Annotated in this window: 108 protein-coding genes and 3 rRNA genes (1 of these 111 only partly in view); 78 read left to right on the top strand and 33 right to left on the bottom strand. The window is 43.6% G+C overall.

The window, feature by feature from the left end:
- Positions 1-2: 2 nt before the first annotated feature.
- Positions 3-878, bottom strand: a complete 876-nt coding sequence (locus C1X04_RS13925) for a carboxylate/amino acid/amine transporter (RefSeq protein WP_137170266.1) — start codon at positions 876-878, stop codon at positions 3-5.
- 315 nt (positions 879-1193) lie between these two features.
- On the opposite strand from C1X04_RS13925, the gene C1X04_RS13920 reads away from it, so the two are divergent.
- Together C1X04_RS13920 and C1X04_RS13915 are read left to right on the top strand one after the other, a co-directional pair.
- Positions 1194-1805 (top strand): OmpW family outer membrane protein, encoded by a 612-nt coding sequence (locus C1X04_RS13920; protein WP_137170265.1) that lies wholly within the window; start codon positions 1194-1196, stop codon positions 1803-1805.
- A gap of 119 nt (positions 1806-1924) precedes the next feature.
- Positions 1925-2563, top strand: a complete 639-nt coding sequence (locus C1X04_RS13915) for an HD domain-containing protein (protein ID WP_137170264.1) — start codon at positions 1925-1927, stop codon at positions 2561-2563.
- A gap of 9 nt (positions 2564-2572) precedes the next feature.
- Here the strand turns inward: C1X04_RS13915 and C1X04_RS13910 are convergent, their stop codons facing one another.
- Positions 2573-3019: a MarR family winged helix-turn-helix transcriptional regulator gene (locus C1X04_RS13910; RefSeq protein ID WP_110577144.1), complete on the bottom strand. Its 447-nt coding sequence runs from the start codon at positions 3017-3019 to the stop codon at positions 2573-2575.
- Between the two features lie 102 nt (positions 3020-3121).
- Here C1X04_RS13910 and C1X04_RS13905 point away from each other — a divergent pair, with 102 nt between their 5' ends.
- A complete protein-coding gene (locus C1X04_RS13905; RefSeq protein ID WP_137170263.1) occupies positions 3122-3574 on the top strand; it encodes a DUF2798 domain-containing protein in 453 nt (150 codons plus the stop codon).
- Positions 3575-3587: 13 nt separating this feature from the next.
- Here C1X04_RS13905 and modC read toward each other — a convergent pair whose 3' ends face one another.
- From modC to C1X04_RS13885, 4 genes are read right to left on the bottom strand one after another with little or no spacing between them, the layout of a single operon-like run.
- On the bottom strand, positions 3588-4691 hold the full coding sequence (gene modC / locus C1X04_RS13900) for a molybdenum ABC transporter ATP-binding protein (protein WP_175404951.1): 1104 nt from the start codon (positions 4689-4691) through the stop codon (positions 3588-3590).
- Positions 4688-5386: a molybdate ABC transporter permease subunit gene (gene modB / locus C1X04_RS13895; protein ID WP_137170261.1), complete on the bottom strand. Its 699-nt coding sequence runs from the start codon at positions 5384-5386 to the stop codon at positions 4688-4690. Before modB ends, modC begins: the two co-directional genes overlap by 4 nt.
- A gap of 11 nt (positions 5387-5397) precedes the next feature.
- On the bottom strand, positions 5398-6189 hold the full coding sequence (modA, locus tag C1X04_RS13890) for a molybdate ABC transporter substrate-binding protein (RefSeq protein ID WP_137170260.1): 792 nt from the start codon (positions 6187-6189) through the stop codon (positions 5398-5400).
- Positions 6190-6222: 33 nt separating this feature from the next.
- On the bottom strand, positions 6223-6552 hold the full coding sequence (locus tag C1X04_RS13885) for a Rieske 2Fe-2S domain-containing protein (RefSeq protein WP_110577148.1): 330 nt from the start codon (positions 6550-6552) through the stop codon (positions 6223-6225).
- A 406-nt stretch (positions 6553-6958) separates the two neighbouring features.
- On the opposite strand from C1X04_RS13885, the gene C1X04_RS13880 reads away from it, so the two are divergent.
- Together C1X04_RS13880 and C1X04_RS13875 are read left to right on the top strand one after the other, a co-directional pair.
- Positions 6959-9133, top strand: a complete 2175-nt coding sequence (locus C1X04_RS13880; RefSeq protein WP_254682271.1) for a transglycosylase domain-containing protein — start codon at positions 6959-6961, stop codon at positions 9131-9133.
- 268 nt (positions 9134-9401) lie between these two features.
- Positions 9402-10232, top strand: coding sequence for an ABC transporter substrate-binding protein (locus C1X04_RS13875; RefSeq protein ID WP_110577149.1), 831 nt, complete (start codon positions 9402-9404; stop codon positions 10230-10232).
- Between the two features lie 27 nt (positions 10233-10259).
- Here C1X04_RS13875 and glgA read toward each other — a convergent pair whose 3' ends face one another.
- Positions 10260-11699 carry a glycogen synthase GlgA gene (gene glgA, locus C1X04_RS13870; RefSeq protein ID WP_137170258.1) on the bottom strand — a complete coding sequence of 480 codons (1440 nt, stop codon included), beginning with the start codon at positions 11697-11699 and terminating at the stop codon, positions 10260-10262.
- 93 nt (positions 11700-11792) lie between these two features.
- Here glgA and glgC point away from each other — a divergent pair, with 93 nt between their 5' ends.
- From glgC to acpS, 8 genes are all read left to right on the top strand, one after another.
- Positions 11793-13049, top strand: a complete 1257-nt coding sequence (gene glgC, locus C1X04_RS13865; RefSeq protein ID WP_110577151.1) for a glucose-1-phosphate adenylyltransferase — start codon at positions 11793-11795, stop codon at positions 13047-13049.
- Between the two features lie 329 nt (positions 13050-13378).
- Positions 13379-14011: a riboflavin synthase subunit alpha gene (locus C1X04_RS13860; protein WP_137170257.1), complete on the top strand. Its 633-nt coding sequence runs from the start codon at positions 13379-13381 to the stop codon at positions 14009-14011.
- 246 nt (positions 14012-14257) lie between these two features.
- The gene (gene lepA / locus C1X04_RS13855; RefSeq protein WP_137170256.1) at positions 14258-16063 is read left to right on the top strand and encodes a translation elongation factor 4; all 1806 of its coding nucleotides are present in this window, start codon (positions 14258-14260) and stop codon (positions 16061-16063) included.
- A 50-nt stretch (positions 16064-16113) separates the two neighbouring features.
- Positions 16114-16938, top strand: coding sequence for a signal peptidase I (gene lepB / locus C1X04_RS13850; RefSeq protein ID WP_110577154.1), 825 nt, complete (start codon positions 16114-16116; stop codon positions 16936-16938).
- 18 nt (positions 16939-16956) lie between these two features.
- On the top strand, positions 16957-17640 hold the full coding sequence (gene rnc / locus C1X04_RS13845; protein ID WP_110577155.1) for a ribonuclease III: 684 nt from the start codon (positions 16957-16959) through the stop codon (positions 17638-17640).
- Complete coding sequence (gene era, locus C1X04_RS13840) at positions 17633-18535, top strand: GTPase Era (protein ID WP_137170255.1); 903 nt, start codon at positions 17633-17635, stop codon at positions 18533-18535. Before rnc ends, era begins: the two co-directional genes overlap by 8 nt.
- A 5-nt stretch (positions 18536-18540) precedes the next feature.
- The gene (gene recO, locus C1X04_RS13835) at positions 18541-19284 is read left to right on the top strand and encodes a DNA repair protein RecO (RefSeq protein ID WP_110577157.1); all 744 of its coding nucleotides are present in this window, start codon (positions 18541-18543) and stop codon (positions 19282-19284) included.
- A 21-nt stretch (positions 19285-19305) separates the two neighbouring features.
- Positions 19306-19692, top strand: a complete 387-nt coding sequence (gene acpS, locus C1X04_RS13830; RefSeq protein WP_110577158.1) for a holo-ACP synthase — start codon at positions 19306-19308, stop codon at positions 19690-19692.
- Here the strand turns inward: acpS and C1X04_RS13825 are convergent.
- Both C1X04_RS13825 and C1X04_RS13820 read right to left on the bottom strand, forming a co-directional pair.
- A complete protein-coding gene (locus tag C1X04_RS13825; RefSeq protein WP_137170254.1) occupies positions 19659-22460 on the bottom strand; it encodes a response regulator in 2802 nt (933 codons plus the stop codon). The two genes, acpS and C1X04_RS13825, sit on opposite strands and share 34 nt — an antisense overlap.
- 24 nt (positions 22461-22484) lie before the next feature.
- Positions 22485-22709: a hypothetical protein gene (locus C1X04_RS13820; protein ID WP_110577160.1), complete on the bottom strand. Its 225-nt coding sequence runs from the start codon at positions 22707-22709 to the stop codon at positions 22485-22487.
- 198 nt (positions 22710-22907) lie between these two features.
- Between C1X04_RS13820 and cysM the strand changes: the two genes are divergently transcribed.
- The 9 genes from cysM (at position 22908) to C1X04_RS13775 (ending at position 34317) form a co-directional block, all read left to right on the top strand.
- A complete protein-coding gene (gene cysM / locus C1X04_RS13815) occupies positions 22908-23801 on the top strand; it encodes a cysteine synthase CysM (RefSeq protein ID WP_137170253.1) in 894 nt (297 codons plus the stop codon).
- A 103-nt stretch (positions 23802-23904) separates the two neighbouring features.
- The gene (gene rlmD, locus C1X04_RS13810) at positions 23905-25221 is read left to right on the top strand and encodes a 23S rRNA (uracil(1939)-C(5))-methyltransferase RlmD (RefSeq protein WP_137170252.1); all 1317 of its coding nucleotides are present in this window, start codon (positions 23905-23907) and stop codon (positions 25219-25221) included.
- A gap of 16 nt (positions 25222-25237) precedes the next feature.
- On the top strand, positions 25238-27487 hold the full coding sequence (gene relA, locus C1X04_RS13805; RefSeq protein WP_110577163.1) for a GTP diphosphokinase: 2250 nt from the start codon (positions 25238-25240) through the stop codon (positions 27485-27487).
- Complete coding sequence (gene mazG / locus C1X04_RS13800; protein ID WP_110577164.1) at positions 27484-28287, top strand: nucleoside triphosphate pyrophosphohydrolase; 804 nt, start codon at positions 27484-27486, stop codon at positions 28285-28287. The genes relA and mazG overlap by 4 nt, the downstream gene beginning before the upstream one ends.
- 72 nt (positions 28288-28359) lie before the next feature.
- Positions 28360-30990 (top strand): phosphoenolpyruvate carboxylase, encoded by a 2631-nt coding sequence (ppc, locus tag C1X04_RS13795; protein WP_110577165.1) that lies wholly within the window; start codon positions 28360-28362, stop codon positions 30988-30990.
- Positions 30991-31214: 224 nt separating this feature from the next.
- A complete protein-coding gene (gene adk / locus C1X04_RS13790) occupies positions 31215-31871 on the top strand; it encodes an adenylate kinase (protein ID WP_110577166.1) in 657 nt (218 codons plus the stop codon).
- 7 nt (positions 31872-31878) lie between these two features.
- Positions 31879-32586 carry a tRNA (adenosine(37)-N6)-threonylcarbamoyltransferase complex dimerization subunit type 1 TsaB gene (tsaB, locus tag C1X04_RS13785; protein ID WP_137170251.1) on the top strand — a complete coding sequence of 236 codons (708 nt, stop codon included), beginning with the start codon at positions 31879-31881 and terminating at the stop codon, positions 32584-32586.
- A gap of 6 nt (positions 32587-32592) precedes the next feature.
- Positions 32593-33396: an undecaprenyl-diphosphate phosphatase gene (locus C1X04_RS13780; protein WP_137170250.1), complete on the top strand. Its 804-nt coding sequence runs from the start codon at positions 32593-32595 to the stop codon at positions 33394-33396.
- A gap of 129 nt (positions 33397-33525) precedes the next feature.
- Complete coding sequence (locus tag C1X04_RS13775) at positions 33526-34317, top strand: class I SAM-dependent methyltransferase (RefSeq protein WP_137170249.1); 792 nt, start codon at positions 33526-33528, stop codon at positions 34315-34317.
- A gap of 11 nt (positions 34318-34328) precedes the next feature.
- Here the strand turns inward: C1X04_RS13775 and C1X04_RS13770 are convergent, their stop codons facing one another.
- Positions 34329-34541 (bottom strand): SlyX family protein, encoded by a 213-nt coding sequence (locus C1X04_RS13770; protein ID WP_137170248.1) that lies wholly within the window; start codon positions 34539-34541, stop codon positions 34329-34331.
- 287 nt (positions 34542-34828) lie between these two features.
- Between C1X04_RS13770 and C1X04_RS18795 the strand changes: the two genes are divergently transcribed.
- A complete protein-coding gene (locus C1X04_RS18795; protein WP_302628653.1) occupies positions 34829-35299 on the top strand; it encodes a cold-shock protein in 471 nt (156 codons plus the stop codon).
- 26 nt (positions 35300-35325) lie between these two features.
- A complete protein-coding gene (gene tpx / locus C1X04_RS13760; RefSeq protein ID WP_110577172.1) occupies positions 35326-35823 on the top strand; it encodes a thiol peroxidase in 498 nt (165 codons plus the stop codon).
- An 89-nt stretch (positions 35824-35912) separates the two neighbouring features.
- On the opposite strand, the gene panD is transcribed toward tpx, so the two are convergent.
- The 4 genes from panD to dapE are packed head-to-tail and all read right to left on the bottom strand — an operon-like array spanning position 35913 to position 38159.
- A complete protein-coding gene (panD, locus tag C1X04_RS13755) occupies positions 35913-36293 on the bottom strand; it encodes an aspartate 1-decarboxylase (protein ID WP_110577173.1) in 381 nt (126 codons plus the stop codon).
- Positions 36294-36337: 44 nt separating this feature from the next.
- Positions 36338-36712 (bottom strand): hypothetical protein, encoded by a 375-nt coding sequence (locus C1X04_RS13750; RefSeq protein WP_110577174.1) that lies wholly within the window; start codon positions 36710-36712, stop codon positions 36338-36340.
- Between the two features lie 4 nt (positions 36713-36716).
- Entirely contained in the window at positions 36717-36956 is a 240-nt protein-coding gene (locus C1X04_RS13745; RefSeq protein ID WP_254682269.1) for a hypothetical protein, read from the bottom strand.
- A 57-nt stretch (positions 36957-37013) separates the two neighbouring features.
- The gene (gene dapE / locus C1X04_RS13740; RefSeq protein ID WP_137170247.1) at positions 37014-38159 is read right to left on the bottom strand and encodes a succinyl-diaminopimelate desuccinylase; all 1146 of its coding nucleotides are present in this window, start codon (positions 38157-38159) and stop codon (positions 37014-37016) included.
- 79 nt (positions 38160-38238) lie between these two features.
- Here dapE and C1X04_RS13735 point away from each other — a divergent pair, with 79 nt between their 5' ends.
- Positions 38239-38433, top strand: coding sequence for a hypothetical protein (locus C1X04_RS13735; RefSeq protein WP_110577177.1), 195 nt, complete (start codon positions 38239-38241; stop codon positions 38431-38433).
- On the opposite strand, the gene C1X04_RS13730 is transcribed toward C1X04_RS13735, so the two are convergent.
- The 5 genes from C1X04_RS13730 to map all read right to left on the bottom strand — a co-directional run bounded on the left by C1X04_RS13730 (position 38430) and on the right by map (position 44748).
- On the bottom strand, positions 38430-38777 hold the full coding sequence (locus tag C1X04_RS13730; protein ID WP_137170246.1) for an ArsC family reductase: 348 nt from the start codon (positions 38775-38777) through the stop codon (positions 38430-38432). The two genes, C1X04_RS13735 and C1X04_RS13730, sit on opposite strands and share 4 nt — an antisense overlap.
- Positions 38778-38835: 58 nt before the next feature.
- Positions 38836-39873 (bottom strand): 2,3,4,5-tetrahydropyridine-2,6-dicarboxylate N-succinyltransferase, encoded by a 1038-nt coding sequence (gene dapD / locus C1X04_RS13725; protein ID WP_110577179.1) that lies wholly within the window; start codon positions 39871-39873, stop codon positions 38836-38838.
- A 44-nt stretch (positions 39874-39917) separates the two neighbouring features.
- The gene (gene dapC, locus C1X04_RS13720) at positions 39918-41105 is read right to left on the bottom strand and encodes a succinyldiaminopimelate transaminase (RefSeq protein WP_137170245.1); all 1188 of its coding nucleotides are present in this window, start codon (positions 41103-41105) and stop codon (positions 39918-39920) included.
- A gap of 6 nt (positions 41106-41111) precedes the next feature.
- Complete coding sequence (glnD, locus tag C1X04_RS13715; protein WP_110577181.1) at positions 41112-43805, bottom strand: [protein-PII] uridylyltransferase; 2694 nt, start codon at positions 43803-43805, stop codon at positions 41112-41114.
- An 85-nt stretch (positions 43806-43890) separates the two neighbouring features.
- Positions 43891-44748, bottom strand: a complete 858-nt coding sequence (gene map / locus C1X04_RS13710) for a type I methionyl aminopeptidase (RefSeq protein ID WP_175404950.1) — start codon at positions 44746-44748, stop codon at positions 43891-43893.
- 331 nt (positions 44749-45079) lie between these two features.
- Here map and rpsB point away from each other — a divergent pair, with 331 nt between their 5' ends.
- The 21 genes from rpsB (at position 45080) to C1X04_RS13605 (ending at position 68434) form a co-directional block, all read left to right on the top strand.
- A complete protein-coding gene (rpsB, locus tag C1X04_RS13705; protein WP_110577182.1) occupies positions 45080-45814 on the top strand; it encodes a 30S ribosomal protein S2 in 735 nt (244 codons plus the stop codon).
- An 85-nt stretch (positions 45815-45899) separates the two neighbouring features.
- Complete coding sequence (gene tsf, locus C1X04_RS13700; RefSeq protein WP_110577183.1) at positions 45900-46760, top strand: translation elongation factor Ts; 861 nt, start codon at positions 45900-45902, stop codon at positions 46758-46760.
- Positions 46761-46891: 131 nt separating this feature from the next.
- On the top strand, positions 46892-47614 hold the full coding sequence (gene pyrH, locus C1X04_RS13695; RefSeq protein WP_110577184.1) for a UMP kinase: 723 nt from the start codon (positions 46892-46894) through the stop codon (positions 47612-47614).
- A gap of 7 nt (positions 47615-47621) precedes the next feature.
- The gene (frr, locus tag C1X04_RS13690) at positions 47622-48179 is read left to right on the top strand and encodes a ribosome recycling factor (protein WP_110577185.1); all 558 of its coding nucleotides are present in this window, start codon (positions 47622-47624) and stop codon (positions 48177-48179) included.
- A 51-nt stretch (positions 48180-48230) separates the two neighbouring features.
- Positions 48231-48962: a polyprenyl diphosphate synthase gene (gene uppS / locus C1X04_RS13685; RefSeq protein ID WP_110577186.1), complete on the top strand. Its 732-nt coding sequence runs from the start codon at positions 48231-48233 to the stop codon at positions 48960-48962.
- A gap of 2 nt (positions 48963-48964) precedes the next feature.
- Positions 48965-49768: a phosphatidate cytidylyltransferase gene (locus tag C1X04_RS13680; protein WP_110577187.1), complete on the top strand. Its 804-nt coding sequence runs from the start codon at positions 48965-48967 to the stop codon at positions 49766-49768.
- Positions 49768-50940, top strand: a complete 1173-nt coding sequence (gene ispC, locus C1X04_RS13675; RefSeq protein ID WP_175404949.1) for a 1-deoxy-D-xylulose-5-phosphate reductoisomerase — start codon at positions 49768-49770, stop codon at positions 50938-50940. The genes C1X04_RS13680 and ispC overlap by 1 nt, the downstream gene beginning before the upstream one ends.
- Positions 50940-52286, top strand: a complete 1347-nt coding sequence (rseP, locus tag C1X04_RS13670) for an RIP metalloprotease RseP (RefSeq protein ID WP_137170243.1) — start codon at positions 50940-50942, stop codon at positions 52284-52286. The genes ispC and rseP overlap by 1 nt, the downstream gene beginning before the upstream one ends.
- Complete coding sequence (gene bamA / locus C1X04_RS13665; RefSeq protein WP_110577189.1) at positions 52267-54612, top strand: outer membrane protein assembly factor BamA; 2346 nt, start codon at positions 52267-52269, stop codon at positions 54610-54612. Before rseP ends, bamA begins: the two co-directional genes overlap by 20 nt.
- 30 nt (positions 54613-54642) lie before the next feature.
- A complete protein-coding gene (locus tag C1X04_RS13660; RefSeq protein ID WP_137170242.1) occupies positions 54643-55137 on the top strand; it encodes an OmpH family outer membrane protein in 495 nt (164 codons plus the stop codon).
- A 3-nt stretch (positions 55138-55140) separates the two neighbouring features.
- On the top strand, positions 55141-56181 hold the full coding sequence (gene lpxD, locus C1X04_RS13655; protein ID WP_137170241.1) for a UDP-3-O-(3-hydroxymyristoyl)glucosamine N-acyltransferase: 1041 nt from the start codon (positions 55141-55143) through the stop codon (positions 56179-56181).
- Positions 56178-56615, top strand: coding sequence for a 3-hydroxyacyl-ACP dehydratase FabZ (fabZ, locus tag C1X04_RS13650; protein ID WP_110577192.1), 438 nt, complete (start codon positions 56178-56180; stop codon positions 56613-56615). Before lpxD ends, fabZ begins: the two co-directional genes overlap by 4 nt.
- On the top strand, positions 56615-57391 hold the full coding sequence (gene lpxA, locus C1X04_RS13645) for an acyl-ACP--UDP-N-acetylglucosamine O-acyltransferase (RefSeq protein WP_137170240.1): 777 nt from the start codon (positions 56615-56617) through the stop codon (positions 57389-57391). Before fabZ ends, lpxA begins: the two co-directional genes overlap by 1 nt.
- 65 nt (positions 57392-57456) lie before the next feature.
- Positions 57457-58614 carry a lipid-A-disaccharide synthase gene (gene lpxB, locus C1X04_RS13640; RefSeq protein WP_137170239.1) on the top strand — a complete coding sequence of 386 codons (1158 nt, stop codon included), beginning with the start codon at positions 57457-57459 and terminating at the stop codon, positions 58612-58614.
- The gene (gene rnhB, locus C1X04_RS13635) at positions 58614-59213 is read left to right on the top strand and encodes a ribonuclease HII (protein ID WP_137170238.1); all 600 of its coding nucleotides are present in this window, start codon (positions 58614-58616) and stop codon (positions 59211-59213) included. The genes lpxB and rnhB overlap by 1 nt, the downstream gene beginning before the upstream one ends.
- Positions 59214-59217: 4 nt before the next feature.
- Complete coding sequence (dnaE, locus tag C1X04_RS13630; protein WP_110577196.1) at positions 59218-62694, top strand: DNA polymerase III subunit alpha; 3477 nt, start codon at positions 59218-59220, stop codon at positions 62692-62694.
- A 120-nt stretch (positions 62695-62814) separates the two neighbouring features.
- Complete coding sequence (gene accA, locus C1X04_RS13625) at positions 62815-63762, top strand: acetyl-CoA carboxylase carboxyl transferase subunit alpha (protein WP_110577197.1); 948 nt, start codon at positions 62815-62817, stop codon at positions 63760-63762.
- A gap of 84 nt (positions 63763-63846) precedes the next feature.
- A complete protein-coding gene (tilS, locus tag C1X04_RS13620; RefSeq protein WP_175404948.1) occupies positions 63847-65157 on the top strand; it encodes a tRNA lysidine(34) synthetase TilS in 1311 nt (436 codons plus the stop codon).
- 152 nt (positions 65158-65309) lie between these two features.
- Positions 65310-65513, top strand: coding sequence for a DUF1656 domain-containing protein (locus tag C1X04_RS13615; RefSeq protein WP_110577198.1), 204 nt, complete (start codon positions 65310-65312; stop codon positions 65511-65513).
- 4 nt (positions 65514-65517) lie between these two features.
- Positions 65518-66378 carry an HlyD family secretion protein gene (locus C1X04_RS13610; RefSeq protein ID WP_110577199.1) on the top strand — a complete coding sequence of 287 codons (861 nt, stop codon included), beginning with the start codon at positions 65518-65520 and terminating at the stop codon, positions 66376-66378.
- A gap of 19 nt (positions 66379-66397) precedes the next feature.
- Positions 66398-68434, top strand: coding sequence for an FUSC family protein (locus C1X04_RS13605; RefSeq protein WP_245927089.1), 2037 nt, complete (start codon positions 66398-66400; stop codon positions 68432-68434).
- Between the two features lie 10 nt (positions 68435-68444).
- Here the strand turns inward: C1X04_RS13605 and C1X04_RS13600 are convergent, their stop codons facing one another.
- Positions 68445-69122: an AAA family ATPase gene (locus C1X04_RS13600; RefSeq protein WP_110577201.1), complete on the bottom strand. Its 678-nt coding sequence runs from the start codon at positions 69120-69122 to the stop codon at positions 68445-68447.
- A gap of 125 nt (positions 69123-69247) precedes the next feature.
- Between C1X04_RS13600 and C1X04_RS13595 the strand changes: the two genes are divergently transcribed.
- Complete coding sequence (locus C1X04_RS13595; RefSeq protein WP_110577202.1) at positions 69248-69553, top strand: DUF6482 family protein; 306 nt, start codon at positions 69248-69250, stop codon at positions 69551-69553.
- 23 nt (positions 69554-69576) lie between these two features.
- On the opposite strand, the gene C1X04_RS13590 is transcribed toward C1X04_RS13595, so the two are convergent.
- Complete coding sequence (locus tag C1X04_RS13590; RefSeq protein ID WP_110577242.1) at positions 69577-70302, bottom strand: GntR family transcriptional regulator; 726 nt, start codon at positions 70300-70302, stop codon at positions 69577-69579.
- A gap of 226 nt (positions 70303-70528) precedes the next feature.
- Between C1X04_RS13590 and C1X04_RS13585 the strand changes: the two genes are divergently transcribed.
- From C1X04_RS13585 to rpoS, 13 genes are all read left to right on the top strand, one after another.
- Complete coding sequence (locus tag C1X04_RS13585) at positions 70529-71635, top strand: aromatic ring-hydroxylating dioxygenase subunit alpha (protein ID WP_137170236.1); 1107 nt, start codon at positions 70529-70531, stop codon at positions 71633-71635.
- Positions 71636-71707: 72 nt separating this feature from the next.
- Positions 71708-72664 carry a PDR/VanB family oxidoreductase gene (locus C1X04_RS13580; protein ID WP_137170235.1) on the top strand — a complete coding sequence of 319 codons (957 nt, stop codon included), beginning with the start codon at positions 71708-71710 and terminating at the stop codon, positions 72662-72664.
- Between the two features lie 177 nt (positions 72665-72841).
- Positions 72842-74476 carry a CTP synthase gene (locus C1X04_RS13575; RefSeq protein WP_110577205.1) on the top strand — a complete coding sequence of 545 codons (1635 nt, stop codon included), beginning with the start codon at positions 72842-72844 and terminating at the stop codon, positions 74474-74476.
- A gap of 51 nt (positions 74477-74527) precedes the next feature.
- Positions 74528-75829, top strand: coding sequence for a phosphopyruvate hydratase (eno, locus tag C1X04_RS13570; RefSeq protein WP_110577206.1), 1302 nt, complete (start codon positions 74528-74530; stop codon positions 75827-75829).
- A gap of 105 nt (positions 75830-75934) precedes the next feature.
- Positions 75935-76213, top strand: coding sequence for a septum formation initiator family protein (locus C1X04_RS13565; protein ID WP_110577207.1), 279 nt, complete (start codon positions 75935-75937; stop codon positions 76211-76213).
- Entirely contained in the window at positions 76210-76917 is a 708-nt protein-coding gene (gene ispD / locus C1X04_RS13560; protein ID WP_110577208.1) for a 2-C-methyl-D-erythritol 4-phosphate cytidylyltransferase, read from the top strand. Before C1X04_RS13565 ends, ispD begins: the two co-directional genes overlap by 4 nt.
- A gap of 31 nt (positions 76918-76948) precedes the next feature.
- Positions 76949-77440, top strand: coding sequence for a 2-C-methyl-D-erythritol 2,4-cyclodiphosphate synthase (ispF, locus tag C1X04_RS13555; protein WP_110577209.1), 492 nt, complete (start codon positions 76949-76951; stop codon positions 77438-77440).
- Positions 77437-78531 (top strand): tRNA pseudouridine(13) synthase TruD, encoded by a 1095-nt coding sequence (gene truD / locus C1X04_RS13550; RefSeq protein WP_110577210.1) that lies wholly within the window; start codon positions 77437-77439, stop codon positions 78529-78531. Before ispF ends, truD begins: the two co-directional genes overlap by 4 nt.
- Complete coding sequence (gene surE / locus C1X04_RS13545; protein WP_110577211.1) at positions 78509-79255, top strand: 5'/3'-nucleotidase SurE; 747 nt, start codon at positions 78509-78511, stop codon at positions 79253-79255. The genes truD and surE overlap by 23 nt, the downstream gene beginning before the upstream one ends.
- Positions 79252-79917: a protein-L-isoaspartate(D-aspartate) O-methyltransferase gene (locus C1X04_RS13540; protein WP_110577212.1), complete on the top strand. Its 666-nt coding sequence runs from the start codon at positions 79252-79254 to the stop codon at positions 79915-79917. The genes surE and C1X04_RS13540 overlap by 4 nt, the downstream gene beginning before the upstream one ends.
- A complete protein-coding gene (locus tag C1X04_RS13535; protein WP_110577213.1) occupies positions 79910-80845 on the top strand; it encodes a DUF368 domain-containing protein in 936 nt (311 codons plus the stop codon). The genes C1X04_RS13540 and C1X04_RS13535 overlap by 8 nt, the downstream gene beginning before the upstream one ends.
- Positions 80846-80914: 69 nt before the next feature.
- Positions 80915-81709 carry a peptidoglycan DD-metalloendopeptidase family protein gene (locus tag C1X04_RS13530; RefSeq protein WP_245927085.1) on the top strand — a complete coding sequence of 265 codons (795 nt, stop codon included), beginning with the start codon at positions 80915-80917 and terminating at the stop codon, positions 81707-81709.
- Positions 81710-81740: 31 nt separating this feature from the next.
- On the top strand, positions 81741-82742 hold the full coding sequence (gene rpoS, locus C1X04_RS13525) for an RNA polymerase sigma factor RpoS (RefSeq protein ID WP_137170234.1): 1002 nt from the start codon (positions 81741-81743) through the stop codon (positions 82740-82742).
- 75 nt (positions 82743-82817) lie between these two features.
- On the opposite strand, the gene C1X04_RS13520 is transcribed toward rpoS, so the two are convergent.
- Positions 82818-84254: an AhpA/YtjB family protein gene (locus C1X04_RS13520; protein WP_137170233.1), complete on the bottom strand. Its 1437-nt coding sequence runs from the start codon at positions 84252-84254 to the stop codon at positions 82818-82820.
- A 144-nt stretch (positions 84255-84398) separates the two neighbouring features.
- On the opposite strand from C1X04_RS13520, the gene serB reads away from it, so the two are divergent.
- Both serB and C1X04_RS13510 read left to right on the top strand, forming a co-directional pair.
- Positions 84399-85310 (top strand): phosphoserine phosphatase SerB, encoded by a 912-nt coding sequence (gene serB / locus C1X04_RS13515; RefSeq protein WP_137170232.1) that lies wholly within the window; start codon positions 84399-84401, stop codon positions 85308-85310.
- A 135-nt stretch (positions 85311-85445) separates the two neighbouring features.
- The gene (locus tag C1X04_RS13510) at positions 85446-86366 is read left to right on the top strand and encodes a LysR family transcriptional regulator (protein ID WP_245927086.1); all 921 of its coding nucleotides are present in this window, start codon (positions 85446-85448) and stop codon (positions 86364-86366) included.
- A 19-nt stretch (positions 86367-86385) separates the two neighbouring features.
- On the opposite strand, the gene C1X04_RS13505 is transcribed toward C1X04_RS13510, so the two are convergent.
- The 4 genes from C1X04_RS13505 to moaA all read right to left on the bottom strand — a co-directional run bounded on the left by C1X04_RS13505 (position 86386) and on the right by moaA (position 89675).
- Positions 86386-86811: a HepT-like ribonuclease domain-containing protein gene (locus C1X04_RS13505; RefSeq protein ID WP_137170231.1), complete on the bottom strand. Its 426-nt coding sequence runs from the start codon at positions 86809-86811 to the stop codon at positions 86386-86388.
- An 89-nt stretch (positions 86812-86900) separates the two neighbouring features.
- Positions 86901-88094: a molybdopterin molybdotransferase MoeA gene (locus C1X04_RS13500; RefSeq protein WP_137170230.1), complete on the bottom strand. Its 1194-nt coding sequence runs from the start codon at positions 88092-88094 to the stop codon at positions 86901-86903.
- A gap of 3 nt (positions 88095-88097) precedes the next feature.
- Positions 88098-88637, bottom strand: a complete 540-nt coding sequence (gene moaB, locus C1X04_RS13495; protein ID WP_110577219.1) for a molybdenum cofactor biosynthesis protein B — start codon at positions 88635-88637, stop codon at positions 88098-88100.
- Between the two features lie 12 nt (positions 88638-88649).
- Complete coding sequence (moaA, locus tag C1X04_RS13490; protein WP_110577220.1) at positions 88650-89675, bottom strand: GTP 3',8-cyclase MoaA; 1026 nt, start codon at positions 89673-89675, stop codon at positions 88650-88652.
- A 183-nt stretch (positions 89676-89858) separates the two neighbouring features.
- On the opposite strand from moaA, the gene C1X04_RS13485 reads away from it, so the two are divergent.
- A complete protein-coding gene (locus C1X04_RS13485; RefSeq protein WP_110577221.1) occupies positions 89859-90716 on the top strand; it encodes an acyl-CoA thioesterase II in 858 nt (285 codons plus the stop codon).
- 3 nt (positions 90717-90719) lie between these two features.
- Here the strand turns inward: C1X04_RS13485 and queG are convergent, their stop codons facing one another.
- Together queG and C1X04_RS13475 are read right to left on the bottom strand one after the other, a co-directional pair.
- Positions 90720-91793: a tRNA epoxyqueuosine(34) reductase QueG gene (gene queG / locus C1X04_RS13480; RefSeq protein ID WP_137170229.1), complete on the bottom strand. Its 1074-nt coding sequence runs from the start codon at positions 91791-91793 to the stop codon at positions 90720-90722.
- 58 nt (positions 91794-91851) lie between these two features.
- A complete protein-coding gene (locus C1X04_RS13475; protein ID WP_110577223.1) occupies positions 91852-92112 on the bottom strand; it encodes a hypothetical protein in 261 nt (86 codons plus the stop codon).
- Between the two features lie 436 nt (positions 92113-92548).
- Between C1X04_RS13475 and C1X04_RS13470 the strand changes: the two genes are divergently transcribed.
- The 3 genes from C1X04_RS13470 (at position 92549) to C1X04_RS13460 (ending at position 95282) form a co-directional block, all read left to right on the top strand.
- On the top strand, positions 92549-94261 hold the full coding sequence (locus C1X04_RS13470; RefSeq protein WP_110577224.1) for an acetolactate synthase 3 large subunit: 1713 nt from the start codon (positions 92549-92551) through the stop codon (positions 94259-94261).
- A gap of 1 nt (position 94262) precedes the next feature.
- Positions 94263-94754: an acetolactate synthase small subunit gene (gene ilvN / locus C1X04_RS13465; protein WP_110577225.1), complete on the top strand. Its 492-nt coding sequence runs from the start codon at positions 94263-94265 to the stop codon at positions 94752-94754.
- Positions 94755-94835: 81 nt separating this feature from the next.
- Positions 94836-95282 carry an Lrp/AsnC family transcriptional regulator gene (locus C1X04_RS13460; protein ID WP_137170228.1) on the top strand — a complete coding sequence of 149 codons (447 nt, stop codon included), beginning with the start codon at positions 94836-94838 and terminating at the stop codon, positions 95280-95282.
- On the opposite strand, the gene C1X04_RS13455 is transcribed toward C1X04_RS13460, so the two are convergent.
- Positions 95279-96154 carry a DMT family transporter gene (locus tag C1X04_RS13455; RefSeq protein ID WP_137170227.1) on the bottom strand — a complete coding sequence of 292 codons (876 nt, stop codon included), beginning with the start codon at positions 96152-96154 and terminating at the stop codon, positions 95279-95281. The two genes, C1X04_RS13460 and C1X04_RS13455, sit on opposite strands and share 4 nt — an antisense overlap.
- 302 nt (positions 96155-96456) lie before the next feature.
- Here C1X04_RS13455 and C1X04_RS13450 point away from each other — a divergent pair, with 302 nt between their 5' ends.
- Complete coding sequence (locus C1X04_RS13450; RefSeq protein WP_110577228.1) at positions 96457-97092, top strand: LysE family translocator; 636 nt, start codon at positions 96457-96459, stop codon at positions 97090-97092.
- 77 nt (positions 97093-97169) lie between these two features.
- Here the strand turns inward: C1X04_RS13450 and luxS are convergent, their stop codons facing one another.
- Both luxS and yjeH read right to left on the bottom strand, forming a co-directional pair.
- Positions 97170-97682 carry an S-ribosylhomocysteine lyase gene (gene luxS / locus C1X04_RS13445; protein ID WP_137170226.1) on the bottom strand — a complete coding sequence of 171 codons (513 nt, stop codon included), beginning with the start codon at positions 97680-97682 and terminating at the stop codon, positions 97170-97172.
- A 64-nt stretch (positions 97683-97746) separates the two neighbouring features.
- Complete coding sequence (yjeH, locus tag C1X04_RS13440; RefSeq protein ID WP_137170225.1) at positions 97747-99024, bottom strand: L-methionine/branched-chain amino acid transporter; 1278 nt, start codon at positions 99022-99024, stop codon at positions 97747-97749.
- Positions 99025-99183: 159 nt separating this feature from the next.
- Here yjeH and C1X04_RS13435 point away from each other — a divergent pair, with 159 nt between their 5' ends.
- From C1X04_RS13435 to rrf, 9 genes are all read left to right on the top strand, one after another.
- Positions 99184-99612, top strand: a complete 429-nt coding sequence (locus C1X04_RS13435; protein WP_110577231.1) for an Lrp/AsnC family transcriptional regulator — start codon at positions 99184-99186, stop codon at positions 99610-99612.
- A 169-nt stretch (positions 99613-99781) separates the two neighbouring features.
- Entirely contained in the window at positions 99782-101398 is a 1617-nt protein-coding gene (locus C1X04_RS13430; protein ID WP_245927087.1) for a chloride channel protein, read from the top strand.
- Between the two features lie 91 nt (positions 101399-101489).
- Complete coding sequence (gene hemL, locus C1X04_RS13425; protein WP_110577233.1) at positions 101490-102773, top strand: glutamate-1-semialdehyde 2,1-aminomutase; 1284 nt, start codon at positions 101490-101492, stop codon at positions 102771-102773.
- A 29-nt stretch (positions 102774-102802) separates the two neighbouring features.
- On the top strand, positions 102803-103573 hold the full coding sequence (gene pssA / locus C1X04_RS13420) for a CDP-diacylglycerol--serine O-phosphatidyltransferase (RefSeq protein WP_110577234.1): 771 nt from the start codon (positions 102803-102805) through the stop codon (positions 103571-103573).
- 96 nt (positions 103574-103669) lie between these two features.
- Positions 103670-104662, top strand: a complete 993-nt coding sequence (gene msrP, locus C1X04_RS13415; RefSeq protein WP_137170223.1) for a protein-methionine-sulfoxide reductase catalytic subunit MsrP — start codon at positions 103670-103672, stop codon at positions 104660-104662.
- A 1-nt stretch (position 104663) separates the two neighbouring features.
- On the top strand, positions 104664-105269 hold the full coding sequence (locus tag C1X04_RS13410) for a sulfite oxidase heme-binding subunit YedZ (protein WP_254682268.1): 606 nt from the start codon (positions 104664-104666) through the stop codon (positions 105267-105269).
- A 313-nt stretch (positions 105270-105582) separates the two neighbouring features.
- Positions 105583-107120 (top strand): 16S ribosomal RNA (locus C1X04_RS13405).
- Positions 107121-107422: 302 nt separating this feature from the next.
- Positions 107423-110309: ribosomal RNA gene (locus C1X04_RS13400) — 23S ribosomal RNA — on the top strand.
- Positions 110310-110522: 213 nt separating this feature from the next.
- Positions 110523-110637 (top strand): 5S ribosomal RNA (gene rrf / locus C1X04_RS13395).
- Together the 16S, 23S and 5S rRNA genes form the textbook arrangement of a ribosomal RNA operon.
- A 246-nt stretch (positions 110638-110883) precedes the next feature.
- Here rrf and C1X04_RS13390 read toward each other — a convergent pair.
- A complete protein-coding gene (locus tag C1X04_RS13390) occupies positions 110884-111828 on the bottom strand; it encodes a LysR substrate-binding domain-containing protein (RefSeq protein WP_137170222.1) in 945 nt (314 codons plus the stop codon).
- Positions 111829-111937: 109 nt separating this feature from the next.
- Here C1X04_RS13390 and C1X04_RS13385 point away from each other — a divergent pair, with 109 nt between their 5' ends.
- Positions 111938-112846, top strand: coding sequence for a DMT family transporter (locus C1X04_RS13385; protein WP_137170221.1), 909 nt, complete (start codon positions 111938-111940; stop codon positions 112844-112846).
- Here the strand turns inward: C1X04_RS13385 and C1X04_RS13380 are convergent.
- Positions 112832-113560 (bottom strand): TetR/AcrR family transcriptional regulator, encoded by a 729-nt coding sequence (locus tag C1X04_RS13380; protein WP_342767501.1) that lies wholly within the window; start codon positions 113558-113560, stop codon positions 112832-112834. The two genes, C1X04_RS13385 and C1X04_RS13380, sit on opposite strands and share 15 nt — an antisense overlap.
- Between C1X04_RS13380 and C1X04_RS13375 the strand changes: the two genes are divergently transcribed.
- Positions 113552-115343, top strand: partial view of an FAD-dependent oxidoreductase gene (locus C1X04_RS13375; RefSeq protein WP_137170220.1) — the 5' portion only. The gene runs 230 nt beyond the window's last position; only the first 1792 of its 2022 coding nucleotides appear in the window; it begins with the start codon at positions 113552-113554; its stop codon lies beyond the right edge, outside the window. The two genes, C1X04_RS13380 and C1X04_RS13375, sit on opposite strands and share 9 nt — an antisense overlap.

Genomic DNA, 115343 nt, shown 5'->3' with positions numbered 1-115343 from the left:
TTCTAGAGGGCTGCTTGCGCCTTGCTCTGTCTCTGGTTGAATTTATCATTCACCCATAGTGCTAGTAATATAATCCCGCCACCAATACTTAAACGTAGAATATCTGCATCACGATTCCAGAAAAGCACATTGACCAGTATTCCTGCAGGAATCAGTAAATTGTTTGCTACCGCTAATGTGCCAATGTTGACTAAGGTTGCCCCTTTGTTCCAAGCAAAGTAGCCAAGGCCTGAAGCCACAATTCCTAAGTAAGTCAAAATAGACCATTGTAGTGTTGTGGTAGGCAGTTTATCTGGGTTGCCAAGCACAAGGTAACAAGGAATAACAATGGCAAGAGCACCTAGAAAGAACCAGCCAAATACAGTGCGTTGTGGTAAGTCTGGACGCTCTTTTGCTATAACACGTTTGTAACCAACTTGTCCGGCTGCAAAACAAAGGTTGGCACATTGCACAATCAACAAGCCTTTCACGAAGCCTTCATCTATGCCTTGGTAACGAATTGCAACAGCACCAAGAATGGCAAGCAATGCACTGACTGCAAAACCAATATTGATACGACGATCTAACATGTCATTAATTAGCGTGACATACAGAGGGGTCATAACGGTAAACAGTAATACTTCCGGAACTGATAGGTACAAAAATGATTGGTAGTAAAAGCCATACATGATACCGAGCTGGAATGCGCCACAGACCATTAATTTCAATGCTATTTTTGCTTCGATCTGGCGAAGTTTTAAGAAAGGAAGAAACACAAGAGTGGCAAGAGCTACTCGCATTAATACAGAGAACCAAGCATCAACCTGCCCAGCTAGGTAGACTCCAATTAAACTAAATGAAAACGCCCACAGTAGCGTGACAGCAATAAGTATTGGCATATTATTCTTTATCCAGATGAGAATTTTCGCAAATATTACCGATTTATTGAGCTAGGGTAAATCAGTTTACTTTTATAATTTTGATGGTTTACTAATGTTTCAATGTACACCTTCAAGTAGACGAGTCTTTTTATCTGCATATTTGGGCAAAAAATGATTTTATTTGGGCAGTTTACCTTTTCTTGACCTAGTGGGTGTGTCACCTTGGTTGTCTCTCTGGAGCGAGTAAAACCTTGATCTAGATTAAAATATTGATTGTAGATCCTGTTACTTTTTGGTCACTGACATGTTGTTTGACACAAAAAGGAATCGATTATGAAAGCTTTACTTCCTGTAGCCCTTGTTTCTGCGTTTTGTTCTTCTATGGCTCTTGCACACAGTGCTGGGGATATTTTTGTTCGTGGTGGTTTGGCCAGTGTGATGCCCAACGAAAGCAGCGATAAAGTAACTGGATCCAACGAATTAGAGATTGATAAAGATACTCAGATTGGGGTAACGCTAAGCTATATGTTGACAGACAATGTGGGCTTTGAGGTTTTGGCAGCAACGCCTTTTACTCACGATGTTTCCGTGAACACTTTGGGAAAAGTCGCTGAAGTGTCTCATTTGCCGCCTTCCGTGATGGCGCAATATTACTTTGGTCAAGCCAATAGCCAGGTGCGTCCATATGTGGGTGCTGGTTTGAATTACACGCTTTTCTTTGATGAAGAAGGTAAGGGCGATTTGGCCAATACGGATGTTAACCTCGATAACTCATTTGGTTTGGCTGCTCAAGTGGGTGTAGACGTGACATTATCTGATCACTGGTTTGCCAATGCGTCTCTTTGGTACATGGATATTAATACCGATGTACACACAACCGTTGGCACATTCGATACGGATATTGATCCGCTCACTTTCATGGCGAGTGTTGGTTATACGTTTTAATAGACAATGACATGATAGAGAAAGGCCTTGCTTGAAACAGCAAGGCCTTTTTTATTGAAGGAGGTTGAACTTTGACGTTACCATTCTGACCGTTTCATCCTGTAAGAGCAGAGAAGGTTATGTGGTTTCCAAACGAGCAGCAGTTTTCATCTCAGTGTCAGTCTTTTTTAGTCTCTCAAAATGCAGTGGATGTGGCATATGATGTGAATCATATCCATAGGGTAGTAAAAGCGGCTAAGCAACTGACTCAAGAAGAGGGTGCTGATTGGGGGATTGTTATGCCTGCTGCATGGCTACATGATTGTGTGTCATTGCCAAAAAACCACCCTGATCGAGCTTTCGCTTCAACCATGGCGGCAGATAAAGCCATTGGCTTTCTTGAATCAATTGAGTACCCGAGTGCGCATCATGAAGCCATACATCATGCCATTTGTGCCCACAGCTTTAGTGCCAATATTCCCCCAAAGACACTGGAAGCCAAAATAGTACAAGATGCGGACCGCTTGGATGCCCTGGGAGCGATAGGGATAGCTCGTTGTATGCAGGTGAGTGGGGCACTTAATCGTGCGTTATACGCTAGTCAGGATCCTTTTTGTGAGGTGCGCGAACCGAACGACAGTGCTTATTCAATTGATCACTTTTATAGCAAGCTGTTTGGTATTGCTGAAACGCTTAACCTACCTTCTGCTCGGCATGAAGGCGAGCGAAGAGTCGCCTTCATGCGTGACTTTTTGGAGCACTTAGCACAGGAAATTTAAGGTTAAGTTTTATGCCTCGCTAATGACAGTATTTAAATTAGCGAGCATTTTTTTACCAATGTTTAAGAATGCCTTGAGCTCTTCATCACTAACATCCTTTCTCATTTCTTTTAGAACCTTTTGATCTGCTTGCGCTAGATGCTGATAAACCGTCAAACCTTTGTCGGTTAAAAATAGGTATTGGCTGCGTTTATCATTTGGATTTGGAGACTTGATAATCAGCCCTTGGTTTATAACTTCCTGAATTAAGCGTGTGACTTGCCCTTTGTCTTTGGCGGCTACGTCTGCAAGATAATTTGCTGTGCAATTTTCTGTCTCGTAGATATTTTTCAAAATCATAAAATGCAAAGGTGATAATGACAGTCCTTGCTCCTTCATGATGGCTTTCATTGATACTTTTAATCCGCTGATCGTATTTATGAAGAGAGTTTGTAGTTCTGATTCGTAGTGTTGCATGACAATCCTTGCTTTAGTTGACTTTATCAACTTAATTTAATATAGTTGACTTTGTCAATTTGTTTTGGCGTTTTTACCTTATCATTTTCCGCGAGAGAATCTATGTCAAATAAAGTTCAAAAAATTGCTGTTATCGTTAGCCTTGTTATTGCTATAGGAGGTTCGTTAACTTTCTTAATGACCTGGAGAAATATTGGTTTTACCCAGGATTTCATGACATCTTGGTTGTCTTCTTTTGCTTTGTGTATTCTATGCATTGCACCAATTGGCGGTGTTATCGCTTTTATGGTTAATCGCTTGGTTAATATGCTATTTCCAAGCCTGTCGTCTATGAAGCAAAATATTGTTTTCGGGCTTATTATGGCGGTGTTGATGGAATCGATCATGGCCGTTGTCACGACCGTGAACTTACATGGCTTCCTAGCACTTAAGGATTTAATTAACTTTTGGATCGCGACGTTTATGGCTGCTTTACCTGCTGGATTGGCGATCTCTGTTTTAATGTCTCTGGTTATAAAGCCTAAATTAGCGGCCTTTTGGGCTAAGCCTGCTTGAAGGCTGTCAGTGTTTACGAAAGAACCGCCACAGACTTTATTTGTACAATAACGGATTGACCTTTTTGCAAAGCCAATTGATGGGCAGAAAAAGCGGTAATTTTGGCTAAAATTGCCGTATTGTCGATCATGAGCCGAACCATAGTTTGGCTAGGATCTTTGGGATCTCGTTCAATATCATCAACTACGGCAGTTAGACGATTAAGGATGCTGGATCCGTCTTGTTTGTCCAGCGTGATGCTAACATCTCTTGATTGGATACGTAGCCGAACGGGCTCCCCCAGTGCTTCATTACCTTGTTTAAATGCAATGGCTTGATTGCCAATTGTTAACCAAGACAGCCCCCATTCGGGAGAATGTCGAGTCACTGTGCCTACCACAACCACACTGGCATCTTGATAACGTGAAAAGGAAGTACCAAGTTTTCCAAGTAATGTATGGATGTCGCCTTCCTCTACAACTCGTCCTTTATCCAATACCACCATGTGGTCAGCTAATCTGATTACTTCATCTAACGAATGGCTCACATAAATGATAGGGATGTTAGCTCGACGACACAGCTTTTCTAGGTAAGGCAAAATGTCTTGTTTCAAGGTTTCATCTAGGGCGGCTAAAGGTTCATCCATAAGCAATAATTTTGGCTGAATAAGCAATGCTCTGGCAATGGCGACTCGTTGACGTTCTCCACCTGATAATTGTGCCGGATATTGAGCCAAAATAGAGTCGATATCCATTAAACGAATGACATCGTGATAAGAAATAACGGACTGATCTTTCTTGGCTCGTTTCATCGCAAAACGCAGATTCCCTTCAGCGGTTAAATGCTCAAACAGGTTTGCATCTTGGAAAACAAAGCCTATTGGGCGTTTGTGCAGCGGTAATGATGTTTGAGAGTTTTGCCAAATAGTATCGTCTAGGCGGATGTGGCTACTATTGCTCACCTCTAAACCGGCAATATGACGCAATATCGTGGTTTTTCCTGAACCAGATGGTCCAAATAACGCAGTAACGCCAGTACTCGGGAGCTGGAGGTTGATATCCAAAGAGAAGTGCGACTGTTTGCTGGCTGGTTGAGTAATTTGTATGTGCAATGCTTTTTTATCGTCTGCTGGAGTCACAGTAATCCCCCTGAGACAGCTTTGCTTTTTTGGTGTTTTTGAACGCCGTATAAAAAGGCAAGTACGATAAATGCAAAGACCACCATTAGCAGAGACAGTGTATGAGCTTGGCCGTATTCTAGTGCTTCAACATGGTCATATATTTGTATAGAAATCACTCTTGTTTCACTGGCTATGTTTCCACCTATCATAAGAACCACTCCGAACTCGCCCACGGTATGGGCAAACCCAAGAATCGCAGCACTGATATAACCGGGTCTTGCTAATGGAATGGCAACATAAAAAAAACGATTTAAAGGGGAAGAGCGTAAAGTGGCTGCGGCTTCTAAAGGCCCTTTTCCTATGGCTAAAAAAGCATTTTGAATAGGTTGTACAACAAACGGAAGTGAATAGAGCATGGAAGCAATGACTAAACCTGTAAAACTAAAAGGCAGCGCTGGTAACCCCATGCTGCTCATTATCGAGCCTATTGCTCCCTGCGGACTCAAAAAGAGCAGTAAATAGAAGCCAAGTACCGTTGGGGGCAATACCAGTGGCATCGCTACAATGGCATTAATAGGGCCTTTTAACCAAGATTGTGTTCTTGCTAACCACCATGCCAGTGGTGTGCTAATAATAATCAGTAAAAAAGTGACTAGGCTGGCTAGCTTAAGTGTTAGCCAAATAGCATCAATGTCTTCGGAGGTAAGGTGCATTGTGATTCGGCCTAGCTGTTTGGCGCTGCATAACCAAACTGAGTAATTTTAGCTTGGGTGTCAGGGCGCATCAAAAATGCCATGAAGGCGCGGGAGAGTCCTACATTTTTAGAATGCGATAAAATTACCCCAGCTTGGTTAATATCACTATGAAGTTCGCTCGGGATTTTAATGGTGTTGCCTTTTACTTTCCCTGCCAATACTTGTGAGTACGCTACAAAACCTATATCGGCATTTTGAGAATAGACAAATTGATAGGTTTGTCCGATGTTCTCTCCTTGAACTAGCTTTTGTTCAACCGTATTCCAAAGCGATAATGCTTGCAGGCTTTCTTGTGCAGCTTTTCCGTAGGGCGCGAGTTTTGGGTTTGCAATGGCGATGCGATTGCTGTTCTGCAAGCTGATTTTTATGTCTGACCCCAAAGGCGTAACAGACCATAGGGCTAATTGCCCCTTGGCATACGTGACGATGCTGTCAGCTAAGGCAAATTGACTTTGAATTAACGCCTGGGGTTTGGCGACATCGGCAGATAAGAAAATATCATAGGGAGCCCCGTGCTGGATTTGGGCAAATAGCTTCCCTGAAGAACCAAAAGACAGTTGTATTTTTTGTCCTGTTTCCTCTTCATAGTCTTGTGCAAGCTGCTTTATTGGTGAAATAAAATTAGAGGCTACCGCAAGGTGAAGTGTATCAGCCGCGAACAACTTGGTAGAGAGCAGGCAACACAAAGCCATAGTTAACAAGACGCTAAACTTGTTTTGTAGAAAAAGCGTTATGTTAACTAAAAATGCATTGTGACCCATGTTTGTCCAGCGTGTGGTTAAGTAAAAGAGCCGTTAGGCAAAAAGGAGATAGCAGTTGCCTTGTTCCATGCCAACAGTGGCCTTCTTTAAATGGCTACCTTGACAAGGTCCTGTTATGCAAGTGCCGTCAATTGGAGAGAAGAGAGCGCCATGATGGTGGCATTTCAAATAATCTCCGCCTTCGTCCAAGGTGGTATTTGAAGAGCAACTTAATTGCTTTTTCTGGTGAGGGCAAAGGTTCTCATAGGCTAAAATTTGACCTTGCTGTTTCGTCACTAAAAAGTTGTATTCTGCTACTTTTATGTTCAGCGCTTTTCCTTCTGGAAGGTTTTGCGCGTCTGGAATGAGATACTTATTAAACACGTGATTACCGCACTATTTATAATGGATTACTTGTTTGTGAGAATTGGCGCATTTCGTGTTTATGCGAACTAGAGCAGAGAGATATTTATTCCAATCTAGTGCTGTTTTCTTCCAATTCTACGGCCGATTAAGTGATTAAATATCAAGGGAATGTCAGTTAGTTAAGCATTCCGTGAGGAACGACTCTAAAGTGCTATGGCAAATGAGTCAATATGCAATAATTTAGCTAGTTGGGTTTTGATCGTTGCTTGCGTTTGACAAGCTCCTTATACTTGCCGCCATGGCTAAAAAAACTCCGGCAAAATCCTCTCGTAAATCTTCGTCCCAAACGAAAAAAGTGCGCAAATCTTCTTTTTTGAAGAGGTCGTTTCGTTTTCTTTTTAAGTGGGGGCTTATTCTCTCATTAGTGGCCAGTATCCCATTTGCTGTTTGGGTCTGGTGGTTAAACGGGCAAGTGGTGGAACGTTTTGAAGGCCAAAAGTGGCAGGTGCCTTCTGAGGTTTACAGTGCTCCTATTATCTTATCGAGCGGCGCGCCTTGGAAAAAACAAGATTTAGAGAGCTTGCTGGAAGAAACGGGTTATCGTTTTGGCCGGAACAGTCAAAAAGTCGGTTGGGCTGCTCGTAGTCAGACAAAAGTAAGCGCACACCTTCGTTCGTATGTCGATCATCTTGGTTTCCACGAAAGTGAAAGACGCATTTTTTCATTCGAAAATGGACGTTTGGTTATTCAAGCGTTGAATGGTGATGAAGTCGATGAGGCCAGAATCGAGCCTCAACGTATTGGCTATTTATATGGTGGTAACACAGAAAGCCGTCAAATATTGACCTACAAGGAAATACCCCAACCCCTTATTGATATTCTGGTGGCTGTTGAAGATCGCGATTTTTATCATCATTGGGGGATCTCATTAACAGGGATTGCACGAGCTGTTATTGTTAATTTTACCCACGGCGCTAGACGTCAGGGCGGCTCTACCTTGACTCAACAATTGGTTAAAAATATGTATTTAACTTCGGAGCGAACTTATACACGCAAATTAACCGAAGTTGTGATGAGTTTGTTGCTTGAGTATCACTATTCAAAAGAAGCCATTATTACCGCGTATATGAATGAAGTGTATCTGGCTCAGCTTGGTAGCAGTGCGTTACATGGCTTTGCAGCCGCCAGTCAGCACTTTTTCGGCCGACCTTTAAACGAGCTTAATATAGATGAATTTGCGCTCTTGGTTGGCATGGTAAAAGGCCCATCTTTATACAATCCTGAACGTTCGCCAAATAGGGCAAAAGCTCGACGCAATACCGTTTTAGCGGTGCTTAAAGAGCAAGGTCGTTTATCCGATAAGGATTATCAAAGCCTAATCAAGCGACCTATTCGTCTTGCCAGTAAGAAGAAAGAGCGCTCTATATATGGTGATTATTTAGACCTTGTTGCTATGCAGCTTTCTCGAGATTTTGATGAAACGACTTTGGCGACAAAAAATTTACGTATTTATACTGGTGTTGATATTCGAGCACAACGTGCTGCTAGTGCTGCAATGCAGCGTCAGGTAAGCGCATTAGAAAGACGTGATGCGAAATTAAAAGGCCTTCAAGGTGCGATGGTAGTTACTGATCGAGTAACAGGGCAGGTGCGCGCTATTGTTGGTTCGAGTGGCCAGTACTACACAGGGTTTAACCGAGCGTTAGGCGCTGTTAGACCTATTGGATCATTAGTGAAACCGCCACTTTATATGTCAGCTTTGGCGACTGGGCGTTATACATGGTGGTCAAAAATTGAAGATAAGCGACTTCGTTTCAAGGTCGGTGACCAGATTTGGGAGCCTGAAAACTATGATCGTAAAACGCATGGTGTGGTGCATCTGTATGAAGCGATGGCGAAATCTTATAATTTGGCGACCGTCTCACTGGCACAGCAAATAGGCTTTGATCGGGTTGGGGATACGTTAAGACAATTAGGAGTTAAGCGCTCCTTTACTATGCATCCAGCCATGGCGTTGGGGGCATTAGAATTGTCTCCGTTTGAAGTGTCGCGTTTGTATCAGCCGATTGCATCCCAAGGTAAAAGCAGTGAATTGGGTGTCGTCCTTGCGGTAATGGATCAAAATGATCGAATGATGAAGCGTTTTGATCAGCAAAACGATGTGCCTTTTACCGATGCTTTGCTGGCTGTGACACTGGATGGAATGACAAAAACGCCGAAAATAGGTACGGCGCGTGCTGCACAGGCAGCGTTTCCAGATCTGAATTTTGCGGCTAAAACGGGAACGACTAACCAGCAAAAAGACAGTTGGTTTGTTGGTATTACGGGAGATTACTCTTCAACCGTCTGGCTAGGTGATGACAACAATGTGCCACTCAGCATAACGGGAAGCAGTGGTGCTCAAAAAGTCTGGATAGACTTTACTAAAAACGTAAACCCTAGATCACTGCCAACAAGTTTGCCTAGTGGCGCGGCTCGTTATGATGTGCTCGATGACGAATTTGAAATAGCGGCTAGCCGCTGTAGTGATAAAATCACTCTGGCTTTTATTTTAGGAACAGAGCCTAAAGACAGTACTTCCTGCTTTTGGCCTTTTTAAGGTGATTAGGGTTCGTCTAAAGAAGGGGTTATAAGGTTTAGGGCTTTATTCTGCTTTTTAGAGTATTGGAATGAAACAGATTACTGTTTTTTATAATCGAATCGTGATTATATTTACCGACAATGTTGTGTGTGAACACAAGGGTCGGTTGCTGTTATAAATGGTTAATGAACTTACGTATTTTTCGCTGTAACGTGATCACTATATTTGTAGAGTACAGCGCGTCACTTGTTGTTTGAGTTTTATTTGTTATGGGGAGTGGCGTGATATGCGACTACATACACACCTGGTTTGCTGCTTATTAATGGCGACCTTCTTTAAAAGTTCGGCCGTTTTAGGTGAAGAAACTCTTCCTTCATCATGCACCCAGCTTACGGCATCAGGTAATTCAGAATACCCTCCTTTTTTGTGGCAAGCGCAACCAAATGCAAAGACTCTACAAGGTGTAAATCGCCTTATTATTGATGAGTTGAGCCAACGTATAGATATTCCTATTCGGTTGGTGCATGTGGGGCCTTGGTCACGAGCGCAAAATGAAGTAAAAAACGGGCGTATTGATTTAATGGCCGGTGCGTTCTACACCACTGAACGTGCCGATTATATGGACTATTTCACACCTGTCATGCTTCATACAACGAGTGTTGTGTGGCAACGCAAAGACAAGCCTTTTGCTTTTGATAAAAAAGAAGATCTGATTGGTAAGTGGGGCGTTACCGTTATCAATAACAGTTTTGGTCAGGAGTTTGATCAATTTGCCCAGAGTAAATTAAGCATATTGTCTGTTGCTAGTTTATCGCAAGCGTTGCGAATGCTTGCTGCCGATCGTGTTGATTATGTTTTATATGAAAAAAGTCCTGCTCAAGCTTACTCTGTGGTTTTAGGCTTGTCTGATACTATTGTTGCTCGGCAGCCATTTATAAGCAGCGAAGGCTTATACCTAACTATGTCTAAAAAGTCGCCATGCAATAATGATGATTTAAAGTATCGGATCGCTATTGCCTTGCAAGAAATGAGGCAGGAGGGCTTTACTGAAAAAGCCTTGGTTGAGGGCGAAAAGTTATGGGAAGAGAGTCGTCACGCTGGGTTATCTCTTGAATAAAAGATAACCCGCTTGATGAAAATAGGCTTATTTATCAATAAGAAGCGATTTATATAATGTTTCCCACTGATCTGTAACGGCCTCCCAGCTAAAGTCATAGCTCATTGCGTTTTTTTGTAATGCTTGCCAGCGCACTTTATCCTGATGAAAACAAGTCATGCAACGCTCCATGGCGGCCTGTAAAGCTTCTTTACTGGCATCAGCAAAGACAAAGCCATTTGCCTTCTCTGTGAGTTCAAAAACACTGTCAGCCAGTCCGCCTGTCTGCCTTACGATTGGCAGAGTGCCGTACTTTAAAGCATAAAGTTGTGTTAAACCGCACGGCTCAAATCGAGAAGGGATGAGTAAAGCATCAATCCCAGCTTGGATGCGATGTGAGTAGTCTTCAAAATAACCAATGCGGACGGATACTTGTTCTGGGTATTTATCTTGTAAGGCTAAATAGCCAGATTCCAGCTGTTTGTCTCCAGAACCTAACACAACGAGTCTTGCGCCCTTATCTAACAAGTTGGGCATAACCTCTAAAATAAGGTCTAGTCCTTTCTGTTCGGTCAACCGACTGACTACGCCAAAAATGGGCTGATTCAGGTCTTCCGATAGACTGTTTTCTTGTAACAAGGCGAGCTTGTTTGCCTGTTTTTGTTCTAGGTTGTCTGTGTTGTACTGTTGAGCGATGAGAGGGTCGACTTCTGGTGACCATTGCTCGTAGTCTACGCCATTCAATATGCCAACCAGTTTCTCAGGCATCGCTCTTAATGTGCCATCAAGACCATCACCGTATTCTGGTGTAAGGATTTCTTGTGCATAGGTTGGGCTTACGGTGGTGATTGCATCTGCATACACAAGGCCAGCTTTTAGTCCTGAGAAGCGGCCATAAAATTCCATGCCATGCATGCTGAGTAGTTCAGTCGATAAAAATGTGTCAGAGAATTGATCCATATCAAAACTTCCGTTATAGCGTAAATTATGTACTGTTGTCACAATCGGAAGATGTTTTACTTTCCAGCTTTCAAGATAAGCTGCCGCGAACCCTGTTTGCCAGTCATTTAAATGAAGAATGTCTGCTTGCCAATCGATCAGATTGCCATGCAAAGCGAGTGTTGCTGTCGCCCATGATAAGGCGGCAAAGCGGATGTGGTTGTCTTTGAAGTCTATTCCATTTCGATCAACGTAAGGGCCGTCTTCACGCTCGTACAGCGCTTGGCATTGGAGGAGGTAAATCGGTGTGTTGTTTTCTGGTATATGGGTTTCAAGAAGTAACAAATCTCCAACACCAAATGGATTTCCAAGGTTGATACTCTTTTGAATTGGCGCTACCTTTTCAAGTATGCCTTGATAGGCAGGCATGATAAGTTTGACATCAAGGCCCTTCTTTCGAAGAGCGACGGGAAGGGCACCTGCGACATCGGCCAATCCACCAGTTTTAATTAGAGGGTAAATTTCGGAAGCGGCAAAGAGTATTTTCATTATTAGGCATCTTATTGATTTGGAATAATGATACGAGTATACCTAAATGAAACTTCAAATAGAGTGTGTTGATAAAAATTTTAAGGGCATTACATGGATTTAAATACGGCGCGTATGAAAACTTTGTCCATTATTTTAGCCGGTGGACGTGGCTCAAGATTAAAGCAATTGACGGATAACCGCTCTAAGCCCGCTGTCCCGATTGCGGGTAAGTATAAAATTATCGATTTTCCGCTTTCTAACTGCATGAATTCAGGTATGAGACGAATCGCCGTTTTAACTCAGTATCGGTCTCATACTTTAAATCAACATGTGCAACGTGGTTGGAACTTCTTGCGTTCCGATTTTAATGAGTTTATTGAACTCTGGCCTGCTCAGCAGCAGACTGGAGGCGATTGGTATCGTGGAACAGCAGATGCTGTTTATCAAAACTTAAGCATGATTAACGGCTTGGAAAGTGAATATATTTTAATTCTTGCCGGTGACCATGTTTATAAGCAAGATTATAGTGTTATGTTGCAAGAGCACATAGACAGTGGTGCCGATGTCACTGTTGCGTGTATTCAAGTTCCTTTGGCAGAAGCGGATCAGTTTGGCATTATGCATGTCGATGACAATGACAACATCATCGCTTTTGAAGAGAAACCCTCTAATCCTCCTACTATGCCAGGCAAACCCGATGTGTCTCTTGCTAGTATGGGAATATATATTTTCAATACAAAATTTTTATCTGAGAATCTGCGCTCTGATGCCAGTGATGATGCGTCGAGCCATGATTTTGGTAAAGATTTGATCCCTCTTTTTGTTGGCAGAAGCAAAATAAAAGCTCACCATTTTGCTAACAGTGTGATTGATAATAAAAGCTACCCAGACAAACCTTACTGGCGCGATGTTGGTACTTTGACTGCGTATTGGGAAGCCAATATGGATTTGACCCGTTTAGTCCCTGAATTGGATTTGTACGACGAAGATTGGCCTATTCGTACCACCCAATATCAACGTCCTGCCGCTAAGTTTAATTACAATTACGAAGAACGTATTGGTACGGCGTTGAATTCTGTTGTATCGGCTGGGTGTATTGTTTCAGGTTCTACAGTCGAGCAGTCTATCTTGTTCAACAATGTGCGAGTCAATTCATACTCACATGTGAATAAATCCGTTATTTTGCCTCGTTGTGATATAGGTCGTAATTGTCGCTTAAACAAAGTGGTGGTGGATTCCGATTGCCATATACCCGAAGGAACAGTAATTGGTGAAGATGCTGTTGCAGATGCTGAGCGTTTTTATCGTAGTTCTGATGGGATTGTCTTGGTGACTCAGGGCATGATTGACGCCCTATCTGAGAAGTAGTGCGAATAGACTAGGTTTCTCTCCCGTATAGACCGAAAAGCCGCTTATGATGAAGCGGCTTTTTTTTTAATTTTACCGAGCAATGCTTACTGCCAACTTGAAAATGGATAAAATGGGCGCATTAGTAAGGTTTAGTTTTATCTTTTTGTGAAGAAACTGTTATCCCCGTAACCTGTGGATAACCCTATTGGTGACACTGTGATAACTTGCTCAAAACCAGTTCTGATGCAGCTTTGAATAAAAGTGTTCATTTCTTCTTCAGTCTCGCTGGTGGCCAGCATTAAGTTCGTCATACCGCACATTTTTTCACCTATGAATGAGGATTCTTTATGTTTACGGGTATTGTTCAAGGTACTGCATCGGTTCAAAGTACAAGCCAAGTTGGTCGTAATAAACGACTAGAAATTGTCTTCCCAGCGGGTGTGATGTTGGGGCAGCAGTTAGGGGCTAGTGTTGCGATTAATGGTGTTTGTTTAACCGTTGCTGAGATTGGCCATGATGTTTTAACGTTTGATGTGATTGATACCACGTTAGCATTAACCAATATTGGTTTACTGCAGGCGGGTGATACGGTCAACTTTGAACGTGCGGCGCGCATGGGTGATGAAATAGGCGGGCATGTTATGTCTGGTCACATCATGACGTCTGTTTGTGTCACGCGTATTGAAAAAATCGAAGAAAGTGTTCATATCCGCTTTACGACAGATCGCCAACATGACGTCGATGCACGACGCTATTTATTTGATAAGGGTTATGTTGGCTTGAATGGCGCGAGTTTGACCATCAGCGACATTGGTGATGATTGGTTAGAGGTATCGTTAATCCCAGAAACACTAAGGTTAACAACGTTTGGAATGCTCAGTGTGGGCGACAGAGTCAATCTTGAAATTGATTCTCACACACAAGCCACCGTCGACACGGTTGAACGAGTCTTAAAAGAAAGAGGGATTGTGTTGCCTTAATCCTATACATAGACTTAACTTGCTGGGCTCTTCTGGCTTGACCGCTGAAATAAATGGAGTCCACGCTCGATTTTCGGTAGAATGCTCGCCAATTTCTATCCTGAAAATGTGTTGATAAGCTTTTTCATAGTACAAACATGGTAATGGAGCTCAATTTGAACGCCATTTTGATGAAAATGTGTGCATATGTGGCTTATTTATCAACAGGAAATCATTCAAATATCGCTTTTTAAGTGTGAGTAAATAGTGTCTTCCAATAATCTTAAGCACATACGCAATTTTAGTATCATCGCCCACATTGACCATGGGAAATCGACATTAGCCGATCGCTTCATTCAGACTTGTGAAGGCTTGAGCGAGCGTGAGATGTCGGCTCAGGTTCTCGACTCAATGGACATTGAGCGTGAACGAGGCATTACCATCAAGGCGCAGAGTGTCACGCTGGATTACCATGCGAAAGATGGTCAGGTCTATCAGTTGAACTTCATCGATACACCTGGACACGTAGATTTCTCGTATGAAGTATCACGCTCACTGGCTGCTTGTGAAGGCGCATTATTGGTAGTGGATGCGGCGCAAGGTGTTGAAGCTCAATCTGTTGCAAACTGTTATACCGCTATCGAGCAAGGCCTCGAAGTTATGCCAGTCTTGAACAAAATCGATTTGCCTCAGGCTGAGCCTGAACGTGTTTGTGCAGAAATTGAAGAGATCATTGGTATTGATGCCATGAATGCTGTGACTTGTTCTGCAAAGACAGGCATGGGGGTTGATGATGTATTGGAGCGATTGGTTGCGACTATACCACCACCAGAAGGTGACGTAGATGCGCCGCTTCAAGCGCTTATAATTGATTCATGGTTTGATAATTACCTAGGCGTTGTTTCTCTTGTTCGTATCAAGCAAGGAACATTACGTAAGAAAGACAAGATTTATATTAAATCGACTAAACAAACTCACCCTGTTGATATGACGGGTATTTTTACGCCTAAGCGTAAAGAAACTGGTGTTCTGCGCGCTGGTGAAGTGGGTTATGTTGTTGCTGGTATCAAAGACATTCATGGCGCACCTGTTGGTGACACTATTACACACTCATCGACTCCTGATGTGCCTCAATTGTCTGGTTTCCAGAAAGTTAAGCCGCAAGTATACGCTGGTGTTTTCCCTGTAAGCTCTGACCAATACGAAGATTTCCGTGTTGCCTTGGATAAATTAACCCTAAACGATGCTTCCTTGTTCTTTGAACCTGAAAGTTCAGACGCATTGGGTTTTGGTTTCCGCTGTGGCTTCTTAGGAATGTTGCATATGGAAATCATCCAGGAACGTTTAGAACGTGAATACGATCTCGATTTGATCACGACAGCGCCAACGGTAGTTTTTGAAGTTGAATTAAACAATGGTGAGGTTATCAATGTTGATAGCCCATCTAAAATGCCTGACCCTGGCACTATTAAAGAAATGCGTGAACCTATTGTTGAAGCCAATATTTTGGTTCCACAGGAATACTTGGGGAACGTGATTACTTTGTGTGTGGAAAAGCGTGGCATTCAAAAAGACATGTTGTACGTTGGTCGTCAGGTGCAACTGCGTTATGAGTTGCCAATGAACGAAGTGGTAATGGATTTCTTTGATAAATTGAAGTCTTGTAGCCGTGGTTTTGCCTCGTTGGATTACAACTTCTCTCACTTTAGTCCTGCTCCGTTGTGCCGTTTGGATATACTTATCAATGGTGAGCGTGTTGATGCATTAGCCTTGATTATGCATAAAGATAACGTTCAGTTCAGAGGGCGTGCTTTGTGTGAAAAAATGAAAGATCTGATTCCTCGTCAGATGTTTGATGTTGCCATTCAGGGTGCGGTTGGCGCGAAAATCATTTCGCGAACAACGGTCAAAGCGTTGCGTAAAAACGTTATAGCGAAATGTTATGGCGGTGACGTGAGCCGTAAGAAGAAATTGCTACAGAAACAAAAAGAAGGTAAAAAACGCATGAAGCAGGTGGGCAACGTTGAAGTGCCACAGTCTGCTTTCCTTGCGGTTTTGCAGCTTGATAGCTAGCCAGAAAATCAACTGGTGCGCGCGAGCGCACCAAGGCGGAGAAATGAAGTATGAGTTTTGATTTCGAATTGATACTGGCGATTGCGTTTTTGGTAACCGGTGTTTTTTGGGTTTACGACCGCATTGTATATTTACCAAAACGTAAACAGGTTCTGGCGAGCATGGCGACAGAGGCGCGCAGTGCTTTAGACAAAGATGCGAAAGAAAGATTGGCGCAAACCCCTAAATTTGTTGTAGAGGTTAAGTCTTATTTTGTCATAATCGCAATTATTTTTGGTCTGCGCTCTTTTGTCGTCGAACCTTTTCAGATCCCATCTGGTTCTATGTTGCCGACGTTAAAGATTGGTGACTTTATTCTGGTGAATAAATTTGATTACGGACTTCGTTTGCCAGTACTCAATACCACTATTATTCCTACCACAGAGCCAAAACGTGGTGATGTAGTGGTTTTTAAGTACCCGCTAAAACCTGATTTAAACTATATTAAACGTTTGGTGGGCTTGCCTGGTGATCATGTTGTTTATCGCAATAAGATCTTAACGATAAATGGCAAGCAAGTGAGTAAAGAGTTTTTAGCTAAGTTGCCTGTGTCGTTGAATCCGGATCAAGAGCCGGTTGAGCTATTTAACGAAAACTTAGGTGGCGTGCAGCACGAGATTTATAATAGTTTCCGATTTACTCCCCATGAAGGAGAATGGACGGTTCCTGAAGGTCATTACTTTGTAATGGGAGATAATCGAGATAATAGCGCAGATAGCCGATTCTGGGGCTTTGTTCCTGATGAGAATATGAAAGGCCGCGCTTTTTACGTGTGGTTACATTGGGATGAGTTTTTCAGTATTCCAAGTTTTAAAAATAACGGTTTGATTGAATAAGTATTTTTTGGAGAAATTTTGAGTTCATTGTATCAGAAGCTGAGTCGGCGAATAGGTTACTTCTTTGCCGACCTTGGACTGCTTGAGCTGGCGCTAACGCATCGTAGTTTTGGTGGAAAAAATAATGAGCGCCTTGAATTTTTAGGTGACTCGATTCTTAACTATGTGATCGCTGAAGACCTATTTCATCGTTTTCCAAAAGCTAAGGAAGGTGAATTGAGCCGCTTGCGTGCCTCTTTGGTGAAAGGTGACACGCTAGCTGAACTCGCTCGTGAATTTCAACTAGGCGACTATTTGAAGCTGGGTGCTGGCGAATTAAAAAGCGGTGGCTTTAGACGTGACTCTATTCTGGCAGATACGGTAGAAGGCATTATTGGTGCTATGTATTTGGATGCCGGCATGGATGTTTGTCGAGAGCACATATTGTCATGGTACAAAGAACGTTTAGATGCGACATCTTTGAAAGTTGTTACGAAAGATGCCAAAACGCGTCTACAAGAGTATTTACAAGCCCGTAAGCACGCTTTGCCTCAGTATGATGTGGTAGACATTGTTGGTGAGCCACATGACCAGACGTTTCATGTTCACTGTTATATAGAACTCTGTGAAGACGCTATTGAAGGGAAAGGCAATAGCCGCCGTATTGCGGAGCAAAATGCCGCTTCAAAAGCACTGAAACAATTGGAAAAGAAAGATGTCTGACGTTGAAATTACACACTGTGGTTATATTGCCATTGTTGGTCGCCCTAATGTGGGTAAATCCACTTTGCTTAACCATATCTTGGGTCAAAAACTGTCGATTACTTCACGTAAGCCGCAAACGACTCGTGACCAAATTCTTGGTGTAAAGACCGAAGGGCATGTTCAAGCTATTTATGTTGACACTCCTGGGCTGCATCTCGGTGAGGCAAAAGCAATCAACCGAATTATGAACAAAACCGCCGTAGCGGCTTTGAAAGACGTGGATGTTGTTTTGTTTGTTATCGATGCTGATCGTTGGACCGAAGAAGATGAGTCTGTTCTCCAGAAGGTTAAGAATGCGCGTTGCCCGGTTATTTTGGTGGTAAATAAGGTTGATCAACTAGATCAAAAAGAAAGCCTGTTGCCACGCTTGGCAAATTTATCTGACCGAATGAATTTTGCGCAAATAGTGCCGATATCAGCGTTACGTAATAATAACCTTGATCGTTTAGAGCGTTTGGTTGAGAGCTATATTCCAGAAGGCACGCAATTTTACCCAGAAGATCAAATTACCAATCGTAGTTCTCGTTTCCTTGCGGCAGAAATCGTTCGTGAAAAGATTACTCGTCAGCTTGGCCAGGAAGTGCCATATGAAGTGGCTGTGCAAATTGAAGAATTCGTTTTCGAAGAGTCTGCTATTCATATTAGTGCGTTAATCTTGGTAGAGCGGAATGGCCAAAAGCGTATCATTATTGGTGAGCGTGGCGAAAAAATTAAGCTCATCGGCAAAGAAGCGCGTATTGATATGGAGAATCTGTTTCAACATAAAGTGATGCTGAATCTTTGGATTAAGATTCGTTCTGGCTGGTCTGATGATGAACGTGCGCTAGCCAGTTTAGGTTATCAGGAAGAGTAATTCCGATGCGCGTATCTGCGTATGTTATCCACACTCGTCCTTTTCAGGATAACAAAATTTTGCTCGATGTATTAACCCTTGAGCAAGGTTTGGTAAGAGGCGTGTGGCGATTACCTAAAAAAGAGGCTCGGGTCATACCTGGGCCTTTTTTGTGTTATGAAATGGAGTTTTCTGGCCGTAGCGACTTAAAGACAGTGAAAAGCTTAGAATCTATTACGTCTGCTTCTGCTCTTGAGGGATTGCCCTTGTATGCTGCGCTTTATGTGCATGAGTTGCTGGAAAAGCTGCTCCCGATTAATCTTCCCTTGCCTGATGTGTATGAGCTGTATAAATGGCTTATTGAAAGCTTGTACGCAGGAGCGCCAATAGCGCCTTTGTTACGACGTTTTGAAGTCGGGTTGTTCTCCGAATTAGGGGTGGCTATTAATATGCTTTCCACAAGCCGTGGTGAGTTGATAGACGCGAAGCAGCTCTATCAATTTCACTATAAGTTTGGCTTGCGTCCATATTATGGCGAGAAGCCGAAACTCTTGCCTATGTTGTTTGTAGAAGGGCAGGTCGCGCTTGATTATCAAGCGGGGAAATGGACAGATAAGCAGGTGTTAAGCCTTGCCAAAGAATTGCATCGTAATTGGTTGGACAGCTTGTTAAATGGTAAGCCTATCGTTGCAAGGCGTTTATTGCCAAAACAGTCCTTCCAAGGAGAGTTGCATTTGGGTGTGCCAATTTTCCGTACGTTGAAAGTTTGAGTTGAGTGAAGAGGTTATATCTTGATTATTGGTGTTGGAACGGACTTAGTAGAAATTGCCCGTATTGCGCAATCTATCACTCGTTTGGGAGAGCGTTTTGTTGATCGCATTTTGAGTGCGGACGAGAAAAAATGTTGGCAAGCTATTAGTAATGAAGATAAGGCCATTGCCTATGTCGCGAAACGTTTTGCCGCAAAAGAAGCCGCAGTAAAGGCATTGGGTACGGGAATTGGTTCTGGTGTGAGTTTTCAGCACTTTAGTGTTATGAATTTGCCCACAGGTCAGCCGATTCTTGTTGTTGATGATGCTATTGCGGCTCGTTATGATTTTCCTATTTCATGGCATGTAAGTTTAACGGATGAAAGGGCGTATGCTCAGGCCTTTGTAGTACTTGAATCTAAGGCTTGATTCCAAGGAATAAGCTGACGATGATCAAGCAGTTCATCGATGGCTTCTAAAAAGTCCTCGGTGACGCCCTCGGCGTCTTCCATGCCGAGTTCCTTTAGATGGGTTTCAAGGAAATTTGCGTGTCTCGCGATATTTACTGTACCTGTGTATTTTGATGCACCGTGTATTCGGTGAACCACTTCAATAAGTTTTTTAGTATCTTGGTTTTCTAAGTGATGTTTAATCAGCTTCTTCTCTGCGCTTAGCGAATCAGCCAGCATATCGAACATTTCTTTTGCAATCTCTTCTTTGCCGTCGACAATAGATAATGCTTTTTCTAAGTCAAATATATCAACTAGCTTTGCATTGACTTGATCTTGAAAGGTGTCGGTATTGGAGCACCATTTTTCGATCGTGCTAATGAGAAGGTCTTCGTCAATGGGCTTGGTAAGATAGGCATTCATCCCACTGCTGAGCATTTGTTGCTGCTCTGACCCTAAAGCATGGGCTGTTAGGGCGATGATAGGCGTGTTTTTGTAGGCGTCGAGTTGTCTTAAATGCTGGGTAGTTTCCATGCCATCCATTTCTGGCATTTGTATATCCATAAAAACCAAGTCGAAATGTTTGTTCATCGCTAGGTCTAAGGCTTGTTGTCCGCTGTAGGCTAAGGTGACATCGAGTCCGATCGGAATGAGCCAATGGTTAAGCAATTGTAAATTGATTGGCGAGTCATCGACCGCAAGTATACTGAGGCCTTTAATCTTGTCTCGTTGAGCATTGGTTTTTTGAGGTTGAGAGGTGGTGATCGGATTATGCCCTAAGTTTTGCAAAGCATGATAGAGGCGATCATGACTGATTGGCTTTAGCAAAATGTCACTGCAAATATCTTTTAAGTCTGGGTAATGTGTAATTTGGCCTGGTGGTTGGATCATCAGAATGCATGGAATAGAGAACTGCTGGGTCGAATACGTGATCAGTTCCCGGATTTCATAAATGCTTTGTTCATTTGGTACAACGCTCAATAGAATGGCATCTATTTTGTCGTGCTGTTTGTTTAACAGTGCAACGGTTTGCTCGATATCTGAGCATATACTGCAGCTGACCCCAATACTCTGTAAATAGTTGTTCAGATAGCTTTTATAGGTGGAGCTAGGTTCTAGTATGAGGATATGAAGTCCAAGTGCTGTTTTGTCACTTTGGGTTTTGGTCGATTTTTTCAGTGTGATTGTAAAGCGAAAGGTGGAGCCAATACTTGGGTCACTGCTTATTTCAATTTTGCCGTTCATTTGTTCAACGAGCTTTTTGGTTATAACCAAACCTAACCCTGTTCCGCCAAACTGCCGAGTGGTGCTGGTATCGACTTGTGAAAAAGGCTTGAACAAACGATGAATTTTGTTTTCTGCAATGCCAATGCCGGTATCGATAATTTGAAAAGACAGGGTGATATCTTGATCGTTCTCAGTCGCAATAGCGACGCGGGTTCTAACCGAACCTTGATGGGTGAATTTAATCGCATTACCGATTAGGTTGGTTAAAATCTGTCGTATTCGGGTGCTGTCACCAATAAACCATTCCGGTACATCTAAGCCAAATTCTGGGACTAAATCGATGTGCTTTTCTTTGTTGAGTAAGTTGATACTTAATGTCTGGTAAACATCGTCTATTAAGGTTTTAAGATTGAAATGGTTGCTTTCTAAGCTAAGCTTGCCTGCTTCAATTTTAGAGAAATCCAAAATATCACCGATAACCGCCAGTAGGCTGTTGGTAGATTGCTCAATGGTGTTCACATAAAGGCGGTGTTGAGGGTCTTTTATGTCTTTTTGCAGGGTTTTTGTATAACCCAGGATAGCGTTTAGAGGGGTTCTTACCTCGTGGCTTATGTTGGCTAAAAATTGCGACTTTAAGCGGTTGGACTCCATTGCTTCGCGGTTGGCTATGTGCAACTGGGCGCTTTTTTCTTCCATGCTATCTAAGCTACGACGAATGTCTTCTGTGGCTTGTTCAATGCCCGAGACGAGCTCTTCATTATGGTGCTCCAGCCTTTCCGTCAAATCGAGTAAGTCTCTTTGTATGGAGGTGTATTCTGCTGGTAGTTTCATCAGCTTCGCTGTGGAAAATTGACCTTTGACCAGTTTACTTAATGCTGAAGCCAGTTTGTTTATGGGGTGGGTGAGGATTTTTGACGCATGGAATGCGCCTAATATCATGGCGACGTTAAAAAGCAGAAAGATAAAAATGACTAAGCTGGAGTACTGGTATTTTTCTAATTGCACAGTGGCTTTATTTGCCTCCACTCTGACCCAGCCAATTAGGCTGCGCTGATCTTGAGTGTTGAAAAGGTCAGTTTGACTGTTGAAAATACCGTCCAGAGAGTTACTGGTATAGTAGATAGCGCTAATAGATTCGAGGCGGTCTTCGTATTCGATCACTTCATTTTTTTCGGGAAAAAAAGGACTGTTTTGTATCGATGGTTTGCCTAGTTCGGCGATGGCTTTTTGTTCACTGTTGTAGAGTTGGACACTACTTATATTTGGGTTGTTAAGTGCGTTTTGTAGAATCCGATACATCATGTTTTGGTCAGAGAACACAATGGCATAGGCGCTCGTTGTGGAGACTTGTTCTGTTATGTGGCGTGATTGCTCATGCAGGTTGCGATTTAGATCATTGAAACGCGTAGATAATAAGAAGATGGTGACCATCAAAGAGATAATGAAAGAAGGAGTGAATAACACCCAAAACAACTTGCTGCTTAGGCTCAGTGAAGTGATATTAATAAAAGGAATTTTCATTGTGCGAGCCATAGATATAAAAGGTTAGTAGCATGCTAAGCGGCCTTGTTCTTTGCGTGTGTCGCATTCTTTTTCATAATTTTCGCATGCCGCTATTTCGTCACCGGATGCCGAGTCTAGGTAAGCGCATGCTCGCCAATTTTTACGTAATTCTGCGTTGCTTAGCTCTGTGAGGTCTTCCGCAGGCTTGTTGCAGCCGCTTATTACTAGTAACAAAAAGAGCAATGTGAGAAAGCGTGTAGCGCGCATAGGGTTAGTCCAAGTGAAGTGCAAACAGCAGATTTTACCTACCTAAAAAGATAGAGTAACCTGTTTTATTTTTCAAAATGAGAAACTAACACTAAGTTTATAACGCTTTCTTATTGTACTGTTGGGCGTAAGTGTTCTTAAATAGGCCCATAGCGTTAAGTTTCATTCCCTCAGTCATCAATGTCAATGAAGTTTTTTATGATCCAATACCCTAGCATCGAGTCCTTAATTGGACACACTCCTCTGGTTCGCTTGCAGCGCATCAACCCAAATCCAAGTAATACGATTTTATTAAAGCTTGAAGGCCAAAACCCAGCAGGATCAGTAAAAGACCGCCCTGCATTGAATATGATTCTTCAGGCTGAACTTCGCGGAGATATTAAGCCAGGTGATAGTTTAATTGAGGCGACAAGTGGTAATACTGGGATTGCCTTGGCGATGGCGGCAGCCATTAAGGGCTATAAAATGCACCTGATTATGCCGGATAACATGAGCCAAGAGCGAAAGTCAGCGATGACGGCTTATGGCGCCATCTTGCACTTAGTGACAAAAGAAGAGGGTATGGAAAGAGCCCGTGATCTTGCTCAAGAAATGCAAGATGAAGGTGTTGGTATTGTATTGAATCAGTTTGCAAACCAAGACAATCCTAATGCGCATTATCTCACAACAGGGCCTGAGATTTGGCAACAAACACAAGGAGCCGTGACACACTTTGTGAGTTCAATGGGCACCACGGGCACCATTATGGGAGTGTCACATTATTTGAAAGAGCAGAATAAAGACATCCAAATTGTTGGTCTTCAGCCTCAAGATGGTTCAAGTATCCCAGGTATCCGTCGTTGGCCAAAAGAGTATCTGCCTTCAATCTTTGACGATAGCCGAGTGGATACCATTATGGATGTGTCGCAAGAGGCCGCTGAGACAACAATGCGTCGTTTGGCGAAAGAGGAAGGTATTTTTTGCGGTGTGTCCTCGGGTGGTTCTGTTGCGATAGCGATGGAATTGTCTAAGCAGCTAACGGATGCCGTGATTGTCGCGATTGTGTGTGACCGCGGAGATCGTTATCTGTCGACTGGCGTGTTTGATGGCTGAGTGATTAATGGCTATTAAGGCTTGCTTTCGCGTACAGTTCTATCTACAGATGAGATAGAATAGATATGCATTTATCCTATATTCAGGAACAAGAGAGCCACCTTTGAGAAGAAGAACACCCCCTCGCCGAACAAGCAAACCCCAGGTATTGGGCCCCGTCCAGACTTACCATGTGGAAGGCATTACTCATGAAGCCAAAGGCGTTGCTCGCCTGAATGGTAAAGTAACCTTTATCGAAGGTGCTTTACCTGGCGAATCAGTGACTGCGCAAGTGACTAAAGCTGGGCGTCGTTTTGATGAAGCCGCTTTGCATTCGATTATTGAGCCAAGTGATTACCGAGTTGAACCTGCTTGCCCACATTTTTCTATTTGTGGTGGTTGTAGTTTTCAGCATTTAGCCGCTGAAAAGCAATTAGCTGCCAAACATGATTGGCTGCAAGGACAGTTGCGCAAAGTTGCGACAATGCAAGATTTTGAGCCTCTGGTTGATGCGCCAACACAGTACCGTCGCCGAGCCCGAATAGCCATTGAGCAAAAGAAAGGCCAACTGGCAATGGGGTTTCGTGGCAAGTCCTCAAGCGATATCGTTTCTATTGATCAATGTGTTGTGCTTACTGCTCCTTTGCAAACCATTTTTTTGTCACTAAAAACTGCGTTATTACAAAGTGAGTTAGCGGGTTTGCTTGGGCACATTGAATTGTTAGAAGATACAAAAGGCGTATCCGTGTTGTTTCGATTGAACTTTGAGGTGAGTGATGAGCTCAAAGAAACGTGGGAACGCTGGGCGCAAGACGAGCAAATTACGTTATATTGGCAAGCACCAAAGGCGAGCAAAGCGGAGGTGTCGCCAGAAAAAATGCGCCATTATGAACTTGATGGGTTGAAATTGAGTTATCACCCTCAAGACTTTATCCAAGTGAATGCCGCGATGAATCAAAAAATGGTGATGCAGGCGATTGATTGGTTGGCGTTAAATGATCGAGACATTGTGTTGGATTTATTCTGTGGTGTGGGTAATTTCTCTTTGCCTTTAGCTAAGTACGCACAAAAGGTAATTGGCGTTGAGGTGCAAGACTCTATGGTGGAGGCTGCGCGTCACAATGCACAACTAAATAGATTGGATAATGTTGCATTTGTTGCTGCAGACTTGACTCAGCCGGTTGAAAATGGGCTTATTAGCAAGCAAATTACAAAAGTGCTGCTGGACCCTCCACGTGCGGGAGCATTTGAATTTTTAGACAGCATCATAAAAATTGCACCAACACAAATATTGTATGTTTCTTGCAATGCTTCTACTTTAGCAAGGGATGCCGAATATCTAGTTGCAAAAGGATATCGTGTTTTGAGGGTGAGTTTGATGGACATGTTTCCGCAAACTTCCCATGTAGAGACGATGATGTTGTTGCAAAAAAAGAAGTAACTTGAAGGGCGGATAAATGGTAACGGTAAGAAAAGATCACCCTGTTTTAGATGATGGTAGCGTGGATATTGATGGTTGGATGGGGCACTTTTCTCATTTAATCGATGACAGTGCTCGAGTGCCTTTGCGTATGGCTTGTGAATTAGCTAGGCAGGCAGAACTTCAATCTGCAAGACCATCTTATTGGGGGCCACAGGCAAGTACTTTTCGAGCCGGACTAGAAATGGTCGAAATTTTGTCTGGCTTTCGGGCGGATCAAGACTCCTTGGTAGCGGCTGCCGTCTATCGTGCAGTACGAGAAGACCAACTGCCTATTTCCCGGGTGACGGACATGTTTGGGCGCAAGGTGGCTCTGATTGTCGAAGGCGTCATTAAAATGGGGGAGGTTTCTAAAAACCTCACTGCAGACACGGCGGCAGAGGTGCTTGGAAGCAGTGAAAATCAATTAGAATCTTTGCGCAAAATGCTGGTTTCTATTATTGATGACGTCCGCGTTGTATTGATTAAATTGGCGGAACGCGCCTGTGCTATCAAAGAAGCAAAGCATCAAAGCGAAGAGCGACGTGTTGCTGTTGCACTAGAAGTACAAAGTGTTTATGCCCCATTGGCCCATCGTTTAGGCATTGGTCATATAAAATGGGAGCTGGAAGACCTGTCTTTTCGTTACCTATACCCCTCTGACTACAAACGTATTGCTACCTGGTTGGATGAAAAGCGTTTAGATCGTCAGCAATTCATTGACGATGTTATCTCTTTGCTAGATGAACGACTAAAAGCCATTAATATTCACGCCGATCTAATGGGACGTGCCAAGCACATCTACAGTATTTGGCGAAAAATGAAGCGTAAAAATATAGGCTTCGATGAAGTCTATGATGTGCGTGCTGTTCGTATTTTGGTGGATGAACCAATGGAGTGCTATGGCGTTCTTGGTGTTGTTCATAATTTGTGGCGCCCCATTCCGCAAGAATTTGATGATTACATTAGCAATCCTAAGTCTAACGGATACCAGTCTTTGCATACGGCAGTGGTTGGTCCCCAAGGACGAGCGCTGGAGATCCAAATCCGTACGCATAAAATGCATGAAGATGCAGAACTGGGCGTGTGTGCGCATTGGAAGTACAAAGGAACCGATTTAAGCTCTAACAGCACCAGCTATGAAGAGAAATTGCAATGGCTGCGTACCATTTTGGACTTTCATGAGGTTCAAGGCGACTTGGAGTCTTTGTCTGAGCAAGTTCGCAGTGATATAGAGCAAGATCGTATTTATGTTTTTACGCCTGATGGGCATGTTGTCGATCTTCCAGTTAACGCTACGCCTGTTGATTTTGCTTACCGCGTCCATACGGAAATTGGACATCGTTGTCGAGGTGCAAAAGTAAACGGCAAGATTATTTCTTTAGTAACGCATCTAAAAACTGGCGACAAAGTCGAAATTCTAACCACGAAAGAGGGTGGACCGAGTCGCGACTGGCTCCACCCTACATTGGGCTATGTTCAAACTAACCGTGCAAGAGCCAAAATCCAGAATTGGTTTAGAAAAGAAGATCGAGAGAAAAACCTTGAAGCGGGTAAGCAATTACTAGATAAACAGCTAAAACGTTTAGGGCTTGAAGATAGTCGTATTGATTTACAGGCGATATCAGCGCGCTTTAATTTTTCTTATGCCGAAGAAGTGTATGTGGCGTTAGGCGCTGGCGATATACAGTTGGCACGCGTTTTAAGAGTTATTGATGACTTTTATAACCTGAATGGCGAAACTTCACCAACGCGACCAATTCGCCTTAAAAAGAGCCTTCATAAGTCGTCTGATAACGATATTCATATATTGGGTGTTGGCAAATTACTTACCCAAATGGCCAAGTGTTGTTCGCCAATTCCTGGGGACGATATTGTTGGTTTTATTACCCAAGGGCGCGGTGTATCGGTACACAGACAAGATTGTATTAATATCGTGCAGTTAGGATTGGATGAGCCCGAGAGAATCATTGATGTAAGCTGGGGTGAAGAGCTAGACAATCAGTACCCTGTAAATATTCAGGTTGAAGCTTATGATCGCACTGGTTTGCTTAATGATATTACCAGTCTGTTGGCCAACGAGAAGGTCAATTTACTATCGATGAATACCTTGTCTGCAAAGGAAAATCATACGGCGAGCATACGTTTTACTATCGAAGTAGGCGAGTTAAGCGTGCTAAGCAAATTGCTGCACCGCATTAATCAGCTGCCAAATGTCTTAAATGTGTTTAGAGAGAGAGACTTTTGAGTAACGCCATTACCCAGTTGCAGTATTTAATGACCTGCTTGAGAGATGAGCAGTTTGGGTGTGCGTGGGATAAAAAGCAAACCTATAAAACGATTGCACCTTACACTCTGGAAGAAACCTATGAAGTGCTAGATGCCATTGAACGAGAAGATTTTGAGCATCTAAAAGAAGAGCTTGGCGATTTACTGTTTCAGGTGGTTTTTTATGCGCAAATAGCGGACGAAGAGCAACGCTTTTCTTTTGAAGATGTGGCCGCTGGTATTGTTAAAAAAATGCTACGACGTCACCCACATGTGTTTCCAGACGCAGACTTGACGCGTTTTGGTGAGCCGACAGCGCTTACCGAACAAGAAGTTGCTGAGCAATGGCAGCAGATTAAGGCGCAAGAAAAAGGGGATAAAAAAACGAGCATGTTAGCGGATGTGCCCGTGTCGATGCCAGCCTTAATGCAAGCCATTAAAATTCAGGAAAAAGTATCGAAAGTGGGTTTTGATTGGTCAGACATTAAGCCCGTTTTTGACAAAATTCGTGAAGAGTTAGATGAGCTTGAAGAGGCGATTCAAGAGCAAAATCAGCCTCATATAGAAGAAGAAATGGGGGACGTTTTGTTTGCAATGACAAATCTATCTCGTCATTGCAAGGTGTCTCCTGATATCGCTCTAAATAAAACAAATGTTAAATTCCGTAGACGGTTTGCTAGAATTGAAGCGCTTGTTGCAGAGCAAAATAAAACGCTAACAGATTGTTCTTTAAAGGAACTAGATAATTTTTGGGATCAAGCTAAACGCGAAGGTTTATGAGTTTGATTTTTGGTCGGATGATAAAAATACCTTTGAACACATAGGTGTTATTAGCAAGATAAGGAGGGTGCAGTGAGTGATCGTCAGGCGTCATTACGTGAAAATGTTAGGTTGCTAGGAGATTGTCTTGGCGAAAGCATGAGTAATCATTTAGGCGAAGGTTTTCTTGAGAAAGTAGAAAATATTCGAATGCTTTCAAAAGATGGGCGTCAATCAGGAGACTCAGCCGCTCTTATTCAAGCTTTAGAAGAGTTAGATGATAAAGAAATTGTTCCTGTCGCACGGGCTTTCAACCAGTTTTTAAACTTATCTAATATCGCAGAGCAGTATCACCGAGTTCATCGTAGACGTACAAACGAGAGTTTGGGGGTTTATCATAATCCTGTAGGGGATTTATTGGCTCGCCTCGATAAGAAGAACTTTACCGCCGAGCAAATGATTGCTTCTTTGCAGTCTCAATCTATTGAATTAGTTCTCACAGCGCATCCTACGGAAGTGGTACGTCGATCTTTGATTCGTAAATACGACAATATTTCCACTGAGCTAGAAGCGCTTGATAAAGATAATATTCTGCCACTAGAAGAGACGAAACACATTCGACGATTGAAAGAAATCATCACTCAGGCTTGGCATACCGATGAAATCCGTGAAGAACGTCCGACTCCTGTAGATGAGGCTAAGTGGGGCTTTGCTGTTATTGAGCAGTCTTTATGGCAAGCAGTCCCTCGCTTTTTTCGCCAACTCGATGAGCAGTTTAGTAAGTTTTCAAAAGAAGACCGTTTGCCCTTAGATTTAGCGCCGATTCGTTTTGCAACTTGGATGGGTGGCGATAGAGATGGCAATCCAAATGTAACGCACACAGTAACAAAAGAAGTGGCTTTGTTGGCTCGCTGGATGGCGGCAGATCTTTACATCAAAGATCTGAACACACTGCGTTCTGAATTTTCTATGACCCAATGTAATGCCGCTTTGCGCGAACGCGTTGGGGACAGTGCGCAACCTTATCGCGAAGTCCTGCGTCACCTAGAAAATAAGATGCTAGCGACCAAAAATTGGGCGAAAGCGTGTTTGGAGGGTAAGCCAACAACTGATGAAGAGATATTTCTTGATATACAAGAGCTTAAGGACGATCTAATACTGTGTTATCAGTCTCTGTTAGATTGCGGTATGAAGGTTATTGCCAATGGTTCATTGCTTGACCTTATTCGTTGTGCAGCTACTTTTGGCGCAACGCTCGTGCGTTTGGACGTGCGTCAGGATGCCTCTCGCCATATTGATGCGCTGTCTGCCATTACTCGCTTCTATGGGTTGGGAGATTACGCCGAGTGGGATGAAGCTTCTCGCCAAGCTTTTTTGCTGACCGAACTAAATTCAAAACGTCCTCTTTTGCCTATGGAGTGGACGCCAACAGCCGAAGTTAAAGAAGTCCTCGATACGTTTAAAATGATTGCCAACGGTGAGCAGAATTCGTTCGGTTCTTATGTCATTTCAATGGCCAGTGCGCCTTCTGATGTGTTGGCTGTTGCTTTAATGCTGAAAGAGTCCGGTGTGGCCTTCCCGATGCGAATAGTGCCATTGTTTGAAACCCTTGCGGATTTGGATAATGCAGAGCCAATTATTGAGCAATTGTTCTCGTTGCCTTGGTACAAATCTTATATTAACGGTCATCAAGAGGTGATGATTGGTTATTCTGATTCGGCTAAAGATGCTGGCCAAATTGCGGCGACATGGGGGCAATATCGAGCGCAAGAGGCCTTGACGCGTCTTTGTAAGAAACATGGTATTCATCTGACCTTGTTCCATGGTCGTGGTGGTACCGTTGGTCGTGGCGGCGGCCCAGCTCATGTTGCGATTTTGTCTCAACCTCCAGGTTCGGTTAATGGTGCGATTCGTGTGACCGAGCAAGGTGAAATGATTCGCTTCAAATTTGGTATTCCTGACATCGCTGTTCGCTCTTTGGAATTGTATTGTTCTGCTGTTATGGAAGCGTCTTTGATACCTGCTGAAGCTCCGAAAGAGGAGTGGCGGGCTATTATGGATGAGATGGCGGAAGTGGGCATGAATCAATATCGCTCTATCGTTCGTGGTCATGAAGATTTTGTTCCTTACTTTAGGGCAACCACGCCGGAACAAGAGTTGGCTAAATTGCCTTTAGGTTCTCGTCCTGCCCGTCGCCGTTCAGATGGTGGCGTTGAAAGTTTGCGAGCGATTCCTTGGATTTTTGCGTGGATGCAAATTCGTCTGATGTTGCCGGCTTGGCTGGGTGCCGAGAGTGCATTGCAACAGGGCGTTGAATCCGGAAACTTAGAAAAACTGCGCGAAATGCATAAAAAATGGCCTTTTTTTGGTGCTTACCTAGACATGCTTGACATGGTATTGGCAAAGGCTGAGCCAGAAATTGCTGAATATTATGAGAAGCGTTTGGTTGGGGAAGAGCTTCAGGGATTAGGGCGATTATTACGGGGTAAGCTAAAGCAAGTGAGTGAGCTTGTGAAGATGCTTAAACAGCAAGAGCGCTTAATCGAAGACAACAAAACGATTCGTCAGTCTATCGATGTTCGTAACCCTTACATTGATCCATTGCACTATTTGCAGGCCGAGCTTTTGTATCGTAGTCGTAAGGACGAAGATAATGCAGAGGTCAACAAAGCTCTTATGATAACCATGGCGGGCATTGCCAGTGGTATGCAAAATACGGGCTAATTACAAATGTGGTTGATAAATGCTCAATATGAGTAAGAAAAACATAAAAAAAGGCAGGTAAATTTGCATAAAGGATGGCTGCTTGGGTATGCTTGGCGGCCATTCAATTTATTAGTATGCAAATGGTGTAATTTTTCATAGTGCTGCCGTGCTTTTTGCACGTTGATGGTGCGCTGTGTCAGTTAGCCTTGCTTATCAGTTAACTCTGTCTTTTGGAGACGTTTATGCGAGTAATATTATTAGGTGCGCCAGGCGCTGGTAAAGGCACTCAAGCTCAATTTATTACAGAAGAGTTTGGTATTCCACAAATCTCTACTGGAGACATGCTGCGTGCCGCCGTGAAAGCAGGAAGCGAAATGGGTTTAAAAGCCAAAGCGGTTATGGACGCAGGTCAGCTTGTTTCAGATGATATTATTATTGGTTTGGTAAAAGAGCGCCTAACACAAGACGATTGTGTTAATGGTGCGTTGTTTGATGGTTTTCCTCGTACGATTCCTCAAGCGGATGCTCTAAAAGACGCTGGTGTTAAGATCGATTATGTTGTTGAAATCGATGTGCCAGATGAAGAGATTGTTAAGCGCATGAGTGGACGTCGTGTCCATGAAGCGTCAGGCCGTACATACCACATTGTGTACAACCCGCCGAAAGTAGAAGGTAAGGACGATGTAACAGGGGATGACCTTGTACAGCGTGCTGATGATACAGAAGAAACTGTTCGTCTTCGCTTAGGTGTTTACCATGATCAAACAGCGCCTCTGATTGGTTATTACCAAGATTGGCTGAAAGCAGATAGTGCAACTGCTCCTAAGTTCGTTAAAGTCAACGGTATTGGCGATTTGAATGAAATTAAGCAAAATCTTTTAGAATCACTAAAGGCTTAATGAGTTCATGTCGGTCATTTTAGCTCTTGATACCTCAACGCCTGCATGTTCTGTGGCGTTGAATTTGAATGGCGTTGTGTTAGAAGATTTTCGCATGGCGCCACGTCTTCATAATGATCTGATTCTTCCTATGGTCGATCAAATTCTAGACCAAGCTGGTATTACCCTGTTAGATCTAGATGCTATTGCATTTGGAAGAGGGCCCGGCTCTTTTACTGGTCTGAGAATAAGTGCGGGTGTTGTGCAGGGGCTTGCCTTTGGTGCTGATTTGCCTGTTATTCCTGTATCGACATTGGCGGCTCTATCTCTGGAAGGTTTTCAGAAAACCGGAAAAAATCGTTGGCTGGCTGCCCTTGATGCCCGTATGGGGGAGATTTACATGGGTGGTTACACTGTTAATAAAGTGGAAGGCCGCTATGTAATAGAGTCATTGATTGATGAGTGTGTTGTGAAGCCCGAATCCCTAAAAGGTTTTACTGAACACTATAACGGCGTAGGTTCTGGCTGGTGTTATGAAGACATTCTTAGTTCATTAATGCCTGCTGCTCCAGAGTACATTTTAACGGATGCTGCCCCTCGAGCAGCATGTATTGCTGATCTAGCTATGCTTCAATTTCAACAGGGTGCGACGGTATCTTCTTATGAAGCAATACCGACCTATTTGAGAGATGAAATAAGCTGGGAAAAGCAAGCTCCAAGGATAGGAAAGCGATAACAAACTATGTTGTGGTATCACATTGTTTTTTTGGCAGTAATACAGGGTCTTACTGAGTTTCTGCCAATTTCAAGTTCTGCTCATTTAATTCTCCCAGCTCAATTACTTCATTGGCCAGACCAAGGTTTGGCCTTTGATGTCGCTGTTCATGTTGGCACTTTAATGGCCATCCTTGGCTATTTCAGGAAAGATATTTTTGCCATTGTTGTTGCTTGGTTTGTGTCCCTAAAGACTAGACAGTCTACACCTGAAAGTCGTCTAGCTTGGTGGATCGTGTTAGCTACCTTACCGGCTTGTGCAGCAGGTTTGCTGTTTGATGACTTTATCAGTACACACTTACGTTCTTTAGAGGTTATTGCGTATACCACTATCGGCTTTGGTGTTTTGCTTTGGTTGTCTGATAAATACGGTACATCGAATAAAACAGAGCGTGATTTCGGTATAAAGAGCGTTCTTTGTATTGGTTTTGCTCAGGCTCTTGCATTAATTCCTGGAACATCACGTTCCGGTATTACCATGACTGCTGCGCGCTTTCTGGGATTTGGTCGTGAGTCAGCGGCAAAGTTTTCTTTTCTTCTGTCTATTCCTTTGATTTTAGCGGCTGGTGGTTTAAAGACGGTTGAGCTGGCGTCATCTAATTTAGCCGTTGATTGGGGAAGTATTCTTGCTGGCGTTATTTTGTCGGCGATAAGTGCTTATTGTTGTATTTATCTGTTCCTAAAATGGCTAAACACGATTGGTTTTTTCCCTTTTTTCATATATCGCCTTGTTTTAGGCTTTATTCTTCTGTTTATCGTTTATATTTTATAAATGTGTATCTCTGTCGTGCTATAAAAAAACGGCGGAATAAATGGAGAAAGGTTGACGGCCTACTGTTGTTTTAAATGGTAGGCTGAACCTATTTCAAGCCCGTTTCATGGTTTTCGGAGAGCGTTCCTTTTGCCTAATTCTATTGCTGTAGCAGCGTCTGATAAGCTTCTAGAGGCTGAATCTCGTTTGTTGTCAAAGTCACTTGATCTTAGCTTTATGTCTTTGCGTGATCCGATTAAATTTGTTTCTCAGTATGACTACCTCCTGCTTAATACAACGGAGGGACTGGCTATTGCAAAAACAGGGAAAGGGGCACCAAAGCCAGTTTATGTTGATTTTACCTCTGGTGCTGTTGATCACAGGCGGCGCTTTGGTGGTGGCAAAGGGCAGGATATAGCCAAAGCGGTTGGGTTGAATAAACGTGCTAACTTGTCTGTGTTAGATGCCACTGCTGGGTTAGGTCGTGATGCTTTTGTCTTAGCGTGTCTTGGTTGCTCTGTATCGCTGTGTGAGCGCGTTGGTTTTGTTAGGGCTATGTTGAAAGATGGCTTATATCGAGCGTCGTTTCATAGTGAAGTGGCTGAGATCGCAAAAAGAATGCAGCTGTTGGACACGGATATCACCGGCATCGATAGTGACGAAAAGTTTGATGTTGTGTATTTAGATCCTATGTACCCTCATACTGAAAAATCTTCTGCTGCGGCCAAAAAAGAAATGGCGTTCTTTAGAGATTTGGTTGGCAAGGATGAGGACGCAGATAGCTTATTACCTTATGCCATGGCGTTAGCGGAATACCGAGTGGTGGTTAAGCGACCAAAAGGGGCTCCTTACTTAAATAATGTCGAACCAACTTACCAATTGGAAGGAAAGTCGGGGCGATTCGACATTTATGTTCTAAAATCTTTAGATAGCTCAGAATAGCGCTCGAAGCGTTAATAGTGCGGTGGCTTATCTCCATCGTGAATAGGCTGTTGCTGTCGATAGGACTCCAACTGGTTTCCTAATAAGACGAGCTTTTCTTGCATTAGCAGTATGTCTTTTTGTTGGCTTATTAAAGCTCGGTTTAAACTGTCAATTGTGTCTTCTTGAAATTGTAGTTTGAATTCTAATTCGTCGATGCGTTGATTGATTTGTGAGGTGTTCATAGATACCTTCTGTGTGTTAACCTTATGAAACTAAATTCGTATTTTATAAGCAATTCTATACAAATATATGATTTAGCTATTAGTCATTTTATGTGTAGAGTGGCGTGAAAATTGCTCTAAAATGAAGGTAAGTATTTTACTACTATCTTCTTTCGCTTCACACAGTGATTTTAAAAAGAGTTTAGTAATAATATTTATTTATTCACTATACGTACTAATACGGAGTCTGTTTTTCTAGGATGGCCTCCGCTTCACGATAATATTTAATTTAATAAGAGATATATTTTATGAATGATCATCAGGATAATGTTTCACATAACAAAGGGTCTTCTGTTGGTTCTGGTTTGTTTTCCCTTCGCACGTTTATCGTCAGCCTTGTTATCGCTTTGGTTGTACCTCTGCTTATTGCGGGCGTGCTAAAAGAAGAAATGGGTGCAAACTTCTTAGTGTATTTCGCCTTTATTCTAGTGTCTGTTTATGTTGGCGCTATGGTTAGCCAGGTCAGCTCCGACAGTTTGGACTCTGACTCTGATGAAGACGAAGATGATGACCGCGAGCAGGGGACTGTTAAGTGGTTTAATTCTTCAAAAGGCTTTGGCTTTTTAACGATGGAAAATGGTGATGATGTATTTGTTCATTACCGCGCTATCCGTGGCCGTGGTCGTCGCTTTCTTGTTGAAGGTCAGTTGGTGCGTTTTTACGTCACTGAAGGCGAGAAAGGCAAGCAAGCAGAAAACGTTTCTATTATTCGCGGTTAATTCTTTATTTAATTTAAGAGGTATGTATGGCAACTGTTACGTTAAAAGGTAATCCTTTTGAAACCGTTGGAACTCTTCCTGCTGTAGGTTCTGCAGCACCAGCATTTGAGTTGGTGAAAACGGATTTGTCTGTAGCTACTTTGGCCGATTACCAAGGCGCTAAGTTGGTTTTGAATATTTTTCCATCGGTTGATACACCGACTTGTGCCATGTCTATTCGTAAATTTAATGAATCTGCGGCAGCATTAAAAGGCGTGAATGTTATTTGCGTTTCTGCTGATCTGCCTTTTGCGGCAGCGCGCTTTTGTGGTGCAGAAGGTATTGATAATGTCGATACTGGTTCTACTTTCCGTTCAACGTTCGGCAAAGATTACGGTCTTGCTTTTGCAACAGGCCCGTTAACCGGTCTTTTGTCTCGTTCTGTGATTGTTTTGGATGAAAACGGTACTGTCATTTATACCGAGCAAGTTGCTGAAACAGCAGATGAACCTAACTATGAAGCTGCATTAGCCGCATTGGCGTAATTTGCGGTTGCATATAAAAAAGCCCCTTGCCTATTTTGGAAGGGGCTTTTTTGTATTTCATGAAAGTAATTTTTTAAGTAGATATAAAATTAGTCTTTCTGTACTGGAATCGTGTTGGTGGTGCGCTCTACGCTATTGTCTTTGTTTAAATAGACGAGTTTAGGTTTGAATTCATCGGCTTCAGTTTCATCCAGTTGTCCATAGGCTGCGATGATCACTCTATCACCTACTTGGACTTTTCTTGCTGCTGCGCCATTCATGGAAATTGTACCTGACCCTGATTCTGCTAGGATGACGTAGGTATGAAAGCGTTCACCATTATCAACGTTATAGATGTCTATTTGTTCAAACTCTCTGAATCCTGCTAGCTCAACCAAGTCTTTGTCTATTGCACAAGAACCATCGTACCAAAGCTCAGCTTGAGTAACGCTGGCCATGTGGAGTTTGCCTTTTAGAAGTGTTATTTGCATGTATAAAAATCTCTAATAATATATTGCTGTTTTTGAGCAGCGCATTAATTCCAAATGAAAGGGCCTTCTTCGTGGCTATTAATGCGCCACCATTGGTCTGGATCTTGGTTGCCTTCTTCTTCCCATCCCTGAAAGTTGCAACGTATTTCACAGTTAAGGGCTTCAAATGCTTGCTTGGCGCAAGCAATATCGTCCTTCCAAGGGGTTTTGTCTGAGTCAAACCAGACAGAGGTGAAGCGCTTTCCTGCGGCTTGTTCTAAAATGGTGACGTCAATTTCATTAGTGTCTATGGCAATCGTCACTTTAGTGCAGAGTGACGATGGGCTGCTTTTATCGATGATAGTAAAAGTGCTTTCTAGCCAAGATATGATTTTTTCTGTCGGGCAGGACAATACATATATTTCAATATCTGCTTGCATCGTTCTAATCCTTCTTGTTGATCATGTGGTAAATCCTGAGAACACTCATGCATATATAGCCAAATAAAGTCCAGAGCACCCCGCAGCCAGCGAGAATCAAGCCAAACAGCGCCATAATCTCTTGTGTGAGAGATTCTACAATAACGCGATCAGCAACCATGAGTATGAGTACCCCAAAAACAAACACAAGACCGCCTTGGATCATTTTGATCAGTGCTTGTCTAGGATTGTTTCCCAGTTTCATGGCTAATTTATGTATGGCGTTCTTCATGTTGGATTGAATGGGTGCTCTGCCTGTAGGCTACTTTTTTTCAGTAAAAAGATTTTCAAGTATACGAGCGTATATTGTCGAAAGCTGATTTAAGCTTTCAGCATCAACACACTCATTTACTTGATGGATTGTGGCGTTAATAGGGCCCAGTTCTACAACTTGTGTTCCCATTTTAGCGATAAATCGGCCATCAGAAGTGCCTCCTGACGTCGATAATTCAGGGGTGATATTGACGGTCGTTTTAACAGCCTCAACAATGGCATCAACAAGTTCGCCGGGGCGAGTTAAGAATGGTAAACCATTATAGGTCCATTCGATGTCATAGCGAAGGTTGTGCTTGTCTAGGATCTCAATTACGCGCGCTTTAAGCGCATCGAAGTCCAGCTCAGAAGAAAAGCGGAAGTTAAATTGAGCATTCAATTTACCTGGAACAACGTTGGTTGCACCTGTGCCAGACTGAATGTTGGATATTTGAAAGCTTGTTGGTGGAAAAAAGTCATTACCGTTGTCCCAGTGGGCTTTTGCCATTTCATCAAGTGCTGGCGCAGCTAGATGAATAGGGTTTTCTGCCAAATGAGGGTATGCAACGTGGCCTTGTTTTCCGTATATGGTTAAATCGCCACTGAATGAGCCTCGACGGCCATTTTTTATAATATCGCCCAGTGTTTTAGTGCTGGAAGGTTCGCCAACAATACACCAATCAACTTTTTCCTCTCGTTCTATAAGCGCATCGACCACTCGGGTTGTGCCGTCTACGAAAGGACCTTCCTCGTCGCTGGTAATCAAAAAAGAGATTTGTCCTTGGTGATCTGGGTATTTAGAAACAAAATCTTCAACCGCTGTCACCATAGCAGCAAGGCTGCCTTTCATATCCGCAGCACCACGCCCATAAAGCATGCCATCTACAATGCTAGGAGAGAATGGCGGTATTTTCCATTCTGTTTCTGGTCCCGTTGGCACGACATCCGTGTGGCCTGCAAAACACAGGTTTGGCCCGGAAGTTCCGCGTTTTGCGTAGAAGTTCTTCACTTCTCCAAAGGGCATGTGTTCAATCTCGAAGCCAATGTTCTTTAGTCGCTCAATCATTAGATCCTGACAGCCGGCGTCTACTGGTGTCACTGATGGGCGAGAAATGAGATCTAGGGCAAGTTTTAGCGTTGGGGACAAGTCTGACATTCTTTACCTTTGTGTTGGTTTTCGCTACCTTATAGAAGATCCTGTTACTATAACAGGAGATTCGGATAAAGGTGGGCTTATGAAGTTAGGTGTTGTTGTTTTTTTAGGGTTGATTTCAGCTGGTTGCAGTCTTTTTGCGCCGCCTGTTACTCAAGAATCGTACTTTGTTCCTGTGATACGTTCTGATACCTCCAATTCTGCTTATGTGCCAACTGTCACGCCAGACATACAGCGAAAAGAAATGCCTCGTATTTACACACCTGCTTTTGATTAAAGTAATTTTTCTGCGTATTCTTCGCTATTAAATCCGAGTAAAAACTCTGATTTGTCTAGCATTAATAGAGGTCGCTTAATAATAGATGGCTGAGCAAGCATGATGTTAACTGCTTTTTCGCTGTCTATTGTGTTTTTGACTTCATCGTCTAGCTTGCGCCACGTAGTGCCGCGTTTATTAATGACGTTTTCCCAACCCAATGCCTTTACCCATGCCTTGGCCAATGTTTCATCAACACCTGCTTTTTTGTAGTCATGGAAGTGGTATTCAAGGTTGTTGTCATCAAGCCAGCGAAAGGCTTTTTTCATCGTATCGCAGTTTTTTATACCAAATATAGTAATCATAGCAAATTCCGTTAAAGGCCATTTTGATCTGCGCAAAATGGCCTTTTAGGTGTGGTTATTAGTTATGTGCGTGCAACGCTTCGTTTAACTCGATAGCGGTTTTGTTTGTCTTGCATTCGATTGCGCCAGTAGCAGAGTTGCGGCGGAATAGAAGGTCTGATTGGCCAGAAAGTTCGCGCGCTTTTACTGTTGATACAACTTGGTTGTTTTCATCCAAAACAGCGACTTTTGATCCAGCAGTAATGTAAAGACCAGATTCAACGATACAGCGGTCGCCAAGACCAATACCAATACCAGCATTAGCACCGATTAGACATTTTTCGCCAACGGCGATAACGATGTTGCCGCCGCCAGACAATGTGCCCATTGTTGAACAGCCACCACCAAGATCAGAACCATTACCGACCACTACACCAGCAGAAATACGTCCTTCCACCATGCTGTTGCCTAGTGTGCCTGCATTGAAGTTTACAAAACCTTCGTGCATGACGGTTGTGCCTTCTGCTAGATGAGCACCCAAACGCACGCGAGCAGCATCACCGACACGAATGCCAGCAGGAACGACGAAGTTCAACATTTTAGGGAATTTATCAACACTGAATACTTCTATTGTGCGTCCTTCCATGCGAGCGCTTAACTGACGATCAGCCAATTCTCGAACATCGATAGGGCCTTCGCTTGTCCATGCAGTATTGATTAGTAGGCCAAACATGCCATCCAATACGGTGTTGTGCGGTTGTACTAGACGGTGCGAAATAAGCTGCAGTTTTAAATACACTTCAGCAGGATTGGTTGGCGCTTCGTCTGTTGCAAGTATGCAAAGGATAACGGGCTTTGTAGATGCTTTTAGGCGAGAAGCTAGCTCGGCTTGCTCAATGTTTCCCGCTTTTAATAGGCTCATGTGAAGACGATTTAAGTCGCCCTCATCAAGTACCAATGTGCTATTTCCGCCTTCGTAGTTGGTGCTTTCTAGTAAAGCATCTAGCGTGCTTTTTTCAACGTTAAGGCTTGGTGTTGGGTAGAAAACTTCTAGCCAGTTGCCTTCTTTATTTTGTGCACCGATACCAAGTCCGAATGCGAAAATTGTGTTACTCATGTCTATTCTCCAACTGAGTTGTTTAACTAAAGGGGTTAGGGGTGTTATCGACGACTGAGGAAGTCTCTGATTCTTTTGGCTGCCTCAACGCACTCAGATTCTTCAGCAACCAGGGCCATACGAACATGTCTACTACCAGGATTGCGGCCGTTGTCCTCTCTACCTAAATAGCTGCCAGGTAAAACTAAAACTGACTCTTCTTGATAAAGCGAGGTGCAAAATTCTTCATCTGTCATATTTAATTCAGGCCAGAGATAAAAACCAGCTTCAGGCTTTGAGATAGGCATTACAGGCGATAATATTTCCAAAACGGAATCAAATTTGCGAGTGTATATTTGGCGATTTTTGATGACATGCTCTTCATCATTCCAAGCGGCAATGGAGGCATCTTGATGGTGAATCGGCATGGCACACCCTTGATAGGTGCGATACAACAAAAATGGCTTAAGAATAGAGGCATCACCGGCAACAAACCCTGACCGAAGGCCAGGTAGATTAGAGCGCTTGGACAGAGACTGGAAGATTAGGCAGTGCTTATAATCTGTGTGACCCAGTTTATCGCAGGCTTCTAGTAAGCCCAGAGGTGGTTGGTCACCAAAGTAGATCTCTGAATAGCATTCATCTGCCACAATGGTGAAATTAAAGATTTTGGCTTTTTCTATTAGGTAAGCGTATTCCTCTAGTGTCGTAATGCTGCCACTTGGGTTGTTGGGCGAGCAGACAAACAGTACTTCACACTGTTGCCATACCTGATCACTAACTTCTTGGTAATTTACTCTGTAGTTTGTTTCTGCTCCACAGGGTAGGAAGTGTAGTTTTGCTCCAGCAAGTATCCCTGCACCTTCATAAATTTGATAAAACGGGTTTGGGCTGACGACAAGAGCGTTCTGTTTTTCACCAACCAGTGTTTGTGTGATAGCAAACAGTGCTTCACGGGTTCCTGTTACTGGCAGGATTTCTGTGTCTGGGTTAAGCGCCTTGAGGTTAAAGCGTTTAGTCGCCCAATTGCTAATTGCCTGTCTAAGAGGGAGCTCCCCCTTTGTACTTGGGTACTTGCTTACGCCAGCTAAGCTTTTGGCTAGGGTGTCTAAAACAATCGCAGGTGCTTCGTGTTGAGGCTCGCCAATGGTTAATTTAATCAATGGCTTTTCTGGATTTGGTGCTAACCCTTCTATTAGCTCTGCGAGCTTCTGAAATGGGTATGGGTGCAAAGAATGTATAAGAGGGTTCATTTGTCTTTAGTCCATTGCTTGAGAGAAACGATCTATTTTCTCTTTTAAAAGTTCGCAGATAGTATTCATGTTATCAGGGTCGGTAATTAGATCACCATTTTCATCCGTGATGTAAAAGGTGTCTTCTACTCGTTCGCCTAAAGTGGCGATTTTAGCCTTGTGTAACATGATGTTGTGGTTCATAAAAAACTGTCCAACTAACGCCAATAGCCCCGGTCTGTCTGGAGCGGTTATTTCGAGTGCCGACCATACTTCTTCTGGTTGGCTAACAAAATGAGCGGTTGAAGGAGAGTTAAATATTTTCAAAATTCTTGGTGTATGGCGTTGTACCACACTTTCAAACATTGAAGGCGTTTCTAATTGCTCCATCAAGGTTTTGCGAATCAGGGTGATACGTTCCTTGTCTAGATGCAAGTTGGTTTCGTTGTCATTGCTGTCCATCACGACAAAGCTATCTAGGCTGTAGTTGTCACTAGTATGACTTATTTTTGCATCTAAAATGGTTAAGCCCAATTGCTCGAAAGTCGCCGCGGTTACCGCAAAGAGGTGCTTACTAATTGGGGTGTAGATGAAAATTTTACTGGCACCAGAGAAATTGCGTCCACCCAGAGGGGTGATGGCAATCAGAGGTTTGTCGCTTGGGCGATGGCGTAAGATTGCCTCTGTGTTCCAAGCAATTTCGTCACCGTTTGAGCGAATGAAATATTCCTCTTCAATGGTTTCCCATATATTTTCTGCTTCCATGATATCGACATTACGCTCAATCATGATTTCTAAAGCTCGTTGTTTATGCTCATCGCTGATCATGTCAGCATCGATAGGAAAATCCAGCCCGCGGCGAAGGGCGCGTTTGGTTTCCAGATACAATTGGCGCATTAATGATGCACGCCAGCTGTTCCACATCGTTGGGTTCGTCGCATTTATGTCGGCGACGGTGAGTATAAATAAATAATCTAGGTGCTCTTGGTCTTTAACGTAGCTAGCAAACTCCCAGATGACTTCTGGGTCGGAGATGTCTTTGCGCTGAGCCGTTACCGACATAAATAGGTGATTTCGAACCAGCCAGACAACCAGCTCAGTATCCCTTTTGGATAGACCATGGCGTTCACAGAAAGCTTGAGCATCGACACAGCCAAGCTCAGAATGATCTCCCCCACGACCTTTAGCGATATCGTGATATAAGCCTGCTATGTATAAAAGCTCAACTTTTGCTATGTGTCGAATGGCTTGTGCGGAAATCGGAAACTTTTGCTTAAACTCAGGTAGCCAAAGGCGACGCAAGTTTTCAACAAGTTGAAGGGTGTGGGCATCAACGGTATAAATATGAAATAAGTCATGCTGCATTTGACCAATAATGGCGCCAAACTCAGGCAAATATCTGCCTAGTAGTCCAAGGTGTTTCATTGACCTTAAGATGCTTGTCAGTCTGTAGCGACTGGCAATGATGTCGAGGAATAGGTCTGTATTGACTTTGTCATTTCTAAAGTCGTCGTCAATCAAGTCTAAACTGTCGCGAAGTTGTCGCATGGTATTAGCTCGAATGCCTTTTATATTTTCATACTCTCCATATAAAACGTACAGCTCCAGCATGCTGGAAGGTGTGTCGCTAAATAGTGTTGCAGAGCGTGCTTCAAGTTGACCATTGGCAATTTGAAAGTGATCGTTAATGATTTCGACTGTATCTACCGCGTCTTTTGCTAAGAAAGATTCTTCGAAATGCTGAAGGAGCAAGTCGTTTAGTTGTTGGATGGCGGCAACGCTCTGATAGTAGCCTTGCATGAAGCGTTCAACGTTGCGCTTCAGGTCATCATCATCAAAGCCAAATAATTTGGTTAAGGTGCGCTGGTGGTCAAAAAGTAAGCGATCTTCTTTGCGCCCTGCAACCATGTGTAGAGCCCATCTGACTCTCCAAAGATGGCTGACGGCACCCTTTATTTGTATGTACTCATCTTCTGACAAAAACTCTTTTTCGATGAGGGCGCTAAGTCTGTTAGTGTGCAGGTGACGTTTAGCAACCCAATCGATCACTTGCATGTCCCTAAGTCCACCAGGGCATTCTTTTAGGTTGGGTTCTAAGTTGTATGCTGTGTTCTGGTATTTTGCATGGCGCTGCTTTTGCTCTGCCAGCTTGGCCTGATAAAAAGAGTGTCCATCCCACATTTGCGAGATATCTACATGCAATTTGAGTGTGGCTAATAGGTCATCAGGGCCGATCAATGTGCGAGATTCGATTAAATTTGTGATAACCGTGATGTCTTTTGCTGCCATTTCGGTGCATTCGTCAATGGTTCTGACGCTATGGCCGACATCTAAATTAATATCCCACAAGAAGGTGATGAATGACTCTATTTTATCTTTGGGAGCCAGTGTTTCATTTTTGATCAGAATGAGTAGGTCTATGTCTGATTTCGGGTGCAGCTCTCCGCGACCGTATCCGCCAACCGCAACAAGGCTTACATGAGCTTCGTTGTCTAATCCCTTAGATATCCATGCTGCCTGCATGATTTCGTCATAAAGACAGGATAGGCCTTTAACGAGTTTCTCAATGGGGTATAGAGAATGAAAAAGGTCATTATAGCTGTTCGTTTTTTCTTCAATAATGGCTTTGTAGCGGGGAATCGAACAGCCCGTTTTGGAAAGTTCGTTTTTTTCTTCCGTTGTCAGTAGTGGCGGAGCGTCTGGAAAAGCAGGGAAGTCCATACAAAAGCCTCGAAGAATGAATCGTTGTTATTGGTGTTTGTGAAGTCAGCCGTGAATTATTTAATCATGTATTAGCTCGCTTCTCTTATGAGAAGCGAGTTTCTTCTGGTCGACGAGTTAGTACTTCAACGCCATCAGCAGTAACGAGCAAGGTGTGTTCGTATTGTGCAGACAGTCGCCCGTCTTTGGTTTTTGCAATCCAGTTGTCTGGTCCAGTGTGTTTAACTTGTTTTTTGCCAGCGTTGATCATTGGCTCAATCGTCAGGGTCATGCCTTCTTCCAGTATCACGCCTGTACCTGGTGTACCATAATGGGCAACCTGAGGTTCGCCGTGGAAGGTCGTTCCAACGCCGTGTCCGCAGTATTCTTCAACAACTGAATAGTGGTGTTTGTGTGCGTAGGCTGAAATGGCTGCGCCAATATCACCTAGGCGGGCGCCAGGCTTAACCATATCAATGGCAAGGTAAAGTGCCTCTTGCGTGACTTTTGCAAGTCGTTCTGCGTGAGGAAGAGCTGGGCCAGCAAAGAACATTTTGCTCGTATCACCATAGTAGCCATCTTTTATGATAGTGATGTCGATGTTTACTACATCGCCTTTTTTTAAGGCTTTATCATTTGGAATGCCATGGCATATAACATCGTTGACTGATGTGCAGCAGGACTTGGGAAAGCCATGGTAGTTTAGAGGTGCAGGAATGGCGCCTTGCTCTTTAATGATGTAGTTGTGAGCAATAATATCTAGTTGTTCGGTTGTCACACCAGGAACAACAAACTCTTCCAGCATCACTAAAACGTCAGCGGCTAATTTGCCTGCTGTGCGCATGCCTTCAATATCGCTTATGTCTGTGAAGCGCGTTGAAGCTGGGCGCGGAGTCCAGCTAGGCGCGTCAACTCGACCATCTTTGGTTAATGCTTCGACTTTTTCTAAGATTTCGTTGCTCATGATTCACGTGTCTTAATTTGGTTTATGTCTACATAGAAACGGGGTTGCGAAGTATTCTACATGACTTGAGCGGTAGAATCGCCTCTCTAAATGAAAAAAACGTGCAGATGATGGGGTGTAAAAAATACGCTCAGGTCTTTTGGTTTGGGGTTAAATGTGGTATAAAACGCCGGCTTATCAGGCTTGTGCCTGAAATAAGTGAAATTACTTAAATCAACGATCTTGCCGCTATTAAAGAAAGTGTCTTGGGTGTCTTAGGTTGCCTTAAACCTTATATGACTGACGCTTTTAGCTGGTAAGCATAAACAACCCAAATTTAAAGGATAGTAAAATGCCTACAGTTTCTATGCGCGACCTATTATTGGTTGGTTCACACTTCGGTCACCAAACTCGTTACTGGAACCCAAAAATGAAGCCTTTCATTTTCGGTGCTCGTAACAAGATTCACATCATTAACCTTGAGCACACAGTTCCAGCTCTTAACAACGCTCTTGAGCTTGTTAAAAAAATGGCTGAAAACAAGAACAAGGTTTTGTTTGTTGGTACTAAGCGTGCTGCATCTAAAACGATCAAAGAGCAAGCTGCTCGCTCTGGTATGCCATACGTTAACCACCGTTGGTTAGGTGGTATGTTGACTAACTACAAAACTATTCGTGCATCTATCAAGCGCCTACGTGAGCTTGAAACACAAATGTCCGATGGTACTTTTGATAAGCTGACTAAAAAAGAAGCTTTGATGCGTACTCGTGAGCTTGATAAATTGGAGCTTTCTATGGGTGGTATCAAGGATATGGGCGGCCTTCCAGATGTATTGTTCGTAGTTGACGTTGACCATGAACGTATTGCAATCAAAGAAGCTAACAAATTAGGTATTCCTGTTATCGGTATCGTCGATACTAACAGTGATCCAGATGGTGTTGATTACATCATCCCAGCTAACGATGACGCGATTCGCGCTGTTCAGTTGTACGTAGGCGCTTTTGCTGATGCTGTTCTTGAAGGTCGTAATGCGACTGCTGGAACTGCAGATGAATTCGTTGAAGTAAGCGAAGCAACTGAAGCGTAAGTAAACTTTCTAGTTTACTCTGGTTTCTAAAGGGAGGTGTCTTGCCTCCTTTTTTAAATTTGAATTGGTATAAAGAGGATTTAACATGGCCGCAGTATCTGCAGCATTGGTAAAAGAGCTACGTGATCGTACTGGCCTAGGCATGATGGAGTGTAAAAAAGCACTTGTCGCTGCTAACGCTGATATCGAAGTGGCTATCGAAGAACTACGTAAATCAAGTGGCATGAAGGCAGCTAAAAAAGCTGGCCGTACTGCAGCTGAAGGTACAATCATTATGCGTGTAGCTGATGATGCATCTTACGGTGTCTTGGTTGAAGTTAACTCTGAAACTGACTTCGCTTCTCGTGACGAAGGTTTCATCTCTTTCGCTAATAAAGTAGCTGACGTTGTGTTTGCAACGAAAGAAACTGACATGGAGAAAGTGATTTCAGGCGAAATGCTTGAAGCTCGTGAAGCTTTGGTTCAAAAAATCGGTGAAAACATCACACCTCGTCGTGCTGTTATCGTTGAGGGCGGTTTAGTAGGTGGTTACCTTCACGGTAATGGCCAAATCGCTGTATTGACTCAGCTTGAAGGCGGCGACGCTGAATTGGCTAAAGATGTTTCTATGCACGTAGCTGCAGTATCTCCTCGCGTTGTTAACGGTGAAGATATGCCTGCTGAAGTTCTTGCAAAAGAAGAAGAGATTGTTCGTGCGCAGCCAGACATGGCTGGTAAACCAGCAGAAATCGTTGATAAAATGATTGTTGGTCGTATGAAGAAGTTCTTGGCTGAAAACAGCTTGACTGAACAGCCTTTCGTTAAGAATCCAGAAGTTAAAGTTGGTCAGCTAGTTAAAGACGCTGGCGCAACCGTTACTTCATTCATTCGCCTTGAAGTAGGTGAAGGTATCGAAGTTGCTGAAGTGGATTTTGCAGCAGAAGTAGCAGCACAACTTAAAGGTTAATTCCTAGTTGTAATGTCTTGCGAAAAAAAAGGGGCAGCTTGACTGCCCCTTTTTATGAAAGATGAGTGCGATGAGTGTCGGTTAGATTGACCTCAGTTATTCAAGAAATGAAATCATTGCCGGAGGTTGATATGCCAAAAGAAAAGAGTCCAAAATACAAAAGAATTTTGCTTAAGCTAAGCGGCGAAGCCTTGATGGGCGATGAGTCATTTGGTATTGACCCTAAAGTGTTAAACCGCATTGCGTTAGAGATAGGGCAGTTGCGTGGTATTGGTGTTGAAGTAGGTATTGTTATTGGTGGCGGTAATTTGTTCCGTGGTCAGGCGTTGAGTCAGGCTGGTATGGATCGAGTAACTGGCGACCATATGGGGATGCTGGCGACCGTTATGAATGCACTGGCAATGCGAGATGCGTTAGAACGAGCGAATATTGCAACACGTGTAATGTCGGCTATTACTATGACAGGAATTGTTGAGCCTTATGACAGACGTCGTGCGATGCGACTGATGAAAGAAGGTGATGTGCTTATTTTCTCTGCTGGTACAGGGAACCCTTTCTTTACAACTGACTCTGCTGCTTGTTTACGCGGCATTGAGATTGATGCAGATGTCGTAATGAAAGCGACAAAGGTGGATGGTGTTTATTCTGCCGATCCTATGAAAGATCCTACTGCCGTGAAATATGATACATTGGGTTACGATGAAGTGCTTGAAAAGCAATTAGGCGTTATGGACTTAACTGCCATTTGTTTGACTCGTGACCATTCTATGCCAATACGCGTATTTAATATGAATAAGCCCGGAGCCTTGGTGAATATCATGGTTGGTGGCAGTGAAGGTACACTGATTAAGTGAGGAAATTATGATTAACGAAATTCTTAAAGACGCAGAAGACCGTATGGGCAAAGCAGTGGCTTCTGTTGAATCTGCGTTTAAAAAAATCCGTACAGGTCGTGCACACCCAAGTATATTGGACTCAGTGAAAGTGAACTATTACGGTTCAGAGACACCACTAAGCCAAGTGGCGAATATTACCGTTGAAGATGCACGTACATTGGGTGTGTCTCCTTGGGAAAATAACTTGGTTCCTGAGATTGAAAAAGCCATTATGAAATCTGATCTTGGTTTAAATCCAGCGACAAATGGTAATCTTATTCGAATTCCTATGCCTGCTCTGACAGAGGAAACGCGTAAGAATTATTTTAAGCAAGCTAAGAATGAAGCGGAAAATGGTCGTATTTCCATCCGTAACATTCGTCGTGATGCGAACAGTTCTTTGAAAGACCTAGTGAAAGAAAAAGAGATTTCTGAAGACGATGATCGTCGTGCACAAGATCAAGTTCAAAAAATTACTGACAAGTATGTTGCTCTTGTTGAAGAGCGTCTTGCTGCGAAAGAAAAAGACTTGATGGAAATCTAATGGAAGGAGCGAGCTTTCGAGCTCGCTTTTTTTGTTGACTAGGGTAATGCTATGTCTGAATTGGATGGCGCTGATATTAATTCAGTAGTCGTGCCTGATCATATTGCCATTATTATGGATGGCAATAATCGCTGGGCAAAGAAAAAACATCTTCCGAGCATTGCGGGTCATACAGCCGGTGCTGCTGCGGTTCGCCGTGTTGTTGAAGCGTCTGCTAGAGCTGGTGTTAAAGTGCTAACACTATTCGCATTTTCAAGCGAGAACTGGAAACGCCCAAAGTTGGAAGTGGATGGTTTGATGAAGTTGTTTATGCGTTCTTTGAAAAAAGAGCTGAAACGACTCAATGAGCATAAAATCCGCTTGCGAGTAATCGGTGATTTGTCTGGCTTTAGTCAGGGACTACGAGAGCAGATTCAAAGCACCGAAGATGCAACAAAAAATAATGATCAGATGACGCTTGTCATTGCGGCAAATTATGGTGGTCGCTGGGATATTGCTGAAGCGGCCAAGAAAATGGCAGAGCGTGTTGCTGCTGGCGAATTGTTGCCAGAAGATATTAATGAATCTTCGTTGGCTGAGCACGTGCAGTTGGCCGATTTGCCCCCGCCAGATCTGTTGATTCGAACCTCAGGAGAGGAGCGAATTAGTAATTTTATGCTTTGGCAGACTGCCTATTCTGAGTTTGTCTTTCTTCCGGTATTGTGGCCAGATTTTGATCAATCGCATTTCGATGAGGCTGTTCAAACTTATCAAAACCGTCAACGTCGTTATGGTGGTCGATAACTATGTTACTCCCCAGAATTTTTAGCGCCATTGTCATGGCTTTTCTGTTTATTTATGCTGTTTTTGTCTTGGGCGCTTCTAGTTTTGTTTTTGCAATGGCGGCTGTTGTTGTACTGGCTGGCTGGGAGTGGGCCAGATTGTCTGGCGTGCGAAGTCAATTGGGTCGCGTTGCTTTTGCAGCGGCAGTAGGTGCTATATGTTTTGTGGTTCTTGATAGAGATTTGCAGAGTGCGTCGCTGACTATTAGCCCGGTTTTATGGGCTCTTGCGTTGTTTTGGGTGATTCGTTACCCCGTTCCTTTATTGTGGAAGTTTAAAAGCAGTCGTTTGGTGTTTGGCGCCCTTGTATTGGTAACGACATGGTCGTCTTTGGTTGTATTGCGCCAGTCAGGTGATTTTGTTGTTTGGATTCTGCTTCTTATGGGGCTTATTTGGGGCGCTGATACGGGAGCCTATTTTGCTGGTCGTGCTTTTGGTAAAAGAAAATTAGCCCGCTTTGTTAGCCCTGGCAAATCGTGGGAAGGCGTTATTGGTGGCTTGCTGCTTACCCAAGTTGGTTTGGTTGTATTTGCTCAATTGAGTGATTTTACGTTAAATCAATGGTTCATTTTGGCTGCGATTGGTTTGATTACTTCATTTGTCTCTGTGTTAGGTGATTTAACCGAGAGTTTGTTTAAGCGCCATGAAGAGCTAAAAGATTCAAGTCATTTAATTCCAGGTCATGGTGGCGTTATGGATCGTGTGGATAGCCTGACGGCGGCGGCTCCTATTTTTGTGTTAATGCTTAGTTTGGTGGGATGGCTTTGATGCAAGGCATTTGTCTTTTAGGTGCAACAGGATCGATTGGTCAAAGCACGTTGGATGTTATCGCTCAGCACCCAGATAAATTTTTTTTGGTAAGTGCCTCAGCGAATCAAAGCGTGGATAAAATGGCAGATATATGCCGTCGTTTTAACCCGCAGCGTGTTGTTATGGGGTCTCAGGCGGCACGAGATGAGTTGGCAAGTAAGTGCCAAGACTTAGATGTTTCGTTTGAGTGGGGAGCGGACGCGCTAGATAGCATCGCTTCAGACTCGTCTGTTGACCAAGTTATGGCTGCCATAATGGGGTTTGCTGGCCTAAAGCCAACGTTAGCGGGTATTCGTGCAGGTAAGCGAACCTTGCTTGCCAATAAAGAGTCTTTAGTAACGGCTGGGAAGCTCTTTATGGATGAGGTGGCACGTAATAATGTTGTCTTATTACCAATAGACAGTGAACATAATGCTATTTATCAGAGTCTACCTCAGACATCTAATGGCGCTCATAAGCAAGATGTCGCAAGTATTATTTTAACAGCCTCTGGTGGTCCGTTTAAATCTTGGTCAATTGAAGATATGGCCAGCGTGACGCCAGAGCAAGCTTGTAAGCACCCGAATTGGTCGATGGGGCAAAAAATATCCATTGATTCTGCAACCTTAATGAATAAAGGTTTAGAGCTGATTGAGGCTTGTTGGTTGTTTGATGTGACGCCGAATGAGGTGGAGGTTGTTGTCCACCCAGAAAGCATCGTTCATTCTATGGTGTCTTATATTGATGGTTCTGTCATCGCGCAGATGGGGAATCCAGATATGAAGATTCCAATTGCGTACGGTATGAGTTGGCCACAGCGTATTGAGACAAATGTTCCTCCTTTGAGTTTGGTGGATGTGGCTCGGCTGAATTTTGAGTCCCCAGATTTAGTGCGTTTTCCTAACTTAAAGTTGGCGGCCGACGCTTGGTTTATGGAAGGCACAGCGATGGCTGTGTTAAATGCCGCGAATGAGGTGGCTGTTTCTGCTTTTTTAAAAGGTGAAATTGGTTTTCTTGATATTGCCCGCTTAAATGAGAGGGTGTTAATGTCTGCGGATATTCGTTCCGTTAATGCAATAGATGATGTTTTTGAGGCGGATCTTTATTCTCGTCGCCTTGCTCTGGACTTGGTTTCTGGTGGTGGTTTCTGATGATACAGAATATTCTTTCTATTGTTGTTGCCCTTGGTGTTCTTATTACATTTCATGAGTTTGGGCATTATTTTGTTGCGCGCCGCTGTGGTGTGAAGGTGTTGCGTTTTTCGGTTGGTTTTGGCAAGCCTATATATCGTCATATCGGCAAAACAGGAACTGAGTTTACTCTGGCTATGATTCCTCTTGGGGGGTATGTTCGCATGCTTGACGAGCGTGAGGGGAATGTTCCTGAGTCTTTGAAAAGTCAAACCTTCAACTGCAAATCAGTGTGGCAACGTATTGCGATTGTGGCGGCGGGTCCTATCGCCAATTTTATTTTAGCCGTCGTTATTTATGCGATTGTTGCTTTGCTTGGTGTGCAGTCTGTTGCGCCCAAAGTAGGGCAGGTTGATCCGCAATCACCTGTCTCTCAAACGCAAATCCAGCCTGGCGATGAGCTTGTGGCACTTGCTGGTGAGTCTGTATCGTCATGGGACGATGTAAATTTAGTGTTAGCAGACTTGATCGGTAAAACAGGAACCATTATCGTTCGTTATCAATCTGAAAGTGGCGGCTCTTTGCATGAAGAGGAGATTGATTTAGATCGTTGGCTAGTGGGTGATGAACCAAATAACTTGATTCGAGCATTTGGACTGTTGCCGTGGCAACCCACTGTGCTGCCCGTGATTTCTCAGGTTGTCGATGATGGAGCGGGTTTCGCTGCAGGTTTTCAGCCTGGTGATGAAATTTTATCGATCAATGGTCAGTCTGTTTCGAGTTGGCAAGAGGTTGTCGCATCTGTGCAAAGTAGTCCTAATCAGACGCTTAGTATGGCGGTGCAGCGTAAGCAAAATGTGGTTAATTTGACGTTGCAGCCAAAGTACACTGAGCGTGATGGCAAGGCGATTGGTTATGCAGGTTTGGCGGTGGTTCCTCCTAAATGGGATGAAAGTCTTGTTAGGGAGAAGCACTATGGGGTTTTCGAGGCTTTGTTTTATGGTGTTGAGCAAACCCATAAAATGGTATCTTTAACCGTTTCCTCCATTGGGAAAATGTTACAAGGATTGATTTCCGTTGATAATTTATCCGGGCCGATAACGATTGCCAAAGTGGCAAGCGCATCGGCGGACTCCGGAGTACAGTCTTTTTTGAAGTTTATGGCGTACCTCAGTGTGAGTTTGGGGGTGCTTAATTTATTGCCTATTCCAATGTTAGATGGTGGGCATTTGGTCTTTTTTGGCATTGAAGCGATTCGACGTAAGCCAGTATCTGAACGAGTTCAGGCCTTGGCTTATCGTATAGGCGCTTCGCTTTTATTTGCTTTAATGGCTGTGGCCATTTTTAATGATATTGCCCGCTTGTAGAGAGGTATATGTGAAAGTCGTTTCAGCTGTATTGTTGGCTTTAATAAGCGTGCAGAGTTTTGCGAAAACGGTAGAAGATGTTCGTATTGATGGCTTGGTTCAGATGCCTTCAGCAAGAGCCTTCGATGTTATTGGGTTTAATGAAACAGAGTCGTATGACTCTGCTAAAGTGTATCAAGCAATTACTGGTCTTTTTAGGACGGGTTACTTTAGTGATATTGATGTTTATGAAGACAACAATGTCTTGGTCTTTGATGTTGAGGAGCGACCTTCAATAGGTAATCTAACTATTGAGGGAAATGAGCTAATCAAGACGGAAGACTTGGAGAGGGGGCTTAAGTTATCAGGTTTAGAGGTTGGTGAAATCTATAAACCAGAAACCCTTAATCAGATCGTTCAAGAACTCCAGCGTCAGTATTACGCACTAGGTCGATACAGCGCTAAGGTAGATATCACGATTAATGAAATGCCTCGTAACCGTACGGGGATTGTGATCAATATAGATGAAGGTGATACAGCAAAGATTGTTCACCTTAATATCGTTGGCAATAAAGCGTTTGATCAGGAAACTCTGACAAAAGACTTTGAGTCTAGCGAAACAGGGTCATGGAACCCTTTCAGCTCTGCGGATGAATACGCAAAAGCAAAAATTGAAGGTGATATAAATACACTGAAAAGCTTTTATTTAGATAAGGGTTATTTAGATTTTCAAGTTGTTTCTAGCCAAGTAAGTCTGTCTGCCGATAAGCGCGACGTTTACATCGTTATTAACGTTGATGAGGGTGAACCGTACACTATCAATCAAGTTTCGTTAAGCGGCAGTTTGCCTATTTCTGAAGATCGAGTTTGGTCGAAGATCACTCAAAAAACGGGCGATGTTTTTTCTCGTAGTCAGGTGACTTCAATTATTGAAGGCATTTCAACAGAGCTTGGTGATCATGGCTATTTATTTACCAATGTGAATGTCATTCCTGAAAAGTTTGATGATCATACGGTGAATTTAAGTTACCAAATTGCTCCAGGGCCAAAAGTGTATGTTCGCCGAATCACATTCAGTGGTAATAGCGAAACCCAAGATGAAGTGCTGCGTCGTGAAATGACACAGTTTGAAGGGGCGCTTGCGACTCATTCCAAAATACAATCCTCTAAGCGCCGTATTGAACGTCTCGGCTTCTTTAGTAGTGTTGATTTAAGAACTCGTCCTGTTGCGGGCACGTCGGATCAAGTCGATCTGGATGTGGTTGTTCAAGAGCAAGCTTCTGGAAGTATTCAAGCGAGCCTTGGCTACTCTCAAGAAGATGGAACGGTACTGGGTTTTGGTATTTCCAAGCGCAACTTTTTAGGTACAGGCAATAAGCTCTCCTTTAATGCGCAACGTACCAATCAAACACAAGATTACTCTGTTAATTATGATAATCCTTACTTTACCGTTGACGGTGTAAGTCGTGGCTTCCAGCTGTTCTATCAAACCAGTGATCATGCTGATGATGATGTGGAAGATTATGATCTTGATGAGATAGGTGTGGGTGTTAACTATGGTTATCCTATATCGGACACTCAGCGTTTGTCTTTTGGTATGACAGTAAAAGAAAGTACCGTGAAGTTAGGTTTTGAGCCATCTAATGAAACCAAAGATTATGTTAATAATTATGGTGAAAGCTATGAAGATGTCATTGCGAACCTTACTTGGACTGATAGCGATTTAGTGGGTGGGGTATTGCCAACTGATGGTTACTCAACGAGGGCTACGCTAGAGGTCGCTCTGCCCGTTGGTGATCAGCAATATACTAAGGTAGGATTAACTTCTCAGCGCTATTGGAATTTGACAGACTCTAATTTGTGGTTGTTCCGCCTGAAAGGTCGCCTTGGGTATGGGAGAGGATATGGTGACACAGATACGCTTCCTTTCTTTGAAAACTACTATGCAGGTGGATCCTATTCGGTAAGGGGTTATGGAGCCTCATCTTTAGGGCCTAAGAACTCTTATGATGCTGGTTCTAATAATACTAGTTCTGCATTGGGTGGTAACATCCTAATGACAGGTACTGCGGAGCTGATTTTTCCATTACCAATGGTGGAAGACCATAAGTCTGTTAGGACGGCTTTGTTCTTAGATGGTGGTAACGTATTTACTGATACTTGCCTTGCTGGTAATGCTCAGTGTAATGAAGGCATTGATCCTGAGGAACTGCGCTTCAGTGTTGGGTTTAGTTGGACATGGATTACACCAATAGCGCCTTTGTCGTTTAATATTGCGCGTCCTTTGAATTCCAAGAGCGGTGATAAGACAGACTTTTTCCAATTCCAGTTGGGAACTACTTTTTAATTTAGAACGCATTATTTAATAGGATTTAAAATGAAAAAGCTCATAACTGCGATTTTTACACTATGCTTTATAACTAGTGTACAGGCGACAGAAGTGGCTGTATTAGATTTTAGAGCGGCGATTTTACAAAGTAATATTGGTCAAGAAGCTGCCAAAGAACCTAAGCAAAAAGTTGCTGCTATGGACGCTCGTCTTAAAAGTGAGCAAGAAAGCCTAGAAGCGGATGCAAATAATTTAAAACGCGATGAATTAACCTTGTCTGAAGAGGAGTTTAAAAAACGTCGCGCTGAATTAGCTGAGAAACAGAATAAAATTCGTAATATGGCTGCGAATATGCAGCGTCAAGCGAAGGAATTAGAACAACAGCTTATTCAATCGTTAACACCAAAAGGTGAAGCGGCTTTGAAAGCGTTAATTGAAGAGCGAAAATTAGATTTGGTGCTAAATAGACAGTTGAGCTTGTATGCAAGTGGTGCATCAGATATTACTGATGAGCTTGTAGAGCGAATTAATAAGGACAATTAATATATGAGCCATACGCTAGGGCAATTGGCTGCCAATGTACAAGGTGTCGTTAAGGGTAATCCTGATCTTATTATTGAAAAATTAGGAACACTCGAAAATGCGACACCGCAAGAGTTAAGCTTCTTGGCTAATCCAAAGTATCAAAGCCAGCTTGCTACGACTTCTGCAGGAGCGGTTCTTGTTAAAACTGAGGAGCTGGCTCAGTTGGTTGAAAATGCCATCGTGGTTGCTAACCCATACCTAGCGTTTGCTCAATTATCAACTTTGTTTGTTCCCCGCACTCAGTGCTGGAGCGGTATTCACCCTAGCGCAGTCGTGTCATCGACGGCCCAATTAGCGAGCGATGTCGTCGTAGGCCCTAATGTTGTTATAGATGACAATGTTGTTATTGCCGAAGGATCTGTCATTGGTGCTGGCTGTGTGCTTAGTCGTGGCGTTCGCCTAGGTAAAAATACTAAGTTATACCCTAATGTCACTCTTTATCATGATGTTGTGCTCGGAGATTCTTGTATCATTCATAGTGCGGCTGTGATTGGTGCAGATGGCTTTGGTTTTGCTCCTAATGAGGGCTGCTGGGAAAAAATACATCAACTTGGGTCTGTGGTGCTTGGCGATGCTGTTGAAGTTGGTGCCAGTACAACAATTGACCGTGGTGCGATAGAGAACACCTTAATTGGCAATGGCGTTAAAATAGATAACCAAGTTCAAATTGCTCATAACGTCATAATTGGAGATAATACGGCAATTGCAGCCAGTACGGCAATTGCAGGTAGTACGAAGATAGGTGCCCTTTGTACGATTTCTGGTGGTGTTTGTATTGCCGGTCATTTGACAATCATTGATCATGTTCATATTACCGGTATGAGTCTGATCAGTAATTCCATTTTGGAGAGTGGCTCTTACTCTTCCGGAATGGGAATGGAACCAACAAGTAAATGGCGTCGAACTGTTGCTAGGGTCAGAAGAATTGATGACATGGCGAAACAGTTTTTACAATTGAAACAACAGGTTAATAAGTTTTTAGAGAAGGTTGATAATAAATGATGGACGTAAATGAAATCCGCCAATACCTACCGCATAGGTATCCGTTTTTGTTGGTGGATCGTGTTGTAGAACTGAATTTAAATGAGTCCATTATTGCGTACAAAAATGTCACCATTAATGAGCCGTTTTTTAATGGACATTTTCCAAACCATCCGGTTATGCCTGGTGTTTTGATTATTGAGGCAATGGCTCAGGCTGCCGGTATTCTTGGTTTTAAAACCATGGATAAAAAGCCAGAAGATGGATCTATTTACTACTTTGTTGGTTCTGATAACGCACGTTTTAAGCGTCCAGTTGTGCCTGGTGATCGTTTACAACTTGAAGCTAAAATTGTGACTGAAAAACGTGGTATTTGGAAATTTGAATGTAGAGCAACTGTTGACGGTGAGTTAGCGTGTTCTGCTTCTATTCTGTGTGCAGACAGGAAAATATAGTGGCGATACATCCAACTACTTTAATCGATTCGAAAGCAGAGATTGACTCCAGTGTGGAAGTTGGTCCTTTTTGTGTTATCGGACCGAATGTAAAAATTGGAGCTGGTAGTGTTATTAAATCCCACGTTGTGATTAATGGTCATACAACGATTGGTGCTAATAATGAAATTTACCAGTTTGCTTCTATTGGAGAAGCAAACCAAGATAAAAAGTACAAGGGTGAGCCGACACAACTGGTGTTGGGTGACAATAATGTGATTCGCGAAAATGCTACTATCCACCGTGGCACGGTCCAAGATAACGGTATCACTCTCATTGGAAGCAACAACCTGTTCATGGCAAGTACTCATGTTGGTCATGATTGTATTGTGGGCGACAATAATATTTTAGCGAATTTTGCTGCGCTAGCAGGGCATGTCACAGTAGGTAATAATGTTATTCTTGGTGGCTACACTGGTGTTCACCAGTTTTGCCAAGTGAACTCTTATAGTATGTGTGGTATGGGTTCTATGGTGTCCAAAGACATACCAAGGTATGTCATGGTGTCTGGTAGCCCTGCGAAAGCTCATGGAATGAATTTTGAAGGTATGCGCCGTCGTGGCGTGGCCCCAGAAATTATTCGAGCATTACGTGCTGCTTATAAAATAGTGTATTTGAAAGGCTTAACCTTAGAAGTTGCATTATCAGAGCTCGAGAAAGGGGAGCTGTCTCAGATCCCTGAAGTCACCGAGTTCATATTGTCAATTCGGAATTCAAAACGTGGAATAGTCCGATAGACACCATGTATTAAAAGAAAACCCCGGACAGCTTCGGGGTTTTTTTATTGTTAGAGGTTGTGAAAATGCAAGTAACGTCTGCAACGCGTTATGTTTTGGTCGCTGGTGAGGCGTCTGGTGATATATTAGGGGCAAACTTAATTGCTCATTTAAAACTATTACAGCCTAACGCTACTTTTGAAGGCATCGGTGGTCCTTTGATGGAGGCGCAGGGTTTTAAAAGTATGGTACCTATGGACCGATTATCCATAATGGGATTGGTTGAAGTATTAGGGCGCTTAAGAGAGTTGTTAGGGATACGTAAACGCTTGTATGAAGATTGTTTAGCGAATCCACCCACGGCCTTTATTGGTATAGATTCACCTGATTTTAATATGCCGCTGGCTAAAAAGCTTAAGCATGCAGGGATACCTACCGTCCATTATGTTAGCCCCTCTGTCTGGGCATGGCGCCAAAAACGAATTTTTAATATTAAGAAGTCTGTCGACCTCATGTTGGCACTTTTTCCATTCGAATTACCAATCTACCATGAGCATAATATTCCTGTTGTCTGTGTTGGACACACTTTAGCTGATGATATTCCATTAGAAAGTGATCCTCTGGAGGCAAGGCGTTCGCTTAATTTGGCGGATATTTCTGGCCCTGTGTTTGGTATTTTGCCGGGATCGCGAGAAGGTGAGGTGTCACGATTGGCGCCACTTTTTATCGAAACGATGAAGCAAATCAAGCAACATCAACCAGAGGCGACTTTTTTAATTCCAGCCGCCAACAAGGAACGACGCCTACAAATTGAAAAAATCCTTCATGAAGCAAACGCCGAAGCGATTCTGATTGATGGCAAGTCCCGTGTTGTGATGGCCGCGTCTGACGCTATTTTATTGGCATCAGGCACAGCCGCATTAGAGGCTATGTTGGTTAAACGTCCAATGGTTGTGTCATATCGGGTGAATAAATTGACCTTTGCTATTATGTCTAGAATGATAAAAGTGCCGTATGTCTCCCTGCCTAATTTATTGGCAAATGAAACGTTAGTACCTGAGTTATTACAAGATGAAGCCACACCAGATAATCTAGCGATTCGTTTGGTGCAAACTTGGAAGTCTTTTATCACGGATCAGTCCATTCAAGATAAATACCTGCAGTTACATAAAATGTTGCGTAAAAATGCAGGTGAAAAGGCGGCAGAAGCGATTGTTGCGATGCTTGAGGATAAAGGAAAGTAATGGAACCTTTTGTTAGCCAGATGTATTTCGGCGAATTGTTAGCAGGTACTGATGAAGCTGGGCGAGGTCCGTTAGCCGGTGAGGTTGTTGCAGCCGCGGTGATTCTCGATCCTACTCGGCCCATCCTTGGCTTGGCGGACTCTAAAAAGTTGACAGAGAAAAAACGCGAGGCTTTGTATGTCGAGATAATCGACAAAGCCTTAGCTTACGCTATTGCTAGTGCAACAGTGGCTGAAATCGATGAAATAAATATTTTACATGCCAGCATGTTAGCTATGTCTAGAGCAGTGTCGCTTCTTTCTGTTCAACCTGAGCATGTATTAGTGGATGGTAACCGTCTTCCGCCCAATTTACCGTGTCCAGCAGAAGCGGTTGTGAAAGGTGATGCTCGCCAAGAGGCTATTTCGGCTGCTTCTATATTAGCGAAAGTGACTCGTGATAGGGATATTGTGAAGGCCGCCGAGATTTATCCAGAGTACGGATTTGAAAAACACAAAGGTTACCCCACAGCCCAGCACCTTGAAGCAATACGTTTGTATGGTATTACACCAATACATAGACGTAGCTTTGGTCCAGTTAAAAAGCTATTAGAAGGATAATATTTTGTCCACATCTTTTATACATCTTCGAGTACATACCGAATTTTCATTAGTCGATGGACTGGTGAAAATTAAAGGACTGCTAGGCGCAACTGAATTTATGTCCATGCCAGCGGTGGCCATTACAGATGAGAATAATCTGTGTGGCTTTGTGCGTTTTTACAAAGGCGCAATGGAAAAAGGTATTAAGCCAATTTGTGGTGCGGATGTCGTGGTGGACGAAGATGAGGATGTGGATTCTCGCTATCGATTTACCCTGTTGGCGACATCAAATAAAGGCTATAAAAATATCATCGCCATTATTTCGAAAGGCTATCAGTTAGGGCAGGTGGAAGGTCGTCCTATTGTTCAGCGTAAATGGATAGAGGAGCACAGTGAAGATGTGATTGCGCTCTCTGGTGCTGGCTTTGGTGACATTGGTTACTTGTTGCAAAAGGAACGAAATGAGCTAGCCAAAAAGCGTCTAGCTCATTGGATGTCGGTATTTCCAGATCGTTTTTATGTCGAGCTGCAGAGAACTAGCCGCCCAGGAGAAGAGACTTACATACATTCCGTTGTCCCTCTTGCTGCTGAATTAGGTTGCCCAGTTGTGGCTACTAACGATGTACGCTTTCTAAAACGAGAAAATTTTGACGCTCATGAAGCTCGAGTGTGTATTCATGATGGCGTCACCATAGATGATCCGCGTCGCAAGCGCAGTTACTCCGAAGAGCAATACTTTAAAACCCCAGAAGAAATGGCCGAGTTGTTTCAGGACCTTCCTGAAGCGTTAGAGAATACCGTCGAGATTGCCAAGCGCTGTAGCGTTGATGTGTTGCTTGGGGAATACTTTCTACCGGACTATCCCGTACCGGAAGGTATGACGATGGAGGAATTCTTTAGCAAGCTTTCTTATGATGGTTTGATTGAACGGTTTAACTTCCTTACCAAAAAATACGGTGAACGTATTGAAAAACGTCGCCAAGAATATTGGGATCGCTTGGATTTTGAGTTAACTATCATCAATCAAATGGGCTTCCCTGGTTACTTCCTGATTGTAATGGACTTTATCCAGTGGGCCAAAGATAACGGTATTCCCGTTGGCCCTGGTCGAGGGTCGGGTGCTGGTTCTTTGGTGGCGTATGCGTTGAAAATTACCGACCTTGATCCACTTGAGTATGATCTACTTTTCGAACGATTTCTGAACCCAGAGCGGGTCTCCATGCCTGACTTTGATATCGACTTCTGTATGGATAATCGTGACCGAGTGATTGACTACGTGTCACGGACTTATGGACGTGATGCGGTGTCTCAGATTATTACCTTTGGCGCCATGGCGGCGAAAGCCGTAGTTCGAGATGTGGCCAGGGTGCTAGGTAAGCCTTATAGCTTGGGGGATAAGTTATCTAAGCTGATTCCTTTTGAGATAGGCATGACGCTTAAAAAGGCTTTGGAAGAAGAGCCTGCATTGCCTGAGTTTATATCGGGTGATGAAGACGCTGCAGAAGTCATGGAAATGGCAATCTCTTTGGAAGGTGTGGTTCGTAACTTTGGTAAGCACGCTGGTGGTGTGGTAATCGCACCAACCAAACTGATCGATTTTGCTCCACTCTATTGTGAAGAAGATGGCTCAGGACTGGTGACTCAGTACGATAAAAACGATGTTGAAGAAGCTGGCTTAGTAAAATTCGACTTTTTGGGTCTTAAAACCCTAACCGTTGTCGATTGGGCGGTTAAAAACATTGATGCTATTAATGAGTTGGAAGGAAAGCCGCCGCTTGATATCTCTCTGATCGATTTGGAAGACAAATCCACCTACGATCTATTGAAACGGGCAGAAACTACCGCTGTATTTCAGCTGGAATCCCGCGGTATGAAAGAGTTGATCAAAAAGCTTTTGCCGTCGCGTTTTGAGGATATTATTGCCTTGGTGGCCTTGTATCGTCCGGGGCCGTTGGGTTCAGGCATGGTGGATGACTTTATCAACCGTAAACATGGTCGTGCTGAATTGGCCTTCCCTCATCCTGATTACCAGCATCAAGATTTGATTCCTGTTTTGGAGCCAACCTACGGCATTATTCTCTATCAGGAGCAGGTAATGCAGATCGCTCAGGTGCTTGCCAAGTTCTCTCTTGGTGGGGCCGATTTGCTTCGTCGTGCCATGGGTAAGAAAAAAGCCGAGGTTATGGCCGAGCAGCGATTGATCTTTATGGAGGGGGCACTTAAGAACAATATTGATAAGGATCTGTCAGGTAATATTTTTGACTTGATGGAAAAGTTCGCGGGGTACGGTTTTAACAAATCGCACTCTGCAGCCTATGCCCTTGTTTCTTATCAAACTGCTTGGTTAAAGAATCATTATCCTGCGCCATTTATGGCTGCAGTATTATCTGCGGATATGCAGAACACGGACAAGATCGTTATCTTCATTGAAGAATGTCGTTCTATGGAATTGGCGTTAGAGCTGCCTAATGTTAATGAGTCTGTGTATAAATTTACTGTTAACCCAAAAGGGGCCATCGTATATGGTCTTGGTGCGATTAAAGGGGTTGGTGAAGGGCCAATCGAGGCGATTGTCGAAGCCCGTAAAGATGGACCGTTTGAGCATATTTTTGATTTCTGCCAACGCGTTGGTAAGAAAGTAAATAAACGGGTAATGGAAGCCTTGGTTCGTTCCGGTGCGTTTGACACCATAGGGCCGAATCGTGCAACCTTGTTTGCTTGTATTGATGAAGCGCTTAAGAGAGCGGTGCAGGATGCTAAGAACCAAGATGCCGGCATGATGGACTTGTTTGGTGTTGCGGTAGAGGAAAATACGGAGGATGCTTATAAGGAAATAGGTATTCAACATGAATGGCCACCACGTCAACGACTTGATGGTGAGAAAGATACGCTGGGCTTATATGTGACAGGTCACCCAATCGATGAGTATGAAAAAGAGATACGTCGCTTTGTTCGTTCCAAGATTGTTGATTTGCAGCCTAAGCGTGGCGATACTCAAGTGATGGCGGGTTTGATCGTAGACTTGCGGATTACCAAGAGTAAAAAAGGTGGTAACATCGCCTTCGTCACGTTAGATGACCGTTCAGCCCGTATTGAAGTGACTGTTTTTCCGGATAACTACGAGTCTTTTAAAGATGTTATTGTAAAAGATGAGGTTGTCGTTGTTGAAGGTGAAATTACTGTTGATGAGTTTAGAGGTGGGCAAAAAGTTATTGCTCGTAATGTCCTCGATATTGCTCAGGCTCGAGTTCGCTATGTTGAAGCATTGCGTATTACTTGGACGTCTGAGACGGTGACACCAACAGAAATTCAAGCCTTGGCGAATTATATGGAGTCCTATCGCGGTGATGGCTGTGATGTGGTTATAGGCTTTGATACACCGCAAGCATGTGGTGATATTCGCTTGGGTTCTGGTTGGAAAGTTCGTCCAGATGACGAATTAATTCACCAACTTCAGAAACAATACGGTAAACAAAATGTTCAGTTAGTGTATACTTAGACTCATTTAATAGTTTTGTAACGGAATGTAGCGTCGCGACGCGCTAATAGAGCTATAGGACAAAAGATTTTATCTTTTTTCTTTGAATTTGATGGCAACCAAACAGTAGTGTAATTAAACATGAATTTAAATTATCTCCCTTTTGAGCAGCCGATTGCTGAGCTCGAACAAAAAATCGAAGAGTTACGTTTAGTCGGTAATGACAACGAACTCAATATAAGTGACGAAATTAGTCGCTTAGAAGATAAGAAAGTAGCACTTACAAAAAGCCTGTTCAGTAATTTAGGGGCATGGGAAGTTTCTCAGCTTGCGCGTCACCCAAAGCGCCCATATACACTTGATTATATTAAACACGCTTTTACTGACTTTGAAGAAATGCATGGTGACCGTCATTACGCTGACGACCGTGCTATTGTTGGTGGTATTGCTCGTTTAGATGGCCGTCCTGTGATGGTGATTGGTCATCAGAAAGGCCGTGAAGTTAAAGAAAAAGTATTACGTAACTTTGGTATGCCTCGCCCTGAAGGTTACCGTAAAGCATTGCGCCTTATGGAAACGGCTGAGCGATTCAATATGCCAATCGTTACGCTTATTGATACACCTGGGGCTTATCCTGGTATCGGTGCTGAAGAGCGTGGTCAGAGTGAAGCGATTGCCTTTAATTTGGCTGTCATGTCTCGTCTAAAAACGCCGATCATTTCTACCGTTATCGGTGAAGGTGGTTCAGGTGGTGCTTTGGCCATTGGTGTATGTGATGAGCTAATGATGCTGCAATATGGCACTTACTCGGTTATTTCTCCAGAAGGTTGTGCCTCTATTCTATGGAAGAGCGCAGATCGTGCTTCTGATGCGGCAAAAGCGATGGGCATTACCGCTCCGCGTCTACAAGAGCTAGGTTTTGTTGATACCATTATTCAAGAGCCTTTAGGTGGGGCGCATATTTCTCATGAAGAAATGGCTCAAAGCTTAAAGAAAAATGTTCTTGCGGCATTGGATCGTATGGAAGCATTGACGACTGAAGAGCTTTTGGCTCGCCGTTACAATCGCCTGATGTCTTACGGTTTATAAGTTTTTGTTTCTCTCAAAAGCCTCCTATATTTAGGGGGCTTTTTTGTTTCTTGTGTGTAAGGTGTTTTGCTTTTGGGCTTTATGATGAAACGTTCAACCTCTGCATCCTTGGCTTCCTTATCTCGGCTCGAATTTAATACCGAGTGGCTTGATTCTGTCTTTTCGGGGCAGGCGAGAGTATGGGTTGGTTTTAGCGGTGGCGTCGATTCACATGTGTTGCTTCATGCTTTGGTTAGTCAGATTTCAGAAGAGCGAAAACAGCAACTTGTGGTGCTTCATGTTCATCATGGGTTGAGTATGAATGCCGATGCGTGGTTGAAGCATTGTGAGTCTATTTGCAGCAATTTAAATGTCGCTTTTATCGCTGAAAAAGTTCAATTAGAGGCGCAAGCTTCCCTCGAAGATGCCGCTCGCAATGCGCGTTATCAAGCCTTTCAAAAAGTCATGTCTGACCAAGACGTCATTTTACTTGCTCATCATGCTGGGGATCAGGTGGAGACTCTGTTGTTTCGTTTGTTGCGCGGAACTGGAGGAAAGGGGTTAGCGGGCATTCCGCAAGAACGAGTAATTGGACGTGGTGGGGCTCGCTTAATTCGGCCTTTTTTGAAGGTGTCGAAAGAGCATATTGAAGCCTATGCAGATCAACATAAATTGGTTCATATTAATGATGAATCGAACGAAGATGAGCGGTTTACACGTAACTTTCTTCGTAAAAGCGTTGTGCCCATTTTGCAAACGCGTTTCCCAAAAATGGAACAGAATATTGCGTCGAGCGCTGAACGAATTGCCACGGATTACGCGATGCTCTCTCAATTTGCCCAGCAACAGTTGGCGACTTGGAGTAATGAATTTGGTGGTCTTGATTTATCATGTATTGCTGATAAACCTCTTCAAGAAAGGTTGTTTTGGTGGCGATATTTTTTACAGGGTAATGGTGTTTCATTATCGCAATCCCAGCTAGAAAGTGTAGAAGCCATGTTTTCTGGTGCAGAGGATAAGCAGCCAGAGTTTGAGTTTCCTCTAGGGCGGATAAAGCGTCATCAGAATGCTGTGTACGTACTGCCCTTGGATCAAGAAATCAAACTATCAGCACTGCATTCAGGTGAACGCTTTGAGCGCTCTTTTGACAGTGTTTGTGTTACCGGAAGTGATTCGTGCGTCCTGAAAGCACGACCACAAGGCTCAAGTTTGCTCATGCCCAATGGCACAACTCGTAAACTAAAGAAATGGTTTAATGATTGCGCTATTCCTAGCTGGTGGAGAGAGCATCTTCCTTATGTGTATGACGGAGATACATTGGTCGCCATTGGGGATTTATGGCTGCACCCCGATTATTCTTATTTGAAAATTAGCTGGCGTTTAGATCCAAGCCTTCCTTTCCCTAAAAACACTTAAAAAACTGGCTGTCGAAATCGTTGTGCCTTTATTTGGCTGTTAGCTGCACAATTCTTTGGTGTTATCCCGATATAATTCTATGCTTAGAACATGCTCGGATTTTCGATAATGTCATCACATTGTCTAACATATTAACGTGACAGGATTTTTTAATGCTTCAAGTTGCTGTTCTTGGTGGGTTGGAATTTAGCCCACTGGTTGTGTACTTTCCTATCGCTTTCTTATTAGCGGCACTCACACGCTTTGTTCTTCATCGTTTAGATTGGTATGACCTTATTTGGAAAGTCGCTTGGTTCGAGGTGTCTTTGTTTGTGTGCTATTTGGCTCTTACTGTTTATGTTCTAGGTGGAAGATGAATCAATGACAAAATATCTACGAATTTTTATCACTTTATTGGTTATTCTGGCCGCTCTGTTTGCGGGAAATTGGGTGTGGAATGATTATATGCATTCACCGTGGACACGAGATGGACGTATCCGCGCCGAAATTATAACGGTTGCGCCTGATGTCTCTGGCTGGGTAACAGACTTAAAAATCTCTGATGACCAAGTCGTCAAAGAAGGTGACTTACTTTTTAGTGTAGATCGGCAACGCTATCAAGCTGCACTTAATCAAAGCAAAGCCCGAACTGAGAATGCTCGATATACTTGGGAGCTGGAGAAGCATAAAAATGAGCGACGAACCGCGCTTCGAAGACAAGAGGCGATTAGTGCAGAAGATTTAGAGTCGTCACGCATCAGTACTGAAATCGCCAAAGCCAATTATGATTTAGCTGTTGCGGAGCAAGAAACTGCGCAGCTTAATCTGGATCGCACTCATGTCTATGCTCCGGCATCAGGGCATATTATTAATCTCAATTTGCGTAAAGGGAATTATGTTGGGCAGGGGGCGTCTGTTTTTGCCATAGTCCAGTCTGATTCGTTTTATGTCACAGGTTATTTTGAGGAGACTAAAATCCCCCTCATTCATTTAAATCAGCAAGCCAAAATCACTTTGCTAAGTGGTGGTAAGCCATTGACAGGTCATGTGGTGAGTATTGGTAAGGCCATAGCGAATAGCAACACCCAGAGCAACGGTCAGCTTTTACCGCAGGTTCAGCAAACGTTTAACTGGGTGCGTTTGTCGCAGCGTATTCCAGTGGATATTAAGCTTGATTCATTACCAGAGGGCACTCAACTTAGTGCGGGGATGACGGCGACGATTCATTTGGCCAAACAGTAGGGAGACCGCTTTGGAGATCGTGCTTCGCAATCTGTTTTTACCTGAAAAGCAGGCGGTTATTTTTGCGCTGAAAGGCATCATTGCCATGGCAATGGCGCTGACTCTTTCCTTATCGTTAAATCTTGATCGTCCATACTGGGCTTTGGTCTCTGCTGTTTTTTTGCAAATGCGGCCTGAGAGTGGTTTGGTCATTGAAAAGGCGGTATGCCAAATTATAGGAACGATTATTGGTGGTCTATTTGGCATTGTCTTATTAACGTATTTAATGGCTTACCCTTTTTTGGCTTTAGGTGTGCTGGCGTTATGGTTAGGGTTGAATTCCGCGTTATCCGCTATGGTGCGACAAGCTAACTTTGTCTATGCGTTTGCAATGGCGGCAGTGACGTCGGAGATTATTGTGTTAATGGTGATGGCTAGCCCATCCACCGCAGACAGTAAAGCGGTGTTTGATATTGCTCAAGCGAGGGTGAGTGAAATCATTATTGGCTCTATTTGCGCAGGGGTAGTCAGCCATATGTTTTGGCCTGTGAAAGTAAAAGATAGCCTGCAACGACAAGCAAGATCTGTCATTAACCAGACGCTACAATACCTCGTGACGGAACTCGATAAGTCTGGCACTCACGAAAATCGCCATAAGCAAATTGATGGCATTATGGCGACGCTAGGAATGGTTAGCGAAGATTCCAGTGCAGTGAGTTACGAGGGGCCAAAAGGACCCGGTCACACACGAGCTGCGAATCAATTGGCTCAAAAAGTTTTGTCTTTGTTGGCCTTGGTGCAAATCTTTGGGCGCTTACAGCGTCGTCATGCCGAGTTGATGACGCCCGCTGTGACTCAACTTCTCGATCAGTTGCGGGACACATTTGGACGAATTGCAGAATCGGAAGATTTTGATTATTGCCTAGAGCAAGTCAAAATATTACGTAGTGATCTTGCTGATTACCGTGCAAATAATGACTCAGATGCTCCCTTTGAATCCCATATGTTAAATGTCGGTGCAGAAGTCACCTCGGAGTTAACTGTTTTGCTGAGAGCGTTTCGCGCACTAGAAAAGCGTGATAGCACCTTGTTGAATGCGCCTAGCATGCTGTCCTATCGTGATCCATTAGCGGGAATGGTCATTGGTGTTCGCACTATGGTTGTGTTTTTGATTGGAGCGTGTATCTGGGTTGGTACTGGCTCTTCAGCTGCACTGATGATTATGATTTTGCCGGTTATTTTTTCTATCATGCTGGCTAGATTGCCTTTGATGATTCTAAAAGTGGTTTTGAAACGGCTGCTGATTGGTGTCGTCGTGGCATTGCTGGTTGCTATTTTCTTTGCGCTTAATTTATTGGCTCAGAGCTCTGGTCAATTAGAGCTTTTGTTGCTTGTGCTAGCAGTGCCATATTTTATTGGTTTGTTGTTGCTCTTTGATCGTCAGACTCTGCCATATGGTTTGGGTTTTTGTATTCCTTTTTCTATTCTGGTCAGCCCAAGTCGAGATATGAGTCGGGCCTTCTCTATCGATTTTACAATAAGCTCTGCGATGGCTATTTTTGCTGGAGTGAGTATTTTATTTTGGGTATTCCACTTAATTACGGGGCCAAGTGTTCAGTTGCTGGTTCACCGTATATTTAAGACAACGTATCAGGATCTATTGGAGGTGAACCAGCATGCAGCACCTGCTGCTTGGTATAATCGCCGAATGGCTGATAGATTGTTGCGGTTAACCAATTATGATCAGGGTTCTAAAACGCGGGCGATTACTGATTTGGCACTGACTGCTTTGAATCTTGGGCATGTGTCTATCCGCTTACGCTCCATTTGTGAAAAGTTGGCGGGTAAGGAATTGCAATCATTGGAAAAATGGCAGACAGCCTTGGCTGACGCATTTCTATTAGCAAGCAAAGGTCACTGTAATAATGGTTTTGAAAAAGCCAGTCAGTCTTTATATGACGAGTTGCTTGCTTTGGGAGGTCATTCTAGTCAAGTTGAAGCGATTCAAGGTATGTTCTTACGCATTAATTTGACCTTTGAGCGCAGTGCAGAAGCCATTGCTATGCAGAAATCTTAGGAAAGGAAGGCTATATTTTTAATAGCCAGTCTGCCTGATTTTTGTAGGTGGCAACGAGTTTGGCGTTTAAGCCATCACTTTGGTTGATTCTATTCATTGCTTGCTCATGGCTAAATCCCCAAGCCTGCATGTGGCGTTTTGCCAAACGCTCGATCGCTACATTAACGGGGATGTCTAGAAACCAATGCTCGTTGAATAAGGCTTTTGATTCTTCCCAGCCGTCTTGCTGGTGGAGCAAATAAAGCCCTTCAATTAATATGACTTTTGTTTCTTTTTTGATCGATACATCGTCGGTAATTGGGTCGCCAAGGGCATGGTCAAAGCTTGGCCATAATATGTCCTCTTGTTGGTAGCCATGTTTGATCTTCTTCACTTGTTTTATAAAGGCTGAGCTATCGAAAGTCCAAGGGGCTCCGCGTCTAGCAAAAGCGTCTTCAGCATTGGGGAGGCTGTGAAGTTGGGCTTTCGATAAATGAAACCCATCCATTGAGAGGCAAACTACCTGAGCGTTTTGCTGCTTACTAAAGTGATCGAGTAAATAGTTTGCTAGGGTGCTTTTTCCTGACCCCGGTCCGCCAGTTAAACCTATCAAACTACGGTTTGGCTGCTTAATGTAAGACTCTATTTTGCTAAGGGCGACTTGGACATTGGTCGAATTGGTATAACTGTCGTAAATATCAATGGCCATGGTTTCTCCTATTTTATTCTTGTACTAGGTCGTTAATGCGAGCTTATGAAGGCAATTCACCACTTAATGTGAACTGATAATGCAATGAGGTACGTACTTAAGTAAAGCCATAAAGGAATACTGTTATGTTGTTAAAAGAGCTTAAGAAGATTTTTCATTTTGATAAAGTCAAACTGCATTCTTTAGAGTCAAACCTATACCAGTTATCGGTGGTGATCGATGGAGAGGAGCAATATATTGAAACAGATGAAGGACGCTTCATAACCAGCCATAATAAGCTAGATCTGCAGGCCTTGTTTAAAGGTAAATCGGTTGGGGCTATGGTGCTTTGTCATCGTAGTGCTTATGACGAAATGATAGGTCAGCCGATCGGAGTTGGAAATGTGTTAGAGGTGCCAATAGGGAATACAGAATTCGCTCAGTCTACCTAATGGGGGAGTGAGGCATGTTGAGCTTACAGTGCTGAGTTCACGTTGTTTAACACTTGCATCTTTTCACCTTTTTCTTCCATCTGGGAGAATGTTTTAGCATAGCCATGAGTGGCATTCGCATGTTCACGCATAATGGCTTCTGCGCGGCTTGCTTGGCCATTCGTGATGGCGTCGAAGACGGCGTGGTGTTGCATATGGGCAAAGTTAAAGCGTCGATATTCCTGTACTAGGTTGTTTTGGTCAAACGCCAATGCGCTAACGGAAGCAAAAGGCAGGTGCTCGTTGCGACTTAGTGCCTCGGCTATGGCGGGGTTTAAACTGGCCTCAATAATAATCTGATGAAAGCGCTGATTCATATCATGATATAGAGCAAGGTCTTGTTCATCTATGCTGCCTTTTACGAATAGCTCGTCGCCTTGCTTTAATAATGTTAATAGCTCACTTTTTTGTGCTTGGGATAGTGTATTTTCAGCCGCTTGTCTTGCGGCTAAACCTTCCAGAACTCCACGTACTTCTATAGAACCGCTGATTTCTGCTTGTGTCACTTGGCGGACGATATAGCCCCGCCCAGATAATTTGGTCAGTAGCCCTTCTTGCTCTAACGTTCTGAAGGCAATGCGCACAGGCGTTCGTGAAACGCCAAGTTGCTCTGCAGTGGGGATTTCAGCAAGACGTTGGCCCGAAGCCAATTCGCCAGACAAAATCATTTGTCGTAATCGGCCAATTACTTGTTGTCCGGGTTTGTTCATGGTTCTTGCCTCAGTGTTTTTCATAGAAAAATAATCATAACGTAAATATGAATAAAAAAGTAACAATTGGATCCAATAAAGAAACGTTTATTTATCAACTGTTTAGCTTTTTAACTATTATTCATTATGGTTTTAATGGATCCAATTAATGCATAACTGTATTGTTTTTTGATTTTCCTTGGCTATATTGGATCCAATAAATAAGAATAAAAGCAGGAGTGTCCCAATGAGTAAGCAAACTTTTCCTAAAAATGCGTGGTATGTAGCAGCGATGTCTGAAGAGGTTGCGGGCAGCAAACCTCTCGGTCGTAAAATCTGTGGTGAAAGCATTGCTTTCTACCGTTCCCTCGATAATGAAATTGCCGCCGTGCTGGATTTTTGTCCGCACCGTGGCGCGGCATTGTCTTTAGGTTATGTTGAAGATGGTCTATTGGTCTGTGGTTACCATGGTTTAAAAATGGGTGCAGATGGCAAAACCAAAGAGATGCCGTTGCAACGAGTGAAAGGCTTTCCATGCATGAAATCCTATGCTGTTGAAGAGCGTTATGGCTTCATTTGGGTGTGGCCGGGTGATCAATCTCAAGCCGATAAATCATTGATTCCACATTTAGAATGGGCAGTCAGTCCTGAGTGGGCTTACGGTGGTGGTTTATATCATATCAACTGTGATTATCGTCTTATGGTCGATAACTTGATGGATTTGACCCATGAAACCTATGTTCATGCGAGTAGTATTGGTCAGAAAGAAATCGATGAATCGCCTGTTTCTACGAAAGTTGAGGGCGACAAAGTTATTACAAGTCGCTTTATGGAGAACATTATGGCGCCACCGTTTTGGAAAGCGGCATTGCGTGGTAACGGCTTGGCGGATGATGTTTTGGTGGATCGTTGGCAAATTTGTCGTTTCAGCCCACCTTCGCATGTCATGATTGATGTCGGTGTTGCTCATGCGGGGAATGGTGGCTTTGAAGCGCCAGGAGATAAAAAGGCCAGCAGTACCGTGGTGGACTTTATTACGCCAGAAACAGAAACGTCCATTTGGTATTTCTGGGGAATGGCTCGTAACTTTAAACCTGAAGATCAAGCATTAACCGACACTATTCGAGAAGGGCAAGGTAAAATTTTCGCAGAAGATTTGGAAGTTCTTGAGCGCCAGCAGCAAAACCTATTGGCCTTTCCAGACTATGACTTATTAAAGTTAGACATCGACGCTGGTGGTGTTCAGTCACGACGAATTATTGATCGTATCATTGCGAAGGAACAACTTACAAAAGAGCAGGGAAGCACGTCAAAAACACAAGCTGATGCACCACTGCAAACAGTGTCATTTTAATCAAATGGGTGCTTGCCAGAAGGTATTCTCTTTGCCTTCTGGCAAAGAATAATAATAAGTTAGGAGTGCCAAATGATTCCGGTCATTGTTAGAAATATGGTCACAGAAGCACGAGGCATTGTTCGAGTCGTGCTGGGTTCTGTTGATGGTTCGGCGTTACCCGCCTTTGAAGCAGGGGCGCATATTGATATTAAGTTGCCAAGTGGTTTGACGCGTCAATATTCTCTTTGTCGTCTCCAAGAAGATGCTCAGTACTATGAAATTGCCGTTTTGAAAGACCCTCAATCCAGAGGGGGCTCTGTTGAGGTTCATAGTTTAAATATTGGAGATTCTGTTTCAATCAGTGAACCTAAAAACCATTTCCCTTTGGTAGAAACAAATCGCCATAGCATTTTGGTGGCTGGTGGTATTGGTGTCACACCTATGTTGCCTATGGCGCAGCATTTGCAAAAAATGGGGCTGCCTTTTGAATTTCACTATTGTGCCAAATCGCCTGAGACAGCGGCATTTGCTTCTGCGTTAGCGTCGTCGTCTTTTGCGGACAAAATGCATTTTCATTACAGTCAGGTAGCGGGATCTAGCCGTATGGATGCGGTGAATGTATTGTCATGTCACTCGAACGATTCAGAGCTGTATATTTGTGGCCCTGCGGACTTTATTAGTGGCGTCTTACAGCAAGCAAAAATGTTGGGTTGGCCAGAGGAACGCTTGCATAGAGAGTTTTTTGCGGCGCCAGCATTGGATGAAAATGTCAGTGAAAATACAGCGTTTAAAGTAAAGATTCACAGCAGTGGTGAGCTTTTCGACGTACAAGCGGATGAAAGTATTTTTGAAGTTCTGGATAGAAATGGGGTTTTCCTTGCTGTGTCTTGTGAATCTGGTGTTTGTGGTACCTGCCAAACGGGTGTCATAGACGGAACGCCTGATCATCGAGATGTTTTTTTAACAGATAAAGAGCATGCTCAAGGTAAGCTGGTAATGCCTTGTTGCTCTCGCTCTAAAACGCCTGTTCTGGAACTGGATTTGTAATAACGTTTTTTGCACCTCAATTTTTCTTGTAGTGAATCTTTCACTCAATGTAAAACAACTGTGTTTTACATTGAGTGAAAGGCCTTCCGATGTTATTATTTTCTCCCGTCCTGAAGGTACATTTTTATGTGCTTTCAAATCTCATTTTTTTATATTTGTAAGGCGGGTTAAACACTCATGGCGACACGATATATTTTCGTTACAGGTGGTGTAGTTTCATCTCTTGGTAAAGGTTTGGCAGCAGCATCTTTGGCGGCTATCCTTGAATCTCGTGGTCTAAAAGTCACCATGCTAAAGCTAGATCCTTACATCAACGTGGATCCTGGCACCATGAGTCCTTTCCAGCACGGCGAAGTTTTCGTAACAGAAGACGGCGCTGAAACTGACCTAGACCTTGGCCATTATGAGCGTTTTATTTCCACCAAAATGGGTAAACGCAATAACTTTACCAGCGGTCGTGTTTACCAGCATGTTCTGAGAAAAGAACGCCGTGGTGAATACCTTGGTGGTACTGTTCAAGTTATTCCTCATATTACTGACGAAATCAAACGCCGCGTTATTTCTGGTGCCGAAGGCGCAGACGTTGCATTGGTTGAAATCGGTGGTACGGTAGGTGATATAGAATCACAACCTTTCTTAGAAGCGGTTCGTCAGCTAAAAGTTGAACTGGGCTCTCGTCGTGCCTTGTTCATGCATTTGACCTTGGTTCCTTATATCCGCACGGCGGGTGAAACCAAAACAAAACCAACTCAGCATTCGGTTAAAGAACTGCGTTCTATCGGTATTCAGCCAGATATTCTTGTTTGTCGTTCTGAAGTGTCTATTGAAGCGCCAGAGCGTAAGAAGATTGCATTGTTTACGAGTGTTGAAGAGCGAGCCGTTATTTCCCTTCCTGATGCAGACACTATTTACCGTATTCCTCAAATGTTAAATGATCAGGGCTTAGATAGCTTGATCGTTGAGTACTTCAACTTAGATTGTAATATGCCAGATCTAGAAATCTGGAATAAAGTGACTCAGGCTAAATTGAATCCTGAGAAGCAAATCAATATCGCCATGGTCGGTAAGTACATGGAGTTGTTGGATGCCTACAAATCTTTGATTGAAGCTATGGATCACGCTGGAATTCACGCCCGTACAAAAGTGAAATTACACTATATCGATTCTGAAAGCGTTGAAGAAAAAGGTACTGAAGTTCTGAAAGGGATGGACGCGATTCTTGTACCTGGTGGCTTCGGTGAGCGTGGCGTTGAAGGTAAGATATTAACGGCTCAGTATGCCCGTGAAAACAAAGTACCTTATTTGGGTATTTGTTTGGGTATGCAAGTAGCGGTAATCGAATTTGCTCGTAACGTAGCAAATTTAGCTGGTGCTCACAGCACCGAGTTTAATCTAAAAGCAGAGAACCCAGTTGTTGGTCTGATTACTGAATGGACTAATGCAGAGGGTTCCAAAGAAATCCGGTCAGAGGAATCCGATCTAGGTGGTACTATGCGTCTTGGCGCGCAGAATTGTAACCTTACTGAAGGCACGAAAGCCTTTGAAGCTTACGGTAAAGCAGTCATTAAAGAGCGTCATCGCCATCGTTATGAAGTGAACAACTTTTATGTTGATGCATTGGAAAAAGCAGGTCTGACGATTTCTGGTCGCTCAGAAGATAACTCTTTGGTTGAGATGGTAGAAATTGCTGATCACCCTTGGTTTGTTGCTTGTCAGTTCCATCCAGAATTCACTTCAACACCTAGATATGGACACGGCCTGTTTAGTGCCTTTGTACATGCGGCGCTAAAATACGCAGGAAAAGAAAAATAAGTTGAGCAAACAGGTAGTTTGTGATTTTTCATTTATTTTAAGAGGTTTGTTATGAGTCAAATCGTTGATATTAAAGCCAGAGAGGTTTTAGACTCTCGTGGTAATCCTACTGTTGAAGCCGATGTTATTTTGGCAGATGGCTCCGTAGGTTCAGCGTGTGCACCTTCTGGTGCCTCTACCGGTTCTCGTGAAGCATTAGAATTGCGTGATGGTGATAAAAGTCGCTATCTAGGCAAAGGTGTGTTGAAGGCGGTTGCAGCGGCAAATGGTCCTATTCGTGACGCTTTGATCGGCAAAGATGCCCTTGCTCAAGCAGAACTAGATCAGATTATGATTGATCTTGATGGTACAGAAAACAAATCTACTTTTGGTGCAAATGCTATCTTGGCCGTTTCTTTGGCAGCAGCCAAAGCAGCAGCGGCTTCAAAGAAAGTGCCTCTTTATGCTCACATTGCAGATCTAAACGGTACGCCAGGTGTTTACTCGATGCCTGTACCTATGATGAACATCATTAATGGTGGTGAGCACGCAGACAACAACGTTGATATTCAAGAATTCATGATTCAACCCGTTGGTGCACCGAATTTCCGCGAAGCGTTACGTTACGGTGCTGAAATTTTTCATGCATTGAAAAAAGTATTGAGCGATCGTGGTTTAAGTACTGCGGTTGGTGATGAAGGTGGTTTTGCTCCTGATTTGTCATCTAATGCTGAAGCATTGGCTGTTATCAAAGAAGCGGTTGCCGCTGCAGGCTACGAGCTAGGTAAAGACATTACTTTGGCTATGGACTGTGCTGCATCTGAGTTCTATGACAAAGAGGCAAATATCTACAACCTTAAAGGTGAAGGTAAGAAGTTTACGTCAGAAGAGTTTAACTTTTTCTTGCAAGACCTTACTAAGCAATATCCGATTGTTTCTATCGAAGACGGTCTTGACGAGTCAGATTGGGATGGTTTCGCACATCAGACTAAATTAATGGGCGATAAAATCCAATTAGTGGGTGATGATCTTTTTGTTACAAACACTAAAATCTTGAAGCGTGGTATTGATAACGGTATCGCGAACTCAATCTTGATTAAGTTTAACCAAATCGGTTCTTTAACTGAGACGTTAGCGGCTATTAAGATGGCGAAAGACGCAGGATTTACCGCTGTTATTTCTCACCGTTCTGGTGAGACGGAAGATGCGACGATTGCGGATCTTGCAGTAGGTACTGCGGCGGGTCAAATTAAGACCGGTTCTCTATGTCGTTCTGACCGTGTAGCTAAGTACAACCAATTGTTACGCATTGAAGAGTTACTAGGCGGTAAAGCTCCGTACAAAGGTCTTTCTGAGATCAAAGGTCAAGCTTAATCTCGTCCTGATTAAAAAAGGGAGAACTTGGTTCTCCCTTTTTTTATTTGTTTTTGATTCAATTCCTTTGATAATAGGAATGTATTTTAGGCTTCTGAGGGTGTTATGGCGCGTTTGTTAATTTTTTTCTTCGTTTGTGCCGTGGGTTATCAATCTTATCATCTGTACTTTGGTGAGCAGGGTATTAAGCGACAAGAAGAGCTGGCAAAACAGATTGCTTATCAGGAGCGTATAAACTCACGTCTAAAACAGCGAAATCAAGCGCTTAGAGCGCAGGTAAATGATCTACGCCTAGGCGAAGAGGCTGTAGAAGAGCATGTTCGTAGTGAGCTGCAATATATAAAAGATGGTGAAGTGTTTTATCGCATGGTAAACAAAAAATGACGCAGACTTTCTGGGTGATTATTCCTGCTGCAGGCGTTGGTCAGCGCATGCAAGCGAATTGTCCTAAGCAGTATTTATCACTTGCTGGGGAAACGATTCTAGACCGAACGATAGCCTTGTTTATTTCGCATCCATTGATTGCTGGTGTACTAGTTGGTGTTGGGCAGGAAGACGCTTATTGGCCACATTCAACGTGGTATAATCATGCTTTGGTAAAAACCTTTATTGGTGGTGAAGAGCGCAGCGATACCGTGCAAAAAGGTTTGCGTCATCTTCTCTCTATGCCTGATATCAATGAGCATCAAGCTGTATTGGTTCATGATGCGGCGCGACCTTTATTAAGCCAAGATGCGCTCAATCGTATTATGGATCATCAGTCTGAACACGGAGCTATTTTGGCAATGCCTGCTAAAGATACGGTAAAACTTCAGTTGGCGGAGCGGCCTTTGGTGGACGCAACGTTGGATCGGAGTGCTATTTGGTTGGCTCAAACACCGCAAAAGTTTCCTCTTTCAGCCCTTTTAGACGCATTAGAAAAAGCACGATTAGAAGGTGTCTCGGTAACGGATGAATGCTCTGCGATGGAGTTTATTGGTTGGCACCCTGATCTTGTTATCGGTGAGAGTAGCAATATTAAAATTACTTTACCTGAAGATTTGCTGATCGCAGAAGCGCTGTTTTCATACCTTTCTAAATCACATTGACAGTGCAATATATCGCACAGGAGTAACTATCATGACGCCATTTCGTATCGGCCATGGTTTTGATGTACATAAATTTGGTGAAGGTGATCACGTTGTACTGGGCGGAGTATCGATTCCTTATTCTCAAGGGTTGATCGCTCATTCTGACGGTGACGTCGCTTTACACGCTTTAACAGACGCTTTGCTTGGAGCGGCTGCGCTGGGTGATATAGGTAAGCATTTCCCTGATACAGACGCTGAGTTTTCTGGCGCTGATAGTCGAATTTTATTAAAACGCGCTTATAAAGAAATACAGGCTCTGGGTTTTTGTGTTGGTAATGTGGATATAACGATTATTGCGGAAGCGCCAAAAATGCGACCGTATATTGATGCGATGCGAGCAAATATCGCTGATGATTTGGCGATTGATATAAGCACGGTTAATGTAAAAGCCACAACAACGGAAAAGTTGGGGTTCACTGGGCGTAAAGAGGGGATCGCAGTCGAAGCGGTTGCTCTCATTGTCAAACAGGATCAAATATGAATACCGAATGGCGATACGCTTGGTCTAAGCCGACGGTTACAGGGGATTTGAAAACCCATGTACAAGATTTTTATGTGGAAGAGCAGTTAGGCTTTGAGCCCGATGGTAAAGGGGAGTTTTGCTTTGTATTTATTGAAAAGGAAGGTGTAAATACCGACTTTCTTGCCAAGCGCTTAGCCCAGCTTGCTGGAATAGCACCGAATAAAGTGACTTACAGCGGCGTAAAAGATCGCCATGCTTGTACGCGTCAGTGGTTTTGTTTGCATGTTTTGAATCAAGAGCCTGATTTGTCGACAATTCAAGAAGCCTTTCGTGAGCCTGAAAATGTTCGAGTCGTTGCGCAGTTACGCCATTCCAAAAAGCTGCGTACCGGAACGCATTTGGCGAATCGTTTTGTTATACGATTACGAGGCGTTGATGGCGACTTGGATGAGCTTGAGGCACGTTTGAATCTTATTAAACAAAGCGGCGTGCCTAATTATTATGGCCCACAACGCTTTGGTATAAACGGTAATAATTTGCACTATGGTAAGGATTTTGTGTTAAAAGGGCGGCAAAGTCGCCGCAAACTTTCAAAGACAGAGTCTTTCTGGTTATCAGCTGTACGCTCTTGGTGTTTCAATGAAGCGTTAAGTGATCAAGTTGAAAATGGAATGTGGATGCGTTTATGCGATGGCGATATCGCTCAGTTTCAGCATAAAGATGAGCAATTTCGTGTAAAAGAAGTGGGTGCTTTGATGCATCTAAGTGTTCATCGCGGCACGATAAGCCCTGTTTTACCTATGATTAGTGAAGGTTGGGAAGCCGGCACTGGCGCCCAGAGAGAAAAAGCGATAAAAAGTTCTTTGTCAGAGAGTATGGAGCTGGTGGATGCCCTCATTGCTTTTGACCTTTCCAGAGACAGTCGTTTAGCTCGCCTTGTGCCTATGAATATGGCGTGGGAATTGCTAAGAGAAAGCGAAGGGAATACGCAACTGATAGTGGAGTTTTCTTTACCGAAAGGGTGTTTTGCGACCAGTTTATTACGCGAGATGATTGATTTTACGGATAAGTCAGCTGAGAAATATCATGAGAATATTGATCGCCAATGATGATGGATTTGATGCGGTTGGCATACAAACATTAGCGCAACATTTACAGCAGGAATACGATGTTTTAGTCGTCGCTCCCGATCGTAACCGCAGTGGTGCGAGTAACTCTTTGACTTTGACTCGTCCGCTGCAACCTACAGAAGTTAGACCCCATTGCTTTCGCATTGATGGGACACCGACAGATTGTGTGAATTTGGCTTTGTCTGGGATGATTGATGGAGAGGTAGATTTAGTTGTATCGGGAATCAATCATGGCGCTAACTTAGGTGATGACGTGATTTATTCTGGCACCGTTGCTGCGGCCATGGAAGCTCGTCACTTAGGTCGTCCTGCATTGGCGGTTTCCTTGGTTGGGAGTCAGCATTTTGAGACGGCAGCAAAGGTGGTTTTACAGCTATTAAAAGACGCTCCTTCGCTTACTTTATCGGCGGGTATTTTGTTGAACATCAATGTTCCAGATGTACCCTATAGTGAGCTAAAAGGTATTCAAGTTACGCGTTTAGGCTATCGGCATAAAGCTCAAGCTCCCATTTCTGCGCAGCACCCGCGTGGTTTGCCAAGCTATTGGATTGGTGCTCTGTCTGAACCTCATGATGTGTCTGAAGGAACAGACTTTTGGGCAATTGAAAATGGCTACGTTTCTATTACCCCAATTCACACCGATATGACCTGCTATGAAGCTCAATCACCACTGAAAATATGGACTGATACTATAACGCTATGAGTCTTCACGATCTTAATTGGTTGATATCAAACTCTGAGTCTCGCTCTTCTAGGATGGTTCAACAGCTTAGAGAGCATGGGATTTGTCATGAAGAGCTATTGGCTTTGATGGAGTCTATACCTCGCCATGATTTTGTGGAGCCTGCTTTTTCTCATTTGGCTTATTCTGCAACCCCGCTTCCTATTGGTCGAAATCAAACGATTAGCCAGCCACTGACAGTTGCTAGAATGACTGAATGGCTGCTGTTGCATGCTCGACTTGGGCGTGTGTTGGAAGTAGGGACGGGGTCTGGTTATCAGACTCGAATTTTGTCGCATTTTTTCAATAAAGTTCATACCGTTGAACGACAAGAGTCGCTTTATCTGCAAGCGAAACAACGCTTGTCATCAATGGGGGTGAAAAACGTTGAGTATTTATTTGGCGATGGTCAGGCTGGTTGGCCAAATAAAGTAGAGATGGACGCTGTTATTATTACCGCAATGGCGAGCAAAATCCCGTTGGCTTTAACAAATTGCCTAAAGCAAAACGGAATTCTTATTATGCCGATTGATCATCCTAGCCCGCAGATTGGTTGTTGGAAAAAAGAGGGTGATCGTTGGAAGTGTTTGGGGACTGAATCTGCGCATTTTGTCCCTCTATTGGAAGGAATGGAATATGCCTAAGTGGCTGAAAGTGTATTTAAGTGGTGTGCTGATGGGGGCCGCAGATGTTGTTCCTGGTGTTTCTGGGGGCACGATTGCGTTTATTTTAGGTGTGTATGAGCGCCTTATTAATGCGTTGAGTGGTGTTAATAAGGACAGTTTGAGTATGTTATTTAAAGGCGACTTCAAGGCCTTGTGGCGGCATTTTGATGGCGCTTTTTTGCTGTCACTGGGTGCTGGTATCTTGACCAGTATTTTTTTGCTAGCGGGTTTAATAACGCATTTATTATTAGAATATCCTAGCTACCTGTGGAGCTTCTTTTTCGGCCTGATTTTAGCGTCTGCTTACTTTTTAATTAGCCAAATAGAAGGGTTCTCTCGCCAGCATTTTGGTGGCCTTGTGGTTGGCGTGGTGATTGGGGCCAGCTTGTCATTATTGGTTCCAACTCAACTGAACACATCCCTTTTAATGGTGTTTTTCTCTGGCATGATTGCTATTTGTGCCATGATTTTGCCTGGGATTTCAGGAAGCTTCTTGCTACTGATGATGGGGATGTATGGATTTATTTTGTCCGCTGTCAAGAGTGTCGATCTTGCTGTAATTGCCATTTTTGCGGCGGGGGCACTAGTAGGGTTGTTGAGCTTTTCTAAAATTCTGCGTTATTTGCTTAATCATGTAAGGTCCATGACTCTCTCTGTTTTAACAGGTGTTATGCTAGGTGCGCTGGTAAAAGTGTGGCCATGGAAAGTGACAGATGAGTGGGCGCTGATTGGTGATAAAAAATACCCTATGCAAGAGCATTTGATTTTGCCTTGGAACAGCGCCAATTTTGATTGGCAAACGGATTTTTTGCTGCCCGTAGTCTTTGTTTTTATAGGTTTTTTGAGTGTAGTTCTCATTTCTTACATTTTTTTACAAAAAGATACAAGTGTAAATAGTGGACTCTAATGACAGTTAAGGTGACGAGTTATTTTTTGTAGTGTAGCGATTAGACAAGATCTTTTTTCGCTAACTCGCTTGACGGGTTGGCTGGCTTTTTTTTGTCTTTTTTTATCTGGTTGCTCATATGAAGTGCTGCATTATTCAGATAAAAATAACCGCTCTTATGCATCGAATAATGCCAGTGTTTCTTCTATCCCATCTTCGGGTATTCATCGCGTGCAAAGTGGTGAAACCTTGTTCTCTATTGCCTTTCGGTACGGTTTAGATTATAGAGAATTGGCGAAAGCTAATCGTATTGATGCGCCTTATACTATTTATCCGAAGCAAAAAATACGTTTGGAAAATAGTAGAGAATCGGCTGTAGCTGCAAATCCAAAAGCAACATCTTCTACTCCTTTAATTGTACAAGATACGAAAACTACACCATCTAAACCTGCAACGTCGACAGTAACTAAAACGCCTGTAATATCACCTAAGAGTGACACTAAAGACAGCAAAATTACCAGTGATTGGTTCTGGCCAGTCGATGGAAAGGTTACTAGGGGGTTTTCAAATAGCGGCGTTAGTAGTAAAGGTATAGATATAAAAGCAGAAGAAGGAGCCTTAGTGACAGCCGCAGCGGATGGAACGGTTGTCTATGCAGGTAGCGGTCTAATTGGTTACGGAAATCTTGTGATAGTAAAACATAATGATGTATACCTTAGTGCTTATGCCTATAACGAAAGGATTTTGGTAAAAGAAAAGCAACATGTTCGCGCTGGCGATTCTCTTGCTGTTATTGGTGGCAAGGGAGAAGATAGACCACTGCTTCACTTTGAAGTGCGCCGTGATGGCCAGCCGATTGATCCGCTAGATGTTTTACCCAAATAAATTAAGCGAATTGGCGTTTTAAGGAGGGGGCATGAAGTTGGCAAATATGGACAAAGAATCAACTAAAATTTCGAATACAGAGGACTTTGATTTCGAGTCAATGGATGAGTTTGACGAGAACGATGACCTAGTAGATGAAGAATTTGAATCGGCAGTCAACGCACGATATGCAGAGGCTGACACTAGCCGCAGTTTAGATGTTACTCAGTTATATCTGAGTGAAATCGGCTTTTCGCCATTGCTGAGTGCAGAGGAGGAAGTTTACTTCGCTCGCCTTTCTCTAAAGGGCGACGAAAAAGCACGTAAGCGCATGATAGAAAGTAACTTGCGTTTGGTGGTTAAAATATCGCGACGTTACTTAAATAGAGGATTATCTCTATTGGACCTCATCGAAGAGGGGAACCTTGGTTTAATCCGTGCTGTTGAGAAGTTTGATCCTGAGCGAGGTTTTCGTTTTTCCACTTATGCGACTTGGTGGATACGACAAACCATTGAACGTGCCATCATGAATCAAACCAGAACCATTCGTTTGCCTATCCACGTTGTCAAAGAGCTTAATGTATATTTGCGTGCAGCTCGTGAGTTAACTCAAAAGTTAGATCATGAGCCAAGAGCTGAAGAAATCGCAGAAATGCTTGATTGCCCGGTTGAAGATGTGCAGAAAATGCTTGGACTCAACGAGAAAGTAAGTTCGATTGATGCGACTTTCGGTGGTGAGAATAACGATAAGAGTTTGGTGGAAATTTTAGCCGACACTATTCATCAGGGGCCTGAAGCTGACCGTCAAGATGGTGATGTTATTCATTGTATTGAATTATGGCTGAATGAACTGAGTGAGAAGCAGTGTGAGGTGATTACTCGTCGTTTCGGACTACGAGGTCACGAGGCAAGTACACTTGAGCACGTAGGCGCTGAGATAGGCCTAACACGTGAACGTGTTCGTCAAATTCAGGTAGAAGCGTTGCGTAAGCTACGATTGATCATGGATAAAGCTGGCTTAGCGTTAGACGATGTTATCCGCCTTGAAGATTAGGTGTGCATTTGCTTAAGAGACGAATAAAAAGACTCGCTTAAAGCGGGTCTTTTTATTTGTTTTCGTGTTGCGGTACTAGGCGTCTTGATGCTGCTCAGGTTGTGTTATCTCATCAACATATTGTTGAATCTGTTGTTTGTATTTGTCAGAAAGTCCTTTAACTTCATAGGCTAAAATTTCCTTTTCATCATCTTCTATTATTTCTGGTAGCCCAGTAAATACGCGGTTTTGGATGTGAGATAACGTGAAAATATCATCCGTAATAACCAGAGCGTTGACGCTTTCTGAGCGGCTGAGTTGATGGATGTTGTTTAAGAGTGATTCTATATCGTCGGGCTCAAAGTAATTTTCTTTTACCATGTTGGTTATGTAAGTATTACCTTGATGTAGACCTAAGTGAAAGTTGAGTTTTGGGCAGTCTGCATATAAGTCGTTTTCTAGTAATTTATCCATCAAGCTTAAGAAAAGCTGGGCGGTACAGACAGCGTTAATATAGAGGTTGTCCTCACAGTGACGGGCACTAAAAAGAACGATTGCTGAATCATTTTTATACTGATGGACTTGCCCTAGGTATATTTCGCTTGCTTGAAACATCGCTCTGTAAATCGGGGTTAGTAAATTAGCGACTTGTAATGGTGTCATGTTTTCATGCCATTCTTTAAGATTAAGAATGTCGAAATACAAAACGCAGCTACGATTTCTAGACTCTTCAAAGATAGCCTCAAAGTTTATCTCAAATTGAGGTTTGGCTACCTCTGCTACTTTTTCTTCTTTCTTCTCTTCGGCCTTTTCGACTATTGATTCTTGTGGCTTTATGCCTTGTACAATTTTAACGGCCTTTAATAGTGCTCGTGCTTCTTTATAAGATGGTGTTGGGATATCGACAGGGTTTTTGCCTTTGCTGTAAGCAATGAGAGCTGATGTTGCTTCATTGACTGGAGCAAGTAGCCACTTTGTGACCAGAATGATCAGTAGTAACGCTATCGTGCAAGTAAAAATAGCGACACCGATTAGAAGGTTGTTTAAGTGCTGGAGTGTCGCTTGGGCGGGGGTTTTATCTAGGGTGATAAGAACATGGCCAACAATTTCATCTCTGAACTTGATGCTCGAACTATACACTCGGCGTTTGTCATTTGGACGGAAATCTGGTTCTGATAGCATGCCAGAGTTGCTACTGTCGGCTTCTGCAAGTAATTCGTCTTTCTTGTTATAGACTCTTGCACTTAATATGTTGTCGTCAACGACGAGTCGGTTTAACAAAACATTGAGGCTTAATAGGTCATTGTTCAATATTGACTGGGTGGCATTAAAGGCGGCTTGAGTCGCCAAGCTACTGCCTAATACCTCTGTTTGTTGTGACAAGTAGTTGCCCAATGCATGCGTCATCGTATACCAAAAAAGACAGACGGTAAGGATCATTAATGAAATAAAAGTGGCAATTGTGACGACAGATGCGCTGAGCTTTTCTCGTATAAATGCACGAATTGCATGGGTTTTAGATTGGATGTTCATTTATTTCCTTTGGTAACACATAGAACAATAATTAAAGTATACACATCATAACGACTATTTTCTGAATTCTTTAAAGTAGAACAGGTGCTTAGCGAAAAGAAAACGATTTGCTATAGTAGGCGTCTTATCGAATTAGGAGCCTTTATGTCTGCCAGTATTACTCTTATAGGGGCTTTGACCCCTGAATATCTTGATGAATTTAACGCTTGGTTAGACGCGCGTAGTTTGCAAGGGGCAATTTGTTTGCTAACAGATGCAGATGATAACATTGCTGTTGCACAAGTTCTGCTGCCTAGTGAAGTGGCGAATAGTGCGGTTGTTCGTACAGAGCTGCTAGCGTTATCGAATGAGACTGGAATAGATCATATTTATCAGTCGACTATGATAGATATTCGTCGGCCTGGCGTAGCCGTGTTTGATATGGATTCAACTCTGATCAAAGCGGAAGTTATGGACGAGTTGGCTGTTGAGGCTGGAATCGGGGAGCAAATTGCAGCAGTTACAGCCAGTGCTATGCGTGGTGAAATCGATTTTGTTGAAAGCTTTGTTCAGCGTTTAGCCTTATTAAAAGGCCTTAGCAGCGAGGTTATGGACGGTGTTTATCAGCGTATCCAACATATGGATGGGATTTCAACCTTGATGACTGTGTTGCATCACTATGGCTGGCATACTGCTATCTTATCTGGCGGCTTCACTTATTTCGCCGATCGTGTCCAAGCCGATTACGGGATGGCGGAAGTTCATGCTAACGTTCTTGAAATTAAGGAAGGTGTATTAACCGGTCGCCATCTGGGCGATATTGTCGATGCTGAGCGTAAAAAACTATTATTAACCCAGATTGTTGAAACCAAAAAAGCGGATTGGTCTCAGACCATTGCGTGCGGTGATGGTGCGAATGATTTGTTGATGCTTAACCATGCAGCGCTTGGTGTGGCGTTGCATGCAAAACCTTTAGTAAGAGAAAAAGCCCCTTGTCCGATGAACAACCTTGGATTAGATGGCATTTTATATTTGCTGGGGATGACATCCGCTGAAATTCGAGATCTAGTCGTATAATTATTACTTTGGATTATGTGATAAAGCGCTATGTCCCTATTGCTTAGTACTTCCTAGCAAGAAAGCTATTGTCTTTTCTAAAAGCTTGTTATGATTCTTAGTTATAATTATAACAAGCTTAGTTGGGGTGCTGTTTTGTCAGAAATTAGATTATCCGATGTGGATTTAAATTTGCTGTATGTGTTGCAGGTTCTCATTGAAGAGCTGAATGTTACCAAAGCAGCAACACGCCTAAATGTGTCCCAGCCCGCCGTCAGTCGCTCATTGTCTAGACTAAGAGATATGTTTGATGACCCCTTGTTCATTCGAACCTCACATGGTCTTTCTGCAACCGCTAAAACACAGAATTTAGCACCCTTATTATCCGATATGTTGAAAGGGCTTGAGCATATCATTCAGCCCAGCGAGTTCGACCCTCAAACTAGTAAGCGTCGTTTTGTGCTCTCGACAACCGATTTTGGGACCTTGACGGTTCTTCCAAAGATCTTAGATCTGTTTCGTCAGCAAGCCCCTAATGCGATTCTTGATGTAAAGTCTTGGGACGAAGATAGAGTGCTAGAACTAGATCAAACAAACATTGATATTGCCGTGGCTGTATTATCAAAAGAGCCACCGCCTAGCATACGCGCTATGCGTTTAAAAAGTGACCGATTGGTTTGTTTAGCCCGAAAAGACCACCCAAGTATTCAGCAGGAGTTGACGTTAGACAACTATCTACAAGCCGATCATGTGCAAGTGGTGTTGGGGCGTCGAGAGTATTTTGCCGTTGATAGAGAGCTTGAGAAAATGGGCCATAAGAGGCATGTTTCTGTCCATCTGCCGAACTTCGTACCAGCTGCTCGCGTTGTGATGGACAGTGATTTATTGCTTACAGTCCCCAAGCTTTTTGCTGAGGATATGGCGGCAACGGTATCTGAGATCGCTGTGTATGAGCTGCCATTTGGAACGCGTGAATTTGATTATTCGATGATTTGGCATGAACGTTTTCAAAGAGATGCCGCCCACATTTGGTTTCGCGGTTTGTTGAGGCAAGCGTTTTTAGACGCATCTATTTAGCGTTAGCTTTGACCGCTTATCAGGGCAAGCTTGATAAGCGTGTTATCCACTCTTTAGTTAGTATTTCGACTAACCCGTAGCGTCTTAGTGTCATGGCTTCTTCTAAGTCTTTGAAATTTTCATCTAGATAATCATGTAAAATCTTATCTCTCAATGAAATCAGAGTTCGCATTTGTTCGGCTTGTTCATAAGTCACGTCGTTATGAGCAATTAATGCGTTTAGCACCTCTTTACGTGAAGTCACTACTGTTTCGTAATGATGTTCTAACACATACCGAGCAAGATCAATCATGGAGGCAACCAGTAATTGAAATGAATGCTCGATTACCATGGTTTCATCTTTGCTGTAATTTGCCCCGGAAGACCGTTTTCTATAGGCATCAAGACGTTTGATCATCTCATGCTGATGGTTATAAAGGGAGGTTTCCCATTCTACATCTCTCATTTTGATTTCGCCTTTTTTATGAAGAAATGGCATGCACATTGTTATGCATGCCTTTATTAGTTTAGGTGAGATAAGTGAAAAGGGGAAAGTTAGAAGCTAGAGAAAGGGTAAAAAGAATAGGAGTGACCATATTCAATTTGAGTATTTGCTTTTACATGTAAATACCCGTGGCTCTCACAAGCGGCAAGTAGGGCGCCAGAGCTTTGTTGTGGATGGGCATAAGCCAGTCCATCTTTACCAATAGACACCCGCAAGAACTCGTCTCGTTGGATGGTTTTGCTACGGTTAAATCCTGCATCCACAAGATAAGGCTGGGGGCGTTCAGCAGTTTGCCCTGCACATATGGATAATAAAAGACGCGCAAACCAGTGGTAGGTCACTAGAGTTGAGCTAGGGTTGCCTGGTAGCCCAAGAAATGGAATGCCATCTAATGTGGCATGTACTAACGGTTTACCTGGTTTTATGGCTATTTTCCATAGGTGCACTTTCCCCAATTGTTCTAACACGCCTTTCACATGGTCTTCTTCACCGACAGAAACACCGCCAGAGGAAAGAATCACATCGCAAGATTTCATTAAGGTTTCTAGTGCGTTTCTGGTGTCGTTAGCCGTATCTGCCGCGTGAATGCAATGCTTTACTCGATGACCCGCTTGAGTAACGAGGGCGCTTAGCATTGGGCCATTGGAGTTGTATATTTGGCCCGAATTTAAAGGTTCACCAGCAGCAATAAGCTCGTCCCCTGTTGTGAGTATTCCTACTTGTAGTGGCTTGTATACCGAGATTTCGGTAATGCCAAGGCTGGAAAGAAGGCCAATGTGCACTGGGGTGATCTTACAGCCAGCTTTCATGACGGTTTGCCCCGCTTGCATATCTTGCCCCAGCGGACGAATGTTGTCCGCCAACGCTGGTTGCTCGCTAAAGATGACTTTATCGCCAACTAATAGAGCATTTTCCTGCATGACAACCGTATCTGCACCAGGTGGAATATTTGCACCGGTAAAAATACGAGCACAGGTTCCAGGTAGCAAAGTTTGCGGATGTTGCCCCGCTGCAATTCGTTGGCTGATGCTAAATTGTTTACCGGCCTGCCAATCTTTAGTAAACAGTGCATAGCCATCCATCGCACTGTTATCGTGAGGTGGCACGGATATTTCAGCAATGACGTCCTCAGCTAAAGTGCAGCCAAGTGCGCTTACGAGGGGAATTGTTTGTTGCCCTACAAGAACCTTAGCACTGCGCGTAATCTCTTCTAGAGCATCTTCAAAGGCGAGTAAAGTGGACATCGGTTACGCCCCATGCTGGTTTTCAGAGTACGGTCCAATCAGCATGCTGACAAAATTACAGGGTCTGTGAGAAGCATTAAGCTGCTCTTCTAAAATACCATTCCATGCCGTTTTACACGCTCCAGTAGAGCCAGGTAAACAAAAGATCAGAGTCTGGTTCGCCAATCCTGCGATTGCACGAGATTGAATGGTGGAAGTGCCAATTTCTGTATAAGAAATTTGTCTAAATAGTTCACCAAAGCCTTCTATCGTTTTATCAAATAAGGGGGTCATCGCTTCTGGTGTACTGTCGCGAGAATAGAATCCTGTGCCGCCTGTGATTAAAATTACATGCGTGTCGGAATCCGCTATCCAGTTAGAAACGACGGCACGCATTTGGTACACATCGTCTTTGACTAGCTTTCTCTCGTTGAGTTTGTGGCCTGCTTTTGTCAGTAATTCAATAAGCGCATCGCCAGATGTGTCTTCAGCAATAGAACGAGTATCTGAAACGGTTAAAACGCTGATATTTAATGGGCGAAAAGGTGTGGGTGTTTTAGCCATGGGAATCCTTATTTAGCCTCCAGTCGCGCTCATGAAGCGGAGAATTTGTGGAGCTTCATCGAGGTTAAAATGATGTTTATGTGGTTTGAGGGCGAGGGCCTCAATAATAGCGTTTTCTAATGCTGTTGCATCGTGATCTTTCGAGTTTAGTGGCGTCGAGCAGTATGAAGGACTACGAAGCACGTTTTTCAAATCTTTTGAGTGCTCATTACCAAGACAAAGTAATAAACGGCCTTCTGCTGTCAATCTCACTCGGTTACAGGTGTCGCAGAAATTGTGGCTATGTGGCGAAATTACCCCAATCTTGTGCTCATAGCCTGTCACTTGATAATAACGTGTTGGGCCACTGGTCGTCGTTAAGCTGGGGGTAAGCTCATACCTAGAACCCAGTGTTTCTATGACGTCGTCACTGGATAGATAAGTAGCAGCACGGTTATGGTCGGTGATAATACCAAGCGGCATTTCTTCGATAAAGCTGATGTCCATTTTTCTGTCTAAGGCAAATTGGGCAAGGTCAAACAGCTCATCATCATTATGATTTTTCAGCATCACGCTATTAATCTTTAAGCGCTTGAAAGGCAGTTTACTTGCAAGCTCTATCCCATCGATAACCTGCTGGAATTTGTCTCTGCGAGTTAGTGTGTGAAAACGGTCCGCTTTAAGGGTATCAAGGCTAATGTTGATGCGTGACACACCTGCATCCAGCAGGCGTTGCGCCATTTTGTAAAGCTGTGAGCCATTCGTTGTGATCGTCAGTTCTTCTAGGCCAGGTGTATTCGCTATTTGCTCGATGGCCCAAAGAATGTTTTTACGCACTAAAGGCTCTCCGCCAGTAATTCGGATGCGTTTCGTGCCCATGGCGATGAAGGTTTTTGCTACGTGTACAATTTCTTCTAAAGATAAAATATGGTCTCTAGCTAAAAACGTAACATCTTCATCCATACAATAGGTACAGCGAAAATCACATCTGTCAGTAACAGATATGCGTAAGTAGTCTATTTTTCGACCAAATGGATCGATTAAAGTGGACGTCGCCAAGAAAATTACCCCAATAGTTATACGCCCATAGAAGCAAAAAAATGTCTATTTAGCAAAGTACTAAGACGGTTTAAGTATAATTTCTGACGTTATTTTTAATATATAAATATTTTGGGTTCAGCCAATGAATAAAATCGCGCGATAATAGACACCATTGCGCTGGGTTAAAAGTAGGAGAAAGAGGTGAGTCAGGTTGTTAAGCATTTAATTGAATTGCTAAAGTTAGAGCGAATTTCAGAGACTCAATTTGTTGGTCGCAGCCAAGACATAGGTTTTCCGAAACTGTTTGGTGGTCAGGTTATTGGTCAGGGTTTGAGTGCTGCGACTCAAACGGTTGACGGTCGATTTCCTCACTCTTTGCATTGCTATTTTTTACGTCCTGGCGACTCGTCCCATCCTATTGAATACGACGTGGAAGTGGTTAGAGATGGTGGAAGCTTCAGTGTAAGGCGAGTAATCGCGTCGCAGTTTGGTAAAAGTATTCTGGCGATGACAGTGTCCTTTCATATAACGGAAGAGGGGCTGGATCACCATGAGGCAATGCCGAATGTTCCTGGGCCTGAATCTTTTAAATCTGAGTTGTCGCTCTATCGAGAGCATGCGGATGAGATTCCATCGAAAGTACGAGATTTATTTACCGCCGATCGGCCGATAGAATATCGCATTGTAGAGAACCAAAATCCGTTTCGTCCGCGTCCCGGTATTGCGAAACGCCATATGTGGATTCGTAGTGTATCGGCTTTGCCTGATGATGCATTGGTACATCAATCTATGCTGGCATACACAACCGATTATGGTTTTATTGAAACGGCCTTGATGCCTCATGGGATTTCGATAGGTAGCCCTTATCTGAACGTAGCGAGCTTAGACCATGCTATTTGGTTCCATCGTCCATTTAGATTGGATGAATGGCTGCTGTATGTGGCGGATTCGCCTTCAGCGAGTGCCGCGAGAGGGTTCGTTCGTGGACAAATTTTTAACCAAAAAGGTGAGCTTGTTGCATCAACTGCTCAAGAAGGTTTATTGCGTTACTCTCGTTAGCTGTCAATTGTTGTGCTGTTTTAATGCCCAAACGATGTGCTCTTTCACTAATTCAGACGAGTGCGGGAGCGCATTTTCTAGAGCCTGAATAGTGGTTGGGCTGGTGGGGGCGTTGCCCAGTGCTACGGCAATGTTTCGACGCCAGTTTTCAAAGCCTGTTCGACGAATAGGAGAGCCTTCGGTATTTTTTAGGAAGGTTTCTTCGTCCCACTCAAATAATTCAACTAGATCCGCTGAGTCTAGGCTATGTCTTGGTTGAAAGTCGTCTTCCGCTGTGTATTTGGCAAACTTGGTCCAAGGGCATACCAGCTGGCAATCGTCACACCCAAAAATTCGGTTGCCCATTTTACTACGAAGTTCTTCCGGTATAGAGCCTTTATGTTCGATGGTTAGGTAGGAAATACATTTCCCTGCATCCAGTACCCATGGCTCGACAAACGCATCCGTTGGGCATTGGGTCAAACAGGCCGTACAGCTGCCGCAATGCCTTGTCGCGGTGGGCGCATCTACAGGAAGGGGGAGGTTGGTGAAGATCTCGCCAAGTAAAAACCAACTGCCCGCTTTAGGTGTGAGCAAAAGTGTATTTTTGCCAATCCAACCCATTCCTGCTTGTTCGGCAATTTGTCTTTCTAGAATGGGAGCGCTGTCGACAAAAGCTCTGTAGCCGTGATCACCGACAGTCTGTTCTATTTTCTTGGCCAGTTGAGTTAAGCGTTTACGAATGAGCTTATGGTAATCACGCCCTAGTGCATAACGAGCAATATAGGCTTTATCTTTGGTTTTAAGACGTTCAACGGTTTCGACCGATTGAGGGAGATAATGCATGCGAAGGGAGATAACACGACGAGTTCCTGGGTGAAGTTGCTCAGGATAAAAACGCATATCACCATGGTTGGCAAGGTAGTCCATACCTGCCTGATAGCCATTATCAAGCCACTTATTATAGTCGTCTTTATGTTGTGCTAGATCTGGCTCGACGATACGAGCTTCGGCAAAACCAAACTCTATTGCCCATGATTTAATATCATCAGCAAGTTGGTTTAGCTCTTCAGGGCTGGATAAAATCAAAGGAAGCAATTGGGTACCGAAACATGGGCGCTAGGCCAGAAAGCAGCCTAGCGTGTAAAACAAAAAATTAGTAAAGCTGTGAGTCGCCTTTTACGACGTCCATCAATAGTTTGATGAACTTTCGATCCGCTTCAGTGTGCTCTTCTTGGATTTTTATTGTTGTTTGGTTCGACACTTCTTCGGCAATGCGCTGGTAGGCATTAGGCTGATTGATATTTTCTTTAGCTATTCGGACTAACTCACCAGCGAGTTCTGGGTCCATCAACATTTTACGAAAACAGCGTAGAAATTCGTCAATAATACGTTGTTGGTTCAGCTCATTAGCCATGGTAAAACTCCTAATCAAATTATGTGGCTATGACACCATGAAGCGTGGACTAGAGCAAGTTTTTATGTGCTTTGTGTTGACAAATCTTAGGTACAAAGACAGAATGGAGCGCTATATAATTCGACAACACCCTGTCGATGACTCCGTTTTATGGGCCACTAGCTCATCTCAATCAGATTTTTTCTGATAAGCACAAGTATAGAATGACGCAATATTGTTATCCTATACTTCTCCTCGCGAAAAGACGCGGGCAGTGTAAAAACTGCGATTTATTGCGTTGAGTGTTCCTACTTTTATTTAAATGTTCTTCGTTTTTAAAAGTTACTTCATTTAGTTTTGCAAACTTCGTTCTATCAACTTTAATCTGCTTGTCGTATGCGGTTACAATGACTGCACTAAAACTAAAAGACAGATAAATACTATAGAGGGTAACAAGGTGGAGTTATTATCCGGTGGTGAAATGATCGCCCGCTTCCTCAAAGATGAGGGAGTTGAATATATCTATGGTTATCCAGGTGGAGCCGCACTTCATATTTACGATGCTTTGCATCGTCAGTCTGATGTGAAGCATATTCTGGTTAGGCATGAACAGGCTGCTACGCACATGGCCGATGGCTATGCACGTGCTACAGGTAAAGCGGGTACCGTTCTCGTAACATCGGGTCCGGGTGCAACCAATACGGTAACGGGTATTGCGACCGCTTATATGGACTCTATTCCTATGGTCATTATCTGTGGTCAGGTAATGAGTTATCTGATCGGTGAAGATGCGTTCCAAGAAACGGATATGATCGGTGTGTCTCGCCCAATTGTGAAGCACAGCTTCACAGTTAAGCATCCTTCTGAAATTCCGATGATCATGAAAAAGGCGTATCACATTGCGACCTCAGGACGTCCTGGCCCAGTTGTGATTGACGTTCCTAAAGACATGACCATGCCTGGTGATAAATACGAATATAAATACCCAGAATCGGTTTCTATTCGATCTTATACCCCACCAACGAAAGGTCATAGCGGTCAAATCAAGAAAGCGGTTGAGCTTCTTCTTGCTGCTAAGCGCCCCATCATCTATGCAGGTGGTGGTGTTATTATGGGTGGTGCATCTGATTACCTAGTAAAGCTGGCGAAATCGTTGAATGTCCCTGTTACTAACACTCTGATGGGCTTGGGCGGATACCCAGGAACAGATAAACAGTTTGTCGGTATGTTGGGAATGCATGGTTCTTATGAAGCGAATATGACAATGCATCACAGCGATGTGATTTTAGCTGTTGGCGCTCGCTTTGATGACCGCGTAACAAATGACCCTGATAAATTCTGTCCTGGTGCGAAAATCATTCATATTGATATTGATCCTGCTGCCATTTCTAAAACCATCCGAGCGGATGTACCAATCGTTGGTCCTGTTCACCAAGTGTTGGAAGAGATGCTGTCCTTGGTTGAAGGTCAAAGCTCAAACACCGAAGCACTTGTTGGCTGGTGGAAGCAAATTAATGAATGGCGTTTAGTGCACGGTGGTCGTTACGACACGAGTAGCGATAAAATTAAGCCACAAGCGGCCATTGAAGCTTGCTGGCGTGCCACTAAAGGTGACGCTTTTGTTGCTTCCGACGTAGGTCAGCATCAAATGTTTGCTGCGCAGTATTACAAATTCGATAAACCAAACCGTTGGGTTAACTCTGGTGGTTTAGGAACAATGGGATTTGGTTTGCCTGCTGCGATGGGTGTGAAGATGAGTTTCCCTGAAGAAACGGTTGTATGTGTAACGGGCGAAGGCAGTATTCAAATGAATATTCAAGAGCTTTCTACCTGTTTGCAATACGGTTTGCCAGTGAAAATTTTGTGCTTGAATAATGGCTATTTAGGCATGGTTCGTCAGTGGCAAGATATGAACTATGAAGGTCGTTACTCAAACTCTTACATGGATTCATTGCCAGACTTTAAAGTATTGATGGATGCTTATCGCCATAAATACGTTGAAATTCGAACTAAAGATGAACTTGATGCCAAGATGGAAGAAGCGTTTGCGATGACAGACCAGTTGGTCTTCATTAACTGTTACGTGGATCCAGAAGAGCATGTGTATCCAATGCAAGTGCCTCGTGGCGCGATGCGCGATATGTTCTTGAGCAAGACGGAGCGTACCTAATATGCGACATATTATTTCTGTATTGATGGAAAACGAGCCGGGTGCTTTGTCGCGAGTAGTTGGTTTGTTCTCTCAGCGTAACTTTAACATTGAATCGTTGAACGTAGCGGCAACGGATGATCCGACGTTATCGCGTTTAACATTGACGACGTTTGGTTCCGATCAGGTTGTCGAGCAAATCACCAAACAACTGAACAAGTTGATAGATGTGGTGAAGCTGGTGGACTTAACTGAAGGTCAGCATATTGAGCGTGAATTGATGCTAGTGAAAGTTCGTGCCACTGGTGCTCAACGCGCTGAAGTGAAACGTACGGTTGATATCTTTCGTGGCAACATAGTTGATATGACACCTTCTATTTACACAGTTCAAATCGTAGGTGAATCCGATAAGCTAGACGGATTCTTGCAGGCATTGGGCGGTGCTCATTTGCTTGAAGTGGTTCGAACTGGTGTCTCTGGTATTGCTCGTGGTGAAAAGACATTGTCTTTGTAATCTCCTTATAGCTAGATTAAAAAGGCCGCGATTATTCGCGGCTTTTTTATGGAAATCTGATGACGTCACAATGGAGGCTAAATGGATAAGACGAATTGGAAGTTACTTAAACTGCTGGAAGACAACGGCCGTTTGACCTTCGCAGAGCTGGGGAAAATGGTTCATCTGACGGCGCCTGCGGTCGCAGAGAGAGTAAGAAAGCTTGAAGAGTCTGGGGTCATTACAGGCTACAGTGCGCAAGTTAATTTAGAGAAAGTAGGTATTCCCATTACCGCTTTAGTGGAGTGCCAAGTTTATCGCACCAAAGAGCGAGAATTTAAAGCGCTCATTATGGATCTGGATGAAGTCATCGAGTGCTATAACGTGACAGGACCTTATGCTTTTGTACTCAAAGTCGGCGTAAAGTCTATGTCTAAACTTGATGCATTATTAGAGCGGTTAATTGATTTAAGCGATACCAACACCATGATGATAATGACCACACCAGTTAAGCGCGTCATGCCATTAAATATCGCTCAAGAGGATTAGCTTACCGCGACTTTGGTAGGGATCGCTTTTCTAGGCCATTGGCTAATAATCATTCCGGTCATTATAAAACCACAACCAACCAAAGCGCGTGTTGAAAGCATTTCTTCCATAAATATCCATCCGCCTAATACGGCAAATACCGCTTCGGACGAAAGAATAAGTGCGCTTACGCTGGGGGAAACATTTTTTTGTCCCAATGTTTGCAGTGTGAAAGCAATGCCTGATGAAGCAACGCCGGCGTAAACTAACGGCCACCAAGCCATTTTGATGCCTTCAATTGTGGGTGCTTCCAATGTGAAAGCGGTGAGTGCGGCTAGTACTGTTGCTACGGAAAACTGTACGATAGACAGTGGTAAAGCCGATACATATCGAGATAAATAACTTATCAATAAGACATGTCCTGTCCAAAAAAAGGTACCTAGGAGTTCTATCGCGTCGCCTTTGTTGACAGATAGGTTTGGCCCAACAGTCAAACTGTATAGTCCAATTAACGCAAGCCCAACGCCAACCCAAGTATGTCTTTCGGTTTTATGACCAAGCATAAGCCCTAAAATAGGCACGAACACAATGTACATGCTGGTGATAAAGCCTGCGTTACCTGCTGTAGTGTATTGCAAGCCTATTTGTTGGCAGGTAAAGCCCAAGAATAAGCAGCTTCCCGCAGCTAAGCCACCTAACCACAATTTGGTATTGTTCTGGGATTGTTTGATTTTAAAGATCAACAGTAAAGGTAAAAGCGACAATGTTGCTAATAGAAAACGTACAGCGTTAAAACTGTGTGGTCCAAGACTTTCCATGCCAACGCTCTGGGCGACAAAGGCAAGACCCCAAATGGCAGCGGTGGCCCATAAAAAAACATGTGAAATAGACATAGTGACTCTCTGGTTAGTGGTAATGGAATGGCTATTTTACGGATAGGGGGTGTTTTTCCACAGTTGAAATAAAAGCTTCTGAGTGAGTTTGGCTTTGGATAAAAAAATAAATTTAAGCTTTTGCTTTGATAAATGAAGGGAGTTAACTATTTGATTTTAAACCCGCTTAATACATTCATTGTTTGATAGTCGAAAAGGTTAAAAAATAGGCTGACATGTGTGTTGTTTAATTGTACAGTGGCGCCCAATTTCAAGGTGTAATGGCACCATCCCACAGGTATATATTAAGAGATTCCGTTGTTATGACATTCAGTGTTTGGTTGGCAACCGCGCCGTTATTAATGTTGCTTTCGTTAGGGCCTGGTCCCAATAATTTTACAGCGATGCATAATGGCATTCAGGTTGGGGCAACAAAAGCGGTTATTGCTGTGGTTGGTCGAAACTGTGCGTTTAGTCTTTTGATGTTGGTTTCTGCGCTAGGATTGGGTGCAATCATCGTCTCTTCAGCCTTCTGGTTTGGTGTTATTAAGTGGTTTGGTGTTGCTTATTTATTTTATGTTGGTATCAAAACATGGCGAAGTGCTGCCATTGTTCTTGAGGAGCATGAAAGTGAGATAGGCACCAAGGCAAAACGCGGACATTTTGCGAGAATGCGTCAAGAGTTTTTGGTTGCGATTGGTAATCCTAAAGCGGTATTGCTATTTACGGCAATTTTTCCTCAGCTTCTCGATCTTAGTCAGCCTGTTCCTATGCAATTTTTCTGGATGGGATTAACATTTTGCTGTACTGAGTTTATCGCGGCTTATGTTTATGCGATGAGTGGTAAGCAAATTCGACGTTTGATTCGTAGCCCGAATGGCATGAAAAATCTTAATCGTGGTATGGGAAGTGTGTTTGTTGCAGCGAGTGCTTTTTTAGCAACAGCGACGCGTTCTTAAGGTCAATATTCTTTCTTGAACTCAATAAAAAAGGTGGCATATAGCCACCTTTTTTATATTGGAGCATCGAAAGGCGCTTAGCTGTGCTCTTTTAAGAACTCTTCGCTTAGGTAGAGTTCTTCGTTGCTGTTCACTTTCACGTCACGGTCTAGAATCATTTTCGCGATTTTTTGCGCTTCTTCTAGGGAGTGCATTTTGTAAGTGCCGCACTGATATTCGTTCAGCTCTGGAATATCGGCTTTGGCTTTCACTTTCAATACATCTTCCATTGCCGCTTTCCAAGAAGCCGCAACCGCTTCTTCTGAAGGGGTACCGATCAAGCTCATGTAGAAACCCGTACGGCAGCCCATTGGGGAAATGTCGATGATCTCTACATTGTCACTGTTTAGGTGTTCACGCATAAAGCCAGCAAATAAATGCTCTAGTGTGTGAATGCCTTTCTCTGAAAGAATTTCTTCATTTGGCACACAGAAGCGTAAATCAAATACTGTGATGTCATCACCCTTAGGTGTGGACATAGACTTAGCAACGCGAACTGCTGGCGCGTCCATACGAGTGTGATCGACACGAAAACTGTCTAATAATGGCATAAAAACTCTCCTGCTTAACTTAACGAAATCATCGTTGCTGTTTTAATGATGATATTAATGGGCGTTATTGTACATGAAGTTTTGAATCTTTGATTGGGCTTTTTGGTGACTTCAAAGATTCATAGCTGAGGGCCAAACAAAAAGCGATGACAGCGAATAGCATGCTTTGGCCAATGAAAAGTACCATGAAGCCACAGCTCATCAGGGCAAGCATGGCTAGTATTTGAGTGACTCGATTAACCAGTTTGAATGCGGCAATACAGGTGAGTGTGTAAATTAGCAAAAAACTACCGTTTGTCATTTCAATAAACCATGACATCTTCCAGCCTGATAGTTCAGAAAACACAATAGAGAATAGTGTAATAACACCCACCAACAGGACGGCTCTTTCTGGCGAGCCATTTTTATTCAGTCTGATAAAGGACTTGGGCAGTGCACCTTGCTGCGCCATGGATTGCACCATGCGAGAAAAGCCTAAGATATAAATAGCGACGTTGGCGAAGGCGATTACATAGGCACCAACGGCAAAGAATCGGCTACTGGTTTCGCCCATGAGTTTACTTACCAAAAGTGCTAAAGACTGGCTATTGGTAACCTCATCGCCATAAGTATGGTGCCAAGCGATAAGCAGCACCAAGCTTAGGTAGGCAAGAATAACGATGGTGATGCCACCTAATAAGGCGATTGGGAAATCTCTGGTTGGGTTTTTAAACTCAGCGCCCATATGAGCCATGACTTCAATGCCTAAAAAACACCAAAATATAACGCCTGTTGCGTATAGAGTTTGCTGCCATTCTGAACTCGTTATCGGTGCCTCTATTACTTGGCGGCTATCGGCAATGTCGCCAATAAAACATAGCCATACAATGGTTGCAATCATCACAATGACGACACCTGTTTGAAAGCGAGCCGAAGTTTGCATGCCTACGATGGCAAAGAACAGCATGCCAGCCAGAGTGACGAGGCTGAAGGCGAGAATCCATTCGTCTGGCGCTTTAAATATAATGATTAAGTACGCTGCGGCGACCTTGATGGCAACCGCCGGGCCGACTAATAAGATACTTAAAAACAACCAGCCGACAGCTTTTTCATAACGTGAACCAAATGCACGCCCAATATAATGAGATGCCCCGCCAGCAGAAGGGTATTTAGAACCAAGCAAAGCAAAAATAAAGGCAATGGGGATAATCATGGTGGCGGTAATTAACCAAGCATAAAAAGCAAAGGAACCAGCCTGCGCGACCGACATAGCAGGTAAGATCATTAGCCCTGTTCCGATAAAGGTGGTTACTGTCATTGCAATGCCCTGAAGAGGGCCAAGAGTTTTTTGATATTGCGTCATGAGTTTTGCCTGTACTTGTTAAATTCAGTGGCTGTTATTTATTGCTGCTAAGGATAAAATACTTACATTATCGATACGCTATGCAAGTTGACCCCATTAAGGCGCATTTTGCCGGAATGACCGTCAAGTTGAGTGATTATGTTTTACAAGGGGGCTTGAGTGGCCGATCACTATGATCAAAAAATTTTAGCGTTGCTGGTAGATGATGCTCGAATGTCAGTGTCTGATATCAGTCGCCAAGTGAATTTATCACGCTCGGCAGTGACTGAACGAATTCGTCGCATGGAAGATAATCGAACTATTACTGGCTATCACGCCCATACGTCAGTTTCAAAAGAAAAAGGAGTTAGCGCCTATATTGCTCTGACATTTCGACCTTTATCCTGCGATCAAGTCTTACCTTTGATTAACAGTATTCCAGAAGTTAAATTAGCTCATTCAATTAGTGGCGATCTTGATTTGCTGTTGTTAGTGCAAGCATCATCAATGGATAGGTTGAATGAAATACGTGAAAAAATGGAGACGTGGCCTAATCTACACAAAGTGGTGACACATATGTGCCTTGCTCAACGATTAGATCGTTGGTGAGTGGTGTTTAGCTCGACTGCTTGATTGAATGAACGTGTCCTAATAATGGAGAGGCCTTCTGAAACGATTAAATTTAAGGGAAAACTGGTCTGCTAAAGCCAAATCTTATGATGATTTGTTGGTTCTGGCGGCTCTTGGTGCTTTTTGCGGATTGTTAAGTGGTCTTTTGATGGCGTTTTTCTACGCTGTGATCTATTTGCCTACTCGATCCTTGATTGGCTCTGATTTTGATTCGTTTGAGCTTCTGTCGGTTGAATGGCGTATTGGGCTTTCTCTTTCTGCTTGTGTTGTTTTGGCGCTGCTTTTTACTGTTGTACCTCGTAAGTTGCAAAAAGTCGGTGTCCCTTATGTGATTGAACGTTTAAATCATCATCATGGAAACTTGCCTGTATGGAATGCGGTTGTACAGTTTTTCTCTGCGGCAATCGCTTTGGTTGGTGGTCTTTCTATTGGTAAAGAGGGCCCAGCGGTTCATCTTGGGGCAACGCTTGGTGGCTACTTAGCTGAGAAGGCTAAGTTGCCTCAATACGGTGTGGAAACGTTATTAGCTTGTGGCGTTGCTGGAGCTATTTCGGCAATATTTCAAACGCCTTTAGCGGGTGTTTTGTTTGCTTTCGAGGTTATCTTTCTCGAGTACCGACAGCGTTATGTCTTGCCTGTATTACTGTCTTCGGTCATTGCTACCATAGTGAGTCATTATGTCATTGGGCCGCTGGATATTTTTAGTATTGAAAGTATCTCCTCTGTGTTGCTTTCAACGGACTTGTTTGTTGCTTGTTCTATTTTAGTTGTTGTTATTGTATTGCTATCGGCATTATTTCTTCACACTCAAAAAAGCCTGTGGCGTTTTAGTGGAGTGTCTATTTGGTGGCGTTTTTTGTTGGTCGCGATTGCTACGACATTGGCGGCGATTTATTTACCTGAGTCGTTAGGAAGTGGCTACCTTTCTCTTTCTCGTTTGCTATCGGGCGATTTGGTCCTTTATTCTTTGTTGCTGTTAATTGTGGTTAAAACGGTTTTGACTGCTCTTACTATTGGTTTAGGTATTCCAGGTGGCATGATTGGACCGACTTTTATCATCGGGGGCTTGGCTGGTGTTCAAGTCGCTTTAGTGTTTGATAATAATGTAGCGGATATTGCTTTGTTTGCTCTATTAGGCATGGCCGCAATGATGGCGGCCTGCTTTCAAGCACCACTCACGGCATTGGTTGCCATTATAGAAATGACACACTCGTCTGCGGCTATTGTTCCAGCTTTGTTTGTTATCGTGTTGGCTTGCTTGCTAGTGCGAGTGTTTTGTCATCAAGAATCGGTTTTTGTTGAAAGGTTAAGTTTTATGGGAATGTCTTCGACAATATCCCCTTTTCAACGCTACCTTCGACACCATACAGTTAAGCCCGTTGCCGAAGAAGTGTTGATGTTCCCTGAGGTCGTTTCTATTGAGCGGGTGAAGGATTTAGCATCAAGTATGGTAGACTATATCGCTTTCGAACATGGTGATGAGCTACGCTTGCTTAGACGAAAAGCGGTATTAGATGCATTGATAATGCTAGATCAAGGTCCACAAATTTGGTTGGTTTCGGAAGAGGATAAAGTGAAGATGAACTTATCTTTGGCGTTAGATTCCGTAAGTATACCAGTGATAGATGAACCTTCATCATTAGAGGCTATGTTGGCTTGGTTTCAAGAAACCGGTTTGACTGAGGTGTTGGTATCGACATCAAGTGACTCTTATAGTTTGGTATCTCGTCACCGTGTGGATCAATTTTTACTGAAAAGTGACTAGTGCACTTTTTTATTAAATTTTTTATGGGCAATTGCTTACTATTTTGAAGCTTGTTTGCCTTTGTATTTTATTAGCTATGGGATTTAAAAATATGAGTCGTTCTGAAGATCTATACGCACGCGCCCAACACCGTATTCCTGGAGGCGTAAACTCTCCAGTAAGAGCTTTTAATGGTGTAGGTGGAACGCCTGTTTTCTTCGAGCGTGGAGAAGGGGCTTATGTTTATGATGAAGATAAAAAATCATACATAGATTATGTTGGATCATGGGGGCCGATGATTTTGGGCCATTCTCACCCAGATGTTTTGGATGCGGTTAGACAACAACTGGATTTCGGATTGAGTTTTGGTGCTCCGACAGAAGTTGAAATCACTATGGCGGAAAAAGTATGTGAACTTGTTCCATCCATGGATATGGTCCGTATGGTGAACTCTGGCACGGAAGCGACTATGAGTGCGATTCGTTTGGCTCGTGGTTATACCGGACGAGATAAAATCGTTAAGTTTGAAGGTTGTTACCATGGGCATTCTGATTCATTGCTGGTAAAAGCTGGTTCTGGCGCATTAACTCTTGGTGTGCCGAACTCGCCTGGTGTGCCAGCCGATCTAGCAAAACATACGATCACATTGCAATACAATGATATCGAAGAAGTGACTCGCTGCTTTGCAGAGATAGGGGATCAAATCGCTTGTATTATTGTCGAACCAGTTGCAGGCAATATGAACTGTATTTTACCTGTCGAAGGGTTTCTTGAAACATTGCGTAAAGTGTGTGATGAATCCGGTGCGGTTCTCATTTTTGACGAGGTGATGACAGGTTTCCGTGTCGCTCTTGGTGGTGCTCAGGATCACTTTGGTATCGTTCCAGATCTGACAACCTTAGGTAAGGTTATTGGCGCTGGAATGCCGGTCGGTGCTTTTGGTGGTAAACGTGAGATTATGGAGTGTATTTCTCCGTTAGGGCCTGTTTATCAAGCGGGTACTCTGTCTGGTAACCCTGTTGCTATGGTTGCGGGCTTGGCTGTACTGAACAAAATCAGTGAAGACGGTTTTCATCAGGCATTAGGGGCTAAAGCTGAACGTTTGGTATCTGGGTTGAAAAAAGCGGCTGATGCGGCGGGCGTACCTTTTTGCGTTGTGAGTGTCGGTGGAATGTTTGGCTTTTTCTTTACTGAAGCGCAAGAGGTTACGACATTTGCAGATGTGCAGAAATGTGATTTAGCTAAATTTAAAGCATTTTTCCACTATATGTTAGAGGAGGGTGTGTATTTTGCCCCTGCAGCGTTCGAGGCTGGTTTTATCTCTCAAGCTCATACAGAAGAAGACATCGATTACACTATCGAAGCCGCAAAGCGTTCTTTTGCTAAGCTAGTATAAATAGTTTTTAAAGAAGGAAGGTTTCTAACATGTCTATAGAAGATGTGAAAAAAGCACCTGTCGATGAAATCGAAGATGTGGATTTAGGTGATGAAAAAAAGCAGCCGCATAAAGGGGTTTATTTGTTGCCTAACTTGTTTACCACGGCGGCACTGTTTTCTGGCTTTTACTCCATTATTGCAGCGATGAACGAAAACTTTACCTATGCCGCAGTCGCCATTTTTATTTCAATGGTGTTTGATGGTTTAGACGGTCGTGTTGCTCGTTTGACTCATACTCAAAGCGCGTTTGGTGCTGAGTATGATTCATTGGCTGATATGGTCTCCTTTGGTATAGCTCCTGCGCTTGTTGTATTTACTTGGTCTTTAGCGCCACTGGGTAAAATAGGCTGGGTTGCTGCCTTTATTTACGCTGTTGGCGCCGCACTTCGTCTGGCCCGGTTTAATACTATGTTGGGGGTAGAGGAGAAACGATATTTCACTGGTCTACCTAGTCCTGCTGCAGCCGCTCTGGTCGCTGGTGTTATATGGGCGGCTAATGATAATGGCTTTTCAGGGCAAAGTATGGCCACGTTGATGGCGTTACTTGTGCCTATTACTGGCTTATTGATGGTTAGTAATGTGAAGTACCGCAGCTTCAAAGATCTCAATTTAAAAGGTCGAGTTCCTTTTGTTGTCCTTCTTATTGCTGTGTTGGTATTCGTTTTGGTCACTCTTCAACCCGCGTTGGTTTTGATGAGCGTGTTTTGCCTTTACGGTTTATCGGGGCCGCTTGGGATCGTATTTAAGCGATTCCGCTAGATGATGTACAAAAAAGCATTCATTTTTAATGAATGCTTTTTTGAACTAGTGCCATAGCTTCTTGTCAATAATTCTAACGATAGAAGAGGACATGCTATGTTAATTTTTAATAAGAAAGCGTCAGACTGTTCTGAGTCAGAGGTGACAGATAAATCTGTTTACTTGAATCGTCGCCAATTTATGAAAACAACCGGCGGAATTGTTTTGGGTGCCGGTGCTATTGGTCAAGTATCTGCAGCTCTTCAGGACGGTAACCCTCTGTCTCCGCCTATCTCCTTGAAGCCTTATTTTGAAAACATTACCGAAACCTCCTTCGGTAAAGACGATAAAATCTCTCCTTATGATGTTGCGACTTCCTACAATAATTTTTACGAGTTTGGTTATGGAAAAAGTGACCCTAAAGATCGTTCTTCTGAGTTTCAAACAACGCCATGGACCATTACCGTAGAAGGTGAAGCTGGCAAGACCGGTGTCTTTGATCTTGAGGATATTATAAAAGAGTCGATGCTGGAGGAGCGAATCTATCGACTCCGTTGTGTAGAAGCTTGGTCTATGGTTATTCCTTGGGTCGGTGTGCCTCTTGCGGATGTCCTAAAGCGGTTCGAACCAACTTCAAAAGCCAAATATGTGTATTTCGAAACTTTATATGATCCCAAACAAATGCTAGGTCAGCGAAGTGGTGGACTGGATTGGCCATATCGAGAAGGCTTGCGTATTGATGAGGCTATGAATCCCTTGGCACTACTTGCAGTGGGCATGTACGGAAGTATATTGCCAAATCAAAATGGCGCTCCGGTTAGGTTGGTTTTGCCTTGGAAGTATGGCTTCAAAAGTATTAAGTCTATTGTGAAAATTCGATTTGTTGAGGAAATGCCCAAAACAACCTGGGCTATGTTGGCTCCTAATGAATATGGTTTTTATGCCAATGTAAATCCTAATGTGGATCACCCTCGCTGGTCGCAAAAACAAGAGAGGCGATTACCTGGTGGTGTTCTTTTTCCTAATGTCATTGAAACAAAGATGTTTAATGGTTACGAAGAAGAGGTTGGGTCTTTGTATGCAGGCATGGATCTGAAAAGGTTTTATTAATATGGCAGCGTTCTGGGATAGAAGAGAAAAGCCATATGTCTTGATTGTGTTTGCTTTGCCATTCGTATGGATGTTTAGCTCACTATTAATGGGACAGTACTTTCCAGATCCTGGTAAATTACTGATGAGGCTTAGTGGTATTTGGGCATCTGTCTTTGTTGTTGCTGTAATGGCAATGACATTGATTGGTAAGTTCAAGCCATTGAAAGCGATTAATCGTTATCGTCGTTTTATTGGATTAACGGCTTTTTTTTATGGGTTACTTCACTTTGTTATTTATTTGGTTTTATTTGCCGGCTTGAGTTGGACTTGGATTAGCTCCGATTTAGTTGAAAAACCGTATATTTATGTCGGTGTAGCGGCTTTGTTGATTATGGCTGTTTTAGCCATCACTAGTACGAAAAAAATGGTGCGGGCGTTGGGTAAGAAATGGAAACCTTTGCATCGTTTGATGTATGTTGCCGCCATAGGGGTTATTGCACATCTTTGGTGGCAGGTGAAAGATGACGTATCCTTGGCAGTCTATTTTTCCGTATTACTCGTACCTTTACTAATAGTAAAAATCCCTACATTGCCCACTTATAAAAAACTTTTTAATAAAAAGTGAAAAAAGAGCTTGCGCTAAAAAATTCAGAATGTATTATACGCCCCCACTGACACGGAGAACAACGCAAGCGAAGGTTTGCACTTACCAAGGTAAGTAAGTTGAAGAAGGTGTCAAACGCTCTTTAAAATAGATAATCAGATAATTTGTGTGGGCGCTCTCTGGAGGCTTCAGAAGATCCTTTTAGGATCAAAAAAATTGAAGTCTTGCGAAACGTCTAACACGTCAATTCGCTTTATGTTGTTTTGTTGTTCTTCGGGACGATGAAATGATTAAGTTATTGTTAGTGTAATAGATTTTGAGTAAGCAAACTTTTTAACTGAAGAGTTTGATCATGGCTCAGATTGAACGCTGGCGGCAGGCTTAACACATGCAAGTCGAGCGGTAACAGGGGAGCTTGCTCCTGCTGACGAGCGGCGGACGGGTGAGTAACGCGTAGGAATCTGCCTAGTAGAGGGGGACAACATGTGGAAACGCATGCTAATACCGCATACGCCCTGAGGGGGAAAGGAGGGGACTTTTCGGAGCCTTCCGCTATTAGATGAGCCTGCGTGAGATTAGCTAGTTGGTAGGGTAAAGGCCTACCAAGGCGACGATCTCTAACTGGTCTGAGAGGATGACCAGTCACACTGGGACTGAGACACGGCCCAGACTCCTACGGGAGGCAGCAGTGGGGAATATTGGACAATGGGCGGAAGCCTGATCCAGCCATGCCGCGTGTGTGAAGAAGGCCTTAGGGTTGTAAAGCACTTTCAGGAGTGAGGAAGGGCGTTTGGTTAATACCCAAGCGTTTTGACGTTAGCTCCAGAAGAAGCACCGGCTAACTCTGTGCCAGCAGCCGCGGTAATACAGAGGGTGCAAGCGTTAATCGGAATTACTGGGCGTAAAGCGCGCGTAGGTGGTTTGTTAAGTCGGATGTGAAATCCCAGGGCTCAACCTTGGAATGGCACCCGATACTGGCAGGCTAGAGTACGGTAGAGGGGTGTGGAATTTCCTGTGTAGCGGTGAAATGCGTAGATATAGGAAGGAACATCAGTGGCGAAGGCGACACCCTGGACTGATACTGACACTGAGGTGCGAAAGCGTGGGGAGCAAACAGGATTAGATACCCTGGTAGTCCACGCCGTAAACGATGTCTACTAGCCGTTGGGTTGTAATGACTTAGTGGCGCAGCTAACGCAATAAGTAGACCGCCTGGGGAGTACGGCCGCAAGGTTAAAACTCAAATGAATTGACGGGGGCCCGCACAAGCGGTGGAGCATGTGGTTTAATTCGAAGCAACGCGAAGAACCTTACCTACTCTTGACATCCAGTGAACTTAGCAGAGATGCTTTGGTGCCTTCGGGAACACTGAGACAGGTGCTGCATGGCTGTCGTCAGCTCGTGTTGTGAAATGTTGGGTTAAGTCCCGTAACGAGCGCAACCCTTATCCTTATTTGCCAGCACTTCGGGTGGGAACTTTAAGGAGACTGCCGGTGACAAACCGGAGGAAGGTGGGGACGACGTCAAGTCATCATGGCCCTTACGAGTAGGGCTACACACGTGCTACAATGGCGTATACAGAGGGCTGCGAACTTGCGAGAGTAAGCGAATCCCAGAAAGTACGTCGTAGTCCGGATTGGAGTCTGCAACTCGACTCCATGAAGTCGGAATCGCTAGTAATCGTGAATCAGAATGTCACGGTGAATACGTTCCCGGGCCTTGTACACACCGCCCGTCACACCATGGGAGTTGATTGCTCCAGAAGTAGCTAGCTTAACCTTCGGGATGGCGGTTACCACGGAGTGGTCAATGACTGGGGTGAAGTCGTAACAAGGTAGCCCTAGGGGAACCTGGGGCTGGATCACCTCCTTAAACGATAGAAACCTCTGGTGAGCGTTCACACAAATTATCTGATGGTGTTTTAAATAACACGATATCTCTTTAAAGATTAGGATAAAGTCCTAAGCAAGACGTTTGAATGAGTGATCATATCAAGCTTCTGACTTAGTGCTTTGCACTAAACTTGCTCTTTAACAATTCAAATTTTGAAATAGACGATAATCAAGCGTCAAACCGGTGGAAAGCACCTTTAACCTAGGTGACTTTCTAAATCGTAAATCCAGAGGGGGACAAAAGCCCTTTGGTATGTGATCCGAAACTATTTTGGGTTATATGGTCAAGTGACCAAGCGTGCACGGTGGATGCCTTGGCAGTCAGAGGCGATGAAGGACGTGGTAATCTGCGAAAAGGTTCGGGGAGTTGATAAACAAGCTTTGATCCGAACATGTCCGAATGGGGAAACCCACCCGCTTGCGGGTATCGTATGGTGAATACATAGCCATACGAGGCGAACCCGGGGAACTGAAACATCTAAGTACCCGGAGGAAAAGAAATCAACCGAGATTCCCTAAGTAGCGGCGAGCGAAAGGGGATTAGCCCTTAAGTGATTTTGGTGTTAGTAGAAGGCTCTGGAAAGGGCCGCCGTAGAGGGTGATAGCCCCGTATACGAAAACACCTTAATCATGAAAACGAGTAGGACGGGACACGTGTTATCCTGTCTGAATATGGGGGGACCATCCTCCAAGGCTAAATACTCCTGACTGACCGATAGTGAACCAGTACCGTGAGGGAAAGGCGAAAAGAACCCCTGTGAGGGGAGTGAAATAGATCCTGAAACCGTGTACGTACAAGCAGTGGGAGCGGACTTGTTCCGTGACTGCGTACCTTTTGTATAATGGGTCAACGACTTATTTTCAGTAGCAAGGTTAAGCACATAGTGGAGCCGTAGGGAAACCGAGTCTTAATAGGGCGTTTAGTTGCTGGGAATAGACCCGAAACCGGGCGATCTATCCATGAGCAGGTTGAAGGTTGAGTAACATCAACTGGAGGACCGAACCCACATCCGTTGAAAAGGCTGGGGATGACTTGTGGATAGGAGTGAAAGGCTAATCAAGCTCGGAGATAGCTGGTTCTCCTCGAAAGCTATTTAGGTAGCGCCTCGTATCTCACCATTGGGGGTAGAGCACTGTTTGGGCTAGGGGGTCATCCCGACTTACCAACCCCATGCAAACTCCGAATACCAATGAGTGCAATTACGGGAGACACACGGCGGGTGCTAACGTCCGTCGTGGAAAGGGAAACAACCCAGACCGTCAGCTAAGGTCCCAAAGTTACAGTTAAGTGGGAAACGATGTGGGAAGGCTTAGACAGCTAGGAGGTTGGCTTAGAAGCAGCCATCCTTTAAAGAAAGCGTAATAGCTCACTAGTCGAGTCGGCCTGCGCGGAAGATATAACGGGGCTCAAACTGTACACCGAAGCTACGGATGCTTAGTTTACTAGGCATGGTAGAGGAGCGTTCTGTAAGCCGTTGAAGGTCAAGCTGTAAGGCAGGCTGGAGGTATCAGAAGTGCGAATGTTGACATGAGTAACGATAAGGGGAGTGAAAAACTCCCCCGCCGGAAGACCAAGGTTTCCTGTCCCATGTTAATCAGGGCAGGGTGAGTCGGCCCCTAAGGCGAGGCAGAAATGCGTAGTCGATGGGAAACAGGTTAATATTCCTGTACTCGTGCATATTGCGATGGAGAGACGGAGAAGGCTAGGCCAGCACAGCGATGGTTGTCTGTGTTTAAGGCGGTAGGTTTAGGGCTTAGGCAAATCCGGGCCCTTTTAAGACCGAGAACTGATGACGAGCCCTCTTTTGGGCGAAGTGGTTGATGCCATGCTTCCAGGAAAAACTTCTAAGCTTCAGATATGCAGGAACCGTACCCCAAACCGACACAGGTGGTCAGGTAGAGAATACCAAGGCGCTTGAGAGAACTCGGGTGAAGGAACTAGGCAAAATGGTACCGTAACTTCGGGAGAAGGTACGCCGGCCGGTGTGAAGGACTTGCTCCGTAAGCACTAGTCGGTCGAAGATACCAGGTGGCTGCGACTGTTTATTAAAAACACAGCACTCTGCAAACACGAAAGTGGACGTATAGGGTGTGACGCCTGCCCGGTGCTTGAAGGTTAATTGATGGGGTTAGCGCAAGCGAAGCTCTTGATCGAAGCCCAAGTAAACGGCGGCCGTAACTATAACGGTCCTAAGGTAGCGAAATTCCTTGTCGGGTAAGTTCCGACCTGCACGAATGGCGTAACGATGGCCACACTGTCTCCACCCGAGACTCAGTGAAATTGAAATCGCAGTGAAGATGCTGTGTATCCGCGGCTAGACGGAAAGACCCCGTGAACCTTTACTATAGCTTCACAGTGAACTTTGAACCTACTTGTGTAGGATAGGTGGGAGGCTTTGAAGCGGTGACGCCAGTTACCGTGGAGCCACTCTTGAAATACCACCCTGGTATGTTTGAGGTTCTAACTCAGGTCCGTAATCCGGATCGAGGACACTGTGTGGTGGGTAGTTTGACTGGGGCGGTCTCCTCCCAAAGAGTAACGGAGGAGCACGAAGGTGTGCTCAGCATGGTCGGAAATCATGCATAGAGTGTAAAGGCAAAAGCACGCTTAACTGCGAGACAGACACGTCGAGCAGGTACGAAAGTAGGTCTTAGTGATCCGGTGGTTCTGTATGGAAGGGCCATCGCTCAACGGATAAAAGGTACTCCGGGGATAACAGGCTGATACCGCCCAAGAGTTCACATCGACGGCGGTGTTTGGCACCTCGATGTCGGCTCATCACATCCTGGGGCTGAAGCCGGTCCCAAGGGTATGGCTGTTCGCCATTTAAAGTGGTACGCGAGCTGGGTTTAGAACGTCGTGAGACAGTTCGGTCCCTATCTGCCGTGGACGTTTGAGATTTGAGAGGAGCTGCTCCTAGTACGAGAGGACCGGAGTGGACGAACCTCTGGTGTTCCGGTTGTCACGCCAGTGGCATTGCCGGGTAGCTATGTTCGGACGGGATAACCGCTGAAAGCATCTAAGCGGGAAGCCTCCCTTAAGATAAGATCTCACTGGGACCTAAGTCCCCTAAAGAGCCGTTCGAGACTAGGACGTTGATAGGTTGGGTGTGTAAGTGCTGTGAGGCATTGAGCTAACCAATACTAATTGCTCGTGAGGCTTGACCATATAACACCAAAGTGGTTTTGGATGAGAAGAGTGAAGGCTCAAGATCATCAAAATGACAAAGACACATAGTACGATAAAGCATCAGCAATGATGAGCATCGGTTTGATACTTGGTTATCACTATTTCAAAATGAATTGTTAAAGATCCAAGCACGTATTCGCGTGTTGTGGTGAGACGAAAAAGTCCAGCCAGAACAAAACGCAAAACGAATTGCTTGACGATCATAGAGGCGTTGAACCACCTGATCCCATCCCGAACTCAGAAGTGAAAAGCGCCATCGCCGATGGTAGTGTGGGAGATCCCATGTGAGAGTAGGTCGTCGTCAAGCTTTATATTAAGAAAGCCCTGATAGCTGATGCTGTCGGGGCTTTTTTTCGTCTGCTGTTAGCACGCCTTCACGTGCACGCAGTAATGGTTTACTCCTGCAGCAATGGCTTGCTCTTTTGTGCCCCGCTTGCGCCTGTCTCATTCTTCGACGCGTCTGCGCGAGTCATCAAAAGAAGACGCCTTATCGTGCCTTATATGGTCTATCAAAGCGTAACTTTAGTGTTATCCACTATCAAATGTATGGATTTTATATAGCAAGAGTCGTTAGTGTCTTCGCTTCCTTTCTTAGCCAGTCTCTAAAAGACTTAATTACTTCTTCATCCTTGCGGCTTTCTTTATAAGCAGTGTAAAAGTTGTCACCCGTTTTAAATGCGCTGCAAGGTAGTTTTACTAAGGTGGTCTGGTCATGTTTTTCGCTCATCATGTAGTCGTTGACGAGAGCAATGCCGAGAGAATGTTTGGCGGCTTCATAAGCTAGCATAAGATGGCTAAATTGATGGAACTGAATGCCTTCTGGTAAAGGGCGATTTATATTACCAAACCAGCGTTTCCAGTCCTCTGTATGTCGATCATAGATGCTGTAAGATGTGATAAGTGGGAATTGAGCGAGTAAGCTAGGATCATTATTTAGTTTGCTGGTCAGTTCTTGGTTGGTTACTGTTCCTAATTTATTTTTTATTGTTTCATAATAACTGTGACTACACACTGGAAACAGCTCTTCTTGATATACGTGATCAAAGAGAAATCCTCGTTTTTCATTTTCAATTGTAATGAAAAAGTCGGCCGTTCGATCAGATAGGTCGGGCGAGCCATGACTCATTTCGATACTCAGTTCTAAGTTCGGGTACAAGTGCTTTAGCTCTGGGAGTCTTGGTATAAGCCAGTAAACAGCGAATGAGCTGTATACGGCTAATCGAATATGTGTTTTTTGTTGGCCTCTAATATGGTTTGTCGCTTCTTCAATTTGTAGCAATGAATTGCTGATTGAATCTAAGTAATGTTTGCCTTCAATGGTAAGTTCTAGCTTTCGTCCTTGTCGATGAAATAGGTTTTCACCAAGGTGGTTCTCTAAAATCCTTATCTGATGAGAGACCGCGCTTTGGCTAACATTGAGTTCGTTAGCAGCTAACGAGAAGCTGTTTAATCGAGCAACAGCTTCGAAAACAGGGAGTGATTTTAGCGGAGGCAGCATACTATATATCCAAATAACTAATACTTAATCTAAATATATCATTTTAACTAATGACTTTAACTTATTAAGCTAAGGTGAATATAGCAATAAGTTTTCTTGGAGAAGCGTTTTGTCAGGTCGTACAGTAAGTAGCGCTATTTTGATTCTTGTATTAGGTAGTTTTTTTGCCACTTTGTGTGATGTCTTTATTAAAATGGCTGGCGTTGATGTTGCCATTTTTCAGTTCACGTTTTTTCGTGCCGTTTTTATGTGTCTTATTCTTTTTCCAATCGCTGTAATGAAATACTTGAGCTCACCTAAAGCGGTCGCAACATTGGGTCTAAAGTTGCATGTTATTCGAGGCAATTTATGGGTTTTAGGTTCGGTTTTGCTTGTCATTTCATTGTCTGAGCTATCTTTGGCGACGGCTAATGCGGTGTTCTATGTGGCGCCTATTTTTATCATGCTGTTTGGTGCTTTTTTCTATAAAGAGCGTTTGAGTGTGGATGTTGTGCTTGCTGTTATATTGGGCTTTATTGGTATTTTGGTGATTCTAAGGCCGACTGAGGTGACGCTTGCCATGATTAGTGCGATTCTTTTTGCGGTTGTTCTGGCGGTAAATAGCTTATTGATAAAAAAAATACCTCAAGAACAAAGTATGTTTTATGGTTTATTTGTGACCCAGCTTTTTGCGTTACCTATGGTTAGTGGGCTAGCAATTTGGGAGGGTGAAAAATTTGAATTTGAAGTTTTGATCTACGCTGCTTTATCATCGGTTTGTTCTATTTTATACAGTGTTTCTTGCTTAGTTGGTTATCGTTATGTGGTGTCAAGCAAAGTAACGAGTGCTGAATATTCCGGTTTGATTTTTGCCTTCTTGTTAGGTTGGTGGATCTTTGGTGATACACCTGATTTGGGTGTGTTTGTTGGGTCGGTGTTTGTTATCACTCCGTTATTGTATTTAAGTCACAGGGATATTAGGCGATTACGTAAAGAGCAGCTTTTGTCTAATACTCGGTCTAATTTAGGCGCTGGTTGAGCATAGGTTTTTTATCATTTGCTCAACCATATCTGCTAAATCCTCTTTGTCTAGATAGATACCATCAATAAACAGCCTCGCTAATCCGTGAAGGCTAGCCCAGGTTGTTTGTCCTATTCTGAGTGGCGTATTGCTGTTAGGAAGTACCTTTTGTTCTTGTAACTCTTCTACCCAATCTATCCAAGCTTTAAAGGTTTGCTTTGATGCTGCTTTCAGTGAGTCACTAGGGGTTCCGGCTTTCCATAATGTTCTACCATACATAAGGTCGTAGGTTTCATTGTGTTGGAGTGCGTATTCTAGATAAGCATGAACGTATTGTTTAAAAACGTCAGTGGCGGGTTTTTGCTCTGCTTTTAGAGCGAAAAGCATGCTTTCTTGTTCATGAAAACCTTTCTCTGCAAGTGCGCAAAGTAACGCGTTCTTATCCTTGAAATGATGGTATGGCGCTGTTCTTGAAACACCAACTGTGTCTGCAAGTTTACGCATGCTGAGGCTTTCAACTCCTTGCTCTTTGATAATCAGAGCAGCGGATTGAAGTAATGATTTAGTGAGATCACCGTGATGGTATTGTGTTTTTAATGTCGACATGGGCTGATTAAATACTTGTATCTTGACAATGTCAAAATGAAAACCTATCTTGACAGTGTCAAAATTGCACGCGGGCAGCGGCAGTTCAAAAAATAATAAACAAAGCGAGTGATGATTATGAGCCATTCAACCTATCCGAATTTGTTCGAGCCACTAGACCTAGGCTTTACTCAGTTGAAGAACCGAGTGTTGATGGGGTCTATGCATTTAGGTCTAGAGGAAGTAAAAGGCGGAATTGAGCGAATGGCTGTTTTCTATGCGGAGCGCGCTCGTGGTGGTGTTGGTTTGATTGTCACTGGCGGCATTGCTCCTAATTCTGAAGGTGCTGTTTATGCTGGCGCAGCTAAAATGGCGTCAGAAGAGGATGTTGAAAAGCATCGTATCATTACGGATGCTGTCCATGCAGAAGGTGGAAAGATATGCATGCAGATCTTGCATACGGGGCGTTATGCTTACAATCCTAAATTGGTCGCGCCATCGGCCCTACAAGCACCTATTAATCCCTTTACGCCTGAGGCATTAACGCCTGAAGGTATTGAAAAGCAAATATCTGATTTTATTAACGCCGCTGTTCTAGCTAAAAAAGCGGGCTACGATGGCGTTGAGGTGATGGGTTCAGAAGGTTATTTGCTGAATCAATTTATTGCCAGTCGAACAAACCAGCGAGAAGACGAGTGGGGCGGTGAATACGCTCATAGGATCAAGTTGCCGACAGAGATTGTTAGGCGAATTCGAGCCGCGGTGGGGGCAGATTTTATTATTATCTATCGCTTGTCCATGTTGGATCTAGTGGAAGGTGGTAGTGATCTTGAGGAAGTGGTTGAGCTGGGTCTTGCTATTGAGAAAGCGGGCGCGAGTATCATCAGTACGGGAATTGGTTGGCATGAAGCGAGAGTGCCGACGATAGCCACAAAAGTTCCGCGTGCTGCATTCACTTGGGTCACAGCTGAGTTACGGAAATTGTTATCTGTTCCTTTGGTGACCTCTAATCGAATCAATACGCCTGAAGTGGCAGAGCAAGTGCTGGCACGTGGTGATGCGGATATTGTCTCTATGGCGAGACCTTTTCTTGCTGATCCTGAATTTGTGTTAAAAGCAGAGCAAAATCGCGCCGACGAAATTAATACTTGTATTGCTTGTAACCAAGCTTGCTTGGATCATGTATTTGATCAAAAAATGACGTCCTGTTTGGTTAATCCAAGAGCCTGCCATGAGACCGAAATTGTTATTACACCAGTGGATTCTCCTAAGCGTATTGCCGTTGTAGGTGCCGGTCCTGCTGGTTTGGCTTTTGCAACCACGGCAGCAAAGCGTGGTCATCTTGTTACCTTATATGACGCAGGTAACGAAGTGGGTGGGCAATTTAATATCGCCAAACGCATTCCTGGTAAAGGTGAGTTTTATGAAACCTTGCGGTACTTCGCTCGTCAGGTTGAATTAACAGGCGTGAACCTTCAGTTGAATACCCGAGTTGATGGAGAACTTTTAAATAAGGAGAAGTTTGACGAAGTTGTACTGGCAACGGGAATCTTGCCGAGAACCCCTGAGATTGCAGGTGTTGAACATCACAAAGTAATGAGCTACTTGGATGTGATGAATGGCAAGCCGGTTGGCAAGCGAGTGGCTATTATCGGAGCTGGAGGTATTGGCTTTGATATCAGCGAATACCTAATTCATTCGACGCCCCATAAGGAGCAAAAAATTGCTGACTTCATGTCACAGTGGGGAGTAGATATGAGCTTCTCTGCCCGTGGTGGTGTGGAAGGTGTTAAGCCAGAGTTTGAAAAGGCTGAGCGCGAGATCTTTTTGTTGCAGCGTAAGAAAACTAAGGTCGGCGCTAACTTGGGTAAAACGACAGGATGGATTCATCGTACTGAGTTGTTGAAGAAAGGCGTTGTCTTCTTATCAG

Source organism: Marinomonas sp. FW-1 (genome assembly GCF_005222245.1).
In the GTDB taxonomy this organism is placed as follows: Bacteria; Pseudomonadota; Gammaproteobacteria; order Pseudomonadales; family Marinomonadaceae; genus Marinomonas; species Marinomonas alcarazii.
The sequence above is the reverse complement of the archived record's forward strand: the minus strand, read 5'-3'. Positions and strand labels throughout refer to the sequence as shown.

Bases quoted from the DNA above. Each gene is read 5' to 3' on its own strand.
- C1X04_RS13750 (WP_110577174.1), bottom strand. From the start codon at position 36,712: ATGCAAGCAGATATTGAAATATATGTATTGTCCTGCCCGACAGAAAAA.
- lpxB (WP_137170239.1), top strand. From the start codon at position 57,457: ATGCAAGTAACGTCTGCAACGCGTTATGTTTTGGTCGCTGGTGAGGCG.
- C1X04_RS13600 (WP_110577201.1), bottom strand. From the start codon at position 69,122: ATGGCCATTGATATTTACGACAGTTATACCAATTCGACCAATGTCCAA.
- modB (WP_137170261.1), bottom strand. From the start codon at position 5,386: ATGCACCTTACCTCCGAAGACATTGATGCTATTTGGCTAACACTTAAG.
- accA (WP_110577197.1), top strand. From the start codon at position 62,815: ATGAATTTAAATTATCTCCCTTTTGAGCAGCCGATTGCTGAGCTCGAA.
- C1X04_RS13745 (WP_254682269.1), bottom strand. From the start codon at position 36,956: ATGAAACTGGGAAACAATCCTAGACAAGCACTGATCAAAATGATCCAA.
- rpsB (WP_110577182.1), top strand. From the start codon at position 45,080: ATGCCTACAGTTTCTATGCGCGACCTATTATTGGTTGGTTCACACTTC.
- C1X04_RS13680 (WP_110577187.1), top strand. From the start codon at position 48,965: ATGTTACTCCCCAGAATTTTTAGCGCCATTGTCATGGCTTTTCTGTTT.
- ispD (WP_110577208.1), top strand. From the start codon at position 76,210: ATGACGCAGACTTTCTGGGTGATTATTCCTGCTGCAGGCGTTGGTCAG.
- lepB (WP_110577154.1), top strand. From the start codon at position 16,114: ATGAGTTTTGATTTCGAATTGATACTGGCGATTGCGTTTTTGGTAACC.
- glnD (WP_110577181.1), bottom strand. From the start codon at position 43,805: ATGGACTTCCCTGCTTTTCCAGACGCTCCGCCACTACTGACAACGGAA.
- panD (WP_110577173.1), bottom strand. From the start codon at position 36,293: ATGCAAATAACACTTCTAAAAGGCAAACTCCACATGGCCAGCGTTACT.
- C1X04_RS13580 (WP_137170235.1), top strand. From the start codon at position 71,708: ATGATTCCGGTCATTGTTAGAAATATGGTCACAGAAGCACGAGGCATT.
- bamA (WP_110577189.1), top strand. From the start codon at position 52,267: ATGATATTGCCCGCTTGTAGAGAGGTATATGTGAAAGTCGTTTCAGCT.
- C1X04_RS13925 (WP_137170266.1), bottom strand. From the start codon at position 878: ATGCCAATACTTATTGCTGTCACGCTACTGTGGGCGTTTTCATTTAGT.
- luxS (WP_137170226.1), bottom strand. From the start codon at position 97,682: ATGCCATTATTAGACAGTTTTCGTGTCGATCACACTCGTATGGACGCG.
- frr (WP_110577185.1), top strand. From the start codon at position 47,622: ATGATTAACGAAATTCTTAAAGACGCAGAAGACCGTATGGGCAAAGCA.
- tsf (WP_110577183.1), top strand. From the start codon at position 45,900: ATGGCCGCAGTATCTGCAGCATTGGTAAAAGAGCTACGTGATCGTACT.
- C1X04_RS13875 (WP_110577149.1), top strand. From the start codon at position 9,402: ATGCGACTACATACACACCTGGTTTGCTGCTTATTAATGGCGACCTTC.
- era (WP_137170255.1), top strand. From the start codon at position 17,633: ATGTCTGACGTTGAAATTACACACTGTGGTTATATTGCCATTGTTGGT.
- ispF (WP_110577209.1), top strand. From the start codon at position 76,949: ATGACGCCATTTCGTATCGGCCATGGTTTTGATGTACATAAATTTGGT.
- C1X04_RS13610 (WP_110577199.1), top strand. From the start codon at position 65,518: ATGACAAAATATCTACGAATTTTTATCACTTTATTGGTTATTCTGGCC.
- C1X04_RS13585 (WP_137170236.1), top strand. From the start codon at position 70,529: ATGAGTAAGCAAACTTTTCCTAAAAATGCGTGGTATGTAGCAGCGATG.
- C1X04_RS13595 (WP_110577202.1), top strand. From the start codon at position 69,248: ATGTTGTTAAAAGAGCTTAAGAAGATTTTTCATTTTGATAAAGTCAAA.
- lpxD (WP_137170241.1), top strand. From the start codon at position 55,141: ATGAGCCATACGCTAGGGCAATTGGCTGCCAATGTACAAGGTGTCGTT.
- C1X04_RS18795 (WP_302628653.1), top strand. From the start codon at position 34,829: ATGAATGATCATCAGGATAATGTTTCACATAACAAAGGGTCTTCTGTT.
- C1X04_RS13820 (WP_110577160.1), bottom strand. From the start codon at position 22,709: ATGCGCGCTACACGCTTTCTCACATTGCTCTTTTTGTTACTAGTAATA.
- C1X04_RS13575 (WP_110577205.1), top strand. From the start codon at position 72,842: ATGGCGACACGATATATTTTCGTTACAGGTGGTGTAGTTTCATCTCTT.
- glgC (WP_110577151.1), top strand. From the start codon at position 11,793: ATGGATTTAAATACGGCGCGTATGAAAACTTTGTCCATTATTTTAGCC.
- ispC (WP_175404949.1), top strand. From the start codon at position 49,768: ATGCAAGGCATTTGTCTTTTAGGTGCAACAGGATCGATTGGTCAAAGC.
- C1X04_RS13380 (WP_342767501.1), bottom strand. From the start codon at position 113,560: ATGGCTCATAATCATCACTCGCTTTGTTTATTATTTTTTGAACTGCCG.
- C1X04_RS13410 (WP_254682268.1), top strand. From the start codon at position 104,664: ATGGCAGCGTTCTGGGATAGAAGAGAAAAGCCATATGTCTTGATTGTG.
- C1X04_RS13825 (WP_137170254.1), bottom strand. From the start codon at position 22,460: ATGAAAATTCCTTTTATTAATATCACTTCACTGAGCCTAAGCAGCAAG.
- C1X04_RS13430 (WP_245927087.1), top strand. From the start codon at position 99,782: ATGGCGTTTTTCTACGCTGTGATCTATTTGCCTACTCGATCCTTGATT.
- uppS (WP_110577186.1), top strand. From the start codon at position 48,231: ATGTCTGAATTGGATGGCGCTGATATTAATTCAGTAGTCGTGCCTGAT.
- C1X04_RS13505 (WP_137170231.1), bottom strand. From the start codon at position 86,811: ATGAGAGATGTAGAATGGGAAACCTCCCTTTATAACCATCAGCATGAG.
- C1X04_RS13915 (WP_137170264.1), top strand. From the start codon at position 1,925: ATGTGGTTTCCAAACGAGCAGCAGTTTTCATCTCAGTGTCAGTCTTTT.
- C1X04_RS13615 (WP_110577198.1), top strand. From the start codon at position 65,310: ATGCTTCAAGTTGCTGTTCTTGGTGGGTTGGAATTTAGCCCACTGGTT.
- C1X04_RS13730 (WP_137170246.1), bottom strand. From the start codon at position 38,777: ATGATTACTATATTTGGTATAAAAAACTGCGATACGATGAAAAAAGCC.
- adk (WP_110577166.1), top strand. From the start codon at position 31,215: ATGCGAGTAATATTATTAGGTGCGCCAGGCGCTGGTAAAGGCACTCAA.
- msrP (WP_137170223.1), top strand. From the start codon at position 103,670: ATGTTAATTTTTAATAAGAAAGCGTCAGACTGTTCTGAGTCAGAGGTG.
- surE (WP_110577211.1), top strand. From the start codon at position 78,509: ATGAGAATATTGATCGCCAATGATGATGGATTTGATGCGGTTGGCATA.
- dapD (WP_110577179.1), bottom strand. From the start codon at position 39,873: ATGAGTAACACAATTTTCGCATTCGGACTTGGTATCGGTGCACAAAAT.
- rpoS (WP_137170234.1), top strand. From the start codon at position 81,741: ATGAAGTTGGCAAATATGGACAAAGAATCAACTAAAATTTCGAATACA.
- C1X04_RS13735 (WP_110577177.1), top strand. From the start codon at position 38,239: ATGAAGTTAGGTGTTGTTGTTTTTTTAGGGTTGATTTCAGCTGGTTGC.
- dapE (WP_137170247.1), bottom strand. From the start codon at position 38,159: ATGTCAGACTTGTCCCCAACGCTAAAACTTGCCCTAGATCTCATTTCT.
- C1X04_RS13390 (WP_137170222.1), bottom strand. From the start codon at position 111,828: ATGCTGCCTCCGCTAAAATCACTCCCTGTTTTCGAAGCTGTTGCTCGA.
- C1X04_RS13920 (WP_137170265.1), top strand. From the start codon at position 1,194: ATGAAAGCTTTACTTCCTGTAGCCCTTGTTTCTGCGTTTTGTTCTTCT.
- map (WP_175404950.1), bottom strand. From the start codon at position 44,748: ATGAGCAACGAAATCTTAGAAAAAGTCGAAGCATTAACCAAAGATGGT.
- C1X04_RS13535 (WP_110577213.1), top strand. From the start codon at position 79,910: ATGCCTAAGTGGCTGAAAGTGTATTTAAGTGGTGTGCTGATGGGGGCC.
- C1X04_RS13910 (WP_110577144.1), bottom strand. From the start codon at position 3,019: ATGCAACACTACGAATCAGAACTACAAACTCTCTTCATAAATACGATC.
- serB (WP_137170232.1), top strand. From the start codon at position 84,399: ATGTCTGCCAGTATTACTCTTATAGGGGCTTTGACCCCTGAATATCTT.
- yjeH (WP_137170225.1), bottom strand. From the start codon at position 99,024: ATGACGCAATATCAAAAAACTCTTGGCCCTCTTCAGGGCATTGCAATG.
- dapC (WP_137170245.1), bottom strand. From the start codon at position 41,105: ATGAACCCTCTTATACATTCTTTGCACCCATACCCATTTCAGAAGCTC.
- C1X04_RS13905 (WP_137170263.1), top strand. From the start codon at position 3,122: ATGTCAAATAAAGTTCAAAAAATTGCTGTTATCGTTAGCCTTGTTATT.
- hemL (WP_110577233.1), top strand. From the start codon at position 101,490: ATGAGTCGTTCTGAAGATCTATACGCACGCGCCCAACACCGTATTCCT.
- relA (WP_110577163.1), top strand. From the start codon at position 25,238: ATGGTAACGGTAAGAAAAGATCACCCTGTTTTAGATGATGGTAGCGTG.
- tilS (WP_175404948.1), top strand. From the start codon at position 63,847: ATGAAACGTTCAACCTCTGCATCCTTGGCTTCCTTATCTCGGCTCGAA.
- C1X04_RS13780 (WP_137170250.1), top strand. From the start codon at position 32,593: ATGTTGTGGTATCACATTGTTTTTTTGGCAGTAATACAGGGTCTTACT.
- ilvN (WP_110577225.1), top strand. From the start codon at position 94,263: ATGCGACATATTATTTCTGTATTGATGGAAAACGAGCCGGGTGCTTTG.
- moaB (WP_110577219.1), bottom strand. From the start codon at position 88,637: ATGGCTAAAACACCCACACCTTTTCGCCCATTAAATATCAGCGTTTTA.
- C1X04_RS13475 (WP_110577223.1), bottom strand. From the start codon at position 92,112: ATGGCTAATGAGCTGAACCAACAACGTATTATTGACGAATTTCTACGC.
- C1X04_RS13660 (WP_137170242.1), top strand. From the start codon at position 54,643: ATGAAAAAGCTCATAACTGCGATTTTTACACTATGCTTTATAACTAGT.
- rnhB (WP_137170238.1), top strand. From the start codon at position 58,614: ATGGAACCTTTTGTTAGCCAGATGTATTTCGGCGAATTGTTAGCAGGT.
- glgA (WP_137170258.1), bottom strand. From the start codon at position 11,699: ATGAAAATACTCTTTGCCGCTTCCGAAATTTACCCTCTAATTAAAACT.
- fabZ (WP_110577192.1), top strand. From the start codon at position 56,178: ATGATGGACGTAAATGAAATCCGCCAATACCTACCGCATAGGTATCCG.
- tpx (WP_110577172.1), top strand. From the start codon at position 35,326: ATGGCAACTGTTACGTTAAAAGGTAATCCTTTTGAAACCGTTGGAACT.
- C1X04_RS13540 (WP_110577212.1), top strand. From the start codon at position 79,252: ATGAGTCTTCACGATCTTAATTGGTTGATATCAAACTCTGAGTCTCGC.
- C1X04_RS13450 (WP_110577228.1), top strand. From the start codon at position 96,457: ATGACATTCAGTGTTTGGTTGGCAACCGCGCCGTTATTAATGTTGCTT.
- modA (WP_137170260.1), bottom strand. From the start codon at position 6,189: ATGGGTCACAATGCATTTTTAGTTAACATAACGCTTTTTCTACAAAAC.
- truD (WP_110577210.1), top strand. From the start codon at position 77,437: ATGAATACCGAATGGCGATACGCTTGGTCTAAGCCGACGGTTACAGGG.
- C1X04_RS13500 (WP_137170230.1), bottom strand. From the start codon at position 88,094: ATGTCCACTTTACTCGCCTTTGAAGATGCTCTAGAAGAGATTACGCGC.
- C1X04_RS13770 (WP_137170248.1), bottom strand. From the start codon at position 34,541: ATGAACACCTCACAAATCAATCAACGCATCGACGAATTAGAATTCAAA.
- C1X04_RS13590 (WP_110577242.1), bottom strand. From the start codon at position 70,302: ATGAACAAACCCGGACAACAAGTAATTGGCCGATTACGACAAATGATT.
- C1X04_RS13460 (WP_137170228.1), top strand. From the start codon at position 94,836: ATGGATAAGACGAATTGGAAGTTACTTAAACTGCTGGAAGACAACGGC.
- pyrH (WP_110577184.1), top strand. From the start codon at position 46,892: ATGCCAAAAGAAAAGAGTCCAAAATACAAAAGAATTTTGCTTAAGCTA.
- pssA (WP_110577234.1), top strand. From the start codon at position 102,803: ATGTCTATAGAAGATGTGAAAAAAGCACCTGTCGATGAAATCGAAGAT.
- C1X04_RS13455 (WP_137170227.1), bottom strand. From the start codon at position 96,154: ATGTCTATTTCACATGTTTTTTTATGGGCCACCGCTGCCATTTGGGGT.
- recO (WP_110577157.1), top strand. From the start codon at position 18,541: ATGCGCGTATCTGCGTATGTTATCCACACTCGTCCTTTTCAGGATAAC.
- eno (WP_110577206.1), top strand. From the start codon at position 74,528: ATGAGTCAAATCGTTGATATTAAAGCCAGAGAGGTTTTAGACTCTCGT.
- C1X04_RS13565 (WP_110577207.1), top strand. From the start codon at position 75,935: ATGGCGCGTTTGTTAATTTTTTTCTTCGTTTGTGCCGTGGGTTATCAA.
- C1X04_RS13520 (WP_137170233.1), bottom strand. From the start codon at position 84,254: ATGAACATCCAATCTAAAACCCATGCAATTCGTGCATTTATACGAGAA.
- rseP (WP_137170243.1), top strand. From the start codon at position 50,940: ATGATACAGAATATTCTTTCTATTGTTGTTGCCCTTGGTGTTCTTATT.
- C1X04_RS13860 (WP_137170257.1), top strand. From the start codon at position 13,379: ATGTTTACGGGTATTGTTCAAGGTACTGCATCGGTTCAAAGTACAAGC.
- cysM (WP_137170253.1), top strand. From the start codon at position 22,908: ATGATCCAATACCCTAGCATCGAGTCCTTAATTGGACACACTCCTCTG.
- tsaB (WP_137170251.1), top strand. From the start codon at position 31,879: ATGTCGGTCATTTTAGCTCTTGATACCTCAACGCCTGCATGTTCTGTG.